A 115,343-nucleotide genomic window follows, 5' to 3' on the forward strand; every position below is an offset into this window, starting at 1 on the left:
ATGATGACGTCGGGTGCTCGCCCGATCCCAGGGACGGTCGCCTGCCGCCGGGACTGCCGGCTGTGATGGGCCGCAGTCCCGGCCGCCAGACTACCTGATCCTTCTCAAACAATCCTAGGGCGAAGCAAGGAGCGAAGCGACGCGGCGCAGACCCTAGGATGGCGAAGTGTGGGCTCTACTCAGCCGCTTCTTCGATCCGCTCCATATCATCGTCCGACAGGCCGAAATGGTGGCCGATCTCGTGGATCAGCACATGGGTGACGATGTCGCCGAGCGTCTCCTCGTTTTCGGCCCAGTAGTCGAGCATGGCGCGGCGGTAGAGCGTGACGCGGTTCGGGCCTTCGCCGGTCTGCGGGTTCCAGCGCTCGGCGATGCCGCGGCCCTCGAACAGGCCGAGCAGGTCGAACGGCGTTTCCAGCGACAGGTCGTCCATGATCTCGTCGGTCGGGAACTCGGCGATCTGGATGACGATCTCGCCCGTCAGCTTGCGAAAATCTTCCGGCAGATGGGCGTAGGCCTCCAGCGCCAGGAACTCTATCTCCTCCATCGAGGGGGCGAGTTCGCCATGCCAGGTGCGGGTCTTGTAGATGCGGGCCATGCTTTGTCCTTTGATCCGGCATATAGGCTTTCGCACCGGGCGAGGCAAATGAAGCGGCAATTCCTGCCGCGGCACCTTTGCCGATGCCGAGGAATCGCTTAGGGGTCGGTTCCGGCCATCTCCTGGGGAGTTCTCATGCCGGACCTTTCCACCATCGGACTTTTCGCCATTGCCTGCCTCGCTTTGACCGCGACGCCAGGGCCGGACATGCTGCTGATCGCCTCCCGCAGCGCCAGCCAGGGGCGCGCCTCGGGCCTGGCGACCTATGCCGGCATCGCCGCCGGCACCTATTGCCACGCGCTGGCCGCCGCCTTCGGCCTGTCGCAACTGTTCCTGGCAGCGCCCATCGCCTACGACATCGTGCGCTATGCCGGCGCGGCCTACCTTGCCTATCTCGCCTGGAAGGCGTTCCGTTCCGACGGAACGGCATTTGCCCCGGTCGCCGGCCTGCCGCGCTATTCGCGAAGCCGGATTTTCCGGCAAGGCCTGCTGACCAATTTGCTCAACCCGAAGATGGCGCTGTTCGTGCTGGCGCTGTTTCCGCAATTCGTGCGCCCCGAGACCGGTTCCGTCGCCGGCCAGATCCTGCTGCTGGCGACCGTGCTCAATCTGATCGGGCTGATGGTCAACGGCCTGGTCATCCTGACCGCCAGCCGGATCGGAGCCGCCTTATCAAAACGCACGCGGTTCCGGCGGGCGCCGCAGATCCTGCTGGGAACCGTATTCGCGGGCCTGGCCGCACGACTGGCTTTCGGCGGCCAGCGCTGAAGCGCGTTTGCAGGAATAAATTCCTTATGACTCTGCTTGACTCTTCCGTCACCCTCTGGAATCAATAGGAACATAACAGGAACAATTGTGAGTGGACACTGACCGTCATGGCGATATCAGCCGTGGCGCGGGAGACTGTTTTTGCCCTGCGCCGCCAGATCGCGAAGATCGAGGGAACGCTGCCCGAGCGCCTGCAGGCGCCGGCTGGCGCGCCGCTTGATGCCGACGCCAGCGCCGATCTCACGATCGTCCGGCGCGGTCTTGCCGCAGCCTTGCCGGATGCCTTCCTGCCGATCGGCGTCGACCCTCTCGATGCCGCCCTGAGCGGTGGGCTGCCGAAAGCGGCGCTCAGCGAAATCCATGGCCTGGAAACCCGCGATGCCGGAGCCGTCGCCGGCTTTGCCCTGTCGCTCGCCAGCCTGATCCTCAAGCAGGCGCAAGGGCTGCCGGTGTTGTGGATAGGCACCACGGAGATCTTCCGCGAGGCGGGCTTTCCCTATGCCAGGGGACTGCAGGCCTGCTTCGGCATCGGGCCTGAGCAATTGCTGTTTTCCGAGGCGCCGAAACTCGTCGATGCGCTGTGGGTCGCCGAGGAAGCAGCGCGGATGACGGCGCTCGCCGCCGTCATCCTCGAAATCCGCGGCAACCCGCTGCGGCTCGACCTGACCGCGACGCGCCGGCTGCATGCGAGGGCGCAAAGTGCCGGCCGCCCCGTATTCCTGCTGCGGCAGGCGGCCGAGCCGGAACCGACGGCGGCGCCCGTCCGCCTCATCGTCTCGCCGGCGCCGGCCGTGCCGCGCAAAACCGTCGCCGGGCCGCTCGCCGGATCGATCGGCCGCACGGCCTTCACCATCAGCATCGACAAGAGCCGCACGGCCTTGCCTGGACAATTCACACTGGAGTGGAACCCCGATGAACGCGTATTCGACGAAAGAAGGGGCGAGGAAGGACGGACAGGCCGGGCAAAGAATCCTGTCCCTGTGGTTTCCCTATCTGGCGGCCGAAAGGATCCTGCGGCAGCGCCTGGGGCGGTCCTGGCGTTCCCGGCCCCAAGATCACCCTACGCCATCTCATCCGCCACTGGTGATCAGCCACCGCCAGGGCAACGCGCAGCGCATCTCAGCCCTCGACGAGCGGGCTGAGGCGCTGCACCTGAAGCGCGACATGGGCATTGCCGACGCGCGTGCCATGCATCCGTCGATCGACATCGTCGAGGCCGATCCGGAGGCAGACCGGCGCCTGCTCGAAGGCCTTGCCGACTGGTGCGACCGCTACACCCCGCTGGTGGCGCTGGATGGGGCGGACGGACTGTTTCTCGACGTCACCGGCTGCACCCATCTGTTCGGCGGCGAACGCGCCATGCTGGACGACATCCTGTCGCGCTTCTTCCATCAGGGGTTCGATGTCCGCGCCGGCCTTGCCCCGACGCCGGGCGCGGCCTGGGCGGCGGCTCGCTTTTGCGGCGAACGCATCGTTGTTTCAGGCGAGGAGGAAGCGCTGCTGGCGCCTCTGCCGCTCGCCGCACTGCGCATAGCGCCGGAAACCCGCGCCAGCCTGGAAAGTGTCGGCCTGCGCACGGCGGGCGCCGTCATGGCAGCACCGCGCGCGCCGCTTGCCCGCCGCTTCGGAGCCACCTTGCTGCTGCGCCTCGACCAGGCGCTCGGCCGTCTCGACGAAGCGGTCTCGCCGCGCCTTCCCGTGGCGCCGCTTTCGGTCGAGCGGCATCTCGCCGAACCCGTCACCCTGACCGAGGACATCGAGCGGCTGGTCGGCCTGCTGGCGACAACCTTGAAGACCGATCTCGAACGCCGCGGCGAGGGCGCGCGGAGGCTGGCGCTGCTGCTCTTCCGCGTCGACGGCGCCGTCAGCCGCATCGCGCTCGGCACCTCGCGGCCGATGCGCGATCCCCGGCTGATCCAGAAACTGTTCCATGAAAGGCTGGCCGCCCTCGAGCAGGACATCGACGCCGGCTACGGCTTCGATCTGGTGCGGCTTTCGGTGCTGGCGGCCGCCGCCTTCGACATGGCGCAGGCCGATCTGACGGGCGAGGTGACCGATGACGGCGCCGACATCGCGCTGTTCGCCGACCGCATCCGCGCCCGGCTCGGCGAGGGCGCCGTGCTGCAGCCGGTCGCGGTTGAAAGCCATCTGCCGGAGCGCGCCGTCGCCATCGTCCCCTTCAGCGAAGCGCCGCGCCGGACCACGCCGCCGAAGAGACCGGACAGGGTGCGGGCGCCTACAACCATCTTTCCGCCGGAACGGCCGATCCGGCTGTTCCGCGCGCCCGAGCCCATCGAGGTGCCGGCCACCGAAATGCCGGAGGGTCCGCCGCTGCATTTCCGCTGGCGGCGCGCGCTCTACCGCGTCACCCGCGCCGAGGGTCCCGAACGCATCGCCGCCGAATGGTGGCGCCAGGCGCCAGGCGACGCCGCGGCATCGACACGCGACTATTTCCGCATCGAGGATGCCGACGGCCGCCGCTACTGGCTCTACCGGCAAGGGCTTTACGGCGGCTCGCAAGCCGCGCCGCGCTGGTTCATGCACGGGGTCTTCGCATGAACGCGCTGACCGTCATTCCCTATGCCGAGTTCGGCATCCAGTCGAACTTCTCCTTCCTGCGCGGCGCCTCCAAGCCGGAGGAGCTGGTGGTCGCGGCCAAGCTCATGGGTTTCTCGGCGATCGGCCTTGCCGACCGCAACACGGTGGCCGGCGTGGTGCGCGCCTGGCAGCAGGCCAAGGTCGAAAAGCTTGCCTATCACCCTGGCTGCCGGCTGGTTTTTGGCGACGGCACGCCGGACATTCTCGCCTATCCCAGGAACCGGGCAGGCTGGGGGCATCTGTGCCGCATGCTCACCCAGGCCAATCTGCGCGACGAGACCGAAAAGGGCGCCACCCTTCTCCAGCGCGGCGACCTGCTCGAATGGGGGGATCTGATGTCGCTGGCGGTCATGCCCGATCTGGCAGCGGGCGCGCAGGACTGTCTTGCCTTGCTTGGCCAGCTCAAGGACCGTTTCGGCAGGGCCCTGCGGCTTGGCGTCTCGCCCTGTTATGCGGGCAATGACCGTTTCCGGATCGAGCAGGCAGCGGCGCTTGCCCAGAGCACCGGCATCCCGCTGATGGCGACCAACGATGTCCTCTACCACACCGCCGAACGCCGCCCGCTGCAGGACGTGCTGACCGCGATCCGCCTCAACACGCCGGTCGCCGAGGTCGGGCTGGAACTCAGCGCCAATGCCGAACGCCATCTGAAGCCGCCGCTGGAAATGGCCCGCCTGTTCCGCAGGCATCCGCAGGCGCTGGCCGAGACGCTGCTGTTCGCGCAAGAGCTGGCCTTCTCGCTCAGCGACCTCCAGTACAATTACCCCGACGAGCCGACGGAATCCGGTCTCGGGCCGCAGGCAGAGCTGGAAAGACTGGCGCGGGAGGGGGCGGCCAGGCGCTATCCCTCAGGCGTGCCTCATTCGGTGATCAAGCGCATCGAGGAAGAGCTCGCCCTGATCGAGCGCCTCAACTACGCCCGCTACTTCTTGACGGTCTACGACATCGTCAAATACGCCCGCAGCCAGGACATTCTCTGCCAGGGGCGCGGTTCGGCCGCCAATTCGATCGTCTGCTTCTGCATCGGCATCACCGAAGTCGGGCCGGACCGGATCGACACGCTGTTCGAACGCTTCATTTCCGAGGAGAGGAACGAGCCGCCCGACATCGATGTCGACTTCGAGCATGAGAAGCGCGAGACCGTCATCCAGTACATCTACGAGAAATACAGCTCCAAGCGCACCGCGCTCGCCGCCGCCGTCATCAGCTATCGCGGCCGTTCGGCGCTGGGCGAAGTGTCGAAGGCGATGGGCCTGTCGGAGGATGTCCGGGCGTCCCTGTCCGGCTCGATCTGGGGCTGGTCTACCTCCGAAGTCGGCGAGAAGGAAGCCCGCGCCGGCGGCCTCGACCGGAGCGACCCCACATCGCGCCATGTGATGGAACGGGCCAATGAGATCATGGGCTTCCCCCGCCACCTCTCCCAGCATGTCGGCGGCTTCGTCATCACCAGGGACCGGCTCGACGAGATCGTCCCCATCGTCAAGACGGCGATGGACGAACGCAAGATGGTCGAATGGGACAAGGACGATCTCGACTCGGTGAAGATCCTTAAGGTGGACATTCTGGCGCTCGGCATGCTGACCTGCCTGCAGCGCGCCTTCACTCTGCTTACGGACCACTATCCAAAAGCCCGGGATCCCTATGGCCGACCCTATGTGCTCGCCACCTTGCCGCCGGAAGACAGGCGCGTCTACGACATGATCGGCCGCGCCGACACGCTTGGCGTCTTCCAGATCGAATCGCGCGCCCAGATGTCGATGCTGCCAAGGCTCAAGCCAAAGGATTTCTACGACCTCGTCATCGAGGTGGCGATCGTGCGGCCGGGCCCGATCCAGGGCGATATGGTGCACCCCTATCTGCGCCGCCGACAAGGCAAGGAAAAACCCGAATATCAGAAACCGGAGCTCAAGGCGATTCTCGGCAAGACGCTGGGCGTGCCGCTGTTCCAGGAACAGGCGATGAAGATCGCCATCGTCGCCGGCGGCTTCAGGCCGGGCGAGGCCGACGAACTGCGCCGCGCCATGGCCACCTTCAAGCGCACCGGCACCATCGGCAATTACCGCCAGCGCATGATCGACGGCATGGTCGGCAAGGGCTACACCAAGGACTTCGCCGAGCGCTGCTTCAAGCAGATCGAGGGTTTTGGCGAATATGGCTTTCCCGAAAGCCACGCCGCCTCCTTTGCCTTGCTCGTCTATGCCTCCTGCTGGTTCAAGACCTTCTATCCCGACGTGTTCTGCGCCGCGATCCTGAATTCGCAGCCGATGGGGTTTTACCAGCCGGCGCAGCTGGTGCGCGACGCGCGCGACCATGGCGTCGACATCCGCGAGGTCGACGTCAATTATTCCGTCTGGGACTGCACCCTGGAAAAAGCGCCGTTCGATCCGGCCCGCATCCTGCCGCGCCATGCCGATATGCGCGGGGTCATCGAGACGAACCATGCGGTGCGGCTCGGCTTCCGGCAGATCAAGGGCCTTTCCAAGGAACGCATGGAGGATTTCGTAAAGCGGCGGGGTTCAGGTTACGAAACCGTCCGTGACGTCTGGCTGCGCTCCGGCCTCGATGTCGACGAGATCGAGCGGCTGGCGCAGGCCGATGCCTTTCGTTCGGTCGGCCTCGACCGCCGTGCCGCGCTGTGGGAAGTGCGCGCGCTGGGCGCCAGGAGTGCGGCCGAAAAGCTGCCGCTGTTCGACCAGCCGGCGCTGCGCCTGCGCGAGCTGGAGCCGGAGACGAAGTTGCCGAAAATGCCGCTCGGCGAGCATGTCATCCACGACTACCGCTCGCTCGGCCTGTCGCTGAAGGCGCATCCGGTCGCCTTCCTGCGCGAGCGGCTCGACCGCGCCGGGGTCACGCCCAATGCCAACCTGCCTTCGGTACGCGACGGCAGGCGGGTTTCCGTCGCCGGCCTCGTCCTGGTGCGGCAGCGTCCCGGCAAGGGCAATGCGATCTTCCTGACGCTGGAGGACGACAAGGCGGTCGCCAACGTCATCTTCTGGGAGCGGACCTTTAACCGCTTCCGGCCGATCGTCATGGGCGCGCGCTTCGTCAAGGTCACCGGCAAATTGCAGTCGGAATCCGGTGTCATCCATATCGTCGCCGAAAAGATCGAGGATCTGACGCCCTGGCTGACCGTGCTTCTGGAGAAGGTCAGCGGGGCCGGAGCGCCGGGCGCTTCCCCTCCAGCAGCGAAAGCTGAGGCTCCGATTCGCGACAGCCGACCCGCGATACGCAACGCGCCGGTCGGGCAGGATATTGCGATGCTGTCGGAAGAGGCGGAAAGCGTCATGCCCAAGGGGCGCAATTTTCAGTAGACAGGGCCACACGCACCTTCGTCATCCACGGGCGGAGCAGGAGCGAAGCTCCGTCGCGCAGACCCCTGGAGCTGCTCCGCAGCTCAAGGGATCCATGCCGCGACATCAACCGAAGAGTGCCACGGTCCAGAATTGCGTCTCTACACCGTGGGAAGAAAGGCACCTGGTTCTGGCCCGCTTTCGCGCGTCGCATACGTCACGGCATGGATCCCAGGGTCTCCGCGACGCCGCTGCGCGGCTGCTCCGCCCTGGGATAACGACGCGATGAATGGTACCGCCCCTACACCGGCCCCGTGAGCACCGGCCTACGCCGGCCGTAGCCTTGACTGACAAGCTACTTATGAGTGCTTCGGCCGGCGAAGGCCGCAAGCCCAGCAACCCATTGTTTGCAGGCCGGCATAACCTGAATATCGATATACCCTAAGACGGCCCACTCAGCTTCGGCGGCGCCAGCACATCCTCCGCCGACAGCGTCCGCGCCTCGGAGGGCAGCATGATCGGGATGCCGTCGCGCACCGGATAGGCGAGCTTGGCGACCCGCGAGATCAGTTCGCCGCGCTCTGGATCCCAGGCCAGCGGCCCCTTGGTCAGCGGGCAGGCCAGGAGTTCCAGCAGCTTGGGATCAACATTGATCTTCTTTCCGTCACGCCCATCAGCCGCCACTCTATTGCCTCCTGACCGACTATCTGAAGATGTGTTGAGATTCAGGTCAGGCCGAGTCGAAAATGGTGGCTTCCGAGAACCGGAGCGGAGCGTACTTTCCGTACGTGAGCACCGGAAGCGCAGGAAGCCGCCATTTGCAGGCCGGCATCACCTGAATATCGGCACATCTTACTGTAGGCTCGAGCCAAAGTCCTCATTCTCGCGCGCCAGCGCCATTTCGGTGATGGCGATCAGCGTTTCGGCGCGCGTCTTCAGGTCGGCGGCTTCGAGCAGCGCCTGTTTCTCGGCCGGGCCGTAGGGCGCCATCATCGACAGCGCGTTGACCAGCATGGCATTTTCGGCGCGGCTGACGCTTTCCCAGTCGGCCTCGAGGTCATTGGCCTGCAGATAGGCGCGGAACGCCTTGAGCAGTGCCGGCCGGTCGATCTCGTTCGCCGCCGGATCGTCATCGAGATCGGCGAGGAAGGGCGCCGGCTTTGCCTGGCGAAACGGCGTCTTGACCGTCAGTTCATGAGCGATGCGGAAGCGGAAAACGCCTTGCAGAGAAATCAGGTAACGGCCGTCGCCGGTTTCGGAGAAGGCGATGATGCGGCCGGCGCAGCCGACATTGCACAGTTCCGGCTCGCCATCCTCGCGCAGCGCGCCGTCCAGACGGGGCTGGATGACGCCGATCAGCCGCGAGCCGGCGACCGCTTCGTCCACCATCTGCAGATAGCGCGGTTCGAAGATGTTGAGCGGCATGCGCCCGCCCGGCAGCAAAAGCGCGCCCTCGAGCGGAAAGATCGGGATCGTCGACGGCAGATCCTTGGCCAGCCGGTAATGCGCGTTTCCCGCTTGCACCACATTCCTCCGATCGACTTCATTCGCCGCCCGCCGCCGGGATCGTCGGCTTGGCCGAAGTCAGCTTCCTAATCTGGCGCAGCCGCCGCCGACCACAAGCCCGTGCGACGAAACAGCCGCCGGCTCAGGAAAACAGCAGCGCCGACAATTTGCGCCGCGCGGCCAGCGTCGCCTCGTCGGTCATGCCCCAGGCTTCGAAAAACTGCAGCAATTGCGTCCTGGCGCCATCCTCGTTCCAGCCGCGGTCGGCCTTGATGATGGCCAGCAGGTTGTCGGCTGCCGCCGTGCGTTCGCCCCTGGCATTCTGGATCATGGCCAGGTCGAAACGCGCCTGATGGTCCTTGGGGTTTTCGGCCAGGCGGCGCTCGAACTCGGCCGGATTGCCCAGTTCCGCCGCTTGCGCGGCCAGCGCCATCTTGGCGCGCAGCGCGGCGAGAACAGGCGCGTCCTTCTTGGCCTCGGGCGCCGTTGCCAGCAAAGCCTCGGCGCCTTGCGTGTCGCCGGCCTCGAACAGCAGCTCGCCCAGCCCGGCGATCGCCTCGATCGTCTCCGGCGCCTGCGCAAGGATGGCGTCGAAAATGTCGGCGGCCGTCTGCATGTCGCCGGCCTCGCGCGCTTCCGTCGCGGCCGCCAGCGCCTCGGCCACGGCCGGAGCTTCATTGCCCTTGCCGCCGACCTTGGTGATGAATTCGGCGATCTGGCTTTCGGGGATGGCGCCCATGAAGCCGTCGACCGGCTGGCCGTCCTTGAAGGCGATGACGGCCGGAATCGACTGGATGCCCAGCTGGCCGGCGATCGAGGGGTGATCGTCGATGTTCATCTTGACCAGCTTGACCTTGCCGCCGGCGGCCCGCACCGCCTTTTCCAGCTGCGGCGTCAACTGCTTGCAGGGGCCGCACCACGGCGCCCAGAAATCGACGAGCACCGGCTGGCGGCGCGATTCCTGGATGACGTCGGCGGCGAAGGCGGCCGTCGTGGTGTCCTTGATGACATCGCCGGTGGCGGCGGGAGGCGCGGCATCGCCAAGCGCGACCTTTGCCGGCGCGGCTCCCGTTCCGCCATACTGAACGGTGGGCGCATACTGGCCGCCACTGCTGCCGAATGACCCGCCAAACGGCTTGTTGTCGCTCATCTCGTCACCCTTTCGGTCGCGCCGCCGGCCCGCGGGTCGGCGCCATGTCATTGGAAGTCGGTTTCGCCATGCATGTGGCGATCATGCCGAGACTTTCAAGATAGCAGCATCGTGCCCGGTTGCCTCGACGAATCTGATGAGATCGGCCGACGCGATCGATGTCGTCGCCTCATTGGTCAGCGGATGGGCGTTGATGACGGCATGCGCCATCAAATCCTCGTCGAGCACCAGCTTGACCCGGTGCGCCGTGTCGTTGATGACGCCGAAGACGGTGACGGCGCCCGGCGAGACGCCCAAAAGCTCCATCAGCATCTCCGGCTTGCCGAAGGAAACACGGCTGGCGGCGCCGATCAGCTGGTGGATCTGCTTGAGATCGACGACCGCCTCCTCGCCGACGGTGACCAGGTAGAAATTGTCCTTCTTGTCCTTCAGGAACAGGTTTTTCGTGTGCCCGCCGGCGATTTCGCCGCGCAGCGCCTGCGAATCGGCGACCGTATAGAGCGGCGGATGGCGTTTCGTCGAAACGGCGATGCCGAGTTCGGCGAGAAAGGCAAAAAGTTCGGCTTCGGTCTTCGGCATCGATCGTCTTCTTCGTCGTTTTTCCGCCTTGCCGTTTACGGCCAATGCGGTGGCCGACACAAGGCCATCGCACGACAGGCCGATGAAATCCCCGCGTCGCGGGCGGTTTGCCGGCATCCTTTGGCATGTTGAAAAAAGCCTGCGATTTCCCTGTTGCAATCGCCGCGCTCTTCAGCCATATAGGCCCGGCTTGCGGCCAAGACGCCGTGTGAGCGGGTGTAGCTCAGGGGTAGAGCACAACCTTGCCAAGGTTGGGGTCGAGCGTTCGAATCGCTTCACCCGCTCCAATTTCCTCAAGGGGAATCAAGTGCTAAATCGGCCGCCTTCGGGCGGCCGTTTTGCTTTTCGGGGCTCGGATCGTTCGGGGAAGCAATGCGCTGGATTTCCGGTTCGGACGACCGAAAGCCTCTGCGATAGCCGCCGGGCGGCTGCCCGGTCAGCCGGGCAAAGGCCTGCGAGAACGATGGCGCCGATTCGTAGCCGACCGCATGAGCGATTTCGTCGATGGTTCGATTGCTGTCCCGCAAGGCTTTGGCAGCGAGGTTGACGCGCCAGCGCGTGACATAGGCCAGCGGCGGTTCGCCAACCAGCCGGGCGAACCGCCGCGCGAAGGTGGCGCGCGATTGCGATGCGGCTTGCGCCAGGGATGCAACGGTCCACGGGACTGCCGGCTGCTCGTGGATGAGACGCAGCGCTTGCGCCACGCCTTTGTCGCGCAAGGCGCCGAACCAGCCCGCCGTTCCGATCGGCTGGCTTTCGATCCAGGCCCGCAGCAGGAAGACCAACACGCTGTCGAGAAGACGCGGCGCTACGATGTCGTGGCCGGTCAAGCCGCCACTTGCCTCGACCCGCAGCAGATCGGTTGCCAGCCGAAGCGGTTCATTGGCGGCGATCTGTGCGCGCGTCAGATGGATCAATGGCGGCAGCAGCGACACCATCGGGTTCGGCCCCGCGCCGTCCAGCGCATATTTGGCGCACAGAAGCGTCGTCCCGTCGTCTACGCCTGGCCGATCATCGGGATCGAGCGTTGCCGAAAGCACGGCGCCTATTGGCGACACCTGCGCATTGGCCGGGTCGCTGAGCGTGTGACCAACACCGCTGCCGACGAGAATCACGTCGCCCTCGGCCACACGAACGGGTCCGTCATTGCCCGCAAGGCGCAGCCAGCATTCGCCACGCTGCACGAGATGAATGGCGGTATTGCGCATGGGATCGACCGAGATGCCCCACGGACGCCGCAGCCTGGCCTTGCCGATCACCGCACTTCCCAGCTGTATGGAAGCCAGGACATCCGACAAGACGTCCACGTCCGTATTCCTTTCGCGAAAACCAAACAGGGCGCAATTTGAGACGATTGGATAAGGATATGCAAGTTCAAGCCATCGATCATCGCATCTCGGTCGATGAAAGTGCGGGGCGCGGTGAACCGGACCGATTCAGCAACCGGCTTCAAGCCATCCCAAGACAGGACAGATATCCATGCGTGATCAGCAATTCATCCAGACGTCCACAGCGCTCCACGATGCGACGCTCGAAGCGAATAAGGCCGTCGTGCTCGACTTCATTGAAAAGTCGGTGAATGAGGGAGATTTGGACGCGGCCGCCGTTCATTTTGGCGAGAGCTACACCCAGCACAATCCGAACATCGCCGATGGCGTCCAGGGGTTCCGGGATTATCTGCAGCAGCTTCGGCAACGTTTTCCCTTGGTCCGGGGCGAGGTCAAACGGATCTTCGCCGAGGGCGATTTCGTCATCGTTCACATGCACGCCAAACGAGAGCCCGAGGAAACCGGCATCGCCATCGTCGATTTCTTCAGGCTGGCGAAGGGCAAGCTCGTCGAGCACTGGGAGGTCCGTCAGCCTGTCGCGCAGGGCACTCTGCACACCAATGCCATGATCTGACCACCGGCGAGAGCGGACAGCTCGCGCGGCGCAGCTATCCCTCCATGGAGCGAAAAGCCGCGGCGGACCGCGGCTCTTTCGCTTTTCAGGCGGCTGGCCTACCGCGCAGCGATGCCTGGTGCACCAGCGATGTCCAGCTGTTGGTCGAGGCGAGGTGGCAGTAGAGCAGACCGAGCGCGCCGGACTTTCTGAGGTCGAGGAAGGCCTCGTCGCTCAGTCTGTTGAAGGCCGGCTCGTCGATCACCTGGAAATCGGTGAGGTTGAGCACTTCGCCGCCGTCCAGCGTCACCTTGCTCTGGCGCGGCGCGAACAGGCCATGCGCGTCGATCCTGTCGATCATCTCGCGGGTGGCTCTGAAGTCGATCTGGAACTTGTCGCAGAAGGCGAGCGCCTGCCTGGTTGCTTCGGTCGGCTGGTTGCCGCTGAAGAACGGCGCGATCTTGTCATCGCGGAATGGCGCCATGAGCTGGTCGATGACCCGCTCGCTTGCCCTGTCCACGCACAGCGTCAGCCGGCCTGCCGTGGTCGGGTCCTCGGCAAGGATGAAGGGATAGCGGCGGACATAGGCGGGGACGTAATGCGGCGCGGTCCACCGGCCGTCGGCATCGACGAACAAGTTCTCGCCCTGGCGCACGCCGGTGATGATGACAGGGGATTTGGCCGGGCCGATGAAGACGATCGGGTAGGAGCGCATCGCCGCCGGCATTTCCGACGCCACCACCGGAATGGCATGCGCGGTGCGCGCGAAGGCAAAGTCGCCGCGCGCGGTCAGCCCCAGCGAGCCGTGCCGCGCTGGGTTGAGCGCTTCGGGCCTGGAATAGAACAGCGGCATGGCAGCATCCGCCGGCGCCGCTTGCGTCTTCGCCCCGATATCAGCCATGGTCCGTCCCTTTCTCCCGCCGGCCGATCAGGCCGGCTCCTCCACATCAGACCCCAGGACTGGCATCTGCTCTTGTTGCGCTGATCTTGGTTGGGCCAAGACTCCGGCGCAGGGACAAAGTACTACAGTGTCCGTGGCGCGCATAAAAGCACGGCCGCCGTGGTATTTTGCGATGAATTGTCTCGCCCGGGCCTCGGGGCTGCTGCCAGCCTATGGACAGCCTGCCGCGAAGCGGCGACATTGCGCCCGGCAACAAGCGGAGTGAGACAGACGGTATGGCGTCGGTATCGGATTTCAAGCAGGCGGTTGGGTCGGTTTTCACTGTTGCGATTGGCGGCAGGGCGGTTTGCCTCGAACTGACGGCCGTTCACCAGATCGCCTCCAGCCCACGCCCTGGCGGCGGCTTCACGCTTCTGTTCAAGGGGCCGCGCGATATAGGCCTGCCGCAGGCCATCTACCACCTCACCAGCGATGCGATCGCCGACGACATCTTCATCGTGCCGGTTTCAGCCGACGCGACCGGCTATCAGTACGAGGCTGTCTTCAACTGATTTTGATTTTCGACGGTCCGGTCGGTCAGGACGACGATCAGGGCACAGGGCGGTTCGGAGGGGCGGCTCGACATATGATCGACTATATCCAGATCGCCGGCGTCCTTGACGAAGCAGCATGCTGCGCGCTGTGCGCGGAAATTCGGGCTGCCTCGGGCCGTCCGGCCGGCCTGATGGGGCGTCCCGATCAAAAACCGGCATGGCCCGAAGTCCGCCGCACCAGGCGCGCCGAGGTCTCGGAAGCGACCGAAGGGCCGGTGAATGCCCTGTTGGCGCGGCAGAAGACGGCTCTGGAACGGCATTTCGGGCTCGCGCTCGGCACCTGCGAAAAGCCGCAGTTTCTTCACTACCGGGAAGGTGATTTCTTCGTGCCGCATCAGGATGGCAACACGCCGCTCATTCACGACGAGTCGCGGTTCAGAAAGATCTCGGCGGTGATTTTTCTCAACCGTCAGTCGGACGATCCTTCGCCCGAAGGCTATTCCGGCGGCTCGCTGGTCCTGCATGGGCCATACAGCGGTCCGAACCTGCGCGTCACCATGCCGGCGTTGCCGGGCTCGCTCGTTGCCTTCCGTTCGGAAACGACGCACGAAGTCACACCGGTCACGCGCAACGAACGTTTCACCATCGTGTCGTGGTATCGCGGCGCGTGAGAGCACCAGCGCTTGACCGGGGAGGACACACCATCAGGTCGTAAACGCCCTTGTCCTCGGCGACGGCGAAGCCGAGCCTGGCATAGAGCTGTCTGGCCGGATTGTTCTTCTCGACATGAATCGACGCTGATTTGCCGGCTAACCATGCCTCGTCGATAAGGTCGCCGAGCAGTGCCGCGCCGAGCCCTTTGCGCCGATGCGCCGGCAGAAGGGCGATATCGATGATGCGATGCTGGGTCGGCCAGCGCTCGATATAGAGGCGACCGATGTCGTCTCCGTCACGCATGATCACCAGCCAGTCGGCCGCGGGATAGTGTTTGATGTAGTGCGCGTGTTGCGCCCGGAACTGCATGTCGAGGAAGGCCGCCTTCTGCTCGTCGGTCCAGGACGTCACCGCGAGTTCCTCGGCGCGGGTCGACGCATAGAGCCGTGACAGGAACGGCAGATCGGCATCCGTAGCCGGGCGAAACGACAGCCCGGCGCCAACCGCCCGCATCCAGCCGATTGATGCCGCTTCAAACACCTGCAGACCGGTCATCGACAGATCAGGGGCGGGCCGGGAAAATGCCCTGCAAGGCGATGCAGAAGTTGAGAGTCAGGTACGGCATCATGTTGTTGTGCGGCAGGTCGCCGCCCGTTGGCTGCACCGCATTGCTGTTCAGCGGCGTCAAATTGGCGTTGCTGGTCTGGTAGACCGGTCCGCCCGCCGACCGCGCCAGTCCCGTGGAGGCCGACGGCGCGAACAGCAGCGCCGGAGGAATGGCGGCCATCAGCGAATGCACATGTTGCGGCATCTCGGTCTGTAGCAGCGCTACCGTCGTCGATCCCCCGGTTTCACCCAGGAAGTGATCCGATCCGCCAGCGGCCTGGCCGGGCTGCATCGGCGCATTGCCCTGCATGTCAGGCAAGGCAAAGTTCGATTTGCCATCGCCGCCATAGGTTGTGCCCAGCAGCGAGAACAAGGCGGTGTTTTGCGAGATCGGCATGAGCTGACCGTCGCAGGTCGCCCAGCCCGTGGGGGCGAAGTTGAACGGGAAAATTCGGATTTCCGCGACGAATTGGTCCGACATGGTCCTGTCCTATGTTTGGCTCGGGAAAACGCCGAACAGTGAAATGATGAAATTGATGCAAAGATAGGGCTGCAAATTGCTGTGCGGCTGGCTGCCGCCCGCTGGCGTCATCGACGACGGCCCCAGCGCCACGGTGGGAGCGATCGCGGAGTAGACTTTGATCGTGGACGACTGGGCAAGCACGTTGTTGCCCGGGGCGCTGGCGCCACCGATATTGGTTGTCGCCATGAACGGGTGCGAGTGCGAGGCGATCTGCTGCGTTGTAAGCGTAACCTCTTCTACACCCGCCATCTGCCCGATCACGTACCCGTTGCCTTGATGCAGCGGCAGCCGGCCCGACAGGTTCGGCAGATTGAACGTCTCTTCCCCGTCACCGCCATAGGTGGTGCCGATAAGTTGGAACAGCGTCTCATACTCCGAGATAGGCAATGTCTGGCCTTGGCAGAACATCCAGCCGTTCGGATTGAAATTGCCGGCGAACATGCGAATCTCGCCCACATAGGCTGCCATCGTTCGAACTCCTTCAATTTCGCGAGGGAAAGATGCCGACCAGGGCGATGCAGAAATTCAAGGTCAGGTATGGCTGCATGTTTTCGTGCGGCTGGCTGCCGCCGATACTGCTGACTTCGGTTGGGATCATGGTCGTCAGATTCGCCGGTGCGCCATAGAGCTGATTGGCCGGGCCCAGATAATTGTTGGTGGCAATCACCTGGTCACCATCCACCGTCGAGGCGCTGGCCCCATGCACATGGGACGGCAATTCCTGGACGGTAAGCGTATGCGACGGCTCGCCGCCCTGTTGACCAAGGAAAAATCCTTCGCCGCCCATATGCGTCGGCACCCGGCCCTGCAGATTTGGCAGCGCGAACGTGGTTTGCCCGTTGCCGCCATAGGTCGTGCCCAGAAGAGAAAACAACGCCTGGTTCTGGTTTATAGGCAGAAACTGCCCATTGCAAAACGCCCAACCCTTGGGGGGGAAGTTGAACGATACCAGTTTTATTTCCGATAGATATGGCTCTGCCATACGGGCCCCCTCCAGCTTCTATCCGATGCCGCTAATATGACAGATCAGATAGAAATGTCGACATGAATCTTGTGTATTCGCAACTGCTAAACTACCGCTAAACTTGATCAGGGCAGCGGTGGCACCGTATTGACGATGTTGATCGGTCCCGACGTCGCCACGGTTGTCGTGGCCGGATTCAGGTTGTTGTCCGTGACGACCTGCTCGGCCGTTGGAGCTGCGGAGACACCCCTCGACAGGTTGATCGTCGAGGTACTGGCTCCGCCGGATACCGCCAGGAAGACGTCACTGCCGTTCGCCGGATCGCCATTGGAGAAGTCATTGCGCTGAGTCCCGGAACCGCCGACCAAAAGGTTGATGACGCCATTGTCGCCGGCCAGGCCCGAGCCCGCGACGACGTAGAGGCCGGTGAAGGCATTGGAATCGCCATTGCTGGTCGTATTGCCCTGCACCGTGGCATTGATCGTGCTGCTGCCGGAAATTTGGGAGATCTGTATGCCGGCCGTGTCGTAGTGCGTGAGAATGTTGTTCAGGATCGCGACGGTGAAGGTACCGTTGTCCTGGCTGTTGATGTCGATATCGTTGGAGCCGATGCCGCTGCCCGAATGGGCTGTGCCGGCGACGCCGATCGTATTGCCCGAAATCGTGCCGTCGAATATCGAATTGCCGCTGCCGCTGCCCTTGTTCACTTCGATGACGTGCGACTTGATGCCGGTTCCACCATTGGCGGCATGCATGTCGAACGTGTTGTTGGCGATATTGAAGGTGACATTGCCAAGGCTGGCGATGTCGAAGGCGGTGCCGCCGCTCACGGTCACAGGGTGGTTGTTGGTTACCGTGTTGCCGACCAGCTGGACGTCCATGTTCGTCCCGACCCCGCCTGTCGCGGCAACGAGGTTGGCGCGGGCTGTCGTCAAAGCGCTGTTGGAGACGGTCAGGTTCATGGCGGTGCTGCCCGCGTCGGCCTGGAAGTTGATGCCGTCGTTCATCCCGGTACCGTTGTCGCTCCTGCCGCCGATGGTGGAGCTGTCGATCGTCAGCCGGTTCAGCGTGCCGGTGTTGTTCTCGACCATGATGGTGTTGGTATAGCCGCCGCTGATGTTCGAATTGGTGATCGAACCGGAGCCCAGCAGGTTGGTCAGCCGGATCGCATCCTCACCGACATTGGCGAAGGACGCCAGCCCGTCGGACAGGCTGTTGCTGGTGCCGCTGTCGCCGCTGATGACGCTGTGGTCCAGCGAGAAGCCGGTGACGTTGTTGCCGCGGATCGCGAAATTGCCGAAGTCGTTGAGCTGCATCCAGGCGAGCTGCACACTCTTCGTACCGTTGAGGAAGATGCCCGTGCCTTGCGTGGCGGAGCCGTCGGCGCCGCTCTTGTTGGCGATGGTGCCGCCCGTGCCGGCCGAGCCCGTTCCGGTCACATGCAGGCCGCCATTGCCGGCCGCCGTGCCGGTGTTGACCAGGATGATGCCGTCGGCGCTGCCGCCATTCGACGAGATGCTCTGGAAGACCAGGTTGCCCGAGCCGATATTTGTGTTCTCGACATCGAGTGCCGTGCCGGTCGTTGACGTGATCGTGTTGCCGCTGCCCTGCACCGTCACCGTGCCACCGCCTGTGGCGTTGAAGCCGGTGCCGCTGGTGGTGTTGATGACCAGGCCACCGCCGGTGAAGTTGATGGTCGCATTGGTATTGTTGGTCAGGTTGACGGCGGTGTTGGTGCCGGTCGTCAGCGATTTGCCGGCACCGGAGAAATTGATTGTGCCGCCGCTGTTGGCGTTGACGAGAATGCCGTTGGTGGTGGCGCCGGTGGCGGTAAGATTGCCGGACAGTGTCGTGGTACCACCGGTGCGGTTCTGGATGGCAACGATGTTGTTGGCGTTGTTTTTCGAAATGGTGCCGGCATAGGTGATGTTGCCGGCGCCGCCATCGACGTTGAAACCCACGCCTGTCGGGTTGGTGATCGAGGTGCCGGCGCCGAAGCTGAAGGCGCCGTCCGAGCTGGTAACGATGTCGATGCCGGCGTCGCCGCCGTTCAGCGTCGTCGTGCCATTGAAATTGTAGGTGCCGTCGGCATTGGAGAACTGCAGGCCGATGCCGTTGCTGGCCGACAGCGTGCCGGTCTGGAAGGTCAGCGTGCCGACGGAGTGGGTCGACACGTTGACCATGGCACCGCTGCCGCCCTGGGTGATGTTACCGCTGTAGGTGACGTTGGCCGTGCTGCCGGACACGTTCATCGCCGTCCCGGTCGTATTGGTGATCGAGGTGCCGGTGCCGAAGCTGAAGGTGCCGCCCGAACCGGTGAGGATGTTGATGTTGGCGGTGCCGCCGTTCAGCGTCGTCGTGCCGTTGAAATTATAGGTGCCGTCGGCGTTCGAGAATTGCAGGCCGGTGCCATTGGTGGCCGACAGCGTGCCCGTGTTGAAGGTCAGCGTGCCGGTATGGGCGCCGAGGACGTTGACCATGGCGGCGTTGTTGGCCTGGGTGATGTTGCCGGCATAGGTGGTGTTCACGCTGCCGCCGCTGACCAGGAACGCCGCGCCCGTCGCACCGCTCAAGCCACCGGAGCCGAGGCTGACCGTGCCGGTGACAGCGGTCAGGCTGACATTGTTGGTGCCGCCGGTCGACGTCGTCGAGGTGAAAGTGACGCCGGCGGCGATGCCATTGAGATTCACCGCCTGCGCGCCGGCGGAATTCACGGCGCCGGTCGTGACATTGACCGTGCCGCCATTGCTGGCGCTGAAGCCCGCCGTGCCGTTTGTCAGAATATTCAGATTGGCGAAGTTGACGGTCGAAGCCTTGCCGGCGTTGTCGATCGACACCGCGGTGCCTGTCATCGTCGTACTGGTACCGAGATTGACGGCCCCGTTGAAGCTGACCGTGTTCGCCGCGGTCGCGCCGGAAATGGCTATGCCGCTCGCCACGCCATTCGCCGAGACCGGCCCACCGAAGGTGACGCTGCCGCCGCCGCGGTTGGCGATGCTGACGGCGTTGCCGGCCGTCGCCTTGGTGACCGAGCCGCCATAGGTGATGACGGCATTACCGCCGGTCACGTTGAACGCTGTGCCCGTCGCACCGCTCAGCGCGCCGGAGCCGAGGTCGACCGTGCCGGTGACATTGGTCAGGCCGACATTGTTGGTGCCGCCGCCCGACGAGGTCGAATCGAGCGCGATGGTGGCGGCGACGCCGGAGAGGCTGACGGCCTGGCCGAGGGTCGAATTCACGGTCTCGGCGCCGCCGGTGGCGGTGATGCCCATCGTGCCGCCGGTGCTGGCGATGCCGGTGCCGGTCGTGGTGTCGACGGTCAGCCCGCCGGTGAAGCTGGTCGTGCCGCCGCCCTGCGAGAGACCGCTGCCGCTCGTCGTGTCGATGTTGGCGAGGCCGCTGACGTTGAGCGTGCCGCTGGCCCAGCCGATGCCGCCGCCGGTGGTGGCGGTGTTGTTTATCGCCACCGTGTTGAAGTTGAAGGTGCCGGTGTTGGCGTTGATGGCGCTGATGCCGGCGCCCGACGTGTTGGAAATGCTTGTCGCGCCGGTGACGGTGAAGGTGCCGGCAACGCCGTCGAAAATGATGCCGCTCGCGCCGCCGCTGGCCGTGACGCTGCCGACCGTCATGTTGACGGTCAATGGGTCGAGGTTGAACGCCGTGCCGTTGGTGGTGTCGACCGAGCCGCCGCTGCTGTTCAGGGTGAAATTGGTATTCGCGCCCTTCGTGTCGACCAGGAGACCGGTGCCGCCATTGCTGGCGACGGTGAAGGTGCCGAGGTCGAGCGTGCCGCTGGTGTTGGTGAAGGCCAGGCCGTTGCCTTGGACGCGTGCGCCCGTCGTGCCGACATCGAGCGTACCGACGCTGACCGTGCCGCCGGCTCCAGTGGAATCGAACGTAACGTTGTTGAAGGCAATGCCGCCTCCGGTGCCGCCGGTGACCGTATTGCCGGAGAAGGACCTGACGGCGATCGAGTTGCTTGTCGGGCCGATGTTCTGGCCGGCGAAGGACGCGGCCAGCGCGGCTCCGGTCGACTGCAGCGTGTTGCCATCGATCGAGAGCAGCAGCGTGTCGGCCGGCGCGCCGGTGGTGATGAAATCGAGCGCCCGGCCGCCGGCGGCGATGTCGTTGTCCCTGACGAAGAAACTGGAGGCGGCCGATGCGTTGCCGGAAATGCCGGCGCCGGTGCCGGTATTGCGGATGATGAGGTTCTGGATGCCGCCGGTGATCGTCCCGGCGCCCGATGTCGCCAGGTTGATGACCGAGGTGGCGTTGTTGGTCTGCAGGATGGGCCGCAGCGTATCGATGCCGCCCGGCGCCGCAACGATCGGTGAATTCTGCACCGTGGTGAAGTGGAACGCTGCCGACGCGCCACCGCTGGTGTCGACACCGAGCTGCGAGACATCGATGGCCGCGTCGCCGCTCTTGAAGGCGAGCAGCACCTGACCGTCATCGAGGTTGAACGCGGTGCCGCTGAGGTCGATGGTTTCTTGGGCACCGTTGACGTTCTGGTCGATCAGCACCACGACATTGGCGGTGGACGCCTGCGCTCCCAAATAGCTGCCCGGATTGGCGAGGCTGCCGTCGCCGGTGCCGCCGGATGTGACATAGTAGACGCGGACGGGCGAAAGGTTCGACGTGTCGCCGCTGAAATTGACGTCGTTGAAATTGTAGTCGCCGTTGGTCGGCAAACTATCGGTGGCGTGGATGACCTGGCCGCCCGTGGTCGCGATGGTCGATTCGGCCGGGCCCTGGCCGTCGCCGAACACCAGCTTGGCGTTGGTGGCGCTGGAGAACTGGACGCCATAGCCGACATTGCCGATGGTCGAGGTCTGGGCGCCGCCGGGATTGACCGTGTCGCCGAGCTGGATGATGCCTGTGCCGGTCGTGCCGGCCATGTCGATGCCGATCGTGCCGGCGAAGCTGCCGCCGTCGACGTCGAAATCGCCCGCCGTGATGTTGCTGGTGCCGAGCGATGCGCCGTTGAGGTCGAAGCCGATAGCGTTCGCGGCATTGAGCCCGACCGTCAGGCTGGTGAAGTCCAGTGCCGAGCCGAGCGCGCCGGAAATATCGACGCCGCGCGAGGTGATGCCTTGCAGGTTTACCGCGCCGAGATCGAGCGAGCCGCCGTTGACATCGTTGAGCGATATGCCGGTCGCAGCACCGTTGCTCGAAATCGTATCGAAATTGATGCCGGCCGCGGCGATGGTCACGCCGTCGAGGTCCAATGCGGTGCCCGTCCCGGTGGTGATGGTATTGCCGCTGCCGCTGACGCTGACCGTGCCGCCGCCGCTGGCGCTGAACGCCGTCGCGGCGTTCGTCGTGATGTCCAAACCCTCGAAAGTGATTATGGAACCGGCGTTGTTGGTGAGCGAGACACCATTGCCGCCGACCGTCACCTCGTCGGAGAACGTGATCAGGCCGCCGGTATGGTTTGCGATGCTGACGCCGCCGCCGGTCAGCGTGCCCGGTGTCGCGCTGTTGGGCAAAGTGCCGCGCGTCAGCGTGATGTTACCGGCGCCGCCATTGGCGTCGAGCAGCGTGCCGGCGACATTGATGTTGTTGTCGAGAATGGACAGGTTCGAGTCGAGGCTGGCGACCTTGAAGGCCGTGCTGCCGGTGGCGACATTGCTGACCGTCACGCCCTGGATGGTGATGCCGCCGGCATTGTTGAAGCCACCCGCGCTCTGGTCGATGGCAAAGACCGAGCCGCTGGCGCCATTGAAGTTGAAAGCGGTGTTGCTGACCTGGTTGCTGCCGAGCAGATGCAGGAAGTCGGCCGTGCCGGTGACCACGCCTTCATTGCCGGTGACGTTGCCGCCGGTGGCGCCGAGATTGCCCTGGACATTGACCGGCTGGAGCGTGCCGGAGACGGTGATGGCGGTGTTGTTGCCGAACCCGGTGATCGACTGGCCCGAATCGAGCGTGAACGGCGTGCCGCTGAGATCGACGGTGCCGACGAAGGCGAAGGTCTGCGTGCCGGCCAGGGCATCGGCGGCGGCGACCGAGATGGTCGTCACCGCGGCGCTGAGCCCGTAGGTGCCGGCGGCGATCACGCCACCGTTCTGCGAGACCATGATGGTCCCACCAACCGCGCTGGGCAGATTGGCGTTGCCGGTGAAGGCGACATCGTCGAAATCGTAATTGCCCAAGGCCGGATCGAGGCCGACCGTGTTGACGGTGAAGGCGCCAACGGCCGTGGCGCTGATCGATGACTGCAGCCCGTCGGCCGAAGTGCCGTCGCCGAAGGTGAAGTTGGCGTTGGCCGAGGTCGCCGTGGTGTGGTCGCGCGCCAGGTCGACGCCGATGCCGAGATTGGTGACGCTGGAGCCGCGCCGGAAGCTGATGGTCCTGTTGCCCGTCGTCGACGACAGGTCGATGCCGCGCGAGGTGAGGTCGCCGTTGCCGGTAATTGCCGTCACGCCGAAATCGGACGTGGTCGACGAACCGTTGAAGTCGATGCCGGTCTGGTTGGCACCGGCACCCATGGTCACGTTGGTTGTGCCGAAGGTCACGTTAGCATTGGTGCCGGAGAAATTGATGCCGGCCGCGTTGGCGGCCGAGCCTAGAGTCACGCTGGTCGTGCCGAAGGTCAACGAACTCGCAAAGGTACCGATGTCTATGCCATTGCCACCGGCACCCGACACCGTGACCGCGCCGAAGGTGGCACTGGAGCCGCCGGCGATGTTCGAAACCGACAGCCCGTTGCCTATCGCGTTGGTGATCGACAAAGGCGCGGTGGCGTTGAAAATAGCGCTTTCGCCGGGGGCGCCTAGGCGGGTGAGGACTACGCCGCCACCGCCAGTGGCCGTCATCGCCGAGCCACTGAAACTGATCGTACCGCCGGTCAGCGTTGACGATGTGCCTATAGCGAAGAGGTTACCGGTGCCCGTTGAGGTGATACTGCCGCTGAAGGCCACCGAGCCGCCGGTGATGCCGTCGACCTTGACCGCTGTTCCGGGCGCGGTCGCCGAACTGGAAATATTGGCCGAGACCGTGATCGCAGCGCTGCCGCCGGAGACGACGACGCCGTTGCCGGTACCGGAGTTGGTGATCGTGCCGCCGATGGCAATGGTGCCGGTGTTGTTGGCCAGGCTGACATCGGCGGCGTTAACACTTGTCGTAACCAAGTTGTTGACGCTGACGGTCGCCGCACTGTTCTGCACCACGAAGCCAGAAACGCCGAGGGCGGTGGTATCGATCTTCGTCGTGCCGTTGAAGCTGTACGTGCCGCCGGCGATGTTGGTGAGGCGGATGGCGTCGCCGCTGATACGGAACAGATCGACATTGCCGAAGGTGACGTTGCCGCTGCCGGCACTGATGTTCTCGATGACGATGCCAGTAGAAGCGCCGCCGCCCGAGCCATCCACGTTGACGCTGGCGAAATTCACGCCGGCGGCGCCGATGGTCATTCCGGTGCCGCCGATGAGAATTCCCTTCTCATCCGGCCCGAGGCCGGTTGCTACGGTGTTGGTCCCGGTCACCGTCAGCGTGCCGCCATTGACAGCGCTGAAGCCGTAGCCGCCATCCGTGGTCAGGTCGAGGCCGCCGGTGAAGTTGATCGTACCGCCGGTGTTGCCGGTCAGGTTGATCGCATTGGCCGCACCGGTGCTGGCGGTGATCTTGCCGCCGAAGGTGGCGGTGCCGCCGGTCATGTTGGAAATTCTCACCGCGCTTGCAGCGGCGGTCTGGCTGATGGTGCCGTTGTAGGTGACGTTGGGCGTGGAGTTGGTGATCGAGAAGGCGTTGCTGCTCGTACCGGCGATGGAGCTTCCGGCCCCGAAGGTCAGGGTTCCACTCGAGCCGGCAACGATACCGACGCCTATGCCGCCGCCGATAATATCGAGGTCGTCGAAAGTGGCGGTGCCGTCGAAATCGTTGGCGAACAGCCCGACATTGCCGGCATTGGCGATCGTCGTATTGCCGGTGAAATTGACGGTCGCGCTTGAATTAACCAGCGCGATGCCGGTCTGGCTCGCATTCTGGATGTGGAGACCGTCGACCGTCACCGTGCCGGTCACGCTGTCGAGGACGACGCCTGTCGCGGCGCTGCTGACCGTCACGCCGTTGATCGTTGCGCCGGCGATGCCCGTTCCATCGATTGCGGTGGCGGAACTGCTGGCGGTGAGGTTCGCGACGAGGTTGCCATTGGCCAGGTCGATGGTGTTGCCGGCCGAATTGTTGAGCGTCGCGCCGCCATTGCCGAAAGGATCGGCCTGGAATTGCGTGCCACTGATGACATGCGTGCCGGTGACATTGGCGGGCGGCGCGCCAAGGCTCACCGAAGCGCCATTGGCGAAGGAAACGATCGACTGGCCGTCGGCCAGCGTAAAGCCGTCGGCATCCGTATCGATGTTTCCGGCGCCGTTGTTGACCAGCACGAAGATCGTGTTGGCGGGAGCCGCCAGGGCGTCCGCCGCGGTGGCGTTGATCAGGTCGTTGACGCTGGAGCCGTCGCCAGCGCCGGTGCTGGCGGCGCCGACGAAGACGACATTGGCGATGTCGAACAGCTGCGGACCGTTCAGCACCGTGGTGTTGAAGGCATAGGTGCCGCTGCCTGGCAACAGGCCGCGCATGTCGAGCGACGCCGTCGTGCCGGTGATCGACGCGCCGCCGGCCGCGCCGAACGAGAACGCCGTGTTGGCGGTGGTGCCGGCCGCGCCATTGGTGCCCATCTGCACGCCGGTGTCGACACCGGCGATGATGCCGCCGCCGATCGTCACCGAGCCGCCATTGGTGCCCGACAGGTCGATGCCGATCGAGGTGCCGCCGGAACTGCCACTGACGTCGAGCGTAGCGGCGGTGAAGGTCGAGGTGCTGCCCGACAGGTCGAGGCCGGTGGAGCAGTTACACAGGCCAGTGATATCGATGTCGCCGAAGCTGATGATGCCGTTGCTGCCAACGACGTCGATGCCGCTTCCGAACGGCTGGTCGATGGTGACCGCGCCGCTGAACGAAACAGCGCCGGTGTTGTCTTCCAGCCAGATGCCGTCGCCGGGATCGGTTATGCTGACCGGTCCGCTGAAGGTGAGCGTGCCGGCATTGTCGGTGGCGAGGATGCCCTCGCTGTCGATATGAGTCAGGGTGACCGGCCCGCCGAACGTGACCGCGCCGCCGGAATTCTGGACGTCGATACCGACACCGCCCGGGGCGGTGATGTCCGAGATATCGACGGTTCCGAACGTGAAATCGCCGGTGCTGTCGAATATCCCGAGGCCGCCGAGCAAGGTGTTGCTGACCGTCGTTGCGCCGGAAACGGCGAAATTTCCCGACACGCCTGCAAACGACGCGCCGAAAAGGCCGCCGTCCTGCGTCAAGCTGGTCAGCGTCACGTCGAGATCGGCGCCGAATAGCGCGACGCCGCCGCCACCGTTCCCGGAGATCGTACCGCCGGTGGTAGTGAACGTGCCGGCGGTGGAGGAGACGTTGACGCCGAGGCTTAAATTGCCGGATGCGTTCAGGGTCTGGAACGCGTAATTTCCGTCGCCGTTGATGGCCAGGCCGGCGCCATTGCCCGAAAGCCCTGTCGCGCCGTTGAAGGCATAGGTCCCGTTGCCGTCGATGCGCAGGCCGGCGCCGCCATTGCCGGTCGCGGTCACGTTGTTGGCCGCGACATTGCTGGCACCTTCGAACAGCAGCCCGTCCAGGCCGGCTCCGCTGACATTGACGCCGCTTATCGTCACCCCGGTGACGTTGTTGCCATGGATGCCGGTGCCGCCGCCTGGATTGGCGTTCGAGACGTTGAAGTCGAGCAGCGAGGTGCCGCTGGCGAGCGTGACGGTGTCGGCGCCGGCCGAACTGGTCAGCGTCGCCGCGCCGCCGGCGTCCGAGATGGTGCCGGTATGCGAAATGTTATCGCCGGTCACATTGACCGGGATGCCGCCGAGCGAGAAGGTCCGCCCGTTGCCGAACGAGGCCAGCGTCTGCCCGGCGCTCAGCGAGAAACCGTCGGTGTCGTCGATGGCCGTGCCGCGATTGACCAGCACGAAGATCGCCGTGCCGTCGGTGTTGGCATCGGCTGTCGCGATCGAGGCGAGGTCCAGCAGGGAGGAGCCGGTGCCCGAGCCGGTCGCCGTGGCGCCGACGAAGATCACATTCTGCACGTCGAACAGCTGCGGACCGCTGAAGGTGGTCGAGCCGAACGCGTAGTGGCCGAGCGTCTGGTTCAGCCCGCGCGCGTCGAGCGACGCGGTGATGCCGGCAATGGAACCGCCGCCGAAGCTGAACTCGGCATTGGCCGACCCGGCCAGCGAGCCGGCTATGCCGAAGCGCACGCCGGTGTCGACCCCGGCGATGGCGCCGCCATCGGTGATGACGATCGTTGCCCCGCCCGAGGTCGGCGAGGAGAGATCGATACCGATCGAGCCGGCGGAGCCGGTGCCGGTGATGTTGAGCGACTGCGCGGTGAAGTTCGTGTGGCTGCCGGAGAAGTCGAGGCCGGTGCCGACGCCGAGGCCGGAGATGACGATGTTGCCGGCGACCACCGCCGCATTGACGCCGGCAAACGAAATGCCGTCGCCGCCGGGTGCCGAGATGGCGACATCGCCGAAGCGGATCGTTGCCGGCGAATCGGAAATGGCGATCGCCGGTCCCGTCGTGTTGGAAATCGTCGTCGAACCGTTGACGGTGAAGCTGCCCGAGACATGGTCGAGCACGACACCCGACGTGCCGCCGGTCTGGCTGATCGAATCCAGCACCACATGGGCGGTGATCGGGTCGATGAACACGGCCATGCCGCCATTGCCCGACACGGTGCCGCCGGTGGTGGTGAAGCTGCCGCCGCTCGACGTGCCCTGCACGGTTATGCCGCGATCGGTGTTATCAAGCGCATTGACGGTGGCGAAGGTGTAGGTGCCTTGGCCTGATATATCCAGACCGTCGTCGTGGTTGCCCTGCAGCAGCGTCGTGCCGGTGAAATTGTAAGTGCCGTTGTCTTCGATATGCAGGCCGTCGAGGCCGTTGCCGGTCGCGGTGAAACCGGACGCCTTGACGTTGGTCGAATTGCCGGTGAACGCGGCGCCGTTGCCGCCGGCACCCGTCACAGTCACGTTGGTCAGCGTCGTGCCGGTGGCGTTGTTGCCGAAGATGCCGTTGGCGCCGCCGGTGATGGTGATGCCGTTCAGCGTGTTGCCGGTGCCGAGCGTGATGACGTTGTTGGCGACATTGGTGCCCTGGATCGTGCCGTCGCTGCCGCCCAGATTGAAGGTGGCGGTGCCGCCGCCGGACAGTTTCGCGGTGACGCTTTCGCCGCCGCCGATCACGGTCTGGCCATTGGCAAGTGTCACGCCGGCTGTCGTCAGATTGCCATTGCCGCCCAGCGCAACCACAAAACCGCCGCTGCCGGCCTTGGTGACCGCGTCGTCCAGCGTCGTCGGGTCGGCCAGCGTGCCGGCGCCCGCCAGCCCGCCATCGGCGAAATAGAACTTGCCGAACGCCGCATTGGTCGCGGCGTTGATGGCGACGCGCGTCGTCGAGCCGCCGTTGATCTCCTGCGACTGGATCCTGACGCCGATATCCCCGCGCACGCGCTCGTTGACGCGCTTGCGCAGGCCTTCACTGACCGGATAGACCGGTTCGGCACTGATGGCCGCGGTCTTGTCCGAACCGTGGCCGGGGTTGAACGGGATGTTCAGCCGCACGCTGCCGGCGAACTGGGTGTCGTCGCGATTGTCGTTGCGGACCTCGCCGGCGAAGACCAGTTCGGTGCCGCTGCCGAAGACATCGCCGATCGTGTATTCGAACCCGGCCTTGGCGCCGGTGACGCTGCCGTCGTCGCCGTGCGGGTTCTCGAAATGGTAGCCGCCAATGTCGAGCCGCAGCGAGTGCTTGTCGGGCAGGTTGACCGGAACCTGGGCGCCGATCTCGCCTTCGATGCCCCAGGCCGCGTAATCACGGTGGTCGAGCACCGATATCCGTTCGATCAGCTGGTTCGAGACCATCGACAGGGTCGAGCTGGTCGAATGATCGGTCGAGTCGCCCTTGATCGGTACGAAGACGTTCACATGCGCGTCGAAGTTCGGCGTGATCGCCTCGACGCCCAGCGTGGCCGCGGTGAACTGCGTGCTGTCGTAGTTCTCGAGGTTTATATAGGCGTAGCCGCCGAGCATCAGGTCGGGATTGACGATGCGGCGAATGCCGAGGCCGATGTCCTGGCCGGAAGCATCCTTGAAATCGTGCTTGGCCCGGACATCGAGGAACAGCACCGACTCGGCCGTCTGCTTGATCGGAATGAAGCCTTCGAGCGCGGCGTTGCCGCCATTGTTGTCGGCACCGACGATGGCGCGGATCTGCGGCTGCCAGAGGCCGTCGGGGTCGGCATGGGCAATCACGCCCGAAAGGCCAAGCGCCAGCGTCGTCAGCGCCGTCGTCTTCCAAAGATGGCTTACAATGCGCGAACGGCGATAACCAGCGCGCACGCGGAAAGCCTCCCCATGCGCCACCATCCCACCAACCTGCCGAGACGTCTCGGTAGTTTCCATCCCTGGCGAGTCCCTTCAGGGACTGCACGTCCCGCGTGTTAATTCTTACGCGAATTCTATTGTATAGCGAGTCCGGAAGGTTGTGCGTGTTGTTGTCGGACCGCAAAGTTCTGTCCTGTGACCATATTGCCACAGTAGATTTGCCGGCTTGCTTGACTCGGGACTCGGCTTTCGGAGCTGTCGCCATTGTTGTATCAAGCCTTTTCCGAGAGAATACCTGCTGGGGCAAGGAAAATTGTGGGGCGTCAAGAACATGCCAAGTAATTTAGCTAGAGCTAATCTAGCGCGAATGATCGCGACATCGGCTGCCCTTTGGCTGCTGTCGACTTCTGTTGGCCCGGCGCTTGCCGAGGACGCGGCCAAAGGGTCCCAAGCCAAACAGTCTCAGCCCAAGGAGGCCGGACCCAAGCCGGCCGACGCCAATGCATGGGCGGTGAACTGCTCCAGCGGCTCGGCGACCAACGAGCTTCAGTGCCAGGTGTCGCAGACCCTCACCGAGGCCAAGACCGGGCAGCGCGTGCTGACCGTCACCGTGCGCCGCGACAACGCCAATGGCAGCTCCGCCATGCTGCTCGCTTTGCCGCACGGCCTGTTCCTGCCGTCCGGCGTCAGCTATCAGGTCGACCAGGGGCAAAAAATCGTCATCGCCATCCAGACCAGCGACCAGAACGGCGCCTATGCCGCCACGCCGCTGTCGCCGGAACTGCTCAAGACGATGAAGTCGGGAACCAATCTGAACATCTCCATGGAATCGGTCACCCGCAAGCCGGTCACCATCCCGGTCTCGCTCGCCGGCTTCACCACGGCCATCGCCAAGCTGGAATCGATCAAGTAGCGGGTTCGCCGGCAACCATTGCCCGACATCCCGCCCCTTCGTGGGCGTCTCCGCTCCGCGCTCAAGCGATGCAGCGCGTCAATACGAGCAACCGGCTTGATTGTCCGCACCCGCAATGCTCCGTTGTCGCTTCGGACATCCGGAGAAACCCATGACAGGCTTTGTCGACCGCCAGCGCGCCGCGCAGTTGATGGAAGGCGCCGGCATCGGGGCGCTGGTGCTCTGCGCGCCCGAGGCCTTCCACTATGCGACCGGTGCGTGGATCGGCCCGGCGGGACTGTTCCGCCGTGCCGGTGGCGGCTTCGTGATCATCCCGGCCGGACAAGACCTGCCGATCGGTGTTGTCGTCGCCGACTTCAACGCCGCGCAGCTGCGGCTCGCCGCGCCGGAAGCAATCGTGCGGTCGCACCCGATCTGGATCGAATCCGCGCCGGTCGAGATTGGAACGCACGGGCTCGCTTTGGCCGAACGCATCGAGGCCGGCCTTGCCTCGCTTGGCCGCGCCCCGGATTTCTCCCGCCCCGCCACTTTCGATCTCGCCGGCTCGGTGCGCCAGCTGCAGGCCTTGCTCAAGGAATTCGGACTGGAGCGCGCAACGCTCGGCATCGACCTTGACTTCGTCCCGGCCGCCGATTTCGCGGCCATCCAGGCGCTGTTGCCGCATTGCCCGATGGTCGATGGCTCGCCGGTCCTTGACAGGCTGCGGGCCGTCAAATCCCAGCGCGAGATCGATCTCCTTCAGCAAGGCATCTTTCTCTCGGAAGCCGGGCTGGAGCGCTTGCAGGTGGACGCGATGGCCGGCATGCGCCAGGCCGATCTCATCGCGCTCTACCGCAAGGGCGTCGCCGAAGCGGCAGCCGGGCTGTCGCATCCGGTCGTCACGGCGGAATATGTGACGCTGGGCGCCCGCGCCAAGGGCGCCGACGCCAGGGCCGTGGCCGGCGATCCCTTGAAATGCGACATGGTCTGCACGGTCGGCGGCTACGCTTCCGACATGTCGCGCAATTTCACCTTCGGGCCGCCTTCCGCCGACCAGGCCGAGCTGCATGCCATCGCCGAGCGCGCCTTCGAGGACGGGCTGGCGGCGCTGATCCCCGCAAACACGCTCGCTCATGTGCATCGCGTCACCACCGAGAGCCTGGCGCGGCAAGGCCTGCGCAGCTTCCGCCGCGGCCATTTCGGCCACAGCGTCGGCCAGTCGGTGTTTTCCGAGCAATGGCCGTTCATCGCGGCCGACAATGATGTCGTCATCGAGGCCGGCATGGTGCTGGCCTTCGAAATCCCGCTCTACATGGACGGCCTCGCCAGCTTCAATCTCGAGGACCAGTTCCTGATCACGGCAGATGGGCCGATGCCGATGAACCGGCTGCCGAGGCGGCTGGAGAGGCTTGGCTAGCGGGAGGCTTCACTCCGGAGATTGGCCGAGCCCCTCCACGTTTGTCATCCACGGACGGAGCAGTCGCGTGGCGGCGTCGCGGAGACCCGAGGATCCACATGCCGCGACCTTGATCGAATAGTGCAGCGCCGCTGCACAACCCTTGCCGGCTAACTAAGCGCTCACCTGCGGCCGCCGATCCCTCCACGGCATCTCCTGCTCCAGCTGCGCCGAAGCCGCCAGCACGGTCGCCTCGTCGCCATAGCGGCCGACCAGCTGCACGCCGATCGGCGCGCCGCCTTTCGACCAGCCCAGCGGCAGGGAGATCGCCGGCTGGCCTGAAATGTTGAAGGGGAAGGCAAACACCGCGTCCGTCCATTTGGCGTTGTAACGGTCGATGTCCGTCTCCGACATGTCGTAATAGCCGAAGGGACGCGGCAGCTGCGTCAGCGTCGGCGTGATGAAGAGGTCGTAGGCATCGCGATCGCCGACAATGTCGCGGCCGATCTGCCTCAGCTGCTCGACATCGGAGATGTGCCTGACACCGCTGGTGGCGCGGCCGCGCGCGATGATCGCCCAGGTCACGGCCTCGACGTCGTCAGGCGTCACCGGCCGGCCGATCACCGTTTCAAGATAGTCGAAGGTCGCCGCCGTCTGCACGCAGGTCATGTTGGTGTAGGTCGCCCAGACGCCGTTGGCATCGAGCGGCATGTCGTGCTCCTCGACATGGTGCCCCAGCCGTTCGAGCGTTATCACCGTCGCCAGCACCGCCGCCTTGACCTCCGGATCGATGGCTGTGCCGTTGGGCGGCGTGACGGTGAAGCCGATGCGCAGCGTCTTCGGCGCCTGCGCCGACAGGCTGAGCCACGAGGCATCGGGAACCGGCGGCGTATAGGGGTCGCCCGGCAGCGCGCCGGCGACGGCATCGAGATAGGCCGCGGTATCGCGCACCGAGCGCGAACAGCAGAGAAAATAGGCGCCGCCATACCAGTAGTCGCCGAACGGCGCGAGGCTGACGCGGCCGCGCGACGGTTTCAGGCCGACAATGCCGCAGCAAGAGGCTGGAATGCGGATCGAACCGGCGCCGTCGCTGGCTTCGGCGATCGGCACCATGCGCGAGGCGACGGCCGCGGCCGCGCCGCCGCTCGAGCCGCCGGGCGTGATGCCTTCCTTCCACGGATTCTTCGTCACGCCGTAGAGCTTCGGCTCGGTCGTGATCGACCAGCCGTTCTCCGGCGCGTTCGACTTGCCGACCAGCACCAGTCCCGCCGCCTTCATGCGGCGAACCACTTCGGTGTCGGAGTCGGCGACGACGTCCTTCAGATAGAAACAGGAATTGGTGTTCGGCGCGCCGGTCCAGGACGAGGCCAGCTCCTTGAGCAGGAACGGCACGCCGGCGAAGGGCGCGGACCTGTCGACCGTCTGCGCCTGCGTCCGCGCCATGTCGTAGAGGCGATGGACGACCGCGTTCAGCGCCGGATTGAGCCGCTCGACCAGCGTGATCGCCGCCTCGACCAGTTCGGCCGGCGAAACCTGGCCGCCGCGCACCAGCCCGGCCAGATCGAGCGCATCGGAGTCCGCGTAGGTTTTCAAAAGACTGTCGGTGACCATTTCTCTCTCCCAAATTTGCATGCCTCGGCACCTCGCTTAGGAATGCGCGAGCTGTCGTTACCGGCCAACTGCAAATGTAAGCTCCGCCCCGCCTGCCGGCGCCTTCTCCCCGTATAGTGACCGGGAGAAAGATGAAATTCCGCGCTGCCGGTGCCGCCTCCAGCGCCAGCAGCCGGATTGCGTCAGGCCAGCTCGACCGTCCGTCCCAACGCGATGCTCTGTTCGGCGGCGAGCACGATGCGCAGGCTGTTGACCGCCGCGTCCATCTGCTCGGTCAGATCGAGGTCCTCGCGGATGGCGCGCAGGAAGAAGGCCTGCTCGCGGTCGCACAGCTCCTGGTGGCCGGGCTCGTCCTCCATGCTGACGATCTCATCGCGCTTGGAAAAGTTCTTGTCGCCGTCGACTTGGGCGTAATGGATCTTCAGCGCATCGGTCTTGGTGTGGCGGTCGATGTCGGCCGAGTTCGACACTTCGGCGTCCGAGGCGGTGCCGGCAGCCTGGCCGGCGACGATCGACACAGCGCCCTTCGGGCCGACCACGTCCTTCACGAAATAGGCCGTCTCGCTCATCATCGGGCCCCAGCCGGCCTCGTACCAGCCGACCGAGCCGTCATCGAAGGTGACGTGCAGATGGCCGTAATTCTGCTTGTCGGCCTCCGCCCACAATTTGGCGCCGATGCCGTGCACGCGCACCGGCTTGGCGCCGGTCAGCTGGCACATGACGTCGACATAGTGCACGCCGCAATCGACGATCGGGATCAGCGAATCGATCAGGTTCTTGTGCCAGTGCCAGGCGCTGCCGCTGCTCTGCTGGTTGAGGTTGAGGCGCATCACCAGCGGCTTGCCCAGCGTCTTGCCGACCTCGATGAACTTGATCCAGGACGGGTGGACGCGCAGGATGTAGCCGAGCACCAGCTTGCGGTTCTTGGCGCGCGCCGCCGCCACGACCTTCTCGGCATCCTCGATGTTGGTGGCGAGCGGCTTTTCCATGAACACATGGCAATTGGCCGCGATCGCCTTCAGCGCATATTCGGCATGGGTGTTCGGCCAGCTGTTGATCGAGACGGCGTCCGGCTTCGTCTCCTTCAGCGCCTGGTCGAAATCCTCGTAGAGCGGATAGCCGGCTAATTCGGCCGGTATCTTGCTGTTGCTCTTGATCGAGCGGCTCATGATGCCGACGATCTGAAAACCCTCGGAGCGGTGATAGGCGCTGGCGTGCGACGCACCCATATTGCCGAGACCCACCACCAGCACTTTTACCTTGTCGGCCACCGCCACCTCCCACACTTTTCTTCAATGAATTGCGGGCGGCAACCCTGTCGCCGCCCGGTTCTGTCGCCGGCAGTCCCTACTTGACGGCCGAATCGAACAGATGCGCCTTGATCTTCTCGACATCGAGCGCGGCAAAGGCTTCCGACAATTTGACGCCGTCGGCATCGGCCTTGACCTTGGCCTTGTCGAAATCGTTGGCCGCCGGGATCAAGTCGTTGGTGCAGACATCCTCGGCCTTCACCGGATTGGTGATCTGGCCGATCTTGTGGATCTCGTCGAAGAAGCCCTGCCAGCTCGCCATGTCGTGCGAGCCCCAGCCGCCGCGCTTGTCCATGTCGCCGCGGAAGACGTTGATCTGCTGCAGGATCGAGGTGGTGCCGAGCTCCGGCCCGAGATTCTTGGCCAGCGTCGGGAACTGCTCGAACACCGCTTCGACCGCCGCGCGCGGATTCTGGTAGCCGAATTCGAGTCCCATCGCCCAGCCGCGCAGGTATTTTTCCAGGAAGGCCTTCTTGTCGGGGTCCTCGAGGTCGGCGCTGCGCACGACAAAAGTGTTGGCCGGCAGCTTGGAGTTTTTCACGCCGAGCCAGTATTCGAAGTCGAGGCCCTTGGCGATCCATTCGGCGCGCAGCCCCTCCCACGACAGGGCAGCATCTCCCTGGCCGCCGGCAAGCGCGGTGCCCCAGGTCGGCCAGCCGGCCTCGACATACTTTACTTTCTTGATGTCGACGCCTTGCGCGGCGAGCAGCGGATCGGTGATCGACTGCCAGGCGGCCGAGCCGAGCAGGATGGTCTTGCCTTCGAGCTTCTTCAGATCGTTCGATCCCTCGCCCTTGCGGAAGGCGATGCTGAACGTGTCGCGCGCGCCCATATGGAACACCGATTTCAGCTTCATGCCGTTCTGGATGGCGAAGGAGAACACGCCGGGGGAGGGGAAGCCCATATCGGCCTGGCCGACATCGACGAACTTGACCGTCGCCGTGCCGTCCGAGGGCCCCGGCTGCATGTCGGTGTCGAGCCCGTCGAAATAGCCGGCCTTCTTGGCTGCCCAATAGGGATAGTCGTCGAGCACTTCGAGCGTGCCGCGCGGCGAGATCCAGGTGAACTTGCCATAGGCCTCGGCCCTTGCCTCCAAGCCGGTGGCGCCGAGCGCGGTTGCCGTCACCAGGCCGGCGCCGGTGACCTGCAGGAAATAGCGGCGGCTGATGCCCGGGTGGTTCGTCGAATGGTCTTTGGTCATGGCATTCCCCTTTTTGTTTGACGTCGGTCTGCCGCCCGCCTCCCGGGCGTCTTGCTTCAAATCCTTGTCTTCAAGCCTCCCAGCTCGCCCATTTCTTACCGATGAGGAAGAACAGCACGTAGATCAGGATGCCGAGTGTCGACAGGATCAGCACCACGGCGAAGAATTGCGGCATCTGGATCATCGACGAATAGGTGGTCAGCCGGTTGCCGAGGCCGAAGCCGCCGCCGACCATCTCGGCGCCGACGGCGGTGAGCAGGCCGAAAATGGCGCCGATCATCAGCCCGACCAGGATCATCGGCAGCGCCATCGGCGCGCGGATCTTCCAGAAGATCTGCAAGGTGCTGGCGCCGTAGGAGCGGGCGAGCGCGATCTTGGCGCTGTCGACGCGGCGAAAGCCGGTGGCGGCATTGATCATCACCATCGGCCCGGCGGCCAGCGCCACCGCGATGATGCGCGGCGTGTAGCCGAAGCCGAAGCGCAGGATGAGCAGCGGCACCAGCGCCAGCATCGGCGTGGTGACCAGCAGCAATATGTAGGGCGCGACGATTTTTTCGGCGAAGGGGAACTGGGTGATGACGGCGGCCAGCACCAGCCCGACGACGGCGCCGATGGCAAAGCCGGAGACCAGCTCGACCAGCGTGTAGCCGAGATGCGGCGCGATCAGCGGGAACTCGTCGAACAGCGCATAGGCGATCGAGCTCGGCGGCGGCATGATGTAGAGCGGCACATGGAACAGCCGCAGCGCCAGTTCGATGCCGCCGATGATGAACACGGCGACGGCGATGATGGCCGCCACCTCCTTGCCCGACTTGACGCCGGGGCCGCTGGCGAACGCCGACAGATTGGTCAGGCTGACCTCCTGGCCATCGCCTGATTTGGATTTGGAGAATTCCGGGATGGCGTCGCTCACGGCCTGATCCTCACGATCTCGGCGCTGGCGCGCTCCTGTTCCGGCGCCTTCGGCCTGGCGCGCTCGCCGACAATGTCCATCTTGATCCGGTTGGTGAGATCGAAGACTTCCTTGGTCGCCATGATCTCCAGCGAGCGCGGCCGCGCGAACGGCACGCGATACTCCTTGGCGACCTTGCCCGGCCGGGCGCTCAGCACCACCACCCGATCCGAGAGAAAGATCGCTTCCTCGATGCTGTGGGTGATGAAGACGATGGTGGTCTTGGTGTCGAGCCAGATCTCCTCGACCAGCCGGTTCATCTCCTCGCGGGTGAAACTGTCGAGCGCGCCGAACGGCTCGTCCATCAACAGCACCGAGGGCTTCAGCGCCAGCGCCCGCACGATCGCCGCGCGTTGCTGCATGCCGCCCGAAAGCTCACGCGGGAACTTGCCGCCGAAGCCGTCGAGGCCGACGCGGTTCAGGAGATGCGCGATCCACGTCCGGTCCGGCTTCTCGCCCTTGATCTCGAAGGGAAAGCGGATGTTGGCGTCGAGATTGCGCCAGGGCAAAAGGTTGGCTTCCTGGAAGACGATGCCGATATCGGGATGCGGGCCGGTGATCTTTACGCCGTCGAGCCGGATCTCGCCGCTGGTCAGGCGGTGCAGGCCCGACATCGACCACAAGAGCGTGGTCTTGCCGCAGCCGGACGGGCCGACGATCGAGACGATTTCATTGGCTCTGACATCGAGGCTGCAGCGGTCCAGCGCCAAGAGGTCGCCTGACGCCGTGTGATAGATCTTGGTCGCTGCCTGCACGCCAAGCTTCGGCGTTGTTGTCTCGCCCGCGTTCATCCGCCCCTCGGAGATTGCGTGATGATCCAGTAGGTCATCTGCCAAAAATCAGTCTGTAACTATCCTACTTTGCTGTCAAGCGTTCGCGGTGGTAACCGTATCATGAAATTTCCGGTATTCGCCTAATATGTTGTTTTTGCCAAGTTTTCTCGGCCTTGAAATTCGTGTTGCTTTCCTACATACTCTGAAAAGGAAACGCGAGCTTATCGCCAGGCACGCAACGGTTGCAGCGCGGCCAGGCGCATGGAACGACGGCGTGCAAACATGGTAAGAGGTCAGGTCGAAACGCCAGGGAAGACCGACTTCATGACCGAAGCTGACAGCCAGCAAGAGCCTGTTGCAAGCCACGAGCCGGAGGGACGCGACATCAGGCGCATCCCCGACATCATCTCGCTGGTCAAGGATTCCTACGCGGAGTTGAGCCCGGCGGAGCGTCGCGTCGCCGATGTCGTGCTCGACGATGTCAAATACGCCGTCGACGCCTCCAATGCGGCGATTGCCGAACGCGCCGGCGTCAGCGAGCCGACGGTGACCCGCTTCTGCCGCGCCATCGGCTGCGAGGGTGTGCGCGATTTCAAGCTGAAGCTGGCGCAAAGCCTCGTCGTCGGCGCGCTCTATCTGGCCAAGCCGCCGGCCATCAGCAACGACAATGGCATGCCGTTCTGGAACGCCGTCTTCGGCGAGGCGCGCCGGGCGCTGCAGGAGGCTGAACGCCAGCTCGATCCGGGCGAGCTGCAGAAGGCGGCGGAACTCATCGCCAAGGCTCGCCAGGTCACCGTTTTCGGCCTCGGCGGCAGTTCCTCGGCGCTGGCGCAGGAGACGCAGTACCGGCTGTTTCGCTACGGCATCACCGTCAGCGCCCAGTGCGATCCCTATCTGATGCGCATGACCGCCTCGACGCTGAAGCCGGGCGACCTGGTGATCGCCATTTCGGCGACCGGGCGCACGCGCGAGGTGATCGAGGCCGTCGAACTCGCCAAGCACTACCGCGCCAACGCCATCGCCGTTACCGCGCCCGACACCGATCTCGCCCGCGCTTGCGATGTCCGGCTGACGGTGGCGGTGCCCGAATATCCCGACACGCTGAAGCCGACCGCTTCGCGCTTCGCCTTCCTGGCGGCGATCGACCTCTTGGCCGTGGCCTGCGCCTACAAGCTCGACGGCTCGGCGCGCGAGACGGTCCGCCGCATCAAATACAACGCCCAGATCCACCGCACCGGCAAGGAGATGGAGCCGCTCGGGGATTAGGGCATCTCTTTTCCTTCTCCCCTTGCGAGAGGAGGGAACAAGACGGCGCCAACGCAGGAAGAGGAACACATGCTGGAAATGGCACCGACGAAACAGGCAGCCGCATGGCTGGAATCCCTGGCGCAGGCGCTCGCAGCCGGCGATGCGACCGCGGCAAGCCATTTGTTCGTCGACGACTGCTACTGGCGCGATCTTCTGACCTTCACCTGGAACATCACGACCATGGAAGGCCGCGAGGCCATCACCGAGATGCTCGAGGCGACGCTGGCGACGACCAAGCCCACCGCATGGCAGCTCGCCGGCGAGGCGACCTCAGACGATGGCACGATCGAAGCCTGGTTCACCTTCGAGACCGCTGTGGCTTCCGGCCAAGGCATCATGCGCCTGCGCGACGGCCGCTGCCGCACCCTGTTCACGGCGATGACCGACCTCAAGGGGTTCGAGGAGCGCAAGGGCTTGGCGCGGCCGCTCGGCGTGCGCCACAAGGCCGACCCCGAACGCGAGACCTGGTCGGAGGCGCGGGCGCGCGAGACGCGCGAGCTCGGCGCCACCGAGCAGCCCTATTGCCTGGTCATCGGCGGCGGGCAGGGCGGCATCATGCTGGCCGCGCGGCTGCGGCAGCTCGGCGTGCCGACCATCGTCATCGAGAAGAACGCCCGGCCCGGCGATTCCTGGCGCAACCGCTACCGCACGCTCGTGCTGCACGATCCGGTCTGGTACGACCATCTGCCCTACATTCCGTTCCCGGAAAACTGGCCGGTCTTCACGCCCAAGGACAAGATGGGCGACTGGCTGGAAATGTACACGCGCGTCATGGAGCTCAACTACTGGGTCGCCACCAAATGCCTCAGCGCCTCCTATGACGAGGCACGGAAGGAGTGGACCGTGGTGGTCGACCGTGTCGGCCGGCAGATCACGCTGAAACCGAAGCATGTCGTCTTCGCCACGGGCGCCTACGGCCCGCCGCGAAAGATCGACCTGCCCGGCGCCGCGGCGTTCAAGGGCGAGCTGCTGCATTCCAGCCAGTATGCCAGCGGCGACAAATTCCGCGGCAAAAAGGTCGCCGTCATCGGCGCGGCCAGCTCAGGGCACGATGTCTGCGTCGATCTCTGGGAAAGCGGCGCCGACGTCACCATGATCCAGCGCTCGCCGACCACCGTGGTCAAGTCGGACACGCTGATGGAGGTCGGCTTCGAGATCTTCTCGGAGAGCGCGCTGGCGCGCGGCATCACCACCGAAAAGGCCGACATGATCGTCGCCTCGACGCCCTTCGCCCTTGTGCCCAAGGGCCAGTGCGCGCTCTACGAGGTGATCAAGGCGCGCGACGCCGCCTTTTATGACCGCTTGCGTGCCTCGGGCTTCGCCATCGATTTCGGCGACGACGAGACCGGCCTCCTGATGAAGGCCTACCGCACCGGCTCCGGCTACTACATCGATGTCGGCGCCTCCGACCTGATCATCGACGGCAAGATCGGCATCCGCAGCGGCGTCGCCATCAAGGCGCTGACGCCGACCGGCATCCTGTTCGAGGACGGCAGCGAGCTCGAGGCCGACGCCATCGTCGCCTGCACCGGCTACCAGTCGATGAACGAGAATGTCGCCGCGCTCGTCTCGCGCGAAGTCGCCGACAAGGTCGGGCCCTGCTGGGGCCTCGGTTCCGGCGTCAAGGGCGACCCTGGCCCCTGGCAAGGCGAATTGCGCAACATGTGGAAGCCGACGGCGCAGGAAGCGCTGTGGTTCCACGGCGGCAATCTGGCGCTGTCGCGTTTTTACTCGAAATACGTGGCGCTGCAGATCAAGGCGCGTATGGAAGGCATTGCGACGCCGGTTTACGGCAAGCCGAGCAACGCCGGACGGTGAGGCGAAAGCATGCTTCGGTGAGAGGTCGACCCCCACTCCGTCGAGCTTCGCTCGACACCTCTCCCCCGGTCGGCGGGGGAGAGGAAAGGCGCGAGCTTAACCGGGCTGGCCCCCTTCCTCTCCCTCCGGAGGGGGAGAGGTGGCGCTGCGAAGCAGCGACGGAGTGGGGGAAGCCATCGCCAACGCGCAGCCGCCACAGGGAAGGCACAACCCTACCGGCCATCCCACGACGGGAGATCGGCTAATCGTGCCGGTGCCCGAAATGCCGGGCGGCAACCTCGACATGCGTACGCGCGACATGCGCCTCGAAACGCTCGGTCTCGCTGACATCGTTCACCGCCTCGTTCGGCCACCAGGTGCCGCCGATGACGATGCCTTCCGACACCAGCCGCTGGTCGGTGACCAGCGAGGCGCCGACCGCGTCGACAAAGGTGAACCGGCCGGACAGCTGGCGAAGGATTGCGACATCGCCGACGGTGCCGACGGCCAGCGTGCCGAGGTCCGGCCTGGCGATCGCCCGCGCCGGCGCTTGCGTCGCGGCGCGCAGCACCTCGACCAGCGGCATGCCGAGCGCCATCAGCTTCGACATGCAGACCAGAATGTCGAAGGCCGGCCCGTCGACGCAGTAGAGATGCACGTCGCTCGAGATGACGTCCGGCGCCAGCCCCTCGGCCAGCATGGCGCGCGCCACTTCGAAATCGAACGAACCCATGCCATGGCCGATATCGAAGATGACGCCGCGCTCGCGCGCCAGCCGCATGTCGGGCCGCACCGCGCCGGACGCGAAGACCGGCGCGTTGGGGAACGGCCGGAAGCAATGGGTGAGGATATCGCCGCGGCGCAGGCGCGGCAGCACTTCCGAGCGGCCGGGCGGCGGCTCGTCAATATGCGCCATCAGCGGCAGTCCGGCCTTGTCGGCCGCCTCGAGCGCCAGATCGACCGGCGCGATGCCGCTGGTGCCGCCGGCATGCTTGCCGGAGCGGACTTTCACGCCGACGACGACATCGGCGTGCTCGCGGGCGGCCGCGACCACCTCGCGCGGTTCGCAGAGCCGCAGATCGCTGCACTCGCCGACCGACACCGACTGCGAGAAGCCGAAGATGCCGGCGAATGAAATGTTGACATAGGCCAGGATGCGCGCCCTGGACCGCTCCATGACATGGCGGCGGAAGCCGAGGAAGTTGCCGGCGCCCGCGCTGCCGGCATCGATGAAGGTGGTGGTGCCGCTTTTGGCGGCGAGCCGGTCGGCGTCGACGCCGAGCGAGGTGCCGCCCCAATAGACGTGGCTGTGCAGGTCGACCAGGCCGGGCGCGACGATGCAGCCGGCCGCGTCGATCACCTCATTGGCGCGATCCGCCGGGATATCGGCGTCGACCGCCGCGACCCGCCCATTGGCGATGGCGACATCGCGCGGCGCGTCGATGCCGGACGCCGGATCGATGAGCCGTCCGCCCTTCAGCAGGAGGTCGAATTGCATGAGGGGAACCTCCGGTTCGTTGCTTTGCCTTCTCAGAGACTGTTTCGAAATTCGCTCTGGCGAGTCATATGGTGGTGGTTTCGAGAACCGGAGCGGAGCGGACATTTGGGTCCGTAAGCTCCGTTCTACCGCACGCAGTAGAACGGGGAAGCGCGGAAAACGCCGCTGGATGTCCGCCGGAGCAGAATTCCAAACGGTCGCTCCTAGACGGGCCTGTAGGCAACCGCCTCGACCTCGATCTTGATGTCGATCATCAGCCGCGATTCGACCGTGCTGCGGGCCGGCGGATTCTTCGGGAAGTGCCTGGCGTAGACCGCGTTGAAGGCGCCGAAATCGCGCGCGTCTTCCAGCCAGACGGTGGTCTTCACCACGTCGTCCAGCGTGCAACCGGCCAGGGCCAGCGCCGCCTTCACATTGGCGAGCACCTGCTCGGTCTGTTCGGTGATGCCGCCTTTGACCACGATGCCGTCGCTGCCGACCGGAACCTGGCCCGAGACATAGACGAAGTCGCCGGCCCGCACGGCGGGCGACAGCGGCACATGGGATGTTCCAAAAGTCTGCTTGGGCAAGGGATCGCCTCCTCTGATGACGCGGCAGGGCACCAGGGTGGCGCCCACGTCCACGCAGATTTACCGCGATCGGGGCGGTCCCGATAGGGCCCTTGTTGGAAAGCAACATTCTTCGAAATCCGTGTTGCTTTATTACAGAAGCGCTTGCATCGTGCGCACCGGCCGGGCGGCCTGCGCGCCGCCACGAACACATGCCTGCGCCAGACCGGAGAAACCGAGAATGACCTTCGACAAGAACCCGTTTCCTTCAGGCGATGCCGACCGCCATGCGTTGTGGGAGATGCTGGTGCGGCGCGACATCGACGCCTTCATCGGCCAGGACTGGTCCATGGTCGAGCACGATTTCATCGCCGAAAGCTTCTTCGGCATGCATGCGCATTTCCTCGCCAATGCCGATGCCTGGCGGCTGCAGTTCCCGCGGCTGGAGATCTATCGCGACGAGTGGCTGCGCCAGGCCGGGGAGACGGCGGCGACCAAATTCGCCGAGCCGCTGCGCGAAGCGCTGTTTCGCGTCACCAATCTGCGCGACATCGACGTCGACGGCGACCGTGCCGTGCTGCACAAGAAGTTCGACGGCTCCGTCGCCAAGGCGGATGGCAGTGTCGACCGGCTGAAATGGCAGACGCTGTATTTCTGCCGCAAGGTCGAAGGCAGCTGGAAGATCGCCGGCTTCGTCGGCTACATGCCGTATCCGCTGGGGACCTAGCGCTTCCGGGTGGCTGGACCCGGCCCAACAAGAACGGCGGCGCGATAGGCCGGGTTGCCGTACCAGGCCATCCGGTCGAGCTCCGCCGCCCGAACCGGAAGGTCGACGACATCCATGTTCTGTTCGAGCCGGTCTGGCTCGATCCAGGGATCGTTGAGGAAATAGACGCCGTCGCCATGGCCATGGACGAGCACCCAATGCGGGCAGGTGTGGCCCATCATCGGCGCCTGATCGATCAGCACCAGCGCCGACAAGCCACGATCGAGCGCCTGGCCGATTTCTTCGAGGGCAAAGGCGCGCGTCTCGACCGGCAATGACGCGGCTTCGGCCTCGCGCTTGAAACCGGCCTGCACGAAGCGCATCAGCCCGCGCCTTTCCTCCGAGCTGGCCCGGTCGAGGAAGACCGGTTCGGCGCTGCTCATGAATATTTCGACCCGCAGGCCGCGCCGGCGCGCCGCCAGCGCCAAGCCGTAGGGGTCGCAGCCGCCCGGACCGCTCGGGCCGATGATGGTGGTGGCCTCGCGCCACAGTTCGACCTCCAGCGCCCGGTCCGGCAGCAAGGCCGGAGCGATCCCGGCCATCGCCATGGCCAGCGCCGACGGCCCGCACGTAAAACCCGCCGTCTGCGGCCAGGATGGCGGAACCTGCCCCTGCCGGCGGGTCGGTTCGTTGCCGATCCAGCGTTGCAGGAACCCGTCGCGGCGCTGCCACTGGCCGCTGATGCGCTGCACCATATCCTCGTCGGCACGCAGGCAGAGCACGTCTTGCGCGAGCGCCTCCTTCTCCAGCGCCTCCAGCAGGCGCGGGCCGTCACTCGCGATGAAGTTCGGAGCAGACCAGAACAGGGCGATGCGCATCATTGCTGCCGCCGGCCGGCGCTGGCCGACCACGATCGCCTCCGGGCGGCCCTCGCTGTAGTGCGCCACGCCGGTGACCCCGGCGATCTCCCGCAGCGCCGCCAGGCGATCGCCAGCCTCGGCCGGCACCGCCGCGATCAGGTCGGCCCAGACGGCCGCGTGTCCGGCCGTGAAGACCGTCATACTGGCCCCTTCGCCTTCAGCCGATACCACAGGCTCCTCGAAGTGCTGCATGACCCGTAAATTAGCCGGACAATGGCCGATCAGTACAGCGTGACGAAGGCCGGGAACAGCAGGCCCGTCTGCCGCAAATACTCGATCAGCTCGATGGCCGGGAAGATGGCGAGGAAATAGAGCCCGTCATGGAAGGTGCGCTTGAGTGCGCGCGTCGAGAACTGCAACTGGTCGTCGTCGCGGTAGAGCAGCGGGTTCGGCCAGAAGCGCGGCGTCGTCTTGATATAGGCGGCATAGGCCTGGCCGAACTTGCCCAGGAGATATTCGGCTTCCTTGCGCGCCGTGACGCGGAAAATGAGGAAGCTGGCCACGCCAAGCGCGGCTGCCGCCACCAGCGAACCGTAGGCCAGACCGATGCCGACCGCGCCCACCGTCGAAAAGAAATAGAGCGGGTTCTGGCTCATCGAGAACGGCCCCGTCGAAACCAGCTCCTCGTTCTTCTTGCCGCCGACATAGAGGATGCTCCACAGCCTGCCGGCAACGCAGGCGAGCACCAGGCAGAAGCCGAAGAATTCGAGCGTTTCGTGACCGTTCGAACCCTCGGCGAGCGCCGGCTTGGTGAGAAACAGCAGCAGCACCGCCAGCACCGCCGCCACGCGCACGAAGATCAGCCGCTTTCGCTGCACGAAGGCCTGTGAAACAGGCTTGAGGGACGCGTAGGTCATTCGTGTCTTCCTGGGCCACGGATTACGGGTTCAGCCACTGGGGCGCGCCATTGATGGCGGATACAAGGCCGCTGCTTCTATCAGCGCAGCACGCGGCGTTCGTAAAGGCCTTTTGCGCCAATCATGGCCATCCTTACGAATTTGTATGCCCCGGGACAGGCAGCAGTGAAATCGCTTGCCTAATGTCGGATGCCGGATCGCTTCCATCCGGTCGCAACCTCGGGACTTGGCCATGCTCTCTCCCAACAAAACCACCGGACCGAGCCGTAACAGGGTTCCGGAGGTCACGCTCGACTTCTGGCTGATCAAACTGATGGCGGTCACCATGGGCGAGACGGCCGCCGATTATCTCGCCGTCAATCTCGGGCTCGGGCTGGTCGTCACCTCGCTGATCATGACCGGCGTGCTGATCGTCGCCCTTGTCCTGCAGTTCGCGCAGAAGCGCTACATACCTTGGGCCTACTGGCTGGCGGTGGTGCTGATCAGCGTCGTCGGCACGCTGATCACGGACAACCTCGTCGACAGTTTCGGCGTGCGCCTGCAGACGACGACGATCGCCTTCTCGGTTGCGCTCGCGGCGACCTTCGCGGTCTGGTACGCAAGCGAGCGGACGCTGTCGATCCACACCATCTCCACCACGAGGCGCGAGATCTTCTACTGGCTGGCGATCCTGCTCACCTTCTCGCTCGGCACCGCCGCCGGCGATCTCGTCGCCGAGAGTTTCGACATGGGCTATCTCACGTCGGGCCTCGTGTTCGGCGGCCTCATCGCGCTGATCGCGCTTGCCTATTATCTCATCCACCTCGACGCCATCCTCGCCTTCTGGCTGGCCTATATACTGACGCGCCCGCTCGGCGCCTCCTTCGGCGATCTTCTGTCGCAGCCGGCCGAACAGGGCGGCCTCGGCTTCGGCACCACCTTCACCAGCCTGATCTTTCTGGGCTGCATCGCAGCACTGGTTCTGTGCATGACGCTGAAGAAAACCGCCGACGATGCCGACGAGATCCTGCTGGAACAGGATTAGGCTTCGGCGTTTGGCGGTCCGTGCCATCCTAGGAACGGGGCCATGCCGGTGATAGCCTGTGCCCGATATCGGCGATCAACCGGAACAGCGATGCGACTTCTTCTTGTCGAGGACGACCACAAGACGGCGGACTATATCGTCAGGGGACTGACCGAGGCCGGGCATGTCTGCGACCTCCTGCGCAACGGCCATGACGCGCTTTTCGCCGCCACCAGCGGCAACTATGACGTGATCGTCGCCGACCGCATGATCCCAGGCCTGGACGGCCTGTCGATGATCAAGGCGGTGCGTGCGGCCGGCGTGCGCACGCCGGCGATCTTCCTCACCTCCATCGGCGGCATCGACGACCGCGTCGAGGGCCTGGAGGCCGGCGGCGACGACTATCTGGTCAAGCCCTTCGCCTTTTCCGAGCTGCTTGCCCGCATCAATGCGCTCGGACGCCGGCCGGCGGCGCAGGAGCAGAAGACGACGCTGCGGGTCGGCGACCTCGAGATGGACCTCATCATGCGGCGTGTCACGCGCCAGGGCCAGCCGATCGACCTGCAGCCGCGCGAATTCAGCCTGCTGGAGGTGCTGATGCGCGGCGAGGGCCGCGTGATCACCCGCACCATGCTTCTGGAGCGCGTCTGGGACTTTCATTTCGATCCCAAGACCAGTGTTGTCGAGACCCATATCAGCCGGCTGCGGGCCAAGGTCGACAAGCCGTTCGAGGCCCAGCTCATCCACACCATCCGCAACACCGGCTACAGCCTGCACGCGCCGCTAGCGCCATGACCGGAAGCTGGTCTCGCCTGCTGCGCAGCACACCGTTCCGGCTCGCCCTCACTTTCGCCTTCCTGTTCATGCTGGCCTTCATCCTGTCGGGCGCCATCGTCTACCAGATGATGAGCGCCGATCTGGCCGAGCAACTCGACGACACCATCAAGGAAACCTACGCCGTCATCGCCGCGAGCCATGCCGACAATGATCCCAAGGAACTGGTCGAGACCGTCGAGAGCCACGCCACGCGCAGCCCGAAGAAGGAGCAGCTGTTTTCGCTGACCGACGCTGCCGGCAACCGGCTGGCCGGCAACTTCACCGCAGCGGGACTTCCCGACGGCTTTTCGATGTTCGGCGCCGAAATGCCCGGCCTGCCCCAGGGTGCTCAGTACCGCGCCTATTCGGGCGCGGTCGGCAACAACACCCTGACGGTCGCCATCAGCCTGTCCGAGACGGAGGAACTGGAGACGATCATGCTGATGAGCTTCGGCTGGGCGACCCTGATCGTCACCGGGCTGGCGGTCGCCGGCGGCGCCCTGCTTGCCTCGCGTGTCCAGCGCCGCCTCGACGGCATCGCCGCCACCATGGTCGATGTCTCGCATGGCCGGCTGGATACCCGCATTCCATTGACCGGCAACGGCGACGACATCGATGTCGTCTCCAGCCAGGTCAATGCGGCGCTCGACCGCCTGTCGGCGCTGGTCGAAGGCATGAGGCAGGTCAGCGCCAACATCGCGCACGACCTGAAGACGCCGCTCAACCGGCTGCAGATGATCCTCGACAGCGCGTCGGAAAAGCACCTGTCGGGGGAGAAAGTCGCCAGTGAACTGGCCGAGGCGCATGCCGAGAGCCTGCAGATCAACGAGACGTTCGACGCGCTGCTGCGCATTGCGCAGATCGAGGCCGGCGCGCGCAAGGCGCGGTTCACCGATGTTGGCCTCGGCGAGATCCTGCAAACCATCGCCGAGATCTACTCCGAGGTGGCCGAGGATGACGGCAAGTCGCTGTCGTCGGTCGAGCTGCATCGGGCCGCCGGCCGCATCCATGGCGATCCGGAACTGTTGACGCAGATGTTCGCCAATCTGGTCGAGAACGCGCTGCGCCATTGCCCGCCCGGCACGACGATCAAGCTGTCGGTGGCGCGCGACGGCGACCATGTCCTGGCCGCAGTCGCCGACAATGGACCCGGCATTCCCCCGGACGAACGCGAAAAGGTCTTCCAGCGGCTCTACCGGCTGGATCACAGCCGCTCGACGCCGGGCAGCGGCCTTGGGATGAGCCTCGTCAGGGCCATCGCCGATCTGCACGGCGCATCGATTGCGCTTGAGGATTGCGCGCCTGGCCTCAGCGTGGTGGTGAGCTTTCCGCTGGCGACGGATTAGCCGACAAATGACCGGTGCCGGCCAACACCAGCTCGGGTTCCTCGCCCTCGTAAAGGGGGGAGAGATGGCCTACGCCACGCACACATCTTCTGTGACTGGCATGACTGATCGGCCCGAGGCTTGATTGCCACGTGGTTCCCCCAATCCGTCGCTGCTTCGCAGCGCCACCTTTCCCCCCTCCGGAGGGAAAGGAAGGGAGCTTTGCTGGACGAGCGTTGACGGCAAAAAGCTTGGCGCCTTTCCTCTACCCCGTCGATCGGGGGGTCCGAAGGACGGGCGAGACCCGTGGCTCGCCCCGGCAGTGGCTCGGCGAAGCCGAGACGGAGTGGGGGTCGACCAGCGCCGCATAAGAGAACGCATGCGCCAAGCTGCCCTGCACGCTATCGCCAAAGACCAGCCGCTTGGAAATGTGTGCCGTAGCGCCTCTGGCGGGGGCGAGGAACCCAAGCCTTGAGAGGCCCACTCATCGGTCAATCCGTGTTGACAAAATAATCGATGACGAGGTCCGCTCGACACCGTCCATGGCGCCGATCTGGTCGAGCAGCGCGTCGAGGTCGCGGATCGACGGCGCGTCGACGATGACGATCATGTCGAAATTGCCGCTCACCGAATGCAGCGTCCTGACCGGCGGCAGCGCCTGCAGCGCGCGCACCACCTTGTCGGCGAGCTTGGGCGTCACGGTGAGCAGAACATGCGCCTTGACCAATCCCTGCTCATAATCCGGTGAAAGCTTGACGCCGTAGCCTGATATGATGCCGCGCTGTTCCAGCCGCTCGATCCGGCTCTGCACCGTGGTGCGCGACACGCCGAGCCGCCGCGCCAGTTCGGCGGTCGAGGCGCGGGCGTTGGAACGCAGCAGGGAAAGCAGCGCCTGTTCGGCTTCACTGAGCATTTCGACGATCTCCTTCGGCGGATCGACTAAAGATAGGGTACACTCTGCCAGATTTCACGCTTCCTTTCGACAGGCAAGCTGCGATGATTCACGCTAGGTAATCAAGACTGGCAGGGGTATTTGACCATGAACAACATCGTTATCGTCGGCGCCGGCAAGATCGGCTCGACCATCGCCGAAATGCTCGCCGCGACCGGCGACTACCACGTCACCCTCGTCGACCGCTCGGCGGCGCAGCTCGCCGCGGCCGAAGCCCCCGCCGGCGTCGAGACGCTCGAACTCGATATCGCCGCGGCCGGCGCCCTGGAAGCCGCACTCGCCGGCAAGTTCGCGGTGCTGAGCGCCGCCCCCTTCCATCTCACCACGCGCATCGCCGAGGCGGCGGCAAGTGCGGGCGTGCATTATCTTGACCTCACCGAGGATGTCGTCTCGACCCGCCGCGTCAAGGAACTGGCGCGTTCGGGCAAGAGCGCCTTCATCCCGCAATGCGGCCTGGCGCCGGGCTTCATCTCGATCGTCGCCAATGATCTGGCCAGCCGCTTCGACACGCTGGAAAGCGTGCGCATGCGCGTCGGCGCGCTGCCGCAATACCCGTCCAATGCGCTGAACTACAACCTGACCTGGAGCACCGACGGCGTCATCAACGAATATTGCGAGCCCTGCGAGGCGATCGTCGAGGGCGAGCTGATCGAAGTGCCGCCGCTCGAAGAGCGCGAGGAATTCTCGCTCGACGGCGTCACCTACGAGGCGTTCAACACGTCGGGCGGGCTCGGCACCTTGGCCGAGACGCTGAAGGGCAAGGTGCGCACGCTGAACTACCGCACCATCCGCTATCCCGGCCACGCCGCCATCATGAAGGCGCTGCTCAACGATCTCGGCCTGCGCCACCGCCGCGACGTGCTGAAGGACATTTTTGAAAGCGCGCTGCCGGCGACGCTGCAGGACGTCGTCATCGTCTTCGTCACCGTCTCCGGTCGCCGCAACGGCCGCCTGCTGCAGGAAACCTACGCCAACAAGATCTATTCGCAGCGCGTCGGCGACCAGCTGCGCAGCGCCATCCAGATCACCACCGCGTCCGGCATCTGCGCCGTGCTCGACATGCTGGCCGACGGCAGCCTGCCAGCGACCGGCTTCGTCAAGCAGGAAGACATCGCGCTCGATGCTTTTCTGGCCAACCGCTTCGGCCGCGCCTATGCCCAGCATGAGATGGTGAGCCGGCTGGCGGGGTGAGGAGCCTGGATAGGTTCGCGCCTTTCCTCTCCCCCGTCGATCGGGGGAGAGGTGTCGAGCGAAGCTCGACGGAGGGGGGGTCGACCCGGCTCGGTCGTTGTGATTTCAAGTCCGGCCGACGATTAGTTCTGACTGAAGCCGCGCGGTGACTTACCAGCGGCGGCGCGATTGACGAGCGGCTTCCCCCACTCCGTCGCTGCTTCGCAGCGCCACCTCTCCCCCCTCCGGAGGGAGAGGAACAAGGAAGAACCGCCCCTCAGATATGCAGCGCGTGCCCGAGCGCCTTGAGCGCCGCTTCCTGGAACCCCTCGCCTTGCGTCGGATGCGCATGGATGGTGCCGGCGATGTCCTCCAGCCGCGACCCCATCTCCAGCGCCAGGCCGAACGCCGCCGCCAGTTCCGACACGCCCTGCCCGGCCGCCTGGATGCCGAGCACCAGATGGTTGTCGGCGCGGGCTACGACGCGGACGAAACCATCCTCGCCGAGCTTCGTCATCGCCCGTCCGTTGGCGGCGAACGGGAACAGCCCGACCTTGATCTCGCCCTGGGCCTTGGCTTCCTCGGGCGACAGCCCGACAGTGACCAGCTCCGGATCGGTGAAGCACACCGCGGGGATCGCGCGCTTGTCCCAGCTGCGCTTGTGGCCGGCGACGATCTCGGCGACCATTTCGCCCTGCGCCATCGCCCGGTGCGCCAGCATCGGCTCGCCGGTGACGTCGCCGATGGCGAAGATGCCGCGCATCGAGGTGCGGCACTGATCGTCGATCCGGATGAATTTGCCTGACCTATCGAGGTCGATCTGGTCGAGGCCCCAGCCTTCGGTCACCGGCTTGCGGCCGACCGTCACCAGGATCTTGTCGGCGGAAACTTTTGCATTCTTGCCGTCCGCCGTCTCGACCAGCAGCGCGTCGCCCTTGCCCGCCTGTCCCTGGGTCGACAGCCCCTTGGCCTTGGCCCCGGCCATGACTTCGATGCCAAGCGCCGCGAGCCGCTTCACGACAGGCCGGGTCAGCTCGGCGTCATATTGCGCCAGCACGCGCGGCAAGGCCTCGACCACGGTCACGTCGGCACCCAGCTTTGCGAAGGCCATGCCAAGCTCCAGCCCGATATAGCCGCCGCCGACCACCGCAAGCTTCTTGGGCACCGCACTCAACGCCAGCGCGTCCGTCGACGATATCACAAGCCCGCCAAAGGGAAGGAACGGCAGCTCGACCGGCGCCGAGCCGGTGGCGATGACGATCGTCTCCGCCCGGATCACCTGGCTTCCCGTCTCGGTCTCGACCTCGACGGTCTTGCCGTCGCGGAACGTCGCCCAGCCATGCACGGTCTTCACCCCGGCCTTCTTCAGCAGGCCGGCGACGCCGCTGTTGAGCCGGCTGACGATGCCGTCCTTCCAGGCAACGGTTTTGCCAAGATCGAGCACGGGCGCCGATAGCGAAATGCCGAGCGGGCTCTTGCCGCCGGCCATGTGCGAGACCTTGTCGAACTCCTCCGCCGCATGGATCAGTGCCTTGGACGGAATGCAGCCGACATTGAGGCAGGTGCCGCCGGGCTTCGCAACCTCGACGATGACCGTATCGACGCCGAGCTGGCCGGCACGGATGGCGCAGACATAACCGCCCGGACCGGCGCCGATGACCAGCAGCTTGCAGGAGATTTCTTTCATCATCGCATCCTAACTGGTTGTCGCGCTGGATCGGAAATAACAGTCTGTCGAGATCCTTCGCGCCCCCCTCTGTCCTGCCGGACATCTCCCCCACGAGGGGGGAGATTGGCGCTGTCCCGCGGCATCTCAATTGTCCCGCCCCTCAATCCACAAAGATCAGGGCCGGCGTTTCCAGCAGCGCCTTGATGCGCTGCACGAACACCGCGGCATCCCAGCCGTCGATCACCCGGTGGTCGAAGCTGGACGACAGGTTCATCATCTTGCGCGGGATGAACTGCGTGCCGTCCCACATCGGCCGCACCATCATCTTGTTGACGCCGATGATGGCCACTTCCGGATGGTTGATGACCGGCGTCGTCGCGATGCCGCCCATGGCGCCGAGCGAAGTGATGGTGATGGTCGAGCCGGACAGCTCGTCGCGCGTCGCCGTGCCGGACTTGGCCGCCTCGGCCAGCCTGTTGACCTCGGCGCCGCAATCCCAGATGTCGCGCGCCTCGGCATGCTTGACGACAGGCACCACCAGCCCGGACGGCGTCTGTGCGGCGATGCCGATATGGACGCCGCCATGCTGGTGGATGATGCCGGCCTCGTCGTCGAACAGCGAATTCAGCTGGGGCTGGTCCGCGATCGCCTTGACCATCGCCCGCATCAGGAACGGCAGCAGCGTCAGCTTCGGCCTCTCTCCAGCACCCTTGGCCGCGCGCTTTTCCTTGTTGAGCGCGGCGCGCAAGTCCTCGAGCGCCGTGACGTCGATCTCCTCGACATAGGTGATGTGCGGGATGCGCGACTTGGACAGCGTCATCTTCTCGGCGATCTTGCGCCGCAAGCCCACCACCTTGATATCCTCGACCGAATCGTTGCGCGCCAGGCCCGATGCCTTGGCGACCTGCGGCCCGCGCGCCAGGAACGCCTCGATGTCGTCATGGCCGATGCGGCCGGCCGGGCCGCTTCCCGCGACCTGCCTCAGATCGATGCCCGCCTCCTTCGCGCGCAGCCGCACCGCCGGCGATGCCAAAGGCTTTTCACCCTCCGGGCGTGGCGCGCCGGAGACGGACCTCTGCCCGGTGTTTTTCGCAACGGCCGGAGCAGGTTTCGCCTCCGGGGCGTCGGCCTTTGGCGAGGCCTTCGCGATCGGCGCGGCGGTCTCCGGCTTCGGCGTTGGAAGCTTCGTCGGCGGCTCGGCGGCCACCGCCTCGGCCTTGGCATCGCCCTGCGGCTTTGCATTGCCCTCGCCCGCCACCTTCAGCCGCACAATAGGGGAGCCGATCGCCACGGTGTCGCCGATCTCGGCGCCCAGCCACAGGATCTCGCCATCGACGGGCGACGGGATCTCGACCGTCGCCTTGTCGGTCATGACGGCGGCCAGCACGGTGTCCTCGCGCACCATGTCGCCGACCTTGACGTGCCATTCGACGAGTTCGGCCTCGGCGACGCCTTCGCCGACATCGGGCAGCTTGATGATGTGCTCGCCCATGTCAGGCCTCCATGGTTTCGATGAGCGCGCGGCCGACCCTGGCGGGACCAGGGAAATAGTCCCATTCCTGCGCGTGCGGATAGGGCGTGTCCCAGCCGGCGACCCGCGCCACCGGCGCCTCCAGATGGTAGAAGCAGTTTTCCTGCACCAGCGCCGACAGCTCGGCGCCGAAGCCGGAGGTCAGCGTCGCCTCGTGCACGATGACGCAGCGCCCGGTCTTCTTCACCGAAGCGACGATGGCGTCGAGGTCGAGCGGCAAGAGCGTCCTCAGGTCGATGATCTCGGCATCGATGCCGGTCTCTTCGGCCGCGGCCTGGGCGACATAGACCATGGTGCCGTAGGTGAGCACGGTGACCGCCGAGCCGGCCCTGCGGATCGCCGCCTTGCCGAGCGGCACGGTGTAGTGCCCGTCGGCGACCTCGCCGAGCTCATGCTTCGACCAGGGCGTCACCGGGCGGTCGTGATGGCCGTCGAAGGGGCCGTTGTAGAGCCGCTTCGGCTCGAGGAAGATCACCGGATCGGGATCCTCGATCGCCGCGATCAGCAGCCCTTTGGCATCATGCGGATTGGACGGCACCACCGTCTTCAGCCCGGACACATGCGTGAACAAGGCTTCCGGGGACTGGCTGTGCGTCTGGCCGCCAAAAATGCCGCCGCCGGTCGGCATGCGGACCACGATCGGGCAGGTGAAATCGCCGTTCGAGCGGTAGCGCAGCCGTGCCGCTTCCTGGGTCAGCTGGTCGTAGGCCGGATACATGTAGTCGGCAAACTGAATTTCCACGCAGGGCTTCAGCCCGTAGGCGGCCATGCCGATGGCCGAGCCGACAATGCCGGATTCGTTGATCGGCGCGTCGAAGCAGCGGCTCTTGCCGTATTTGGCCTGCAGGCCTTGCGTGCAGCGGAAGACACCGCCGAAGAAGCCGACATCCTCGCCGTACACGACGACGCGTTCGTCGCGCTCCATCGACACGTCCATGGCGTCGCGAATGGCCTCGATCATGGTCCGTCTTGGCATGGCTCAGACTCCCGCCTGCTGGCGCTGGCGCCTGAGATGCGGCGGCATCTCGGCGTAGAGCCCCTCGAACATGTCGCGCGTCGACGGCTTGCCGCCGGCATGCAGCGTGCCGTGGCTTTCCGCCTCCTTCTGCGCCGCGATCACCGTGTCGAGGATTTCCGCCTCGGCCTGCGCGTGCCGCTCGTCCGACCAGACGCCGAGCCCGATCAGATGGTTCTTCAGCCGCACGATCGGATCGCCGAGCGGCCAGGCGTCGGATTCGGTCTTCGGCCGGTAGGCCGAGGGATCGTCCGAGCTCGAATGGGCGCCGGCGCGGTAGGTGACATATTCGACCAGCGTCGGTCCGAGGTTCTTGCGCGCGCGTTCGGCCGCCCATTTGGCCACCGCATGGACGGCGAGATAGTCGTTGCCGTCGACCCGAAGCGACGGGATGCCGAAGCCGAGACCGCGCGCCGCGAAGGTGCCGGAGCCGCCGCGCGCTATGCCTTGAAAGGTCGAGATCGCCCACTGGTTGTTGACGACATTGAGCACGACCGGCGCCTTGTAGGTGGAGGCGAACACCAGCGCCGAGTGGAAATCGGATTCCGCCGTCGAGCCGTCGCCGATCCAGCCCGCCGCGATCTTCGAATCGTTCGAAATCGCCGAGGCCATCGCCCAGCCGACCGCCTGGATATACTGCGTCGCCAGATTGCCGGAGATGGAGAAGAAGCCGTGCTCCTTCGACGAATACATGATCGGCAGCTGCCGGCCCTTCAGCGGGTCGGCCTCGTTGGAGTAGATCTGGTTCATCATCGTGACCATCGGATAGCCGTCGGCGATGAGCAGGCCGGCCTGCCGATAGGTCGGAAAATTCATGTCGCCCGGCGCGAGTGCCTTGCGGAAGGCGCAGCTCACCGCCTCCTCGCCCAGATGCTGCATGTAGAAGGAGGTCTTGCCCTGGCGCTGCGCCATCTGCATGCGCGCGTCGAAGGTCCTGAGCGTCATCATGTGGCGCAGGCCTTCCAGCAGCTCCTCGTTGGAGAGCAGCCCGGCCCACGGGCCGACGGCTTCGCCATCGCGGTTCAGCACGCGGATGATGGAGAAGGCCATGTCGCGGATGGTGCGCGGATCGACATCGATGTCGGGGCGCGGCACCGAGCCGGCGGCTGCGATGGTCACGTTGGAGAAATCAGGCGTGCCGCCCGGCCGCACTTCCGGCTCCGGAACGTGGAAACGCAACATCCCAGCATCGGCCATGACCTTCGTCCTCCAATGTTGCCTGGCGCCGATATTTGCACATCCGCGCGTCCAGTGCGAATTCGCCGAAGGTCGTCGGACCGGCCGCGCCGGCCGATCCAGCCTCCCTGCGCCAAGATGAAGATATGTCCGCGAAATTTCTTGTCGATGTTTCACGGCGGCGCGCAATTTGGCGCAAGCTTGGGCCGGGCTTGTCGTCAGATAAGGCGATTGGCGCCGCGCCTTTCCTCTCCCCCGTCGATCGGGGGAGAGGTGTCGAGCGAAGCTCGACGGAGTGGGGGTCGACCTGACTCGCCCGTCGTTACTTCAAGCCGGACAATGCCCTCCGCCCTTATCGAGGCCCTGTGATGAGTTGTCAGCGGCGGCGCATTTGAGGACCGCCTTCCCCCACTCCGTCGCTGCTTCGCAGCGCCACCTCTCCCCCCTCCGGAGGGAGAGGAAGCGCGTCGAGCTCGACGAAACCGCGCCTTGTCCTGTCGACAGGTGGGCAACAGTTTGAACCGGATACATGGGTAACAGTTCTCTCCCTACGTGTCCGCCGCCGCGCCAAGCGGTTTGGTGGGCGCCAAGCTTGCCGAACTCGCGCTTTTCCTCTCCCCCGTCGATCGGGGGAGAGGTGGTTCGGCGAAGCCGAGACGGAGTGGGGGTCGATCTTTGCTTCCAAATCCGCGTTTCTCCCCTCCCGTCTATCGAAGTCGTTCACCTCGCCCTCGTGCCATGCTAACCACCCCCCATGGCACAGAAGAAAGCTTTCGAGGTCGATTCCTGGCTCGCGCGGCCTGACGCGCGCATGTCCATCGTCCTGCTCTACGGCCCCGATCGCGGCCTCGTCTCCGAGCGTGCAAAGGCCTTTGCCGAAAAGACCGGCCTGCCGCTCGACGATCCCTTTTCCGTGGTCCGGCTCGAGGGTTCGGAGGTCGACCGCGACGAGGGCCGGCTGCTCGACGAGGCCCGCACCGTGCCGATGTTCTCCGACCGCCGGCTGCTTTGGGTGCGCAATGCCACCGGCCAGAAGGCGCTGGCCGAGGACGTCAAGGCGCTGACGGCGGAACCCGCGCGCGATGCCATCATCCTCATCGAGGCCGGCGATCTCAAAAAGGGCGTCGGCCTGCGGGCCGTGGTCGAAGCTGCGGACAACGCCATGGCGCTGCCTTGCTACGCCGATGAGGCGCGCGACATCGACACGGTCATCGACGATGAATTGCGCAAGGCCGGCATGTCGATGACGCTGGAGGCAAGACAGGCGCTGCGCCGCAATCTCGGCGGCGACAGGCTCGCTTCGCGCGGCGAGATCGAAAAGCTCATCCTCTACGCCCACGGCCAGAAGGAGATCGGCCTGGAGGATATCAGGGCGATGTCGGGCGACGTGTCAGGCGCCTCGTTCGACGACGCCGTCGACGCGCTGCTCGAAGGCAAGATCGGCGACTTCGACACCGCCTTCACCCGCCACTGCCAGTCGGGCGGCCCGCCCTTCCTGGTGCTGTCCTCGGCGATGCGCCAGTTCCACCAGATTCAAATCATGCGCGGGCAGATGGACTCTGGCGGACGCAATGCCGCGTCGGTCGTCGCCGGCGCGCGCCCGCCGGTTTTCTTTTCGCGGCGCAAGCTGGTGGAGAAGGCGCTGGAGCGCTGGAGCAGCGATGCGCTGAGCCGCGCACTGACCCGGTTGCAGACCGCGGTGCTGCAGACCCGCAAACGGCCCGATCTGTCCGAGGCACTGGCGCGCCAGGCGCTGCTCGGCATTGCGGTGGAAAGCGCCAGGCTGGGGCAGCGTTAGAGCAATTCCAGGAAGAGTGTGAGCGGTTTTCCCGGGGAAGCGCGTAGCACCTTCCCTTGGCAATTGCGCCAAAACAAAGAGTCGATCTTCGCCTTTTCGGCGCCGGGCGCTGCCTATAAGTCAATCCATTGTCATGGCGCCCAGCGGTTGGAAGGTCGGCGGCGCCAACGGCTACTGGCCGGACCAATTGATCGGGGCGTAATGTCCGTTTTGGCCGGAATTGTCCCAGCTCATGCCATGATCGCTGAACGTGCTGCCTTCCGCCCCCATCGCCATGCCGAGCCAGTCGGGATTGACGGGATGGCCGGTGGCCGCCCACATCTGCCCGTCCTCGCGCATCGTCGGCAGCGGTTCGACCGCCATCTGCATGACGCCGGCAATCGCCGCCGACCGCTTCTTGCCGTCTATCCGGTAGTCTATCGGCACCTTCTTGGCGCCGAGGTTCGTGCCGATCAAGGGTGCCAACACCGCCATCGGGCCACCCGCGGCGCCAGTGAAGATGGCCCCCAGCGCCTCTGTCTGCCCGTCATCGGCCCGTTCGTCGATATAGGCGGCGGCCGTCCAATTGCCGTCTGCCATCGGACCCGGCGTGTGAGCGACCAATGCGACACTGAGCCCGTCCAATCGAACGTCGCCGTAATTGCCCGTATCGATGTGAAAGACCAGGCCGACGTCGCAAACGCCTTTCGTCGGCCTCGATGTCAGCTGCGCCTTGGTGGACAGCAGGCAAGGACACACGACATCGCAGCTGCAATTTTCGAAGTAACTTCCGGACAATTGCCAACGGACTGCCACTTGCACCTCCCATGCGTCAGGCGCGTCGGCATATCATTCTGGCGAGGCGATGCCATTTCACGACTATTGCTGGAATGGCAAACAGCCCTCGCCGCAACCGGCACGCTAGGGCAATTAATTTAAGCCATATCTAATATTAATTACGCCGTTGCCTGGCACTGTCAAGCCGCGGGCACCAGGGCTGGCGATTGGCGAAATCGGCAACGCTGCAATCTCCCCCCTCGTGGGGGAGATGCCCGGTAGGGCAGAGGGGGGGCGCCGTAGAGCGCTGCCTCGGCCAGCTTCGACTGGCCGAGAGACTTACCTGAAGCTGCATCACTATCCATTGAGATGTCGGCGGGCCAGCGCCCCCCTTCTGGCTTGCCAGCCATCTCCCCCACAAGGGGGAGATCGGCCAATCGCCTACCGCCGCCGCCAGCATCGCCCCCATCAGCTCGTGTCGCCAGCCCTGGCAAAACGAAAGGGCTGACCCAACTGCCAGCCCCCTTTTTCTGCGTTAAATCAAGCTTCCGCTTGATGTCATTCGCCGGCTAACTACCGCTCCTGCTTCAATCTCCGGCACAGCTCGTCCAGTTGCTCCAGCGAGCGGTAGGACACCCGCAGCTCGCCGCCCTTGCCCTTGTGATCGATGGCCACGATCATGCCGAGCGTATCGGTCATCAGCTTTTCCAGGGCCAGCGTGTCGGTATCCTTTTCCGGCGCGGCTTGCGGCTGCTTCGGCTTGGCCGGCGTGGGGCCGGTCGGCATCTGCGCCAGCGCTTCGGCCTGGCGCACGGAAAGCCCTTCCTCGACGATGCGCTTGGCAAGGCCGGCCGGATCTTCCGCCGTCACCAGCGTGCGGGCATGGCCGGCCGACAGCGCGCCGTCGACCAGCATGTCGCGGATGACATCCGGCAGCTTCAGCAGCCGGAGCGTGTTGGCGACATGGCTGCGGCTCTTGCCGATGACATTGCCGAGATCGGCCTGGGTGTAGCCGTGCTCGTCGATCAGCTGCTGGTAGCCCAGCGCTTCCTCGACGGCGTTGAGGTCGGTGCGCTGGACGTTCTCGATGATCGCCAGCTCGAGCGCGGTGCGGTCGTTGACCTCGCGGATGATGACCGGGATCTCGGTCAGCCCGGCCCGCTGCGCCGCCCGCCAGCGCCGCTCGCCGGCGATGATCTCGTAGCGCCCCGCCTGCGTCGGCGACGGCCGCGCCACCACCGGCTGCACCACGCCATGTTCGCGGATCGACTGGGCAAGGTCGGTCAGTTCGGCGTCGCCAAAGTGCCGGCGCGGATTCTTCGGGTTGGGGCTGAGAAACTCGATCGGCACCTTGCCGTCGGCGCTCATCCCGGGCTTTTCCGGAGCCGCCGGGCGATCGATCTCGCCGATCAGTGCCGCCAGTCCCCGGCCCAGTCTTTTCCTCGAAAGGTCTTCGCTCATGTCTATTCCAGGTCTATTTGGGATAATCGTCTTGAGATCGTTTCGGTATCGAATCGGCCGTTAATTCTGCATCCGATCTAATCAAGCGGCGCGCAATTTGCGCTCGCGGCGGATCACTTCCGAGGCCAGCTGCAGATAGGCCTGGCTGCCCGAGCACTTCAAATCGTAAAGGATCGCCGGCTTGCCATAGGATGGCGCCTCCGACACCCGCACATTTCGGGGGATGATGGTTTCGTAGACCTTGTCGCCCATATGCTGGCGGACATCCTGCACCACCTGGTTGGCGAGATTGTTGCGGCCGTCATACATGGTCAGCACGATGCCCTGGATGGTGAGGTCCGGATTGATCGACCGGCGCACCTGCTCGACGGTTTCCAGCAATTGGCTCAAGCCTTCGAGCGCGAAGAACTCGCATTGCAGCGGCACCAGCACCGAATCAGCCGCCGCCATCGAATTGAGCGTGAGCAGATTGAGCGAAGGCGGGCAGTCGATCAGCACATAGCCGAAACCGGCCGACCGCGCCGAGGCCGCACGCAAGGCGTTGCGCAGCCGCAGCACCCGGTCGGGCGCCGAGGCGATCTCCATCTCGATGCCGAGCAGGTCGAGCGTCGACGGCACGATCGACAGGCCGGGCACGGCGGTCGGAATCGCCGCGGCTTCCAGCTCCAGCTCGCCGGTCAGCACGTCGTAGGACGAGACTGTGCGGTCCTTGCGGTCGATGCCGAGGCCGGTGCTGGCATTGCCTTGTGGGTCGAGGTCGACGATCAGCACCTTTTCGCCGATCGCGGCCAGAGCGGTGGCCAGATTGATGGCGGTGGTGGTCTTACCGACCCCGCCCTTCTGGTTGGCTACGGTGATGATTCGGGGGCCGTTCTTCATGGGTTTATGCCAGAAATTCATTTTTGGGTCGCCAAATAGCCCGACAAGTCGAAGATCAGACAGGTCGCAGGTTAGACAGTTCCAGGATGACGCCATGAGGGTCCGTCACACTGGCATGTTCTACCAGATCGAAGGCCCATCGGTTAACGCTTTCTTGCACTTCGGCGCGGTAATCCCGGCCTTTGTGGAACAGGCCGCGCGCGCCCGATGTCAGCCACGGCGCCGTCAGGTCGAGCAGGACCGAAAGCGAGGCCAGAGCCCGTGCCGTGACGATTTGCGGTTGCGAAACAAGCGCATGGCTGTCCTCGATCCGCCGCGCAACGACCCGCGCCGGCAGGTTGAACTGGCCGATGACGGTCTGCAGGAACGACGCCTTCTTGCGGTTGCTCTCCACCAGATCGATGCTGGCTCCGTCCCGCTCGGCGAGCAGGAAAGCCATGACCAGGCCGGGAAATCCGCCGCCCGAACCGATATCGACCCAATGCGTGGCATGGGGTTCTATGCGTGCCAGCTGCGCGCTGTCGAGGATGTGACGCTGCCAGACATCGCCCGCGGTCGACTGCGCGACCAGATTGATGCTGCGATTCCATTTCTGGAACATGGCTTCGAACGCCACAAGGCGATCGAATGTTTCACGTGAAACCGGGCCGGCCGCGTCCTGCAGGCTCTTCCAGGAGAAAGAGCTCACGCAACAACCCTTTGTTCGCTCTGGGGCCTTTGTTCGCTCTGGAGCCTCTGCACACTCTCATGGTGGCGGACATGGGCGACGATGATCGCCAGCGCCGCCGGCGTCATGCCCTCCATGCGCTGCGCGTCGGCGATGGACCGCGGCCGCCGCGCCTGCATCTTCTGCTTCAACTCATTGGACAGGCCCGGTACGCCGGTGAAATCGACCGTCTCCGGGATCAGCCGGTTCTCTTCGTGGCGGATCTGAGCGACATCACTCTTCTGCCGGTCGAGATAGACCGAATATTTCGCTTCCGTTTCGAGGCGCTCGGCGGTCCTGGCGTCGATCGCCGCGAACCGAGGCTCGATCCTGGCCAGCCAGGCGACATCGACGTCGGGATAGGCCAGCAGCTCATAACCGGACCGGCGCACCCCGTCCCGGTTGATCTCCAACCCATGCCGCGCCGCCTCGTTGGGGGTCATCGCCACCGATCTGGCCAGTTCGCGCGCCGCATCGAGCCGCTGCATGACATCGCCATAGCGCTGCATGCGATGCGCCGAGGCGATCCCCAGTCTCTCGGCGACAGGCGTCAGCCGTTCATCGGCATTGTCGGCGCGCAATGACAGCCGGAATTCTGCCCGCGAGGTGAACATGCGGTAGGGTTCGCTGATGCCGCGGCTGGTCAGATCGTCGACCATCACGCCGATATAGGCTTCGGTGCGGCTGAGCACGATCTGCTCGCCGCCGGACGCCCGCCGCGCAGCGTTGAGGCCAGCGAGCAGGCCCTGCCCGGCGGCCTCCTCATACCCGGTCGTGCCGTTGATCTGCCCGGCGAGAAAGAGGCCGGCGACACGTTTCGTCTCCAGCGTCTGATGCAGCTCGCGCGGATCGATGTGATCATACTCGATAGCATAGCCCGGCTGCAGCATGGTCGCATGCTCGAGCCCGGGAATTGTCTTCAGGATGTCGAGTTGCACATCCTGCGGCAGCGAGGTCGAGATCCCATTGGGATAGACGGTGTCGTCGTCGAGCCCTTCCGGCTCCAGAAAGATCTGGTGGCCGTCGCGGTCACCGAACTTGACGATCTTGTCCTCGATCGACGGGCAATAACGCGGCCCGACGCCTTCGATCGACCCGGAATACATGGCGGAGCGGCCGAGATTGGCGCGGATCAGCTCATGCGTGGCCGGCGTCGTGCGGGTGATGCCGCACTCGATCTGCGCTGTGGTGATACGGTCGGTCATCAGCGAGAACGGCACGGGATCCTCGTCCGCCGCCTGGCTTTCCAGAGACGCCCAGTCGATGGATTTTCCGTCCAGCCGCGGCGGCGTACCGGTCTTCAGCCGGCCGAGCTTGAAACCGGCACGGTCCATCGTCGCCGACAGACCAAGGCTCGCCTGCTCGTTCATGCGGCCGGCGACGATCTTCTTCTCGCCAATATGAATGAGGCCGCGCAGGAAGGTGCCCGTCGTCAGGACCACGGCGCCGCACGCAAGCCTGCGGCCGTCGGCCAGCAGGACAGCGGCGATCCGCCCTTCGTCGATTTCGAAATCCAGCACCTCGCCCTCGACCACGTCGAGATCGTTCTGCTGCCGAATCGCTTCCTGCATGGCAAGGCGATAGAGCTTCCTGTCGGCCTGCGTGCGCGGCCCGCGCACCGCCGGCCCCTTGCGGCGGTTGAGCAAACGGAACTGGATTCCGGCCGCATCCGCCACCCGGCCCATCAGCCCGTCCATGGCGTCGATTTCGCGGACCAGATGGCCTTTTCCGAGCCCGCCGATTGCGGGATTGCACGACATCACGCCGATCGTATCGAAGCGCAGCGTCACCAGCGCTGTCTTGGCGCCGGCGCGCGCGGCAGCGCTGGCCGCCTCGCACCCAGCATGGCCGCCGCCTACCACAACCACATCATAGTGATCGGTCATTTCAAATCCTGGACTCAAAAAGAGATTGAGGGACACATGTCCCCGCAGGACCAAGCTGTCAAGAAAACTTCGCGGCAAGTTTCACGTGAAACAGAGTGAACGGCACGTCCGGCGATGTTTCACGTGAGTCACGGCAAGGGATTGCCGAAGCGTCCCCAACTTCGTCATCCACGGGCGAAGCAGGAGCGAAGCTCCGTCGCGGACACCCGAGGATCCATTCCGTGACCGAGGTCGAAGGGTGCAGCGGCGCAGAATTCTGCGCCGTTGCGGCGCGTCAGAGTCCCGGCATGGATCCGTTGGGCTGCGGAGCAGCTCCAGGGGTCTGCGCCGCGTCGCTTCGCTCCTTGCTCCGCCATAGGATGACGAAGCGACAAGAGCTTCCGCAAACGCATCACCCACCGCAGAAAGTCCCGCGTGTTCAACCAGCAAATTGTTTCACGTGAGTCATGGTCGGGAGTGCGAAGCTCCCCCTTTCGTCATCCACGGGCGAAGCAGGAGCGAAGCTCCGTCGCGGAGACCCGAGGATCCATTCCGTGACCTTAGATGTAGGCTGCATCGGCGCAGAATTCTGCACCGTTAGTGACGCTTCGGAGTCCCGGCATGGATCCCTTGGGCTGCGGAGCAGCTCCAGGGGTCTGCGCCGCGTCGCTTCGCTCCTTGCTTCCGCCATAGGTGACGAAGCGGTTGATGTCTTCGCCAGTCGCACCAGTATCCGTAATCGCAGAGATCCAGCTCACATCAGCCCAAGCAATTGTTTCACGTGAGTCATTTCCCGATACAGAACTGCGAAAAGATCACGTCGAGCATATCCTCGACATTGATCGCGCCGACGATTCGGCCAAGGCTGTCCGCCGCCAGCCGCAGCTCTTCGGCGCGCAGTTCCTGGCCTGCGGCACCCTCGGCAGCAGCGCGAAGCAAATGCCGATTCGCTTCACCAAGCAGTTCGACGTGGCGCAGGCGCGACGGCAGAACATCGCCGACATCACCCGCCGCGACCGCCGCGCGACGGCCGATTTCGGCGAGCAGCGCCTCCACTCCAGTCCCATTCACGACCGAAATGACAAAGTCGTATCTGCCGGCCGCGTCCCCGGCCGCCTGTTCCTCCAACAGGTCGACCTTGGTGCCGACATGCAACAGAGGCGCCGTGGTCGGAACCTGGCCGACGACCTTGGGTGACAAGGCGTCCTCCAGCAGCAGCAAGAGATCGGCGCGGTCGGCCTTGGCCCGCGCCTTCTCGATGCCGATCGCCTCGACCTTGCCCGGCGCCTCGCGCAAGCCGGCCGTATCCGTCAGCCTGACGCGCAGGCCGCCGAGGTCCAGCGTCACCTCGAGCAGGTCGCGGGTCGTGCCGGGCTCATCCGTTACAATAGCTGCATCGCGCCGCGCCAAGGCGTTGAACAGACTCGACTTGCCGGCATTCGGCGCGCCGAGAATCACCACCTCGAAGCCGTCGCGGATGATTTCGGCCGCATGAAATCCGGCGATGTGGCGATCGATTTCGCCGATCATCGCCCGGACATCCGACCAAACCGTATCCGAAACGGATCCCGGCACGTCCTCCTCATCGGCAAAGTCGATCTCCGCCTCGATCATCGCGCGCGCGTGGATCAGCCGGCGCCGCCAACTCAGGTAGAGCTCACTCTGGACACCCTCGGCATTCTGGACCGCAAAGCGCCGCTGCGCCTCGGTTTCGGCATTGACCAGATCCGCCAGTGCTTCGGTTTCGACGAGGTCGACCTTGCCGTTGAGAAAGGCGCGACGGGTGAATTCTCCGGGCTCTGCGTGCCTGACGCCCTCAAAGCCGGCGATCGTCTCCAGCATCCTGGCCACCACGGCGCGTCCGCCATGGACCTGGAATTCGGCGACGTCCTCCCCGGTAAAGCTGGCCGGACCGGGAAAGAAGATGACCAACCCGCTGTCCAGTATGGTTCCATCGGGCGCCTTGAGCCTGCGCAGGAGCGCCGCCCGGTCCTTAACCATGCCACCGGCGATCGTTTCGACCACGAATCGAGTCCGTGGGCCGGAAATGCGCAGCACGGCGACGCCGGCCGGAAGCCGGCCGCTCGACAGCGCAACGATCGAATCGCCTGAAATCATTTGCCCGCTCTGTTGAACCGCCTTAGCCTCGCGCCTTCAAACAACCCGAGTTGCCCATCGTGACATTGCCCGCGCAAAACCTGCTTGCCGAAGAGGCCAGCCCCTATCTGCAGCAGCACAGCGGCAATCCCGTGCATTGGCGGGCCTGGTCGCCGGCATCGCTCGAAGAAGCAAGGACGCTCGATCGCCCGATCCTGCTCTCCGTCGGCTATGCCGCCTGCCACTGGTGCCATGTCATGGCGCATGAAAGCTTCGAGAATGACGGCGTCGCCGCCGTCATGAACCGTCTGTTCGTCAATATCAAGGTCGACCGCGAGGAGCGACCCGACATCGACCAGATCTACATGGCCGCGCTCTCCTCGATGGGCGAGCAAGGCGGCTGGCCGCTGACCATGTTCCTGACGCCGGACGGCAAGCCATTCTGGGGCGGCACCTATTTTCCGCGCGAGGCGCGCTATGGCCGCCCGGGCTTCATCCAGGTCATGGAAGCGGTCGACAAGGCCTGGCGCGAGAAACGCGACAGCCTGCACCAGAGCGCCGATGGGTTGACCTCCCATGTCGAGGCGCGGCTCTCCGGCATGCATGCCAGGCAGAGCCTCGACCGCGGCACGCTCGCCGACCTCGCCGGCCGCATCGACGGCATGATCGACCGCGACCTTGGCGGCCTGCGTGGCGCGCCGAAATTCCCCAACGCGCCATTCATGCTGACGCTGTGGCTGTCCTGGCTGCGCGATGGCAACGCCGCGCATCGTGACGACCTGCTGGTCAGCCTGGAACGGATGCTGGGCGGCGGCATTTACGATCATATTGGCGGTGGGCTCAGCCGCTACTCAACCGATGCGGAATGGCTGGTGCCGCATTTCGAGAAGATGCTCTACGACAATGCTGAGCTGATCCGCTTCTGCAACTGGGCCTTTTCGGCAAGCGGTAATCATTTGTTCCGGATACGAATCGAAGAGACGGTCGACTGGCTGCTGCGCGAAATGCGCGTCACCGGCGGCGCCTTCGCAGCCAGCCTCGACGCCGACAGCGAAGGCGAGGAAGGGCTGTTCTACACCTGGAACCGGCAAGAGATCGAAGCCGTCCTTGGTAGCGATTCAGCCTTGTTTTTCAAATACTTCACGCTATCTGCCCCGCATGGCTGGGAAGGCAAGCCGGTCGTCCATCAAACCCGTGGCCAGCAAGCCCAAAGCGTGGCCGACCGCGAAAAACTCATGCCGCTCAAAGCCAGGCTTCTCGCGGTGCGGGAGGAGCGCGTCAGGCCAGGCCTCGATGCCAAGACCCTCACCGACTGGAACGGCCTGATGATCGCGGCACTCGCCGAGGCCGGTCGCTCGCTGGGCCGGCCCGACTGCATCGAGGCAGCGGCCAAGGCGTTTGCCCACATCTCCGGCGCCAGCCGCGACGGCCGCTTGCCGCATTCCATGCTTGGTGCCAGAAAACTGTTTCCCGCTTTGTCGAGCGATTACGCCGCCATGGCCAATGCGGCGATCTCGCTGTTCGAGGCGTCCGGCGATTGGAGCTACATCGACCAGGCGAAGCAGTTCATCGAACAGCTCGACCATTGGCACACCGACGCCGCCGGCACAGGCTACTATCTGACCGCCTCGGACAGCACCGACGTGCCGATCCGTATCAGGGGCGATGTCGACGAGGCCATTTCCTCAGCCACCAGCCAGATCATCGCGGCACTCGTGCGGCTCGCCTCCGTTACCGGCGATCTCGATCTCGGCGAAAAAGCCTGGAAAATCGCCGAACATGCGGCCGGCCGCGCCGCGCACCAGGCCTATGGCCAGGCCGGCATCGTCAATGCCTGCGCGCTTGCCATCGAGCCTTTGAAACTGGTCATCGTCGACATTCTAGAGGATCCAAAGCTCGTTCCGGTTGCGAATCGGTGCCCCGACCCGCGCCGCGTCGACATCATTGCCGCGATTGGTTCGGAAACGAATCGACCCTTGCTGCCCGGCGGGATTCTGCCACCGACCGACAAAGCCGGTGCCTGGCTGTGTACCGGGCAGGTGTGTTTGCCGGTGGTGACGGATGCTGGAGAGCTGGAGCGGCTGTTGCGGCGATAGCTCCTCACCCTCCCCCCCTCGTGGGGAGGGTCGGCTCGCGATCGTGGCGAAGCGTAGATCGGGAGACGGGGGGTGAAACGCCAGCCTCAGTGCTGACCCCCGCTCCGCTGCGCGGATCGACCCTCCCCACAAGGGGGAGGGTAAGCCCTTACGTATTCATCGAATCGAAGAAATCGGCATTGGTCTTGGTCTGCTTCAGCTTGTCGATGAGGAACTCGATCGCATCGGTCGTTCCCATCGGCGCCAGGATGCGGCGCAGCACGAAGATCTTCTGCAAGTCCGCGCGCGGCACCAGCAGGTCTTCCTTGCGGGTACCGGACTTCAGTATGTCCATCGCCGGATAGATGCGCTTGTCGGCGACCTTGCGGTCGAGCTGGATTTCGCAGTTGCCGGTGCCCTTGAACTCCTCGAAGATGACTTCGTCCATGCGGCTGCCGGTGTCGATCAGCGCGGTCGCGATGATGGTCAGCGAGCCACCTTCCTCGATGTTGCGGGCGGCGCCGAAGAAGCGCTTCGGCCGCTGCAGCGCATTGGCGTCGACACCGCCGGTCAGCACCTTGCCGGATGACGGCACGACGGTGTTGTAGGCACGGCCGAGGCGGGTGATGGAATCGAGCAGGATGACGACGTCACGGCCATGCTCGACCAGCCGCTTGGCCTTCTCGATGACCATCTCGGCAACCTGGACGTGGCGCACCGCCGGTTCGTCGAAGGTCGAGGAGATCACCTCGCCCTTCACCGAGCGCTGCATGTCTGTCACTTCCTCCGGCCGCTCGTCGATCAAAAGCACGATCAGATAGCATTCCGGGTGGTTGGCGGTGATCGAGTGGGCAATGTTCTGCATGAGAACCGTCTTGCCGGTCCGCGGCTGCGCGTTGATCAACGCGCGCTGTCCCTTGCCGATCGGCGCGACCAGGTCGATCACGCGCGCCGAGATGTCCTTGCTGGTCGAATTGTCGATCTCCATCTTCAGCCGCTTGGTCGGATAGAGCGGCGTCAGATTGTCGAAATGGATCTTGTGACGGATCTTTTCGGGGTCGTCGAAATTGATGGTATTGACCTTGAGCAGCGCGAAATAGCGCTCGCCTTCCTTCGGGCTGCGGATCGGCCCTTCGACCGTATCGCCGGTCTTCAGCGAAAAGCGCCGGATCTGCGACGGCGAGATGTAGATGTCGTCGGGACCTGGCAGGTAGTTGGCATTGGCGGAGCGCAGGAAGCCGAAGCCATCCTGCAGGACTTCGACCACACCGTCGCCGATGATCTCGATATCCTGTGCGGCCAGCTTCTTCAGGATCGCGAACATCAGCTCCTGCTTGCGCATGACGCTGGCATTCTCGACCTCGAGCGATTCGGCATAAGCGATCAGCTCTGGCGGCTTCTTGTTCTTGAATTCGGTAAGTTTCATTTCTTGCATAGACGGACTCTGGGTGCGCTTTGGGAGAAAAATATCGGCGGGATGCGACAAATGCCGGGCGCGGCCGAAAATAATGAGGGGCGGCGCATGACGGGAAGGAAGACCCGTCTTTTATCGTCGGTCGGATCAAAGAGCAAGCAGCGTTTTAAGGGGCCCGATCGGCCTCAGAATGGCTTGACGACAACCAGGATCACGATGGCGATCATCAGCAATGTGGGGATCTCGTTGACGATCCGCCAGTGCCTCGCCGGTTTTTCGTTGCGATCTTCGGCGAATTTCCGCACCGCGCCGGCCAGATAGCCGTGAACGGCGGACAAAAGCAGCACCAGGCCGATCTTGGCGTGCAGCCAGCCGCCCTGGAAGCCGAAGATTTTCCAGGCGAGCCACAAGCCGAACACCCAGGTAACGATCATCGCCGGATTGATGATCCCGCGCAGCAGGCGCCGCTCCATCACCTTGAAGGTCTCCGACTGCACCGACCCTTTCTCGGCATCGACGTGATAGACGAACAGCCGCGGCAGATAGAGCATGCCGGCCATCCAGGAAATGACGGCAAGGATATGGATCGCCTTTGCCCAGGGATAGAAACTTTCGGGTGCGACGAAAAACAGAAGCGCCGTCAGCACGATCAGCACAACGATGCTGACGATCATGCGCATCATCGCCTGTCCGGTGCTGTTGGTGTTGTTTGTCTCATTCATCAGCGTGTCGCGCTCCTCACCTGCTTCACCATCGCCTCGACATGCGCGATCGGCGTCTCCGGCGTGATGCCGTGGCCGAGATTGAAGATCAGCGGCCCGTCTCCCAGCGCTTTCAGGATCGCCTCGACGCCGTCCGACAGCGCCTTGCCGCCGGCCACGAGGCGCAAGGGATCGAGATTGCCCTGGACCGCACCCGATCGCTGCAAATCCTTCGCCGCCGCCAGCGGCACCGTCCAGTCGATCCCCAGCCCCGTCACGCCGGTCTTCTGGCGATAGGTGCGGTAGCGGGCGCCGGCGCCCTTGGGGAAGCCGATGATCGGCACATCGGGATGGACGGCCCGTACCTGCCTGACGATCTCGGCCACCGGCCAAACGCAAAACTGGTCGAACGTCGCATCGTCGAGCACGCCGGACCAGGAATCGAAAATCTGCACCACATCCGCCCCGGCTTCGATCTGCCGGATCAGATAGGCCGCCGAATGGTCGGCAAGCACCTTCAGGAGATGTTGAAACGCAGCCGGCTCGCGATAGGCGAACAGCCGCGCCGGCGCCTGGTCTGGCGTGCCATGGCCGGCGATCATATAGGTCGCCACCGTCCACGGTGCGCCGCAGAAGCCGATCAGCGTGGTTTCATCAGGCAGTTTTGCCCGCAGCCGGCGAACCGTCTCGTAGACCGGTTCGAGATTCACGTGAAACACATCGCTTTCCAGAGCCATGATATCGGCCACCGAGATCGGCGTCAGCAGCGGTCCCCGCCCTTCCTCGAAGCGCACGTCGCGGCCGAGCGCATGCGGAACGACAAGGATGTCGGAGAACAGGATCGAGGCATCGAAGCCGAAGCGCTCGATCGGCTGCAAGGTCACTTCCACCGCAAGGTCGGGATCGTAGCACAGGTCGAGGAAGGAACCGGCACGCCTGCGCGTTTCGCGATACTCCGGCAGATAACGTCCGGCCTGACGCATCATCCAGAGCGGAGGCGGAAAGTGCGCCTCGCCCTTCAGGACGTCCAGCATGATCCGGCTTTTGGGCATTGAGCGCTCGCCTCTCCCGGCCTTCCTAAATCAAAGATTCTTATATCTAAGATTCTTCTGATTCTAAGAGTCTGTTGGTTGTGGTGGTTGTCACCTGTCCCGCTTCGTCAGCCAAAAAGCCAGCAAGCATATTGTCGCGCGCTCGCCTCTCCCAGCCTCGGGGTTCTGGGGATAGTCCGGAATCCGTCATCGGAGTCAAAGCGTTAGCAAGCCAAGGAAGAGCCCCGCCCTGTGGATGGCCGAAAGGCAAAAGGGACCGTCCCCAGATTTGTCCCCAGCCGGCCGGCGAAGCTGACAGAGCATCGAATTGTGGACAAACTGCCATCTGATACAGTCGCTCCCGACCGGCCGCTCTTTCTGTCCCGGCTTATCCACATCCGCCCACAGCCCCAGGTGATCCCCTGTGAACAAACCCCAGAGCTTCTTTCACCTGCACCTGATTTCCGACGCGACCGGCGAAACGCTGCTCGCCGCCGGGCGGGCGGCTTCGGCGCAATACAAGGACGCGCGGGCGATTGAACACATCTATCCCCTCATCCGCACCGAAAAGCAGGTGGCCAAGGTGTTCGAGGACATAGAGGAGGAGCCGGGCATCATTCTCTATACGGTCGTCGACCAGAAACTGGCGCGCGGCATCGACGAACGCTGCGCCACCATGGGCCTGCCCTGTGTGTCGGTGCTGGAGCCGGTGCTCACCGTCTTCCAGTCCTATCTCGGCACGCCGGCCGGCCGCCGCGTCGGCGCCCAGCACGTTCTCGACGCCGAATATTTCCGCCGCATCGATGCCCTCAACTTCACCATGGACCATGATGACGGCCAGCTGCCGGCCAATATGGACGATGCCGATGTCGTGCTGATCGGCATTTCGCGGACGTCGAAGACGCCGACCAGCATCTATCTCGCCAACCGCGGCATCAAGACCGCCAACATCCCGATCGTGCTCGGCGTGCCGGTGCCGGAAAGCCTGGTTGCCGCCAAGACGCCGCTGATCGTCGGGCTGATCGCCACCGCCGAGCGCATTTCGCATGTCCGCCAGAACCGCATCCTAGGCAACAGCAGCTCCTACGTGCCGACCGACTATGTCGACCGCGCCGCCATCAACGAGGAACTCGCCTACGCCCGCCAGATCTGCACGCGCCATGGCTGGCCGATGATCGACGTCAGCCGCCGCTCGATCGAGGAAACGGCCGCGGCGATCGTTGCCCTGCGGGGGAAGTCGCGCTAGGGCAGACAAGATACGTGCGTGACGGAACGCCGACCCTGGTGAACAACCATGACCGAAAAAATCATCCTCGCTTCCGGCAGTCCATTCCGCAAGGCGATGCTCATCCATGCTGGCCTCGACATCGAGGCGGTGCCGGCCGATGTCGACGAGCGCGCGCTCGAGGCGCCGTTGCAGGACAGCGGCGTTTCGCCGGAGGATGTTGCCCTGGTGCTGGCCGAGGCCAAGGCCATCGAGGTCAGCGAACGAAGGCCCGGCGCGCTGGTGCTCGGCTGCGACCAGACTTTGTCTTTGGGTGACGAAGTGTTCCACAAGCCGGCCGACATGGAAGGCGCGCGGCGCCATCTCCTGGCGCTGTCGGGCAGGACCCATCAGCTCAACAGCGCCGCCGTGCTGGTGCGTGACGGCAAGGTGCTGTGGCGCCATGTCGGCATCGCCGGCATGACCATGCGCAAGCTCGACCCAGGCTTCATCGGCCGCCATCTCGCCCGTGTCGGCGCCAAGGCGCTGGCCAGCGTCGGTGCCTACCAGATCGAAGGCGAAGGCATCCAGCTCTTCGAAAAGATCGAAGGCGATTATTTCACCATTGTCGGCCTGCCGCTTTTGCCGCTGCTGGCGGAATTGCGCACGCTCGGAGCCATCGATGGTTGAGGCAACGAAGAAGGCTTTTGTCACCGGCCACCCGATCAAGCATTCGCGGTCACCGAAGATCCACGGCCACTGGCTGGTCCAGCACGGCATCGACGGCAGCTACGAGGCGATCGACGTGGCGCCGCAGGATTTTGCCGAATTCATCGCGACATTGCAGGCAAACGGGTTTCGCGGCGGCAATGTCACCATTCCGCACAAGGAAGCCGCCTTCGCTCTCGTCCACCGCCGCGACCAGGCGGCCGAAGAAATCGGCGCCGTCAACACGCTGTGGTTCGAGGATGGTCTCCTTTGGGGCGGCAACACCGACGGTCACGGCTTTGCCGCCAACCTCGATGATTACGCGCCCGGCTGGGCGAATACGGGCCCCGCGGTCGTGCTCGGCGCCGGCGGCGCGTCGCGCGCCGTCATCCAGGCGCTGAAGCAACGCGGTTTTTCCGACATCCGCATCGTCAACCGCACGCTGGCACGGGCGCAGGAATTGCGCGACCGTTTCGGCGCCGGCGTTTCGGCGCATGGCACGGCGGCGACCAACGAATTGCTGGCCGACGCCGGCCTGCTGGTCAACACCACCGCGCTCGGCATGGTCGGCAATGAAGGTCTCGCCGCCGACCCGGCCCTGCTGCCGGCCCACGCCATCGTCACCGACCTCGTCTATGTGCCGCTGGAAACGCCTTTGCTCGCCGCCGCGCGCGCCAGGGGGCTGAAGACGGTCGACGGCCTCGGCATGCTGCTCAACCAGGCCGTGCCCGGCTTCGAACATTGGTTCGGCGTCAGGCCGCAGGTCACGGCTGAGCTGCGCGCGCTCATCGTTGCCGATCTGGTGCCGAAACCATGATCGTGCTCGGTCTCACCGGCTCGATCGGCATGGGCAAGTCGACCACGGCCAAAATGTTCGCCGAGGCGGGCGTGCCGGTCCATGATTCCGACGAGGCGGTGCATCGCCTCTATTCCGGCGCGGCGGCACCTCTGATCGAGGCCGCGTTTCCCGGAACGGCTGTCGATGGCGTGGTCGACCGCGTAAAACTTGGCGCGCGCGTGCTTGGCGATGCCGCCGCGCTGAAGCGGCTGGAAGCCATCATCCATCCGCTGGTGCGCGCCGACGCCGACGCCTTCCTGGCCAGGCATCGTAACGCGGGCGAATCGATCGCCGTGCTCGACATTCCGCTGCTCTTCGAAACCGGCGGCCGTGGCCGCGTCGACAAGGTCGTCGTCGTCACGGCGCCCGCCGAAGTCCAGCGCCAGCGCGTGCTGGCCCGGCCGGGCATGACGGAAGAAAAACTGGCGGCGATTCTGGCCAAGCAATTGCCGGATGAGGAGAAGCGCAGGCTGGCCGATTTCGTCATCGACACCGGCCAGGGGCTGGACGCCGCGCGTGCCGCCGTCGCCGGCATCATCGCCGAACTGATCGGGGGTCGCTGACGGCTTCCTTCCCTTCTCCCACAAGGGGAGAAGGCAAAACAGGCATTGCCATTTTGTTCCGGTCTCGTGATTCTGCCCCCAGGAGCAAACTGATTCGATGCGCGAGATCATCTTCGATACGGAAACCACCGGCCTTGATTCACGCGACGACCGCGTGATCGAGCTGGGCGGCGTCGAACTGGTCAACCGTTTCCCGACCGGCAGGACGTTCCACCACTATATCAACCCGCAAGGCCGGGCGATCCATGAGGAGGCGCAGGCGGTGCACGGCATCAGCGCGGCCGATCTCGCCGGCAAGCCGACCTTCGCCGAAATCGCCGAGGAATGGCTGACCTTCACCGACGGCGCCAGGCTGGTCGCCCACAACGCCACTTTCGACATCGGCTTCCTCAATGTCGAATTCGGCCGGCTCGGCCATCCCGTCGTCGATCCCGGCCGTGTCGTCGACACGCTGGCGCTGGCGCGCCGCAAGCACCCGATGGGCCCCAATTCGCTCGATGCGCTCTGCCGGCGCTACGGCATCGACAACACCAAGCGTACCAAGCACGGCGCGCTGCTCGATTCCGAATTGCTGGCCGAGGTCTATATCGAGCTGATCGGCGGCAAGCAGGCGGCGCTTATCCTCGACAGCGCCACCGCGCCGGCACAGGGCGAGAATGTCCGCCATATCGAGATCATCGTCGCCGAGCGCCCAAGGCCGCTGCTGCCGCGCCTGACCGAAGCGGAGCGTGCGGCGCATGCCGCCATGGTCGCCACGCTCGGCGAAAAGGCGCTCTGGCTGAAAGCCAATTCCTCCGAAAAGAGCGTCGCGGCGTCGTAGGACTCAATACGGCCACTCGCCCCGCCCCAGTGATGCAATCGCCGCGATGATGCGCGCAAACGCCTCCGCCGCGGCCGGCACCGTGGTGCGGGCGCGCAGGAAACTGTGAACCAGGCGCTTCTCTTCATGCCACCAGGCCTTGCCGCCGGCCGCAACGATGCGGTCGCGGTAGACCTCGCCGTCGGACGATAGCGGGTCGCACTCGGCCGTTGTGATCACCGTCGGCGGCAGGCCGGAAAGGTCGCGGCCGCGCAGCGGTGAAAAGGTCGGGTCGTCCGGCGATTGCCGCTTGCCTGAACGGACGTCGCGGTAGAAGGCGATGTCGCCGACGGACAGCAGCGGCGCCTCGGCATGTTCGACATAGGAGCCGGCGGCCTCGTCGCCGCCGAGGCCGGGATAGATCAGCACCTGGCCGATCGCGGCCCTGATATGCCGGCGCGTCGCCTGCGCCACGGCGGCTGCCAGATTGCCGCCGGCGCTCTCGCCGCACAGAACGACCGGCAGGCCTGACGTCTCCGCCGCCCATGCGAAGGCGGCCATCGCATCGTCGAAGGCGGCGGGATGGACATGCTCGGGTGCCAGCCGGTAGTCGACCGACACCACGTCGAAGCCGGTGCCGGCGCAGATCTCGGCGCAGATGTCGTCATGGCTGTCGAGGTTACCCAGGATGAAGCCGCCGCCATGGAAATAGAGCACCATGGCCCGCGCGGCCTTGCCGGCGAGCTGGTAGCGGCGGATCGGTATGCCGTGGCCCGGGGCGGCGACCAGGCTGTCGCTGGCCTTGACCCCGGCGGGCCGGCCCTGATGGAAAGCCCGGCACATCCTGTCATAGACCGCGCGCTGCCTGTCGATCGGCAGGCCGATCACCTCGGGCGGGTACCAGGCGTCGACACTGTCGATATAGGCCCACAATGCCGGGTCGAGCCGTGTTTCGTATTTGCCGCGGTGTCGGTCTGCCGTCATAGATCGGCGTAGAGCGCCGCTGCGTTGTCGAAGGTGAAGCGCAGCGGCACCGACCCCTCGACCTGCCAGGCGGTGACCGTCTCGCCGGCCAGCAGCCGGCAGGCGCCGTCGGTGTCGGTGACCGCCCCGCCATAGAGCCGGTTGGCGAGGTTGAGGATGCCGGTCTGGTGCATGGCCGCGCTGCCGCTGCCGCAGGCATCCTTGACCAGGAGCACGCGAAAACCTTTCGCCACGGCGTCCTTGACTGATGCATCGATGCAGGCCTCGGTCCAGACGCCGGCGATGACCAGCCATTCGATGCCTGACGCCTTGAGCAGATCCGCCGCCGGCCCGCTGCGGAAGGCGCTGGCCTCGGCCTTGATCAGCAGCGCTTCGTCCCTGGCCGGCGCCACTTCATGGCAGATCTCGGTCAGCGGATCGGACTTGTCGGAAAAGGCCGACTTGCCGTCGGCACCGAGCGGATGAAACGGCCGGTCCTGCTTGTCGAGATCGACGATATAGGCCCAATGCTGGAGCGGCGCGTGGTTGGCGCGCGCCGCTTCTTGCAGCCGCTGGACGTTGGCCAGGATGCCGGCGAAACCCTCGACGAGATAGCGCTTGTCCTGCCGGTGCTCTTCCTGCAGGTCGATGAAGATTGCGGCCACCGTGCCTCTGCTGATGGAGATGGGGCTTTTCATGCAAGTGGGCCCGCGTCGGCAGTCCGCGCCGTTCTGTTCAGCGAGCCGGCGCTAACGCTGGCGATTGGTCGCCGCTTCCCCACCTTCGTCATCCACGGGCGGAGCAGGAGCGAAGCTCCGTCGCGGAGACCCGAGGATCCATGCCGTGACCTCGGTCGAAGGATGCGACGGAGCAGAACCTGAACCGTAGCAACGCTTCGGAGTCCCGGCATGGATCCCTTGGGCTGCGGAGCAGCTCCAGGGGTCTGCGCCGCGTCGCTGCGCTCCTTGCTCCGCCCTAGGATGACGAAGCGATGGGAGGCTGCGCCAGCCGCGAAGGTCACATCACGGAGGCGGACAGTAGGCATCAAACCTGCTTCTCCAGAAACTCGTCCTCATAGGGAAAGCGCGACAGAAGCTCGGTGCCCGTCTCGGTGATCAGAATTTCGTCCTCCAGCTTGACGCCCTCGCGGCCGCCCTTCTCGCCGATATAGCTTTCCACGCTCACCACCATGCCTGGCACGATATGGCCGTCGCGGCCATAGGTCTCGTAATCCATGGCATGGGCGATGAACGGTGTCTCGCCATGCATGCCGACGCCGTGCATCACCGAGGTATAGCGCTGGTCGACGAAGCGGTCGGGGATCTTCCAGGCCTTTTCGGCGATTTCGCGAAACGCCATGCCGGGCTTGACGATCGAAATATTGTGCTGAACCTGGTCGTGCGCCATGCGGTAGAGCGATTTCTGATAAGGCGTCGGCTTGCCCGGCCCGCAGCGGAAGGTGCGGGAGAAATCGGAGTAATAGCCGTAGCAGCCGATCGTGTCGGTATCGAGCGCGAGCAGCTCGCCCGGCCGGATCTTGCGGCCGCTGGCCTCGTTGAACCACGGATTGGTGCGCTGGCCCGATGTGAGCAGCCGCGTCTCGATGAACTCGCCGCCCTGGCGGATGACCTCGCCATACATGATGGCGAACAGCTCGTTTTCGGAGACGCCGGGCTTGATCGCCTCGCGCACCGCATAGACCGCGGCCTCCGCGCCGGCCATCGACACCTGCAGGCATTTCACCTCCTCAGGCGTCTTCACCGCGCGCACCGCCAGGATTTCGCCCTGGCAATCCCTGACCTCGCAGCCGCGCTTTTCCAGCGCCAGCGCCTGCAGATGGCTGCAGCGGTCGAGGCCGAGCTTCATCGAGCCGCCGCCATGCTTCTTCAGGAGCTCGGCGATCTCGTCGGCGAAGGGCCCGGCGGTTTCGTCGTCACGGCCGGAGACCGACGACCAAACGAGCTTGGACGGCCGCGCCTCGTCGATCGTGTCGAGCACCATCGAGACATGGTAGCTCTGCGGATATTCGAACAGCACGATCGGCCCTTCGGTGGGAATAAAGAAATAACGGGTCGAGTTGCGCAGGAAGTAGCCGAACATGTTGCGCGAGCCGGTGGCGTAGCGCTGGTTGTACGGGTCGAACAGCACCACCCCGCCATAGCCGGCGTCGCGCATCCAGCCGCGCAGTTTCGCCAGCCGGCCTTTGCGCAAGGCATCGGCATCGATGAAGGACGGCTCGGTGTCCGACAGCCACATGCCTCCCGCCGGATCAGCCGCCGCCGGGTGGCGCATGCGGTCCTTGAAGTCGACGTCCTCGGTGCTGTCGGGGTCGAATACGACGATGCTCATGGGGGTTCGGCCTTGGATCGGTTGCAAGACGTGACCATGGCGCAGCAGCGGCGGAGGCATTGTGCGGAAAACCGCGCTTGTTGTGCGGAATGCCGCCGTACTCAACTGATCGTGGAAAATCGATCCCCGCAGGAGTGACATTGGCCTTTGGGTCTTCAGTAACTTTCCGGATGTAGAAGAAACGACCAGTACCTAGAAACGGTAGGGGACGAATGGATTGGTCGGGCAGCTGGAATTTACTTTTCTGCCGTGGCGCGCATTGGTAGGCAAGCTGATCGTCTGGTCGTTTGTTTTCTGTGTGTTTTTCGGCATATTTACTGTTGTTATTTACAGGTACGCTGAGATAGTACCAATCTGCGACGTTGTTTTTCCGAAATTTTCGAACTTAATCGAACGCGGCTCAAATGAATTTTGCCTAGCGAATAATGTTATGTGGGTTAACATCGCCGTATTCTGCGCTTGCTATGGAGTAACGTATTGTATCTCAATACCAATTTGGGTTATTTTTTCATATTTGCGTAGGGGTTGGAGTGATTGGCGATTAAATATTATGAGTATTATATTTGTGGTGGCAGTCTTACTGTGTAGCTATTTGGAAGTATACAGCTACCTTTTTGGTAGTCCTGGCTATTTCGGCATGTATCCGAAACTAAGCGATCAGACAAATTTGTACAGCTACGTAAGTTTCCAAGTTTCGGCACTTATGGGCATTGCGAACTTCCTGCTCTTTGGAGGTACGTTAATGTTGTCTGGTAAAATCTTTGGGCGAGGACCGGGTTGGTCGGGATCGTCGCCGTAACGGCATGAGCGCCTATTCGCTACAGCATCTCAGCCTTGGTTTGCGAACGCAAATTGAGTTCCGTCTCTAATGCCTCCTCGCCAGCTTCGGCGGATGCCCATGCTCTTCCCGAAAAGCCCGGGCAAAGCTCGACATCGAGGCAAAGCCGCAGGCCAGCGCCACGTCGCGCACGGCGAGCGTCGAATGCGCCAAAAGGTCGGCGGCGCGCTTCAGCCTGAGCCGCCGGTAGTAGCCATTGGGCGAGATGGCGAGCTCGGAGCGAAAGGAGCGCTCGAGCTTGTCGGAGGAGACGCCGAGCCGCGCCGTCAGCTCGGCCATGCCGAGCCGCTCCTCGACCGCGTCCTCCATGATGGCGATGGCCGACAGCACCAGCTCGTTCTGCACGCCGGTGCGCAGCCTGAGCGGCATCAGCTTGCGGTCGACGCTGGAACGCAGCTGGCTGTGCACGAACCATTCGGCGACGCCGGCGGCAAGCTCGGCGCCATAGTCGCGGGTGATGATCTCCAGCATCATGTCGAGGCTGCCGACGCCGCCGGCCGAGGTGAAGCGCTTGCGGTCGATGACATAGAGGTCGCGCCGCAGCTCGATTGCAGGAAACGCCTCGGTGAAGGCGGCCTGGCTGGTCCAGTGCAAGGTGCAGGCATGGCCGTCGAGCAGGCCGGCGCGCGCCAGGAAGAAGGCGGCATCCGCCACCGCCCCGATATGGGCGCCACCCCGCAGGCTGCGGCGGATCCAGCTCGCCGCGTCCTCGGCGACGAGATGGTCGGCATCGCCGCCCGAGCAGACGACGATGCGGTCGACCTTCGGCGCATCCTCGGCATAGAAGCCCGGCTGGATGACCACCCCATTCGACGCCTCGACCGCGCCTTTCGTGCCGCCGACGATGATCCAGCGATAGCATTGCCGCTTCGCCAGAATGTTGGCGGCACGCAGCGGCTCGATGACGGAGCTGAACGCCATCATCGGAAAGCCGGGGAACACCAGCACCGCGAAGGTCAGGGGTTCGGTGGGTTTTTCGGGTTCGCGCGGGTTGTTCATGGCGTCGTTTGCCTCCGGCTGAGCCAACCTACCAATAGTACCTGCTGGAGCCGCACAAGTGCACTCAGCTATCTGGCGGCCGACGTAGGACGAGGATAGCGTCGGCGTTCGTTGAAGTACGACTCGTAAAAGAGAGGGACGATCGGCACCTGTCCTGCGAGAGCCATTTGTTGCATAACACGGCAATTTAGCCGCTACGACTACGAGGGAGACGACATAGTGGGTTCAATAGGCAGCAAAGATGAAGATGACGATCCGCTATTCGAGGAATTGGATGACGCAGAAGCTGATGCTGATTTCAATGTGATTTCATTTAAGACAGTGGATGAGATCGAGAAATCAATCGTCGACTCGCCGTTTAGAGCCATATATCAAACAAATAACTTTCTATTGCCACAGATAAAAGACGTCGTCGATGAATCGAAAACCGTAAATTTGAGGCCAGAATACCAGAGGCGATCAAGATGGACGAATAAACAGAAGTCATTGCTGATTGAATCGTTTTTGTTAAACATACCTGTTCCCCCAATCTTTCTATTTGAAGGTGATTTTGCACGGTATGAGGTAATGGATGGCCAGCAAAGGCTTCTCGCGATTCGCGAGTTCTTTGCCAATCAGTTCAAATTGTCGTCGTTAGGCGTTCTGGCGCCATTAGTGGGCCGCACCTATGCGACTCTCCCACCTCGCACGAAACGTACACTCGAGAGGGCCTCGCTATCCGCCATTGTGCTTTTAAAAGAATCTCGCGCCTCATTGAGGGACGCCAACACAAATCGTGTGCTCGAATTAAAGAAATTTGTTTTCGAGCGACTTAATACAGGCGGAAAAAAGCTTAACGCCCAAGAGATTCGCAATGCGGTCTATTCTGGTGTATTCAATGATACCATCATCAGTTTGACAAGAACTCCGGCCTTTACTAACATTTGGGGAATCCCCCCTTACAGCGCGGAATACACCGAGGCAGACTATGAGAGTCCTGAGAGAAAGAAAAATGCTCTCTACCAGACCATGGGCGATTGCCAGATTGTTCTTAGATACTTTGCTCTTCAGAATGACAAGGGCATCAAGGGATCAATGCGTTCTATCCTCGATAAATGCATGGAGGCCAACCTAGACATGACTTCCGCGCAAGGGAGCATCATTTCTAAGCAATTTTCCGAAAGACTGATCTTCGCTGACGCACTTTTCGATGGAGCGCCTTTCCGCCTATCGCCGGGCGACACGGAACGACGATCTGAGAGTATGTACGATGCGGTAATGATCGCTATTGACCGACTCTGGGCAAAGCGAAATGACCTTGCCGCTGCAAAACAAGCGATTCAATCTGCGTATTGGGCTGCATTGGATAGCCCGGAGAAGATTGAGCAGTTTACAGGACGCGCCAACACGGCAGCCGACATCCGAGCGAGAATATCTGCCATGGAGCAGCTTTTTACGGCTTGCATCCAAAATGCCTGATTTCAAAGTTGCCGACTCCGAATTCGACAGGCAGGCGTCTATCCTCGAGATTTTAGTCAAGACGATCGACGTGTCGTCGCTCCAGGACGCCCTTGCTCCGACTCTTGTGGCTGGTGCCGCTTTACCTCTCGTTCCAGCGGGCGGGAAAAATACTATGGCCGCCGCAGCTATTGTATTATTGGCGGCACATTTTGAAGAGTATGTCCGGCAACAGGTGGAGGAGTATGCCAAGAGTGTGATCGTCGAATATGCGTTTCTGAAGAGTGAATTCAAGGATAAGTTAATAGATACCTACTGGAGATCCGGCTCGGGAAAATTGTCGCGAATCAAACCAAAAGGTTTTCCCGGATGGGCCGGTTTGGCAGAGCCCGTTCTACACGCGTTAATCGATTACCCGATCGGCACCAACATGCTGTCGTTCCAAGCAAAACTGGTGTCTGAGCACGAAAACAATATGAGATTCGATACTATGGCAGAGCTTTGCGGCAGAGTGGGTATAACAAAGCTCGGAGAACTGATGCATAAGTCCAAACCGCTCAGAGATGCTCTGAATACTCCATCGAAGGACCAGTTCAATATAACCCTTCAGCGGCGCGTATCCGAGTTTTACGAACTCCGGAACGGAATCGTTCATTCGATCTCTCAGAATGCTGGTGTAGGCTCAACAGTTTTCAATCAGTGGGCGGTCTTCTTTCGGCACCTTACAACTGCTTTTTCCGGCGCGTTGGATGATGCATTTCAGAAGTTTAACAAGGAAATCGAGAAGGCGAAGCACGACGCGGCAGCGTCCGCGGGGGCAGGTTAGACGCTTGCCGCTGCAAGCTGATAGTCCCCACTAGCGACGGGTTGGGCAACGGTCGGATGCGCAGCGAGACTGTGTCCCACCCTCCTCAACCCCCCAGCGCCTGCTCCAGATCGGCAATCAGATCGTCGCCATCCTCGATCCCCGCCGACAGCCGCACCAGCGAATCCGAGATGCCGATCTCCGATCGCTTCTCGGCGGGGATCGACCCATGCGTCATCAGCGCCGGATGCTCGATCAGGCTCTCCACCCCACCGAGGCTTTCGGCGAGCGTGAACAATTGCGTGCGTTCGAGGAAGCGTTTTGTCCCGGCGAGATCGCGGTCGAGCACGGCTGATATCATGCCGCCGAAGGCGTGCATCTGCTGGACGGCGATGGAATGCTGCGGATGGCTGGCGAGGCCGGGATAGATCACGCGGCGCACATCCTTTCGCGCTTCCAGCCACTGCGCGATCTTCAGCCCGTTGTCGGAATGCCGCTCCATCCTCAGGGCCAGCGTCTTCAGGCCGCGCAGCGCCAGGAAACTGTCGAACGGGCCCGATATGGCGCCGATGGCGTTCTGCAGGAATTTCAGCTGGGTCGCCAATTCCTTGTTGTCGCCGACGACGGCCACCCCGCCGACCATGTCGGAATGGCCGTTGAGATACTTTGTCGTCGAGTGCACGACGATGTCGATGCCGAGTTCCAGCGGCCGCTGGATATAGGGGCTGCAGAACGTGTTGTCGGCGACGGTGAGGATCCCCTTGCGCTTGGCCAGCGCTGCGACGCCTTCGAGGTCGACGATGCGCAGCAGCGGGTTGGTCGGCGTCTCGACCCACAGCAGCTTCGTCTCCGGCCGGATCGCGGCTTCCACCGCGGCAAGGTCTGTGAAGTCGACGAACGAGACCTGCAGGCCCGCCGAGCGCTTGCGCACCCGCTCCATCAGCCGGAACGACCCGCCATAGATGTCGTCGGTGGCGACGATATGGGCGCCGGCATCGAGCAGCTCCAGCACCGTCGAGATCGCCGCCAGGCCGGAGGCGAAGGCAAACGCGGCCGTTCCGCTTTCGAGGTCGGCCACCGCGCGCTCGAAGGCAAAGCGCGTCGGGTTCTGGCTGCGGGCGTACTCGAACCCCTTGTGCACGCCCGGCGACTGCTGGCCGTAGGTCGATGTGGCATAGATCGGCACCATCACCGCGCCGGTCAGCGGGTCGTGGCTCTGGCCGCCATGGATGGTGCGCGTCGAGAAGGCCAGGCGATTCTTGCCCGATGGTGGTGGTGTGTGGCTGGTCATCGTGCGCGCCTCAAATGGTTGATTAGGTCGATGCGGGTGATCAGGCCGACGAACTCGTCGCCGTCGAAGATGATGGCGACCTCGTTGCGGTCGAACACCGGCAGCAGCGCATCCAGCGTCTGGCTGGCCTGCAGCGTGTGCAGATTGGAGGTCATCGCCGTGCGCACCGGACCGTTGAAGCGCTCCCAGCGCCCGTCATAGGGACCGTCGACCTTGGCCAGGATATCGCTTTCGTCGACGATGCCGATCAGCTTGCCGTCTTCCAGCACCGGCAGCTGCGAGACATCGGAGCGGCGCATGCGGCCATAGGCGTTGAGCAGGCTTTCGTCCGGGCCGACATAGACCGTGTCGCCGGTGCGGTGGGTGCGCATGACCAGGTCGCGCAAATCGCCATGCTGCTCGTGCTCGGCCAGACCCTGTTCGGCCAGCCAGAAATCGTCGAACACCTTCGACAGATACTTGTTGCCGCTGTCGCAGACGAAGGTGACGACGCGTTTCGCTGTCGTCTGCTCGCGGCAATAGCGCAAGGCGGCCGATAAAAGCGTGCCCGACGACGAACCAGCCAGAATGCCTTCGCGCGACAGGAGATCGCGCACCGCCAGCATGCTTTGCTTGTCCGTGATCGAATAGGCCTTCTTGACCAGCGACAGATCGGCATTGGGCGGCACGAAATCCTCGCCTATGCCTTCCACCGTCCAGCTGCCGGCCTCTTCCATCTTGCCGGTCTTGATCAAGGGCGCCAGCACCGAGCCGACTGGATCGGCCAGCACCATTTCGGTCTTCGGCGACACCTTGGCGAAGTAGCGGCCAAGCCCGGTCAGCGTACCGCCCGAGCCGACGCCGACCACCACCGCGTCGACATTGCCGTCGAGCTGCGAAAAGATCTCCGGGCCGGTGGTCGTCTCATGCGCCAGCGGGTTGGCCGGATTGGCGAACTGGTTGGCATAGAAGGCGCCGGGCACTTCCGCCGCGATCTTCTCGGCCATGTCCTGGTAATATTCCGGGTGGCCCTTGCCGACGTCGGAGCGCGTCATGCGCACCTCGGCGCCAAGAGCGCGCAGATGCTGGATCTTCTCGCGCGACATCTTGTCCGGCACGACCAGCACGATGCGGTAGCCCTTGGGGATGCCGACCTGGGCAAGGCCAAGGCCGGTATTGCCGGCGGTCGCCTCGACGATGGTGCCGCCCCGCTTGAGCTTGCCCTCTTTCTCCGCCGCCGCGATCATCGACAGCGCGATGCGGTCCTTGATCGAGCCGCCGGGGTTCTGGCTTTCGAGCTTGATGAACAGCCGGCATTTGCCGGTGTCGAACTTGGTCAGCTCGACCACCGGCGTCTGGCCGATCAGGTCGAGTACCGATTTATAAGGTGGCCGCAGGCGCGAGGATTGGCCATCCGGGGGGGCGCTGCCTGGCGCGGTTTTTCCGTGCTCGCTCATATCGAAGCTCCCTGATCAAGCGACCGCCTAGAGCATGATGCCGAAAAGTGTGAAGCGGTTTTCGGACGACATCATGCTCTGCTTATTTGATTGAGCCGGCAGAGCGGCAGCGTAGCCTCTTTTCCAGCCGTTTGTCGCGGGAAAGAAGATAGAACGTGCCAATCAGCCGGCCAGACGAGGAATGAAATTCCAGGCGGCGCTTAATGTCCCCCTCAAGGGGCTACGGGATGCACACATTTCCAAGCAGCTGGTCTTTGGCGATAGCGTGCATGGCAGCTTGGCGCATGCATTGTCTTATGCTGCGCTGGTCGACCCCCACTCCGTCTCGGCTTCGCCGAGCCACTGCCGGGGCGAGCCACGGGTCTCGCCCGTCCTTCGGACCCCCCGATCGACCGGGTAGAGGAAAGGCGCCAAGCTTTTTGTCGTCAACGCTCGTCCGGCAAAGCTCCCTTCCTTTCCCTCCGGAGGGGGAAAGGTGGCGCTGCGAAGCAGCGACGGATTGGGGGAACCACGTGGCAATCAAGCCTCGGGCCGATCCGTCATGCCAATCACAGAAAATGTGTGCATGGCGTAGCCTCAAGGGGGAGATTACGCTTCAACCGCCGCCTGGCCCTCGATCTCGATCAGGAAATCCGGATTGGCGAGGCCGAGGACGCGTATGCCCGTCACCACCGGCGGCGGCCCGCGATCGCCCCAGAATGCCATCCAGGCGCCGAAGGCCGGCCCGATATCGGCGTCGCCGACAATGTAGATCGACAGGCGGACGAGATTCTCCGGCCTGGCGCCGCCGGCTTCGAGCACCATCGCCAGATTGGCGAGCGCCTGCGCGGTCTGCGCCGCGATGTCGCCCTTGCCGACGATCCGGCCATCGGCGTCGATGCCGTTCTGGCCGCCGATCAGCACGATGCGCGCCGAGGCCGGCAGCGCCACGCCTTGCGAATAGGCCGGGTTGCCGTGCATGCCCTTCGGGTTCAGCCGCTCGATGCCCATTCTCGTCCCCTCTCCGCTGGATGCCGCGCGCCACGAAAGGCCAACCGGCAGTTCGTTTCAACGAACCATCTCGTTCGTTGAAGCCGCCATTTTCGACATGCTAGCCGAACGCGACGCCTGCCCCGAATAGCAAGCGGGCCGCGCGATGCTGACAGGCGAAGAGGAGACAGCCGATGAAGATCATTGCCTATGACAACTTCAAGCCCGGCGTCACCCTCGACGATTTGAAACCCTATCTGCGCGACGAGGTGTCGAATGTCTGGCGGCTGTGGAAGGCAGGCATCGTGCGCGAAAACCATGCCCGCGCCGATGTCGGCGGCGTCATCATCGTCTTCGAACTCGACAGCGTCGAGGAAGCCAGGCGCTACACCGACGACTTCCCGCTGTCGAAGGCTGGGCTGCTCGAATGGCACTTCCTGGCTTTCGATCCGGCACCGCTGCCGCTCGAATATCTGTTCGACCCCAGCGTCGACATCGCCCAACCCTGGGACCGGACCGCGGCATGATCCGGTCCAGCGAAGGCATCGAGATTCCGGCCAGGCTGGTCGAATGGTGCGATCCGCGCCGCATGGCGCTGGTGGTCTACGACATGCAGGTCGGCATCTGCCGCCAGGTCGCCGGCGCGGCCGATATCGTCGAGCGCACCGGCATCGTGCTCGAAGCCGCCCGCTCGGCCGGCATGCGGGTGGCGTTCACGCGCCATCTCTCTCTGCCACGCAAATGGATGGGCGCCACCCAACTGCGCACCGCCATGGCCTGGCAGCGGCGCGACAACCCCGACGCGGTCGAGCCGTGGTTTTTGCGCGACGCCCAAGCGACCGGGATCGTCCCCGAACTGGCGCCCCGCGCCGACGAAGCCGTGTTCGACAAGCTGACCATGTCGGCCTTCGATTCCACGGCGCTTGGCTTTGCGCTCGGCGATTGCGGCGTGCGCGCCGTCGCCCTTGCCGGCATCGCCACGGAGATCGGCATCGAGCCGACCGTCCGCCAGGCGACCGACAATGGCGTTACGGCCGTTGTGATCGAGGACGCCTGCGGCTTCGGCAACCGCGAAGCGCGCGACCGCTCGATGGCGACGCTGCGTTTCCTCGGCGAGGCCGTCATCACCGATGTCGCCGGCTTCTGCGGCGCGCTGGCCGCTGCGCACTGAGGGACAAAAGTTGCTAGGCCGCCGCCTCGATATCAGTGCGGAAGCGCACGCCCTCGGCGCGGCCATGCACGCTGCCCCAGTCGTAGAGCGCCTGGAGTGCTGCGGCGAGATCGTGGCCGCGCTCGGTCAAGGCGTAGCGCCCCTTGCCGTCGGGCGACGTCTCGAGCACGACGAAGCCGATCTCGACGAGATCGGCCAGGCGCTGCGTCAGCATCTTGTCGGAGAGCGAGGGGATCAGCCGGCGCAGCTCGGAATAGCGCAGCGGCCCTTGCTTGATGCGTGCGATGATCACCGTTTTCCACTTGCCGCCGAGCGCGTCGAGCGCGAACTCGACCGGGCAGCCATAGAGTCTACCGCGTTGTGCCATGCCGTCATCGTAGGCAAGGCCCTGCGGCGACGGAAGCGGAATTTGCCCCGCCATATGGCCAGATTGCCGGGCCCGGCTTTGTCGGCGACAGTTTCATAAGGGAGAGCCAAGATGAGCGTCAGGGATGCCAATCCGGTCAATGCACGCAAGCCAAAGCGTGCCGCCATCGTCATCGCCAATCCGGCCGTATCGACCACGACAGGATGGCCGGTCGGCTTCTGGTGGAGCGAGCTGACGCATCCGTGGTTTGCCTTCACCGAGCGCGGCTATGCGGTGGAAATCTTTTCGCCCGAGGGCGGCAGATGCGAGGCCGACGCGCTGAGCGACCCGCGTGACCCATCGGGCTATTCGGAGACCGACCTCATCTCGCTCGGCTTCCTGTCAAGTCCGAAACTGGCGGCCCTGGTCGAGACCACGCGGCCGGCAGCTGAGATCGATGTCGACAGCTTTGACGCGATTGTGGTCGCCGGCGGCCAGGCGCCGATGTTCAGCTACGAGAGCGCGACCGACCTGCAGCGAACCTTCGTCGCCTTCCATGAGGCCGGCAAGGTGGCCGCCGCGCTCTGCCACGGCACCGCGCTGCTGCGCTACGCCAGGCGTGCCGACGGCTCGCTGCTCGCCGCCGGCAAGACGGTGACCGGTTTCGCCAATGCCGAGGAGGATTTCGCCGACAAGGCGACGTGGGAGATGGGCGCGCTCGAGCGCGGCAAGCATCTGATGCCCTGGCGCATCGAGGACGAGTTGAAGGCCATCGGTGCCAATTATGTCCAAGCCGGGCTGTGGCGCGGCTTTGCCGTGCGCGACGGCAATCTGATCACCGGCCAGCAGAATTTTTCCGGCGCCGAGACCGCGCGCCTGGTCTGCGAGGCGCTAGGCGGCTGAGCACCAGCCGGCATTTACCCCAGCAACTGCTTGCTCAGCCGCGCGCACTGGATGCGGATGTCGGGAATGGCATCGATCTCGAAGAAGGTGCCGCGCGTCAGCGGCCCGACGGCGAGGATCTTGCGCGAGACCGTGCCGTCGCCGGCGATGATCTCGCAATTGGCCGACACGTCGAGGCCGATGCGCATGGGATCCGGCCGCGCGAGCCCGCGGTCGACCAGCGAGCGCACCACGCTGTTCGACGAGGTCGAAATGTCCCGCACGATCCCCGAGCAATCATAGATACGGGCGACGTCGAACGTCTCGACAAGCTGGCTGTGGCGCGACTGGACGTCGACGCTGAAGGCCTCGCCTGGCGTGATGCCGACGACGCGCCCGGCGACAAGCCGGATGCGTCCCGATTGCACGGCCTGCGTCACCTTGGCGTAGACCTCCGGCGCCATGCGATGGCGGTGGATGTCCCACCAGGCCTTGGTGTGCTCGACGAAGCGGCGCTTGGCGGAAGCCGGCCAGTTCTGCCAGATCTTCTGGTTGAAGGGGCGCAGGCCGTCGACCACGTCGCGCCAGTCGATGCCGGCCTTCTGGTTCTCGCGGATCAGGTCGCGGAACCAGCCGACGAAATAGGAAAGCTGGGTGCCGAGCGGGATGTCGGCGACGTCGAGCTTGATCGGATTGCCCTTGCGGTGCGGCGACGGCAGCAGGCCGCGCCGCGACACGGCGACGATCTCGCCCCTGTGGCCGCGCTGTTCCAGCGCCAGGAACGCGTCGACCATGCTGAGGCCGGTGCCCAGCACCATGACGCGGCTTTCCGGGTCGAGCGCGGTGTCGGCCTCCGAGCCCATGCGGATCGCATGGCCTTGCGCCGGCTGTTCGTCATGGCCGGTGGCGAGTATGGCCATGTGGGCGACGACGCTGGTGCCGTTGGCGAGCGCCACCTCGACGCCGGACGCGGTCGGCGTGATCGACAGGCTCTCTTCGTGGATCAGGCGCAGCCGCCCGGTCGGCTGCTCGCGCGCTTCGAGCTCGTCGAGCAGCTCGCCGAGATAGCGGGCGTAGATGCTGCGCGGCGCGTAGAAGGGTGTCTGCGGCGTCTGCTCCTGGTCGACCAGGCCACGCCCCTGCAGCCAGCGCCAGAAATTGCCGGGATCGTCGGCATAGGCGCTCATGCCGGCGGCGCTGACATTCAAGACATGCGCCGACAGCAGCGTCGAATAGGCGATGCCCTGGCCGAAATGCGGGCGCTTTTCGATCAGCGTGACGCGCAGATCCGGATTGGTCGATTTCAGGAGATGCGCGGCCATCACGACGCCTGAGGCGCCGCCGCCGACGATGATGATCGAATTGGGGATGATCGAACTGGCGCGCCCGCTCATGCCCGCACCTGCGCAATGCGAGGCGTCAGGCCTGGACCTTCACGGTGACGGGCAGCTCGTCGATCTCCCTCGCGACCGTAAGGTCGTCGAGGCCGATGTCGCGCATTTCCGCGAGGCTGCGCTGGTCGAGCACCTCGGCGATCGCCTGCCGGACCTCGAGCATCAGATGTCGGACTTGGCATGTCGCCTCGTTGCAGTCTTCACAGCGCTGATATTGTGTGCGGCTGGCGCAGGGAATTGGCGCCAGCGGCCCGTCGAGGACGCGCACGACATGGCCGACCTTGATCTCGTCGGCCGGCCGCGCCAGGCGGTAGCCACCATCCTTGCCCTTGCGGCTCTGGACGAAACCGGCATTGCGCAACTCGCCCAGTATGGCATCGAGAAATTTCTTCGGGATGTTGTTGCCGGTCGCGATGTCGTTGACGAAAGCCAGCTGTCCGGCCGGCAGGTGCGCCAGGTGGACCAGCGCCTTGAGGCCGTACTTGCCTTTTTTGGTGAGCATTGACCGAACGTTTCTCTGTCATGCGATGGCACGAGGCCATCCGTTGCGAAACGCCTGGCGAGCCTCCCCGCCGCGCCCAAGCATCCATGACACATAAATTCTAGTGACATGATATACAAGCCGAGAAACGTTGATTTTGCTTCGTTTTCAAGCCGCTGGAGCCATTTTGTCAGGCTTTTGTGCCATTAAGAGCACAGAAATGCATCTCGACGGCGACAAGGCGACAAATGGTTCCGCGCGGGACAGCCGTGCCGCGCGCTGACTCGTGCGGCGCCAGGAGCCGGTGCATGCCGTGAGCGATCATGGTGCAGGGGTGCCCGCTCATCGTTCGCCTCCAATCCCTCATTTCGATAAGGATACTATACTTACCCTCGAACACGCGAAACGGCTTGTCAATTCCTTGGCGATTCGAGGCATAGATTTGTGTGGCAATCGCAAAAGCGAAATTGTCGTTTCGTAGGTGAGGGCGTCGACGGTTGGCCGAGCCTTCCCGACTTCGTCATCCACGGGCGGAGCAGGAGCGAAGCTCCGTCGCGGAGACCCGAGGATCCATGCCGTGACCTCGATCGAAGGATGCGACGGAGCAGAACTATGCACCGCAGCAACGCTTCGGAGTCACGGAATGGATCCCTTGGGCTGCGGAGCAACTCCAGGGGTCTGCGCGCGTCGCTGCGCTCCTTGCTTCGCCCTAGGACGACGAAGTCTGGCGTTCGCGGGGCACCTTTCCCGTTCATATGGAGGGGCGATGACGGCAATTGCAGCCGCCCTTTCCGCATCGACACAGCGCCCCCGACAGATTTTTTCCAACAAACCCGCCTTCGTTGGAAGGATTTAACTCTACAAGAACGATAGAATTAGCGGACTATCATGCGGCAATCCGGTTTTCTCTGTTTTCATGGAGCCCTTTGATGTCCACCATTTCGCGACGCATTCTCCTTCTGTCGTCCGCCGCGCTTGCCGGCGCCGCCTTTCTCAGCCCGGCCCTGGCCGAGGATCTGAAGATCACCATCGGCTACCAGACGGTGGTCGAGCCTTCCAAAGTGCCGCAAGCCGATGGCGCCTATGAAAAAGCCACCAAGGCCACGATCGACTGGCGTAAATTCGATTCCGGCGCCGATGTCATCGCCGCGGTCGCTTCCGGCTCGGTCGACATCGGTTATGTCGGTTCGAGCCCGCTGGCGGCGGCGGCAAGCCGTGAATTGCCGATCCAGACCATCTTCGTCGTAGGCCTGATCGGACCGTCCGAGGCGCTGGTCGCCCACAACGGCGCCGGCATCGAGAAGGTCGCCGACCTCGCCGGCAAGAAGGTCGCCGTGCCCTTCGTCTCGACCACGCATTACAGCCTGCTTGCCGCGCTCAAGCACGAGAATGTCGATCCGAAGTCGGTCCAGATCCTCAATCTGCGACCGCCCGAAATCGCCGCCGCCTTCGCGCGCGGCGACATCGACGCGGCCTATGTCTGGGATCCGGCCCTCGGCCAGATCAAGACGACGGGCAAGGTGGTGCTGGATTCCTCGCAGGTCGCCGCCTGGGGCGCGCCGACCTTCGACGCCTGGATCGTGCGCACCGATTTTGCGCAGAAGAACCCGGAAGCGGTGCGCGATTTCGTCAAGGTCACGGGCGCGGCCTATGCCGAGTACCTCGCCAAGCCCGACGCCTGGTCGGTTTCCTCGCCGCAGGCCGGCAAGATCGCCAAGCTCACCGGCGCCAAGCTGGAAGAGGTGCCGGAGCTGTTGAAGGGCTATGTCTTCCCGACCTTGGAAGAGCAGGCCTCCGACAAATTCCTCGGCGGCGGCACGGTAAAGGCGGTCGCGGCCGCCTCAGCCTTCCTCAAGGAGCAGGGCAAGGTCGATGCCGTGCTGCCGGACTATTCGAAATATGTGACGTCGAAATACGTCACCGAGGCGCTGGCCTCGAACTGAGCGCCCGGCGCCAGCTGAACGCGCGCGGATCTCCTTCCCTGACGCCGCGCGTGCCTGCCCCGGAACCGCTGACGAGGCGCGGTTTCGGGGCGGGCGAGCTTCAATGAAACTTCCCGGGAGGCCCCATGCCGCATCTCGTGCTCGACAGGATCTCGATCCACTATGACGGCCACCCCGCCGTGGAGCGTGCGTCGATCGACGTCGCCGGGGATGATTTCGTCGTCCTTGTCGGCCGTTCCGGCTGCGGCAAGACCTCGCTGCTCAATGTCGCCGCTGGCCTCGTCGCGCCGGCACGCGGCCGCGCCACGATCAACGGCCGCCCGATCTCGGCACCTGGTTCGGATCGCGCCGTGGTGTTCCAGAACGATGCCTTGTTTCCCTGGCTGACCGCGCGCGAAAACGTCGCCTTCGCGCTGCGCCTGCGCGGTGTCAGGCCGGCCGAGCGGGCGCGACGCGCCGACGAGCTTCTGGCGCTGGTCAAGCTGGCCGATGCCGGCGACAAGCACATCTGGGAGCTTTCCGGCGGCATGCGCCAGCGCGTCGGCCTTGCCCGCGCGCTCGCCGCCGAACCGCAATTCCTGCTGCTCGACGAGCCGCTCGGCGCGCTCGACGCGCTGACGCGCGAGCGCATGCAGACGACGCTGCTCGATCTCTGGACGGCAAGCCATGCCGGCGTGCTGATGGTGACGCACGGCATAGAGGAGGCGCTGGTGCTCGCCACCCGCATCGTCGTGCTGGCGCCGGGCCCCGGCCGTGTGGTGCGCACCTTCGAGCCAGACTTTTCCAGGCGCTACGCCGCGGGCGAGGCCATCCGCGCGATCAAGGCCGACCCGGCCTTCGCCACGGCGCGCGGCGAACTGACCGATGCCATCTTCGAGGGAGAAGCGGCATGACCATCTTCTCTTACACCGAGCGCGCCGGCCCCAGGACTGAAGAGGCCGACGGCCTGTCGGTGCCGTGGTCGCGGCCGAGCCCGAAACGCAAGGGCGTTTCGGCCCGCATGATCAGCGCGGTCACCATCCTGGTGGTGCTGGCGGCATGGGCGCTGTCGGCCCGCCTGCAACTGGTGTCGCCGGTGTTCCTGCCCTCGCCCGTCGCGGTGTGGAACAAATTCATCGTCGTGATCGGCGACGGCTTCGTCGACGCGACGCTGCTGCAGCACACTGTCGCCAGCCTGGGCCGGGTGTTCGCCGCATTGGTCGCCGCCATCCTGGTCGGCGTGCCCGTTGGTCTTGCCATCGGCACCAGCACGGTCGGTCGCGGCATTTTCGATCCGCTGCTGGAATTCCTGCGGCCGATCCCGCCGCTGGCCTATCTGCCGCTGGTGATCATCTGGTTCGGCATTGGCGAGCCGTCGAAAATCCTGGTGATCGCCATCGCCATGCTGGCGCCGGTGGCGCTGTCGACCGCTTCGGGCGTCCGCAGCGTCTCGCAGGAACGCATCAACGCGGCGCGATCGCTTGGCGCGACGCGCGCGCAAGTGGTCCGCCACGTCATCCTGCCCAGCGCGCTGCCGTCGATCCTGACCGGGCTGCGCATCGCGCTCGGCGCCGGCTGGTCGACGCTGGTCGCGGCCGAACTGGTGGCGGCGACGCGCGGGCTTGGCTTCATGATCCAGTCGGCGGCGCAGTTTCTGGTCACCGACGTGGTGATCATGGGCATTCTGGTGATCGCGGCCATCGCCTTCGTGCTCGAATTCACCATCCGCAGGATCGAGCGCGCGCTCGTCCCGTGGGCGGGACGGGAATGATCAACCGCAAGCGCAGGAGAGTGACGATGACCCATTCCACCGCCGTGCTGTTCGCCCATTTCCGCGCCTGGCTGCTCGGCCTTGCCTCCGACGACAAGACGGCGAGGCAGGAGCGCTCGCCGGCGCCGGTCCAATTCCAGGCCGGCCGCGACCGCCTGCCGCCGCGCGACGAAAGCTTTTACTGGGCCTGGCAGTATTGGTCGCAGTGAGGGGCGGTCAGTTCCGCAGCCGGTAGCCGGTCTTGAAGATCCAGGCGACAATGGCGATGCAGACGGCCAGGAAGACCAGCGTCATGCCGAGGCTGACGCCGACCGAGACGTCGGCCTTGCCGTAAAAACTCCAGCGGAAGCCGCTGATCAGATACACGACCGGATTGAACAGCGTGATCGTCTTCCAGATGCCGGGCAGCATGTGGATCGAATAGAAGCTGCCGCCGAGGAAGGTGAGCGGCGTGACGATCAAGAGCGGCACAAGCTGCAGCTGCTCGAAGCTTTTCGCCCAGATGCCGATGATGAAGCCGAACAGGCTGAAGGTCACCGCCGTCAGCACCAGGAAGGCGATCATCCAGAACGGATGTTCGATGTGGAGCGGCACGAACAAAGAGGCGGTGGCCAGGATGATCAGGCCGAGGATGATCGACTTGGTCGCCGCGCCGCCGACATAGGCGATGACGATCTCCAGATAGGAGACCGGCGCCGACAGAAGCTCGTAGATCGAGCCGACGAATTTCGGGAAATAGATGGCGAAGGAGGCGTTGGAGATTGACTGCGTCAACAGCGACAGCATGATCAGCCCGGGTACGATGAAGGCGCCGTAGCTGATGCCGTCGATCTCGGTGATGCGCGAGCCGATGGCCGAGCCGAAGACGACGAAGTAGAGCGATGTTGAGATGACCGGCGAGATGATGCTCTGCAGCACGGTGCGGAAGGCACGCGCCATCTCGACCCGGTAGATCGCCCAGACTGCACGGAAATTCATGGCTGCGCCCAGGGTCATGGCTCTCTCCTCACCAGATTGACGAAGATCTCCTCGAGCGAGCTGTTTTGCGTGTCGATGTCGCGGAACTGGATGCCGCCGGCCTCGAGATCGCGGATCAGCGAGGCGACGCCCGGCCGCTCGGCCTGGTTGTCATAGGTGTAGGTCAACTGCCCGCCATCCGGCGACAGCTCCAGCGCATAGCCCGAGAAGGTTTCGGGAATGGCGGTCAGCGGATTGCGCAGCTCCATCACCAGCCGCTTGCGGCCGAGCTTGCGCATCAGCTCGGCCTTGTTCTCGACCAGGATGATTTCGCCGCGGTTGATGACCCCGACGCGGTCGGCCATCGCCTCGGCTTCCTCGATATAGTGGGTGGTGAGGATGATGGTGACGCCATCCTCGCGCAGCCGGCGCACCATCTCCCACATGTCCTGGCGCAGCTCGACATCGACGCCGGCGGTCGGCTCGTCGAGGAACAGGATGCGCGGCTCATGCGACAGCGCCTTGGCGATCATCAGCCTGCGCTTCATGCCGCCCGACAGCGTGATCGCCTTGGCGTCCTTCTTGTCCCACAGCGACAGATCGCGCAGCACCTTCTCGACGAAGCCGTGGTTAACCGGCTTGCCGAACAGGCCGCGGCTGTAGTTGACCGTCGCCCAGACGCTCTCGAAAGCGTCGATGGTCAGTTCCTGCGGCACCAGGCCGATCAGGCTGCGCGCGGCGCGGTAATCCTTGCTGATGTCGTGACCGTCGACCGTGACGGTGCCGGTCGAGCGGTTGACGATGCCGCAGACGATCGAGATCAGGGTCGTCTTGCCGGCACCGTTCGGCCCGAGCAAAGCGAAGATCTCGCCGCGCTGGATGTCGAGAGTGACTTCCTTGAGCGCGGTGAAACCGGTGGCGTAGGTCTTGGAGACCCCGGAAATGGACAGAATGGAGGGCATGGGCTGAAAAACGGCTGCCTGAAAGAGGTCCCCTGATATAGGCCGAATGTCATCGCGTGCAACCCGCAAGTCAGTGGCGCTGCTGACAGTTCTGGACAGCCCGTGCCGGCAGCGGCTGGAGATGTACCCGCATGAACCGGTAAAATTGTCCTGTGGCGTTCAGCCTCGCGGCAGGACGCCGCTTTGACCAACTCGCGTTACGGGCATACGCTGCCGCCAGCAAATAGCAGCCGGAGCCCGCCATGGACCCGCTCATACTGTCGCGCATCCAGTTCGGCGCGAATATTTCGTTCCATATTCTGTTTCCGACGATCACCATTGCACTTGGCTGGGTGCTGCTGTTCTTCAAGCTGCGCTACAACGCGACCAACGATTCCGCCTGGATGCGCGCCTATTTCACCTGGGTGAAGGTGTTCGCGCTGTCCTTCGCCATGGGCGTGGTGTCCGGTGTCACCATGAGCTTCCAGTTCGGCACCAACTGGCCGGGCTATATGGAGCATGTCGGCAACATCGCCGGGCCGCTGCTGGCCTACGAGATCCTCACCGCCTTCTTCCTCGAGGCGGCCTTCCTCGGCATCATGCTGTTCGGCTTCCGCCGCGTCTCCAACCGCGTCCACACGCTGGCGACGGTGCTGGTCGCCGGCGGCACCACCCTGTCGGCCTTCTGGATCATAGCGCTGAATTCCTGGATGCAGACGCCGGCCGGCTTCGAGATGATTGACGGCAAGGCGCATGCGGTCGACTGGTGGGCCATCGTCTTCAACCCGTCGATGCCCTATCGGCTGGTCCATATGCTCCTGGCCTCGGGGCTGACGGTCTCGTTCCTGATATCGGGCCTGTCGGCGCTGCGTTATCTCAACGGCGACCGCTCGGAATCGATGTGGAAGGCGTTGCGCACCGGTGTCTTCACCGCCGCGATCCTGATCCCCATCCAGATCCTTGCCGGCGACCAGCATGGGCTGAACACGCTGGAGCACCAGCCGCAGAAGATCGCCGCCATGGAGGCCAACTGGAACACCGGCCCCAACGTGCCGCTGGTGCTGTTCGCGCTGCCCGACGAGGCGGCCAAGGAAAACAAATTCGAGGTCGCCATCCCCGACGGCGCAAGCCTGGTGCTGCGGCACTCGACCGACGGCGTGGTGCCGGGGCTGAACGATTTTCCCGGCAACCATCCGCCGGTCTTCCCAATCTTCTGGAGCTTCCGCATCATGGTCGGCACCGGCCTTCTGATGCTCGCCGTCTCTTGGTCGGCCGCCTTCTTCCTCAAGCGCCGGCACAGCCTGCCCAAGCCGCTCGCCATGCTGATGGTGCCGATGGCACTGTCGGGCTGGCTGGCGACGCTGGCCGGCTGGTACACGACCGAGATCGGCCGCCAGCCCTGGCTGGTCACCGGCGTGCTCAAGACCGCCGATGCCGTCGGCCCGGTGGCGGGCAGCCATGTCGCGCTGACGCTCGCCGTCTATCTGATCCTCTACGTGCTGTTGCTGATCGCCTATCTCGGCGTGCTGGTGCATCTGGCGCTGAAAGCGGCGAAGGATGGTGATTCATCACCGCTGCCGGGCGTCATGAAAGCAGCCATGTCACAGCCGGCGGCTGGGGAGTAGGAAAAATGACCTTCGACTGGCCTACCGCTCTCCCGCTGATCTTCGCCGGACTGATGGGCCTCGCCATCCTGATCTATGTCATTCTCGACGGTTTCGACCTCGGCATCGGCATCCTGTTCGCCATGGCCGAGGACGCGGAGCAGGACACGATGATCGCGGCGATCGGCCCGTTCTGGGACGCCAACGAGACCTGGCTGGTTCTGGCCGTCGGCCTGCTGCTGGTCGCCTTCCCGATGGCGCATGGCGTCATCCTCACCGCGCTCTACATTCCCGTCTTCGTGCTCTTGGTCGGGCTGATCCTGCGCGGCGTCGCCTTCGATTTTCGCGCCAAGGTGCCGAGCGGCAAGAAGCATCGCTGGAACCGCATCTTTTTCCTCGGCTCCGTCATCGCCTCGCTGGCGCAGGGCTATATGCTGGGCGTCTATGTGCTCGGCCTTGATGTCGGCCTGGGCGGTACGGCGTTCGGCGTGCTGGTGGCGTTGTGCCTGGCCGCCGCCTATGCGGCGATGGGTGCCGCCTGGGTGATCTACAAGACCGAAGGCGAGCTGCAGAGGAAAGCGGTGCGCTGGCTGCGCACCGCGCTGGTGCTGACGGCGCTGGGCATGGCGGCGGTGTCGCTGGCCACGCCTTTCGCCAGCCCGCGCATCTTCGACAAATGGTTCGTCTGGCCGCAGATGCTCTATCTCTCGCCGCTGCCGATCCTGTCGGCGCTGTTGTTCCTGTGGCTGTGGCGGCAGACCTTCCATCTGCCGAAGCCCGACGACCGCCATGCGCTGACGCCGTTCCTGACGCTGGCCGCCATCTTCGTGCTCGGCTTTGCCGGCCTCGCCTGGTCGTTCTACCCGTTCGTCGTGCCCGACAAATTGACGATATGGCAGGCGGCGTCGGCGACCGAAAGCCTGGCCATCATCCTTGTCGGCACGGTGGTGGTGCTGCCGATCATCATTTTCTATTCCTTCTATGCCTACCGCGTGTTCGGCGGTAAGGCGACGGATCTGACCTACGATTGAGGGGCCGGCCGTTCCGTCTTCAGATCAGCCCGCTGGCGCGCGCGGCAGCGGAGGCCTCGCCGCGCGAGACGGCATCCAGCTTGCCCAGCACCGCCGAGACGTGGTGATCGACCGTCTTGGGCGAAATGGCGAGATGCTCGGCTATGCGTTTGTTGGAGAGACCCCGCTCGATCAGCTGCAGCACTTCCATCTGGCGCTGGGTCAGGCCGGCGCTGTTGGCGCGCGTGGTGCGGCGCGGTCCACGCGCGATGCCGATGACGCCGTTTCGCCGCATGATGTCGCGCACATGGCTCGCGACGGGCCGGGCGCCGAGCGCCTCGAGGATCTCCAGCGCCGCCCGCTGTGCCGCCTCATCGCCCTGCGCCAGCGCCAGGGCGCGTTCGTAAGGCGCGTCGAGTTCGGCCCACGCCGCGGCTGCTCCCCGCCAGTCGCCGGCCAGCAGCATCCGGTAGGGCGCGGCCATGCCAGATGTGTCGCCCGGATCTGCATCGGGTGCCAGCATCTGCCGCCAGGCGGCCAGTTCGGCGAAGACCGCCCGGGTCGGCGACATGCTCTCGGCAAGGCCGATCAGCCGCAGCGCCTCATCCTTTTCCGCCTCCCCCAGCCAGGCCCGTTCGGCCATCACAGCCGCGTAGGGTAACAGCCGCTGCAGTTCGGCGCCCTTCTCCAGAAACCGCTTCATCTCCGCCAGGAGCGGCTCTGCCGAGGGGTCGCCGCGGCGGACCCTCAGCCGCGACAGCGCCACGAGGGCGGGATAGCGCACCAGCGCCGTCGCCCGGTCGTTGGCAACCACATCCAGCGCCTCGGCAGCCGCGTCATCCCAGCGTCCGTTGCGCACCAACAACTGGGCCCGCACGCCACGCATGTAATCGCGCCAGGTCGCCAGATCGTTCTCGACGCAGTAGTCGATGCCGCGATCAAGGAAGGATTGGACCTGGCTGTAGCCCAACTGGTTCATCTCGCCACACGCGCAGTTGGTGAAGGCGCGCGCGGCATGTTCCTGAAAATTCTGCTCCAGCGCGATCTCGAGGCTGCGGGCAAGATGCAGCCTGCTGCTGCTCAGGTCCAGCCACTGCTCGGCGGCGCCGACATTGTTGAGAGCATGGCAAACGACTTCCGGCCTGTTCAACCGTTCGGCGAGTTCGATCGCCCTGGCGCCGAGCGACAAGGTCTCGTCCAGCCTTTCGGCCAGCATCGCAAGCTGCGAAAGGTTCGAATAGGCCATGGCGAGTTCGGCGCTGTCCGGGACGGTTTCCAGCAATGCGACCGCCTGGGCGCCGAACATGTCGGCCGCCTGTCGGTCCCCCAGAAGATAGGCGAAGCGCGACAGCCATCTCAGGCTGTCGCCTTCCTTCAGCCTGTTGCCCAGCGCCTGTTGCAACACACGTGCCTGTTCCTGCGCCTTGATGGCTTCGTCTATGCGCGCGATCAAATGGCACTCGAACGCATATTGCTCGTAAAGCCCGGCGCGCTCATCTTGAGGCAAGGTGTCGGCCTGCCGCAGGGCAACCTCGTAGTAGCCGGCGGCGTCGCGATGGGCGCCGACACGCGAGGCCTCCCGCGCCGCGACCGGTGCGAACTCACGCACCGCCTGCAGATTGTGCGCCTCGACCGCATGGTGGACGAGGCGCGCGGTAGCGACACCACCATTCTCGAGCAGCGCCGACAGCGCACGCTGATTGAACAGTCTCCTGGAACTCGTCGTCAGCATCATCTCGATGGCGCGGCGCGCGATCTCGTGTCGGAAGGCGTAGCCGTCGCCGAGATCGTCGAGCAGGCCGTTCGACACACATTCCGCGAGCTGGCCGGCAGCGGCGACGCCGCACAGGCCCTGCAGTGCCCACGCGTCGGCGCGTCTGGGAAAGACCGAAACCGCATCGAGCATCGAGCGGGCGCCGGCCGACAGCCGGCCGGCCCGTGCGACGACGGCGTCGCGCACGCTGGCAGGCGGCGTCATCTCATTGTCCGCGCACAAAAGCTCGGTAACGAAGAAGGCATTGCCCGCCGTCGCGCGGTAGATGGCATCGCCATCACGGCCGGCGGCATTGGCAAGCAACAGCACCGCCGTCTCGCTCAACAGGGGCACATCGATGCGCACGACGTTGCCGGCGGGAATTTCGCCGAGCACGCGGCGCACGCGCATCTGCCCTTCACTGCGGTCGGTGCGCGCCGTCAGGGCGAGCAGGATGTGGGTGTTGGCGATGCGGCGCCCCAGGAAGCGAACGAAATCCAGTGTCGCGTCGTCGGCCCAGTGCAGATCCTCGATGATCAGGAGCGTCGGCTGCGTCCTTGCCTCGAAGACTTCCAGCGCGTCGGAAAACAGGGGCAACCTCTGCCCCTGCCGGGCGTCGATCGCCCGCGGCATCGCCCATTGCGCCTCGCGGGCAAGATCGTAGAGCGGGCCGAGCGGATCCGGGATCGACAAATCCTCGCAGGCGCTGCGGAAGATGCGCGTGCCATCGGCAACCTTGCCGACGAAAGCCTCGACAAGCGCCGACTTGCCGGCGCCTGCCTCGCCCGACAGCGCCACCACGCGGCCGCGTCCATTCGCGGCCTCCGCGAGAAGTTCATCCAGCTGCGCCAGCTGTGTCTGCCGTTCCAGAAGCATCATCATTCGCCCAGAAAGGATTATGTTTCGGCGGTTCCCCGACGTCCGCCAGAAGCGTCCGGGACCATGACCGACAATGTGACCCTCCACACATTTCGGTGCAACCTCACACATAACGTCGCCACTATGGGGAATCTTCCCACAAAACATAGGGAAAGGCTCCGATGCGCGGCCATGGCGAGCGTGGTCAATGTCCAGGCGCGCTCAAATCGAGCGTGAAACCATGGAAAAGGAAAACCAATATGCCTCGCTATGTGGTTCAACGCACATTTCCCGATGGCCTCAGCGTGCCGATGAACGATGCCGGCGCCGACGCGCTTGGCGGCGTCATCATGCGCAACGCCGAGAAGGGCGTGACCTGGGTGCAGTCCTTCGTCTCGCCGGACAAGAAGCAGAGCTTCTGCATTTACGATGCGCCCTCGCCGGAAGCGATCCGCAGCACCGCGCAGAAAAACGCGCTCCCGGTCGACAAGATCACGGAGGTGCGGGTTCTTGACCCTTACTTTTACCGTTGATCGCGGCAATGCGCATGCAACTGGCCTTCGCGGCGATGGCGGCTTGCCTGACAACGCGTCCAGCGAGGTGTCGGCGGCTTCGAGACCAGTCGCACGAGGCCCGTTACCGGGTCGGCTTTTGCGCGGGCTTGCCGCCTTGCTGTTCGCACCATTGCGCTCGAGGCGGCGCCGGTTGCCACCGCAGGACGACTATCTGAGACGCGACATCGGCTTGCCGGAGCTCGTGGAGCTGCCGCAATACTGGGACTTCACCCGGTCGGACAGATGATGCGCCCAGCCTAGCCCAGACTTCGCGGCGGGGGCGGCCGCTCCCGCTTGCAATCAACAAACCAGGAGAGAAAATGAACATTCATGTGTGGACCAGGCACCTCATCAACCTGTCGATCCTGTCGATCGCGGCAACGGCGGCGAATGCCGATGGCACCGGCACGCTGGAGGAGAAGGTGCGGGCAGCCGACAGCCGCTTCGAGAATGTGGCGATGGCCACCGCGGAAGGCTATGCACCCATCCCTTGCGCCAGTGGAATAACCGGCGGCGCCATGGGCATTCACTATGTCAACGCTGCCTATCTCAAGGACGATGCGGTCGATCTAACGAAGCCGGAAGCCGTCATGTACGAGCCGATGGCGGACGGCACGCAAAAGCTGGTGGCGGTCGAGTACATCACCTCGAAAGGGCCGGCTTCGCTGGAGGGACAGCTGTTCAACTTCAACAGCGCGCCCAACCGCTATGGCCTGGGCCCCTTCTATGAGCTGCATGTCTGGGCCTGGAAGAAGAACCCGACAGGCACCTTCGCCGACATGAACCCTGACGTTTCGTGCGATGCGATGAAGCCCATGTAACCAGGACGCGAATCTCCCCCTTCGTGGGGGAGATTCGCCGTGTGTGGAGCGCTGACCTTCTGTCGCAGGAGGTTGGGCCTGGTAGGACCGACTCCCTCTGGCCTGCCGGCCATCTCCCCCTCGAGGGGGAGATAAGCAAGCCTCAATTGCTCGCCGACAGCACCAGCACCGGCTTGTCGCTGTACAGCGCCGGGAACAGCTGCTTCAGGTTCGCCACCTTGGGCAGGTCGTTGTAGACGATGTAGGGATAGGTCGGGTTCAGCGTCAGAAAATCCTGGTGGTAGTTCTCGGCCGGGTAGAAGGTCTTGCCGGTCTCGATCGTGGTGACGATTGGTGCCGGATAGAGCTTGGCCTTGTCGAGCTGCTCGATATAGCTCTGCGCGATCTTCTTTTGCGTGTCGTTCTCGGCGAAGATCGTCGAGCGGTACTGGGTGCCGGAATCCGGTCCCTGGAAGTTCAGCTGCGTCGGATTGTGGGCGACCGAGAAATAGACCTGCAGCAGCTGGCCATAGGTCACCTTCGACGGGTCGTAGGTGATCTCGACGGATTCGGCATGGCCGGTGCGGCCGGTGCCGACGGTCTCGTAGACCGCGTCATCCTTGGCGCCGCCGGTATAGCCGGAGACCGCCTTGCTGACGCCCTTGACGTGCTGGAACACGCCCTGCACGCCCCAGAAGCAGCCGCCGGCGAAGATCGCCGTCTCGCTGCCCGGGGCGGCCTTTTCGTCCATTGCCGGCGGCGGGATCACCACCGCGTCCTCGGCCGAGCGCGCCGGCGTCTGCCACAAGGCCGCCGCCGCCACCGCCGCGAAACCGAGCACGGCCAACGCGCCGCGGGTAAAGAACGGCCGTGTCTTTTCGATACCGGTCATGTTCTGATCTCCTGTTGTTGTTCCAATATATACGACGCAAGCCGCCAGTAGGTCTCAATTTGCCGTGCGGCGGCTCCTGTCGTCGGCCTCATCCGGCCCTCCGGGCCACCTTCTCCCCGAGGGGGAGAAGGTGCCGCTCGCCCCGGAACGGTCAGGCGAGCGAAGCGGTGAGGGGCAGCCGACCTGCTTACTGCGCTGGCTTCATCGCGTCGGTGGCCGGCTTCATCGCATCCGCCGCCGGTTTCATGGCGTCGGCGGCAGGCTTCATGGCGTCCGCTGCGGGCTTCATCGCATTGGTGGCCATCGGGTCGGCGGGCTTCATGGCGTCGGTCGCGGGCTTCATGGCATCCGCCGGCTTCATGGCATCCGCCGGCTTCATGGCGTCGGTGGCCATCGCATTGGCCGGCTTCATGGCGTTGGTCGCGTCGTCGGCACGGGCGCCGGCGACGAAGACGGCGGCCGAGAGCGCGAAGGCGAGCGCCGGCAGGGTCAGGTACTTGGTCATGGAAGTCTCCTTGGGTTTTGGCGCGCAAGCGGGCCGGGTGATGCGTTGCCGCGGCATGCGGCCCCGCGCGAAGAGAAAGAAAATCAGTTGGTGGCGGCGGCCAGGATCGGCCCGCCGCCCGGCGATTGCACCAGCACGGCGGTGCTCAGGCCGCCCGAGGCGGCGGGCAGCGCATAGGAAGTGGCGTTACCGCTCCAGCTGCCGAGTTTTTCCAGCGCGTGCACGACATTGGCATGCGGCAGCGTGCGGCCGGTGTTTTCGCCGCGCGCCACCGGCACCTGCACGACGCCCTTGGCATAGCGCACCAGCCAGACATCGGCCTTGCCGCCCGGTGCGGCGCCTGCGCCGATCGCCACCTTGCCGGCCTCGAGCGACAGCGAGGGGCCGCCGGTCTTGCCGGTCGCGGAAATCAGATGCTCGATCTCGCCCGGTGCGGCGCCGACCACATCGGCGTGGCCGTTGACCACCACCTGCGGCGTGAACGGCCCGTCATGGCCGAGCGGCGGCTCGTAGGAGACCTGGCGCTGGGTGAATTCCTGCTTTCCAAAAGTGTCCTTCCAGCCGAGATAATCCCAGTAGGTGACGTTGAACGACAGCGCCAGCACGCCGGGCTGGTCCTTCACCTTGATCAGATTGGCATTGGCCGGCGGGCAGGACGAGCAGCCCTGGCTGGTGAACAGTTCGACCACGCTGAGCGGCTGCGCGGCGGCGGCACCGAGCGACGCGGCGAGCGCCAGTGCGCCCAGGCTGGACAGGGCAATGAACTTTGAGGCTCTCGGCATGGGACGGCTCCGTGGGGGCGGCGCTGGGATGCGCCGGTCATTCCCCCACTTCGCCGCCATCCGCCCCTTCGTTACAGCGCTCACCGGTTTGTGATGAAGGCACCTCTACGCCAGTGGCCCGAAACGCCACAGCGAGGTGTAGTGCATGATCGGCCGCTCGAGCCTTGCGCCCGCGGCGACAAATCGCTTTCCCGCATCCAGCATGGGCTGGAAGGTATCGAGTTGCCTGGCGTGCTCCAGCGTGTCCCACACACTGGTGTTGATCAGCGACGATGTAGCCTCGTCGGCGCCGGCGTAGAAGACGAGCAGCCCCGGCAGTGCCTCGATGCCGGGCCGAAGCTCTGCCTCGTCGTCCACCATCATCTCTCGAAACGACGCGAACTTCGCTGCATCGCAGCGCAGGATGGAAACGCGCAGCACGGAATCAGGCATCGGCTTCTTCTCCAGGAGTTGACGCGCTCCAGGCTAGGCCACGCCGACCCGGGCCGCCAATACCGTGCCCAATCAAGATTGAGTGCGCATGGGGCGCGCCCTTCCCTTCTCCCCTTGCGGGAGAAGGTGGCCTCGCGAAGCGAGGTCGGATGAGGGGTGCTCCAGCGGAGTGAGGCGTTGGCGTTCCCTGGAACACCCCTCATCCGTCTCGCCGCTACGCGGCGATCCACCTTCTCCCGCAAGGGGAGAAGGAAGACGCGCGCCATCACCGCCAGGGCTGCAGACTGGTATCTCTTACATAGGCGATGATCGTGTCGCAGACGGCGTTGAGGTCTTTCAGGACATCGTCATTCCAGAAACGCAGAACCCGAAAGCCCTTGGCCTCGAGCTCGGTCTTGCGGATCTGGTCCGTATCCGGACCCGCATGCTGGCTGCCATCGATCTCGATGATCAGCCGAGCTTCAGGGCAAACGAAATCGGCGACGTATTTTCCGATAGGCGCCTGGCGCCGGAATTTTATCCGGTCGAGTCTGCGATCGCGCAGCTCCTGCCAGAGCCTGCCTTCCGCTTCCGTCATCTCGCGCCGGAGCGAGCGGGCAAATTTACGCTTGGCTTGGGTGACGGGTTGATGCGGCATGGCGCCAGATTAGCCAGACCCGGCGTTCCGTCCAACCATCCGTCTCGCCGCTACGCGGCGATCCACCTTCTCCCGCAAGGGGAGAAGGTGAGCAGCGTCTGTCCCTACTGCGTCAGCGCTGTGTCCGAGGGCCGCTTGTTGAAGTCGCACTTGCCGGAGATGTTGTAGACGAAGTCGGCATTCGTATAATCCGCGGGAAGGGTTGTACCGCCGTCTTCCCAGGCCTGGTAGCTGGTCTGCGAGCAAGGCACGACGCTGAAGATGTCAACCAGCTTGCCCGCGTCAACCTCGGTCAAAGGCGTGGGTGTGGTGCCCAGATAGAGGTGGTCGGAGGTGGTGGCGTCGTTCGATTTGAACGTCGCCTTGTTGCCGGTCGTAACATCCATCTGCAGGAAAAGCTGGCCCATCTGGCTGACGTCGACGTTGGCGCCGGCACCGGTGGCTGGCACGTTGGTGGTGGCGCAAATGGTCTGGTAATAGATCGTCTTGCCGCTGTTGCTGTCATACTGCCCGGGGCTCAGGATCGCGCCCGCCGGCGGGCTGGTGAAAGCGGCCGTCGAGCCGATGGTGGTACACGTCTGCGTCTGGACCACCGTCGACGTCGAACCATTGACAAGCGATATCGTCGTCGTGCCGTAACCCTTCGGTTCCGTTATGGAATAGGACCTGCCGCCCACCTTGTATGAATAGATGTAGGGCGCGTAGACATAGCTGGCCGTCATCAGTTTTTGCGGAGTCGTCGCACTGAAGTTCGTGCCGTAAAGCGTCATCGTCTTGTTCCAGTAACCCGACACCTTGTCGATCTTGAAGCTCGCATTGACGAGCGCCGGCGGCTTGCTGACCGCCGACGCGACGGCGATCGGCACGGTGTTGATCCTGGCGATCTGCATGAATGTGGTCGGCATGGAGAAACTTGCCGAGGCCTGGCCGGTGGCGGCGGTGGTGGTGGTACCAGCCACAAAACTGTTCAGCGTCGCAGTGCCCTGGCCACCGTTGGCGGCGAAGGAATCCTGCAGCGCCGTCTGGCGCTGCGCCAGCGTCGAGGTGGTGTCCATGGTGGTGATCGACAGGAGCGCGGCATCCAGGGCCTGCTGCTGGTTGGACCGGACCTGGATCGCGCTGGTATAGTCGATCGAGAAGCCGACGGCGCTTATGACAGGCACCAGCGTGAGAAAGAACAGCGGCATCATCGAGCCGCTGCGCGAACGGGCAAACCCGCCTGCAACTTTCAGCATTTTTTTACCCCGCGGATATTAGTGATGGGGCATATAGCACGCGGCGGCAAACCAAGGTCTAACGCGATCGATCAAAGTTTAAGCATCCACGGCCGCCGGGGCCGGCATTTGGCGCGGCTCGCCGCTTTGTGATCGAAGGCGCCGCCCTTGCGCCGCAAGCCTTGCCGCCGCAAGCCACCCCTGCTAAAGCGCGCGACATGAGCACGCCCCTCGACCACATCAGAAATTTCTCCATCGTCGCCCATATCGACCATGGCAAATCCACGCTCGCCGACCGCCTGATCCAGTCCACCGGCGGGCTGGAGCTGCGCGACATGAAGGAGCAGGTGCTGGACTCGATGGACATCGAGCGCGAGCGCGGCATCACCATCAAGGCGCAGACGGTGCGGCTGAAATACCGCGCCAACAATGGCGAGGATTATATCCTCAACCTCATCGACACGCCCGGACATGTCGACTTCGCCTATGAAGTGTCGCGCTCGCTCGCCGCCTGCGAGGGCTCGCTGCTCGTGGTCGACGCCTCGCAGGGCGTCGAGGCGCAGACGCTCGCCAATGTCTACCAGGCGATCGACAACAACCACGAGATCGTCGTGGTGCTGAACAAGGTCGACCTGCCGGCCGCCGAGCCCGAGCGCATCCGCGAGCAGGTCGAGGAGGTGATCGGCATCGACGCTTCCGGCGCCGTGCTGATCTCGGCCAAGACCGGCCTTGGCATTCCCGACGTGCTGGAAGCCATCGTCCACCAATTGCCGCCGCCGCGCGAGGGCGATGCGACAGCACCCTTGAAGGCCATGCTGGTCGACAGCTGGTACGACGCCTATCTCGGCGTCATCGTGCTGGTGCGCATCATCGACGGCGTGCTGAAGAAGGGCCAGACCATCCGCATGATGGGCACCGGCGCCAAATATCTGGTCGAGCGCACCGGCGTGTTCACGCCCGCCCGCATCAATGTCGACGAACTCGGCCCCGGCGAGTTCGGCTTCTTCACCGGCTCGATCAAGGAAGTGGCCGACACCCGCGTCGGCGACACCATCACCGAGGACAGGCGCCAGACCGCGCATGCGCTGCCCGGCTTCAAGCCGGCGCAGCCTGTGGTGTTCTGCGGGCTGTTCCCGGTCGATGCCGCCGATTTCGAGGATCTGCGCGCCGCCGTCGGCAAGCTGCGCCTCAACGACGCGTCCTTCTCCTATGAAATGGAAACCAGCGCCGCGCTCGGCTTCGGCTATCGCTGCGGCTTCCTTGGCCTGCTGCATCTGGAAATCATCCAGGAGCGGCTGGAGCGCGAGTTCAACCTCGACCTGATCGCCACCGCGCCCTCCGTCGTCTACCGGCTGCTGCTCAATGACGGCTCGGTGAAGGAACTGCACAACCCGGCCGACATGCCCGACGTGGTGAAGATCTCGGCCATCGAGGAGCCGTGGATCCGCGCCACCATCCTCACCCCCGACGACTATCTCGGCGGCATATTGAAGCTCTGCCAGGACCGGCGCGGCATCCAGGCCGACCTGTCCTATGTCGGCAAACGCGCCATGCTGACCTACGATCTGCCGCTCAACGAAGTCGTCTTCGACTTCTATGACCGGCTGAAGTCGATCTCCAAGGGCTACGCCTCGTTCGACTATCACCTGACCGACTACCGCGAGGGCGATCTGGTGAAGATGTCGATCCTGGTCAATGAGGAGCCGGTCGACGCGCTCTCCATGCTGGTGCACCGCACGGCGGCGGAAAAGCGCGGCCGGCAGATGTGCGAGAAGCTGAAGGAGCTGATCCCGCACCACCTCTTCAAGATCCCGATCCAGGCCGCGATCGGCGGCAAGGTGATTGCGCGAGAAACCATCTCCGCCCTGCGCAAGGACGTCACCGCCAAGTGCTACGGCGGCGACGTGAGCCGCAAGCGCAAGCTCTTGGACAAGCAGAAAGAAGGCAAGAAGCGGATGCGGCAGTTTGGGAAGGTCGATATCCCGCAGGAGGCGTTTATCCAGGCTTTGAAGATGGGCGATTGAGAAGCCGGTTGGCGCGCGGAGCGCGCCAAGTCATCGATCCGGTGGATCGATTGAAGGGGCAGACGACTGGAACCATACCGGGGCAGGACGTCATTCTGCCCGTCAGCTAGTTGGGAGCGGTAGTGCGAATATATCGGTTGACCTCGGATGGCCGGCAATGGCCGCCTGCCCAAAAAGATGGCCTGTTTGTTCTTGGTGACCCAGGAGCCCAGAACATCAAACACCACAAAAAGAATGAGGTTCTTGTTCGAAGCGAAGAAGAGGCAATACGCCTGATTCTGAAAGGCTTCTCAATTCGTATTGAAACGAAAACGCGGCCGTCACTCGTTCGACGCAACATCTTTGTCGATGGAAAGCGCGTGAGCTGAGAGCGAGGAATCCCTCTATTTTGGCACCAGACCGACTGAAGTATTGATATTTATCGTAGGTTCCCTAACATAGACCCGGGATTTGGGGAGGGGCTTACATGGAACTAAAAATAGGCAAAATTACGCTTCCCGGACCAGTTTTAATTCCCTCCATTTCGATTTTTGAGACGCAGGGAAAGTTGACAGATGCGTTGCCTCTACAGGACGCACTAAGTGAGCCGATTACCCTTCTCTCGGCTCACGATATTGAAAAACAGCCTGAACTCAAAAACCAGATATCTCATTTTAGGGATCGAGGTGGCGTAGTCTTCATTGACAGTGGTGGCTACGAGGCATCGCGAATAGGACGATACGTCAAGGGTTACAGAGAAAGCTGGACAATAGAAAATTACAAGTCGGTAATTGACGCTTGCGAGCATGATCTCGCAGCTAGCTTTGACCTGTTTATGACCGAGGGTGAGGCCGCACAGGATTTTCAGCTAAGACTCTACGATTTTCTTGCGCACGAACACGACTTCATCGAAAAGAGTAAAATCGTACCAGTAGTTCATCTCCACAATTTCTCGGGCGCTCCGTCTTTAAATCACGAAGAAGCCGTTGATCTGGTGGATCGTATTGCAGCCGAAATTGATCCCAGCTTTATTGCTATTCCCGAGCGAGAGCTTGGGGACGGCCTCGCCGCGAAGCGCGAGCTAACGAAGAAAATCACTTCCAAGCTTGCCGAAAAGGAGCGCAGGACTGGACTGCATATTTTGGGATGCGGGAACCCTCTATCATTCGCAATTTTGGCTGAGGCGGGGATCGCAATGGCCGATGGTCTTGAGTGGTGCCGCACCCTCGTTGGGCCAAATTTTCATTTGCACCACTTTCAGCATGGGACCCTGTTTCCAGAGCCCGACTTCGATGTGTATAACCCAACGGCGGACGTGATTCGCGAAAAGAGTCAACACTACCTCACGTTGACCCTGGCAAGAAATTTGCACGCTCTGCAAGGCTTTGTGAGGCAGGTCATCGATGCGATAGAGGGCGGCGAACTCGCTGGTTTCCTTGAGCGGAATTTTGGCAAGCAGGCCGCACAGCTCATAAGATAAGATCAGGATTCGGTGGTTACTTTTGTCCATATATTCGACAACTTGATTGACGAATATAAAGCGGGGCAATTTGGAACAATTGATGAACATCAACAACAATACTTCGACCAAAGATCAATTGAGCGGACTCTGATTACTTGCATACTTTCCAGCACATGGACTTATGAGAAGGCTACCAACGCCGCCGACGTTTTCCTGAGGGAATTCCGAGGGAATGGCATTGGTCTTAATGAAGATGCGATAGAATTGCTGTTACGCAGCAACCGGGTCCGACACCGGTTCCCAAAGTCCAAAGCTAGGCAGTTAAAGGCGTCTCTTTCTGCCATCGACAAAATCCAGGAATCGCCCGTCGATTTTTTCACCGGTTTTGACTCAGAGCGATTGGCTCGGGACTTCGTTTCGACTAATTTCCCCGGGCTTGGCTACAAGCAGTCGAGTATGTTTCTTCGTGACATCGGGGTAGCGCGTGAGCTCGCCGTGATCGATATTCACATAGTGTGGTTCCTCGAGAACGTTGAAAGCTTGAAAGTGCCTAATCTAAGTAAGAGAAACTATCTCCTTCTTGAGGACTACCTAAAGGCGTTTAGTGATAAAGTCGGAATTGGCATGAACGCCCTCGACCGGCTGATTTGGGCGAGCGTTCGCGAGTTTCGAAAGATGAAAAGGGCTAAAGGTTGCGGGATGCAGTATGTCTTGCCTCTGGCGGGCTAGATTCAAATACGTGCCTCTACCTGTTGAAGCAGAATGGCCTTGAGCCGTTGCCGCTGTTTATCGACTATGGTCAGATAAACGCGGAAAGGGAATTTCAGTCACTCAACAAAGCATGCCGCGACCTCCACTTGGGATTGCCGGTGAGATTGGATTTTTCAAGTTTTGGTCGCCACGTCAAATCAGGACTGACGGACCGGTCACTGCATATATCTAGGGATGCTTTCACCCCTTGTCGCAATCTCTTTTTCATTGTTTCTGCGGCGGCGATAGCAAGCTCGAGAGGCATAAATAAGATTGTACTTGGACTGCTAAGCGAAGAGACAATGATCTTTCCAGACCAGAGTGATAGGTTTCTCAACGCGGCAAGCGCGGCGATCGAGGGGGCCTTGGGTGTGAGGATGGAGATTCTCACTCCATTGCGCGACTACAGAAAGAGCGATGTTCTGCGGTTAGCGTCTCAGCTGGGAGTAAAGTCATATTATTCCTGCCACGCGGGAACTGTCCCGCCGTGCGGTGAATGCATAGCGTGCAAAGAATACGAGGAGGTTTGATATGGGCGGTGGCTCCGGTGGCTCTTATACGCCAATTAATATCGACGCGATCACTGCAGCTGCCAATGAACGAATTCAGAATGCGTTCAAGGAAGAGCGCTCCATCCTGTTTGTCTGCAATTCAGACGACCGGGACGAGTTGCTGGGCCGCATTCAGAAGTCGGATGCTTTGAAGAAGCGACCCTTCGACATTTCGACGGAAGGAGACGCTGAGTTGGAGAAGAAAGTTGGGGGATCGTCCTTGGTGATCCTCTTCTCTAACAAGAGCGATGAACATTCGCATGTCAACAAAGCGATCGTTGCGGCAGCCGCGCAAAAGAAACAATCAATATACGTGAAAGGTGATTCGGTCGAAACCATACCGCAGTACGTGGCGCAATTTCGTGTTCGGACAGTGAGTTGGAGCGCATTGCTTGAAATATTAGCGTGAAACGACACCGCTGGTGCTAATATGTTGATCTAGCTAAGCGACTGTGGCTGCGGGAAGCCTTTCTGACGCGTAAGCCCACCCTTTGAGAACGCCCGGCCGTGGCGTATCCTCGCCCGGCTCGGGGATACACCACATGCGCACCAACACTCCAGACACCATCGCCTGTCTCGGCCTCGCCATCGGCGGCATCTTCGGCCTTGCCGGCACCTTTGTCGCCAGCGCTCCGCTCCGCGAATCCTTCTGGGCGATCGACGGCGTGGGACTCGTCGTCGCGACGGCCCTGCTCACCATGAAATACCAGCGTCTCGGCAATGATTGCGTCGCGGCGGGCTTCCTGACCTTCCTCGCCGGCGAAAGCTTGCTTTTATCAGGCAACGCGGCGGGGCTGGAGGCCAGCGTGCCTTCCTATGTCGGCGGCATTTCGCTCTGGGCGGCGGCCCTCATCATGGTCAGCGTGCCCTCGACCTTCGCGCTGTGGATGCGGTTCACCGCATTCGTCGCCGCCGCGCTGTTCTTCGCCTCTGTGGGCATGGTGCTGTGGGGCACGCCCTTGCTGCCGACCTCCTCGCCGCTGCCCGCCGCCGGCTATCCCTTCCTGGTGCTGACTTTTGTTGGGTGGATCTGGACGCTGCTGAGGGAGGGGCGGTAGCGCTGTCCGCCCGCCGTCAAAATCCGCGACAGGAAGGCGAGCGTCGGCGCTGCCCCTCATCTGGCTGCCGCCATCTTCTCCCCGTATAGGGACGGGGGGAAGGACGCTGTTGTCGCCGCTTTCGCCAATCGCAGACGTTGCAGGAAGGGCGCCGGCGTTGCGGCAGCCTCTCTCGCCCCGTTTACGGGGAGCCGGCAGGACAGTGAGGGGCGGCTCCGGCCTGCGATAGGTACGCGCTAGCCGGGCCTCTATCCTCAATCCTGACACGGTTTTGACTTCGTAGAGGGCGTCCCCCGCTCCGTCCCGGCTTCGCCGGGCCACCTTGCCGGGGCGAGCCACGGGTCTCGCCCGTCCTTCGGACCCCCCACTCCGTGGGGGCGAGGAACCCGGGAATGGCGAAGTCTCACCCCTCCAACCAAACCTTCTCAAAATGCTGCTCCAGCGCCTGGTGCTGCTCGCAGCCCTCCACGCCCTTGCGGTAGGTCCGGTAGACCGAGCGCCAGTAGGGCTGGATGATGATGCCGTTGTCGCGCAAATTCTTCTCGATGCCGGCCATGATCTCCTTGCGGGCCTTGGCGTCGGGGGTGGCGAGCGCCTTGTCCAGCAGCTCGTCGAATTCCTTGCTGGCATAGGCGCTTTCGTTCCAGGCGGCGCCGGATTTGTAGGCCAGCGCCAGCACCTGGACGCCGAGCGGGCGTCCCAGCCATTCGGTGCAGGAGAAGGGATATTTGCTCCAGTCGTTCCAGAAGGTCGCGGCGGGCAGCACGGTGCGCTTGATCTTGAGGCCGGCCTCGCGCATCTGCGCTGCGATCGCGTCGCCGGTGGTCTTCTGCCATTCGATGTCGACCGAGATGAGCTCGTATTCGTGGTCCGGCTTGCCGGACGCGGCGAGCAGCTTCTTGGCCTCCTCCACATCGCGCTTGGCCGGGCCGATATCGGCATATTCGGGGTGCATGGGGCCGACATGGTGGTTGTCGGCGGGCTTGCCGCGGCCGCCGAGGCCGAGCGCCAGCACGGCCGCATTGTCGACGGCGAGCTGGGCGGCGCGGCGCACCTTGATGTCGTCATAGGGCGCATTGCCGATGTTGAAGCGGGCGACGATGGTCGAGCCGGTGGCGATCTCGGAATTCTTCAGCCCCATCTTGTCGGTCTGCGAGACGGCGTCGGAGGCGGTTTCGTGGTCGGTGTCGATCTCGCCGGATTCGAAGGCCGACAGCATGGCGTTGGGGTCGGAGCCATAGTCGATCCACTGGATGCCATCGAGGTGGAATTCGCCCTTCCACCAGGGCTTGTCCTTGCGCTTCACCTCGGCACCGGTCTCGGCGTCCCATTTCACCAGCTCGCAGGGGCCTGTGGTGATGGCCAGCGCCTTCAGGGGATCGCCGTCGCCTTCATAGGAGCGGTGCATGATCAGCGCGGGATAGTCGGCCATGCCGGCGATCAGCGAAATGTCGGGCTTGGGCAGGTTCAGCTTGATCGTGTAGTCGTCGACCTTCTCGATGCCGCCATCGACCGCCTTCTTGGTGTCGGCATTGACCAGCGCGCCCATGCGCGCGGCGACCGAATTGCCGGCCACGCCCGCCTCGCACCAGCGGGTGAGGTTGTGGACGACATCGTCGGCGTTGAAAGCGTCGCCGTTCGACCAAGAAATGCCATTGCGCACATGCAGCGTCAGCGTCTTGGCGTCGTCGCTTATCTCCCATTTTTCCAACAGCCAGGGCTCGAAGGAAAAATCGGTGTTCCAGCGCACCAGATATTCGTTGCAGTGGCGGGCGACGTTGGACATTTCGACGCCGTCGAAGGTGCGCGGGTCCTTGAACCCCTTGACGTTCATGGCGACGCGCAGCGTGCCGCCCTTCTTCGGCTCGGCCGCGCGGGCAGGCGTCGGCGCGAGGCCGCCCAGGGCAAACGCGCCGGCGGCGCTGACGCCGAGACCGGCCATCAGCGCCAGATATTCGCGGCGGCTGATGCCGCCGGTCTTGAAATCCTCGGCGACGGGCTTGGCCTGCGGGTGCAGTTTGCGGTCGGTCAGCATGAATTTCATCGTCGTTCCCTTTGTCGTTGGTGCATGCCGCCCAAAAGTGCGGGGTTTTGGGACATGCACGGAAGCAGGCTCGTCCCGACGGAGCGCCGACGCGGGGGCGGCTGCACCCGCCGGGTTTGCCTGAGGCGGCGATGATAGGGCGGGGTGACGTTGCGGAGTGTTCTGGAATCCGCAGGAGTTGTGCGCTGCTCCGCAGCGAGGCCGTGGCCTGTGCGGCGATCCTGCCTTGGTGGCCGCTGAGTTCCGCTCCCTGGCCCGCGGTTTCGCGTTTCACCAGCGGCTTCCCCCACTCCGTCTCGGCTTTGCCGAGCCACCTCTCCCCCCTCCGGAGGGAGAGGAAGGGAACGCGCTTGGCGAGGTCGCGCCTTTCCTCTCCCCGTCGATCGGGGGAGAGGTGTCGAGCGAAGCTCGACGGAGTGGGGGTCGACCCATGGCTCGATCGTTGTATTTCAATCGACCAGCACCGTTAAGGTGACGCCTATGGGTGCTGTCCCACCAGCGTTGCCAAGGGTCACCAAGGCAACAAAAAACCCGGCTCAAGGCCGGGTTTTTCGGGGCATTCTGTAGATAAACCTCAGCTCACCTGAACCTTCGACGCGGCCTGGTCCTCGGCGATCTTCTGCTGGAACATCTGCGCGAAGTCGATCGGGTCGAGCATCAGCGGCGGGAAGCCGCCATTGCGGGTCGCCTCGGCGATGATCTGGCGGGCGAAGGGGAACAAGAGCCGCGGGCATTCGATGAACAGGATCGGCAGCATGTGCTCCTGCGGGAAGCCCGAAATGGCGAAGACGCCGCCATAGACCAGTTCGACGTTGAACAGCACTTCCTGGTCGAAGGAGGCCTTGGCGTTCAGCGTCAGGTTGACGTCGAACTGCTTGTCGGAAAGTGGGTTGGCGTTGACATTGACGTTGATGGCGATGCCGGGGGCCTTGTCGCGGCCGCGCAGCGAGTTCGGCGCGCCGGGGCTTTCGAAGGACAGGTCCTTCACATACTGGGCGAGCACGTTGAGCGACGGCTGCGTCGCGTTGCCGTTGCCGTTGGCTGCGCCGGTCGGCGCGTCATCATTGCTGGCCATGAGCCTTATATCCTTTTCCCCTGGGCAGCCGTGCTGACCGAATTGAAATCGGGCGTTCGCTACCATGGTCGGCATGACAAGACAAGGTTTGCCGCCTTCGGGCTCGTCTCGGCCGCGGTTGGGTGTGGAGAGAT

Annotated in this window: 98 protein-coding genes and 1 tRNA gene; 43 read left to right on the top strand and 56 right to left on the bottom strand. The window is 64.0% G+C overall.

Going from position 1 to position 115,343, the window contains the following annotated elements:
• Positions 1–175: 175 nt before the first annotated feature.
• Positions 176–598 (bottom strand): metallopeptidase family protein, encoded by a 423-nt coding sequence (locus tag CK227_RS30280; protein WP_095775561.1) that lies wholly within the window; start codon positions 596–598, stop codon positions 176–178.
• 135 nt (positions 599–733) lie between these two features.
• On the opposite strand from CK227_RS30280, the gene CK227_RS30285 reads away from it, so the two are divergent.
• The 4 genes from CK227_RS30285 to CK227_RS30300 all read left to right on the top strand — a co-directional run bounded on the left by CK227_RS30285 (position 734) and on the right by CK227_RS30300 (position 7,275).
• A complete protein-coding gene (locus tag CK227_RS30285; RefSeq protein ID WP_095775562.1) occupies positions 734–1,366 on the top strand; it encodes a LysE family translocator in 633 nt (210 codons plus the stop codon).
• Between the two features lie 107 nt (positions 1,367–1,473).
• A complete protein-coding gene (locus CK227_RS37560; protein ID WP_095775563.1) occupies positions 1,474–2,508 on the top strand; it encodes a hypothetical protein in 1,035 nt (344 codons plus the stop codon).
• Positions 2,450–3,925, top strand: a complete 1,476-nt coding sequence (locus CK227_RS30295) for a DUF6504 family protein (protein ID WP_095775564.1) — start codon at positions 2,450–2,452, stop codon at positions 3,923–3,925. The genes CK227_RS37560 and CK227_RS30295 overlap by 59 nt, the downstream gene beginning before the upstream one ends.
• Entirely contained in the window at positions 3,922–7,275 is a 3,354-nt protein-coding gene (locus CK227_RS30300; protein WP_095775565.1) for an error-prone DNA polymerase, read from the top strand. Before CK227_RS30295 ends, CK227_RS30300 begins: the two co-directional genes overlap by 4 nt.
• A 420-nt stretch (positions 7,276–7,695) precedes the next feature.
• Here the strand turns inward: CK227_RS30300 and CK227_RS30305 are convergent, their stop codons facing one another.
• The 4 genes from CK227_RS30305 to CK227_RS30320 form a co-directional block, all read right to left on the bottom strand.
• The gene (locus tag CK227_RS30305) at positions 7,696–7,938 is read right to left on the bottom strand and encodes a Trm112 family protein (protein ID WP_095775566.1); all 243 of its coding nucleotides are present in this window, start codon (positions 7,936–7,938) and stop codon (positions 7,696–7,698) included.
• Between the two features lie 168 nt (positions 7,939–8,106).
• Positions 8,107–8,778, bottom strand: a complete 672-nt coding sequence (locus tag CK227_RS30310; protein WP_027047556.1) for an LON peptidase substrate-binding domain-containing protein — start codon at positions 8,776–8,778, stop codon at positions 8,107–8,109.
• A gap of 124 nt (positions 8,779–8,902) precedes the next feature.
• Positions 8,903–9,910, bottom strand: a complete 1,008-nt coding sequence (gene trxA, locus CK227_RS30315) for a thioredoxin (RefSeq protein ID WP_095775659.1) — start codon at positions 9,908–9,910, stop codon at positions 8,903–8,905.
• Positions 9,911–9,991: 81 nt separating this feature from the next.
• Positions 9,992–10,489, bottom strand: coding sequence for a prolyl-tRNA synthetase associated domain-containing protein (locus tag CK227_RS30320; RefSeq protein ID WP_095775660.1), 498 nt, complete (start codon positions 10,487–10,489; stop codon positions 9,992–9,994).
• Positions 10,490–10,701: 212 nt separating this feature from the next.
• Here CK227_RS30320 and CK227_RS30325 point away from each other — a divergent pair.
• Positions 10,702–10,776, top strand: a tRNA-Gly gene (locus CK227_RS30325).
• 6 nt (positions 10,777–10,782) lie between these two features.
• On the opposite strand, the gene CK227_RS30330 is transcribed toward CK227_RS30325, so the two are convergent.
• A complete protein-coding gene (locus CK227_RS30330) occupies positions 10,783–11,796 on the bottom strand; it encodes an AraC family transcriptional regulator (protein ID WP_095775567.1) in 1,014 nt (337 codons plus the stop codon).
• A 172-nt stretch (positions 11,797–11,968) separates the two neighbouring features.
• Between CK227_RS30330 and CK227_RS30335 the strand changes: the two genes are divergently transcribed.
• On the top strand, positions 11,969–12,391 hold the full coding sequence (locus tag CK227_RS30335) for a nuclear transport factor 2 family protein (protein WP_095775568.1): 423 nt from the start codon (positions 11,969–11,971) through the stop codon (positions 12,389–12,391).
• An 85-nt stretch (positions 12,392–12,476) separates the two neighbouring features.
• Here CK227_RS30335 and CK227_RS30340 read toward each other — a convergent pair whose 3' ends face one another.
• Entirely contained in the window at positions 12,477–13,271 is a 795-nt protein-coding gene (locus CK227_RS30340) for a SapC family protein (RefSeq protein WP_095775569.1), read from the bottom strand.
• Positions 13,272–13,546: 275 nt separating this feature from the next.
• Between CK227_RS30340 and CK227_RS30345 the strand changes: the two genes are divergently transcribed.
• Complete coding sequence (locus tag CK227_RS30345) at positions 13,547–13,822, top strand: hypothetical protein (protein ID WP_095775661.1); 276 nt, start codon at positions 13,547–13,549, stop codon at positions 13,820–13,822.
• Between the two features lie 74 nt (positions 13,823–13,896).
• Positions 13,897–14,475, top strand: a complete 579-nt coding sequence (locus CK227_RS30350) for a 2OG-Fe(II) oxygenase (RefSeq protein WP_095775570.1) — start codon at positions 13,897–13,899, stop codon at positions 14,473–14,475.
• Here the strand turns inward: CK227_RS30350 and CK227_RS30355 are convergent.
• From CK227_RS30355 to CK227_RS30375, 5 genes are all read right to left on the bottom strand, one after another.
• Entirely contained in the window at positions 14,444–15,013 is a 570-nt protein-coding gene (locus CK227_RS30355; protein ID WP_095775571.1) for a GNAT family N-acetyltransferase, read from the bottom strand. The genes CK227_RS30350 and CK227_RS30355 overlap by 32 nt on opposite strands.
• A gap of 7 nt (positions 15,014–15,020) precedes the next feature.
• Entirely contained in the window at positions 15,021–15,545 is a 525-nt protein-coding gene (locus CK227_RS30360) for a tail fiber protein (RefSeq protein ID WP_095775572.1), read from the bottom strand.
• 9 nt (positions 15,546–15,554) lie between these two features.
• Entirely contained in the window at positions 15,555–16,055 is a 501-nt protein-coding gene (locus tag CK227_RS30365; RefSeq protein ID WP_095775573.1) for a tail fiber protein, read from the bottom strand.
• A 13-nt stretch (positions 16,056–16,068) separates the two neighbouring features.
• Positions 16,069–16,569 carry a tail fiber protein gene (locus CK227_RS30370; RefSeq protein WP_095775574.1) on the bottom strand — a complete coding sequence of 167 codons (501 nt, stop codon included), beginning with the start codon at positions 16,567–16,569 and terminating at the stop codon, positions 16,069–16,071.
• 107 nt (positions 16,570–16,676) lie between these two features.
• On the bottom strand, positions 16,677–28,967 hold the full coding sequence (locus CK227_RS30375) for an S-layer family protein (RefSeq protein WP_179296557.1): 12,291 nt from the start codon (positions 28,965–28,967) through the stop codon (positions 16,677–16,679).
• Positions 28,968–29,319: 352 nt separating this feature from the next.
• On the opposite strand from CK227_RS30375, the gene CK227_RS30380 reads away from it, so the two are divergent.
• Both CK227_RS30380 and CK227_RS30385 read left to right on the top strand, forming a co-directional pair.
• Positions 29,320–29,865 (top strand): invasion associated locus B family protein, encoded by a 546-nt coding sequence (locus tag CK227_RS30380; protein WP_245318348.1) that lies wholly within the window; start codon positions 29,320–29,322, stop codon positions 29,863–29,865.
• A gap of 151 nt (positions 29,866–30,016) precedes the next feature.
• Positions 30,017–31,261 (top strand): Xaa-Pro peptidase family protein, encoded by a 1,245-nt coding sequence (locus CK227_RS30385; protein WP_095775576.1) that lies wholly within the window; start codon positions 30,017–30,019, stop codon positions 31,259–31,261.
• 153 nt (positions 31,262–31,414) lie between these two features.
• Here the strand turns inward: CK227_RS30385 and CK227_RS30390 are convergent, their stop codons facing one another.
• The 5 genes from CK227_RS30390 to CK227_RS30410 form a co-directional block, all read right to left on the bottom strand.
• Positions 31,415–32,851 carry an amidase gene (locus CK227_RS30390; RefSeq protein ID WP_095775577.1) on the bottom strand — a complete coding sequence of 479 codons (1,437 nt, stop codon included), beginning with the start codon at positions 32,849–32,851 and terminating at the stop codon, positions 31,415–31,417.
• Between the two features lie 182 nt (positions 32,852–33,033).
• Positions 33,034–34,122, bottom strand: a complete 1,089-nt coding sequence (locus CK227_RS30395) for a Gfo/Idh/MocA family oxidoreductase (protein ID WP_095775662.1) — start codon at positions 34,120–34,122, stop codon at positions 33,034–33,036.
• Positions 34,123–34,198: 76 nt separating this feature from the next.
• Positions 34,199–35,362 (bottom strand): ABC transporter substrate-binding protein, encoded by a 1,164-nt coding sequence (locus CK227_RS30400; RefSeq protein ID WP_095775578.1) that lies wholly within the window; start codon positions 35,360–35,362, stop codon positions 34,199–34,201.
• 70 nt (positions 35,363–35,432) lie between these two features.
• Positions 35,433–36,275, bottom strand: a complete 843-nt coding sequence (locus tag CK227_RS30405) for an ABC transporter permease (RefSeq protein ID WP_095775579.1) — start codon at positions 36,273–36,275, stop codon at positions 35,433–35,435.
• Positions 36,272–37,105 carry an ABC transporter ATP-binding protein gene (locus tag CK227_RS30410; protein ID WP_095775580.1) on the bottom strand — a complete coding sequence of 278 codons (834 nt, stop codon included), beginning with the start codon at positions 37,103–37,105 and terminating at the stop codon, positions 36,272–36,274. Before CK227_RS30410 ends, CK227_RS30405 begins: the two co-directional genes overlap by 4 nt.
• Positions 37,106–37,411: 306 nt before the next feature.
• Here CK227_RS30410 and CK227_RS30415 point away from each other — a divergent pair, with 306 nt between their 5' ends.
• Positions 37,412–38,353, top strand: a complete 942-nt coding sequence (locus CK227_RS30415; protein WP_095775663.1) for a MurR/RpiR family transcriptional regulator — start codon at positions 37,412–37,414, stop codon at positions 38,351–38,353.
• Between the two features lie 69 nt (positions 38,354–38,422).
• Positions 38,423–40,213, top strand: coding sequence for an NAD(P)/FAD-dependent oxidoreductase (locus tag CK227_RS30420; protein WP_095775581.1), 1,791 nt, complete (start codon positions 38,423–38,425; stop codon positions 40,211–40,213).
• Positions 40,214–40,454: 241 nt separating this feature from the next.
• Here CK227_RS30420 and CK227_RS30425 read toward each other — a convergent pair whose 3' ends face one another.
• Both CK227_RS30425 and CK227_RS30430 read right to left on the bottom strand, forming a co-directional pair.
• Entirely contained in the window at positions 40,455–41,690 is a 1,236-nt protein-coding gene (locus tag CK227_RS30425; protein WP_095775582.1) for an amidohydrolase/deacetylase family metallohydrolase, read from the bottom strand.
• Positions 41,691–41,893: 203 nt separating this feature from the next.
• Positions 41,894–42,259: a RidA family protein gene (locus CK227_RS30430; RefSeq protein ID WP_095775664.1), complete on the bottom strand. Its 366-nt coding sequence runs from the start codon at positions 42,257–42,259 to the stop codon at positions 41,894–41,896.
• Positions 42,260–42,479: 220 nt separating this feature from the next.
• Between CK227_RS30430 and CK227_RS30435 the strand changes: the two genes are divergently transcribed.
• A complete protein-coding gene (locus CK227_RS30435) occupies positions 42,480–42,965 on the top strand; it encodes a hypothetical protein (RefSeq protein WP_095775583.1) in 486 nt (161 codons plus the stop codon).
• Here the strand turns inward: CK227_RS30435 and CK227_RS30440 are convergent.
• Together CK227_RS30440 and CK227_RS30445 are read right to left on the bottom strand one after the other, a co-directional pair.
• Positions 42,962–44,005 carry a peptidase C39 family protein gene (locus CK227_RS30440; protein WP_245318349.1) on the bottom strand — a complete coding sequence of 348 codons (1,044 nt, stop codon included), beginning with the start codon at positions 44,003–44,005 and terminating at the stop codon, positions 42,962–42,964. The genes CK227_RS30435 and CK227_RS30440 overlap by 4 nt on opposite strands.
• A gap of 80 nt (positions 44,006–44,085) precedes the next feature.
• Positions 44,086–44,721 (bottom strand): isoprenylcysteine carboxylmethyltransferase family protein, encoded by a 636-nt coding sequence (locus CK227_RS30445; protein WP_095775585.1) that lies wholly within the window; start codon positions 44,719–44,721, stop codon positions 44,086–44,088.
• Positions 44,722–44,953: 232 nt separating this feature from the next.
• Here CK227_RS30445 and CK227_RS30450 point away from each other — a divergent pair, with 232 nt between their 5' ends.
• The 3 genes from CK227_RS30450 to CK227_RS30460 all read left to right on the top strand — a co-directional run bounded on the left by CK227_RS30450 (position 44,954) and on the right by CK227_RS30460 (position 47,886).
• Positions 44,954–45,745, top strand: a complete 792-nt coding sequence (locus tag CK227_RS30450) for a hypothetical protein (RefSeq protein WP_095775586.1) — start codon at positions 44,954–44,956, stop codon at positions 45,743–45,745.
• Positions 45,746–45,835: 90 nt separating this feature from the next.
• Positions 45,836–46,519 (top strand): winged helix-turn-helix domain-containing protein, encoded by a 684-nt coding sequence (locus tag CK227_RS30455; protein ID WP_095775587.1) that lies wholly within the window; start codon positions 45,836–45,838, stop codon positions 46,517–46,519.
• Positions 46,516–47,886, top strand: a complete 1,371-nt coding sequence (locus CK227_RS30460; RefSeq protein WP_095775588.1) for an ATP-binding protein — start codon at positions 46,516–46,518, stop codon at positions 47,884–47,886. The genes CK227_RS30455 and CK227_RS30460 overlap by 4 nt, the downstream gene beginning before the upstream one ends.
• A 463-nt stretch (positions 47,887–48,349) precedes the next feature.
• Here the strand turns inward: CK227_RS30460 and CK227_RS30465 are convergent, their stop codons facing one another.
• A complete protein-coding gene (locus CK227_RS30465; protein ID WP_038650757.1) occupies positions 48,350–48,778 on the bottom strand; it encodes an Lrp/AsnC family transcriptional regulator in 429 nt (142 codons plus the stop codon).
• Between the two features lie 126 nt (positions 48,779–48,904).
• Between CK227_RS30465 and CK227_RS30470 the strand changes: the two genes are divergently transcribed.
• Positions 48,905–50,008: a saccharopine dehydrogenase family protein gene (locus CK227_RS30470; RefSeq protein WP_095775589.1), complete on the top strand. Its 1,104-nt coding sequence runs from the start codon at positions 48,905–48,907 to the stop codon at positions 50,006–50,008.
• A 256-nt stretch (positions 50,009–50,264) separates the two neighbouring features.
• On the opposite strand, the gene lpdA is transcribed toward CK227_RS30470, so the two are convergent.
• The 4 genes from lpdA to CK227_RS30490 all read right to left on the bottom strand — a co-directional run bounded on the left by lpdA (position 50,265) and on the right by CK227_RS30490 (position 55,399).
• Complete coding sequence (lpdA, locus tag CK227_RS30475; RefSeq protein ID WP_095775665.1) at positions 50,265–51,674, bottom strand: dihydrolipoyl dehydrogenase; 1,410 nt, start codon at positions 51,672–51,674, stop codon at positions 50,265–50,267.
• A gap of 142 nt (positions 51,675–51,816) precedes the next feature.
• Positions 51,817–53,148 (bottom strand): dihydrolipoamide acetyltransferase family protein, encoded by a 1,332-nt coding sequence (locus CK227_RS30480; RefSeq protein WP_095775590.1) that lies wholly within the window; start codon positions 53,146–53,148, stop codon positions 51,817–51,819.
• A gap of 1 nt (position 53,149) precedes the next feature.
• Positions 53,150–54,163, bottom strand: coding sequence for an alpha-ketoacid dehydrogenase subunit beta (locus CK227_RS30485; protein ID WP_095775591.1), 1,014 nt, complete (start codon positions 54,161–54,163; stop codon positions 53,150–53,152).
• A gap of 3 nt (positions 54,164–54,166) precedes the next feature.
• Positions 54,167–55,399 carry a 3-methyl-2-oxobutanoate dehydrogenase (2-methylpropanoyl-transferring) subunit alpha gene (locus CK227_RS30490; protein ID WP_095775592.1) on the bottom strand — a complete coding sequence of 411 codons (1,233 nt, stop codon included), beginning with the start codon at positions 55,397–55,399 and terminating at the stop codon, positions 54,167–54,169.
• A 733-nt stretch (positions 55,400–56,132) separates the two neighbouring features.
• Here CK227_RS30490 and holA point away from each other — a divergent pair.
• Positions 56,133–57,176, top strand: a complete 1,044-nt coding sequence (gene holA, locus CK227_RS30495; RefSeq protein ID WP_095775593.1) for a DNA polymerase III subunit delta — start codon at positions 56,133–56,135, stop codon at positions 57,174–57,176.
• Positions 57,177–57,347: 171 nt separating this feature from the next.
• On the opposite strand, the gene CK227_RS30500 is transcribed toward holA, so the two are convergent.
• The 6 genes from CK227_RS30500 to mnmE all read right to left on the bottom strand — a co-directional run bounded on the left by CK227_RS30500 (position 57,348) and on the right by mnmE (position 64,961).
• Positions 57,348–57,977, bottom strand: a complete 630-nt coding sequence (locus CK227_RS30500; protein WP_179296558.1) for a DUF1326 domain-containing protein — start codon at positions 57,975–57,977, stop codon at positions 57,348–57,350.
• A gap of 528 nt (positions 57,978–58,505) precedes the next feature.
• The gene (locus CK227_RS30505; protein WP_095775595.1) at positions 58,506–59,393 is read right to left on the bottom strand and encodes a ParB/RepB/Spo0J family partition protein; all 888 of its coding nucleotides are present in this window, start codon (positions 59,391–59,393) and stop codon (positions 58,506–58,508) included.
• Between the two features lie 81 nt (positions 59,394–59,474).
• Entirely contained in the window at positions 59,475–60,272 is a 798-nt protein-coding gene (locus CK227_RS30510; protein WP_019862172.1) for a ParA family protein, read from the bottom strand.
• Positions 60,273–60,327: 55 nt separating this feature from the next.
• Complete coding sequence (rsmG, locus tag CK227_RS30515; RefSeq protein WP_095775596.1) at positions 60,328–60,960, bottom strand: 16S rRNA (guanine(527)-N(7))-methyltransferase RsmG; 633 nt, start codon at positions 60,958–60,960, stop codon at positions 60,328–60,330.
• Positions 60,957–62,864, bottom strand: coding sequence for a tRNA uridine-5-carboxymethylaminomethyl(34) synthesis enzyme MnmG (gene mnmG / locus CK227_RS30520; protein ID WP_095775597.1), 1,908 nt, complete (start codon positions 62,862–62,864; stop codon positions 60,957–60,959). The genes rsmG and mnmG overlap by 4 nt, the downstream gene beginning before the upstream one ends.
• A 765-nt stretch (positions 62,865–63,629) precedes the next feature.
• Complete coding sequence (gene mnmE / locus CK227_RS30525; RefSeq protein ID WP_095775598.1) at positions 63,630–64,961, bottom strand: tRNA uridine-5-carboxymethylaminomethyl(34) synthesis GTPase MnmE; 1,332 nt, start codon at positions 64,959–64,961, stop codon at positions 63,630–63,632.
• Between the two features lie 59 nt (positions 64,962–65,020).
• Here mnmE and CK227_RS30530 point away from each other — a divergent pair, with 59 nt between their 5' ends.
• Entirely contained in the window at positions 65,021–67,036 is a 2,016-nt protein-coding gene (locus CK227_RS30530) for a thioredoxin domain-containing protein (RefSeq protein ID WP_095775666.1), read from the top strand.
• A 148-nt stretch (positions 67,037–67,184) separates the two neighbouring features.
• Here the strand turns inward: CK227_RS30530 and rho are convergent, their stop codons facing one another.
• The 3 genes from rho to hemE all read right to left on the bottom strand — a co-directional run bounded on the left by rho (position 67,185) and on the right by hemE (position 70,182).
• Positions 67,185–68,450, bottom strand: coding sequence for a transcription termination factor Rho (gene rho / locus CK227_RS30535; protein ID WP_095775599.1), 1,266 nt, complete (start codon positions 68,448–68,450; stop codon positions 67,185–67,187).
• 164 nt (positions 68,451–68,614) lie between these two features.
• Positions 68,615–69,151 (bottom strand): protoporphyrinogen oxidase HemJ, encoded by a 537-nt coding sequence (gene hemJ, locus CK227_RS30540; protein WP_095775600.1) that lies wholly within the window; start codon positions 69,149–69,151, stop codon positions 68,615–68,617.
• Entirely contained in the window at positions 69,151–70,182 is a 1,032-nt protein-coding gene (hemE, locus tag CK227_RS30545) for a uroporphyrinogen decarboxylase (protein WP_095775601.1), read from the bottom strand. Before hemE ends, hemJ begins: the two co-directional genes overlap by 1 nt.
• A gap of 403 nt (positions 70,183–70,585) precedes the next feature.
• Here hemE and CK227_RS30550 point away from each other — a divergent pair, with 403 nt between their 5' ends.
• From CK227_RS30550 to dnaQ, 5 genes are all read left to right on the top strand, one after another.
• A complete protein-coding gene (locus CK227_RS30550; RefSeq protein WP_095775602.1) occupies positions 70,586–71,407 on the top strand; it encodes a pyruvate, water dikinase regulatory protein in 822 nt (273 codons plus the stop codon).
• Between the two features lie 48 nt (positions 71,408–71,455).
• Positions 71,456–72,055, top strand: coding sequence for a Maf-like protein (locus CK227_RS30555; protein ID WP_095775603.1), 600 nt, complete (start codon positions 71,456–71,458; stop codon positions 72,053–72,055).
• Entirely contained in the window at positions 72,048–72,890 is an 843-nt protein-coding gene (locus tag CK227_RS30560) for a shikimate dehydrogenase (RefSeq protein ID WP_095775604.1), read from the top strand. The genes CK227_RS30555 and CK227_RS30560 overlap by 8 nt, the downstream gene beginning before the upstream one ends.
• Positions 72,887–73,474, top strand: a complete 588-nt coding sequence (gene coaE / locus CK227_RS30565; protein ID WP_095775605.1) for a dephospho-CoA kinase — start codon at positions 72,887–72,889, stop codon at positions 73,472–73,474. The genes CK227_RS30560 and coaE overlap by 4 nt, the downstream gene beginning before the upstream one ends.
• A gap of 97 nt (positions 73,475–73,571) precedes the next feature.
• On the top strand, positions 73,572–74,294 hold the full coding sequence (gene dnaQ, locus CK227_RS30570; RefSeq protein ID WP_095775606.1) for a DNA polymerase III subunit epsilon: 723 nt from the start codon (positions 73,572–73,574) through the stop codon (positions 74,292–74,294).
• Between the two features lie 3 nt (positions 74,295–74,297).
• On the opposite strand, the gene CK227_RS30575 is transcribed toward dnaQ, so the two are convergent.
• The 4 genes from CK227_RS30575 to CK227_RS30595 form a co-directional block, all read right to left on the bottom strand.
• Positions 74,298–75,257: an alpha/beta hydrolase gene (locus CK227_RS30575; protein ID WP_095775607.1), complete on the bottom strand. Its 960-nt coding sequence runs from the start codon at positions 75,255–75,257 to the stop codon at positions 74,298–74,300.
• Entirely contained in the window at positions 75,254–75,934 is a 681-nt protein-coding gene (locus CK227_RS30580; protein WP_095775608.1) for an isochorismatase family protein, read from the bottom strand. Before CK227_RS30580 ends, CK227_RS30575 begins: the two co-directional genes overlap by 4 nt.
• A 346-nt stretch (positions 75,935–76,280) precedes the next feature.
• On the bottom strand, positions 76,281–77,585 hold the full coding sequence (locus tag CK227_RS30590) for a Xaa-Pro peptidase family protein (protein WP_095775610.1): 1,305 nt from the start codon (positions 77,583–77,585) through the stop codon (positions 76,281–76,283).
• Positions 77,586–78,450: 865 nt separating this feature from the next.
• Entirely contained in the window at positions 78,451–79,422 is a 972-nt protein-coding gene (locus CK227_RS30595) for a GlxA family transcriptional regulator (RefSeq protein ID WP_095775611.1), read from the bottom strand.
• A gap of 219 nt (positions 79,423–79,641) precedes the next feature.
• Here CK227_RS30595 and CK227_RS30600 point away from each other — a divergent pair, with 219 nt between their 5' ends.
• Complete coding sequence (locus CK227_RS30600) at positions 79,642–80,880, top strand: DUF262 domain-containing protein (protein WP_179296559.1); 1,239 nt, start codon at positions 79,642–79,644, stop codon at positions 80,878–80,880.
• Positions 80,873–81,685 (top strand): HEPN domain-containing protein, encoded by an 813-nt coding sequence (locus CK227_RS30605; protein WP_095775613.1) that lies wholly within the window; start codon positions 80,873–80,875, stop codon positions 81,683–81,685. Before CK227_RS30600 ends, CK227_RS30605 begins: the two co-directional genes overlap by 8 nt.
• Before the next feature lie 85 nt (positions 81,686–81,770).
• Here CK227_RS30605 and CK227_RS30610 read toward each other — a convergent pair whose 3' ends face one another.
• The 3 genes from CK227_RS30610 to CK227_RS30620 all read right to left on the bottom strand — a co-directional run bounded on the left by CK227_RS30610 (position 81,771) and on the right by CK227_RS30620 (position 85,381).
• Positions 81,771–82,955, bottom strand: coding sequence for a PLP-dependent aspartate aminotransferase family protein (locus CK227_RS30610; RefSeq protein ID WP_095775614.1), 1,185 nt, complete (start codon positions 82,953–82,955; stop codon positions 81,771–81,773).
• A complete protein-coding gene (locus tag CK227_RS30615; protein WP_095775615.1) occupies positions 82,952–84,391 on the bottom strand; it encodes a pyridoxal-phosphate dependent enzyme in 1,440 nt (479 codons plus the stop codon). The genes CK227_RS30610 and CK227_RS30615 overlap by 4 nt, the downstream gene beginning before the upstream one ends.
• A 588-nt stretch (positions 84,392–84,979) precedes the next feature.
• On the bottom strand, positions 84,980–85,381 hold the full coding sequence (locus CK227_RS30620; protein WP_095775616.1) for a RidA family protein: 402 nt from the start codon (positions 85,379–85,381) through the stop codon (positions 84,980–84,982).
• A 173-nt stretch (positions 85,382–85,554) separates the two neighbouring features.
• On the opposite strand from CK227_RS30620, the gene CK227_RS30625 reads away from it, so the two are divergent.
• On the top strand, positions 85,555–85,887 hold the full coding sequence (locus CK227_RS30625; protein WP_095775617.1) for a hypothetical protein: 333 nt from the start codon (positions 85,555–85,557) through the stop codon (positions 85,885–85,887).
• Positions 85,884–86,531 carry a cysteine hydrolase gene (locus CK227_RS30630; protein ID WP_095775618.1) on the top strand — a complete coding sequence of 216 codons (648 nt, stop codon included), beginning with the start codon at positions 85,884–85,886 and terminating at the stop codon, positions 86,529–86,531. Before CK227_RS30625 ends, CK227_RS30630 begins: the two co-directional genes overlap by 4 nt.
• 13 nt (positions 86,532–86,544) lie before the next feature.
• Here the strand turns inward: CK227_RS30630 and CK227_RS30635 are convergent, their stop codons facing one another.
• Positions 86,545–86,898 (bottom strand): helix-turn-helix domain-containing protein, encoded by a 354-nt coding sequence (locus tag CK227_RS30635; protein ID WP_095775667.1) that lies wholly within the window; start codon positions 86,896–86,898, stop codon positions 86,545–86,547.
• Positions 86,899–87,009: 111 nt separating this feature from the next.
• Between CK227_RS30635 and CK227_RS30640 the strand changes: the two genes are divergently transcribed.
• Entirely contained in the window at positions 87,010–87,780 is a 771-nt protein-coding gene (locus tag CK227_RS30640; RefSeq protein ID WP_095775619.1) for a type 1 glutamine amidotransferase domain-containing protein, read from the top strand.
• A gap of 14 nt (positions 87,781–87,794) precedes the next feature.
• Here the strand turns inward: CK227_RS30640 and CK227_RS30645 are convergent, their stop codons facing one another.
• Both CK227_RS30645 and CK227_RS30650 read right to left on the bottom strand, forming a co-directional pair.
• On the bottom strand, positions 87,795–89,153 hold the full coding sequence (locus CK227_RS30645; protein WP_095775620.1) for an FAD/NAD(P)-binding protein: 1,359 nt from the start codon (positions 89,151–89,153) through the stop codon (positions 87,795–87,797).
• Between the two features lie 25 nt (positions 89,154–89,178).
• On the bottom strand, positions 89,179–89,655 hold the full coding sequence (locus tag CK227_RS30650) for an Rrf2 family transcriptional regulator (protein WP_095775621.1): 477 nt from the start codon (positions 89,653–89,655) through the stop codon (positions 89,179–89,181).
• Between the two features lie 908 nt (positions 89,656–90,563).
• Here CK227_RS30650 and tauA point away from each other — a divergent pair.
• The 4 genes from tauA (at position 90,564) to CK227_RS30670 (ending at position 93,536) form a co-directional block, all read left to right on the top strand.
• Complete coding sequence (gene tauA, locus CK227_RS30655) at positions 90,564–91,577, top strand: taurine ABC transporter substrate-binding protein (protein WP_095775622.1); 1,014 nt, start codon at positions 90,564–90,566, stop codon at positions 91,575–91,577.
• 125 nt (positions 91,578–91,702) lie between these two features.
• The gene (locus CK227_RS30660; protein WP_095775623.1) at positions 91,703–92,470 is read left to right on the top strand and encodes a taurine ABC transporter ATP-binding protein; all 768 of its coding nucleotides are present in this window, start codon (positions 91,703–91,705) and stop codon (positions 92,468–92,470) included.
• A complete protein-coding gene (locus tag CK227_RS30665; RefSeq protein ID WP_095775624.1) occupies positions 92,467–93,327 on the top strand; it encodes an ABC transporter permease subunit in 861 nt (286 codons plus the stop codon). The genes CK227_RS30660 and CK227_RS30665 overlap by 4 nt, the downstream gene beginning before the upstream one ends.
• A gap of 26 nt (positions 93,328–93,353) precedes the next feature.
• Positions 93,354–93,536 (top strand): hypothetical protein, encoded by a 183-nt coding sequence (locus CK227_RS30670; protein ID WP_095775668.1) that lies wholly within the window; start codon positions 93,354–93,356, stop codon positions 93,534–93,536.
• A gap of 7 nt (positions 93,537–93,543) precedes the next feature.
• Here the strand turns inward: CK227_RS30670 and CK227_RS30675 are convergent, their stop codons facing one another.
• Positions 93,544–94,305, bottom strand: a complete 762-nt coding sequence (locus CK227_RS30675; RefSeq protein WP_095775669.1) for an ABC transporter permease — start codon at positions 94,303–94,305, stop codon at positions 93,544–93,546.
• Between the two features lie 14 nt (positions 94,306–94,319).
• Entirely contained in the window at positions 94,320–95,246 is a 927-nt protein-coding gene (locus CK227_RS30680; protein WP_095775625.1) for an ABC transporter ATP-binding protein, read from the bottom strand.
• 242 nt (positions 95,247–95,488) lie between these two features.
• Here CK227_RS30680 and CK227_RS30685 point away from each other — a divergent pair, with 242 nt between their 5' ends.
• The gene (locus CK227_RS30685; RefSeq protein ID WP_095775626.1) at positions 95,489–96,850 is read left to right on the top strand and encodes a cytochrome ubiquinol oxidase subunit I; all 1,362 of its coding nucleotides are present in this window, start codon (positions 95,489–95,491) and stop codon (positions 96,848–96,850) included.
• 5 nt (positions 96,851–96,855) lie between these two features.
• Complete coding sequence (locus CK227_RS30690; RefSeq protein ID WP_095775627.1) at positions 96,856–97,860, top strand: cytochrome d ubiquinol oxidase subunit II; 1,005 nt, start codon at positions 96,856–96,858, stop codon at positions 97,858–97,860.
• 19 nt (positions 97,861–97,879) lie between these two features.
• On the opposite strand, the gene CK227_RS30695 is transcribed toward CK227_RS30690, so the two are convergent.
• On the bottom strand, positions 97,880–100,468 hold the full coding sequence (locus CK227_RS30695) for an AAA family ATPase (RefSeq protein WP_095775670.1): 2,589 nt from the start codon (positions 100,466–100,468) through the stop codon (positions 97,880–97,882).
• 242 nt (positions 100,469–100,710) lie between these two features.
• Here CK227_RS30695 and CK227_RS30700 point away from each other — a divergent pair, with 242 nt between their 5' ends.
• A complete protein-coding gene (locus CK227_RS30700; RefSeq protein WP_095775628.1) occupies positions 100,711–100,983 on the top strand; it encodes a DUF4242 domain-containing protein in 273 nt (90 codons plus the stop codon).
• A 341-nt stretch (positions 100,984–101,324) separates the two neighbouring features.
• Entirely contained in the window at positions 101,325–101,825 is a 501-nt protein-coding gene (locus CK227_RS30710) for a hypothetical protein (protein WP_095775630.1), read from the top strand.
• 142 nt (positions 101,826–101,967) lie between these two features.
• Here the strand turns inward: CK227_RS30710 and msrA are convergent, their stop codons facing one another.
• The 6 genes from msrA to CK227_RS30740 form a co-directional block, all read right to left on the bottom strand.
• Positions 101,968–102,696 (bottom strand): peptide-methionine (S)-S-oxide reductase MsrA, encoded by a 729-nt coding sequence (gene msrA, locus CK227_RS30715; protein ID WP_095775631.1) that lies wholly within the window; start codon positions 102,694–102,696, stop codon positions 101,968–101,970.
• A 187-nt stretch (positions 102,697–102,883) separates the two neighbouring features.
• Positions 102,884–103,201 carry a hypothetical protein gene (locus CK227_RS30720; RefSeq protein WP_095775632.1) on the bottom strand — a complete coding sequence of 106 codons (318 nt, stop codon included), beginning with the start codon at positions 103,199–103,201 and terminating at the stop codon, positions 102,884–102,886.
• Positions 103,202–103,284: 83 nt separating this feature from the next.
• On the bottom strand, positions 103,285–103,983 hold the full coding sequence (locus tag CK227_RS30725; protein ID WP_095775633.1) for a DUF1223 domain-containing protein: 699 nt from the start codon (positions 103,981–103,983) through the stop codon (positions 103,285–103,287).
• A 105-nt stretch (positions 103,984–104,088) separates the two neighbouring features.
• Positions 104,089–104,415 (bottom strand): hypothetical protein, encoded by a 327-nt coding sequence (locus CK227_RS30730; RefSeq protein WP_095775634.1) that lies wholly within the window; start codon positions 104,413–104,415, stop codon positions 104,089–104,091.
• Between the two features lie 265 nt (positions 104,416–104,680).
• Positions 104,681–105,052, bottom strand: coding sequence for an endonuclease domain-containing protein (locus CK227_RS30735; protein ID WP_095775635.1), 372 nt, complete (start codon positions 105,050–105,052; stop codon positions 104,681–104,683).
• 104 nt (positions 105,053–105,156) lie between these two features.
• Positions 105,157–106,287, bottom strand: coding sequence for a pilus assembly protein TadG-related protein (locus CK227_RS30740; RefSeq protein ID WP_095775636.1), 1,131 nt, complete (start codon positions 106,285–106,287; stop codon positions 105,157–105,159).
• 197 nt (positions 106,288–106,484) lie between these two features.
• Here CK227_RS30740 and lepA point away from each other — a divergent pair, with 197 nt between their 5' ends.
• The 6 genes from lepA (at position 106,485) to CK227_RS36945 (ending at position 112,090) form a co-directional block, all read left to right on the top strand.
• The gene (gene lepA / locus CK227_RS30745; protein ID WP_095775671.1) at positions 106,485–108,290 is read left to right on the top strand and encodes a translation elongation factor 4; all 1,806 of its coding nucleotides are present in this window, start codon (positions 106,485–106,487) and stop codon (positions 108,288–108,290) included.
• 137 nt (positions 108,291–108,427) lie between these two features.
• Entirely contained in the window at positions 108,428–108,658 is a 231-nt protein-coding gene (locus CK227_RS36450; protein ID WP_143750551.1) for a hypothetical protein, read from the top strand.
• A gap of 98 nt (positions 108,659–108,756) precedes the next feature.
• Complete coding sequence (locus tag CK227_RS30750) at positions 108,757–109,749, top strand: hypothetical protein (RefSeq protein WP_095775637.1); 993 nt, start codon at positions 108,757–108,759, stop codon at positions 109,747–109,749.
• A 12-nt stretch (positions 109,750–109,761) separates the two neighbouring features.
• Positions 109,762–110,460, top strand: coding sequence for a hypothetical protein (locus CK227_RS30755; RefSeq protein WP_095775638.1), 699 nt, complete (start codon positions 109,762–109,764; stop codon positions 110,458–110,460).
• Between the two features lie 552 nt (positions 110,461–111,012).
• Positions 111,013–111,441, top strand: coding sequence for a hypothetical protein (locus CK227_RS30765; RefSeq protein WP_095775640.1), 429 nt, complete (start codon positions 111,013–111,015; stop codon positions 111,439–111,441).
• Positions 111,442–111,574: 133 nt separating this feature from the next.
• A complete protein-coding gene (locus CK227_RS36945; RefSeq protein WP_179296560.1) occupies positions 111,575–112,090 on the top strand; it encodes a hypothetical protein in 516 nt (171 codons plus the stop codon).
• Between the two features lie 403 nt (positions 112,091–112,493).
• On the opposite strand, the gene CK227_RS30780 is transcribed toward CK227_RS36945, so the two are convergent.
• Together CK227_RS30780 and secB are read right to left on the bottom strand one after the other, a co-directional pair.
• Positions 112,494–114,134: an ABC transporter substrate-binding protein gene (locus CK227_RS30780; protein WP_095775641.1), complete on the bottom strand. Its 1,641-nt coding sequence runs from the start codon at positions 114,132–114,134 to the stop codon at positions 112,494–112,496.
• Between the two features lie 574 nt (positions 114,135–114,708).
• Complete coding sequence (secB, locus tag CK227_RS30785; RefSeq protein ID WP_095775642.1) at positions 114,709–115,209, bottom strand: protein-export chaperone SecB; 501 nt, start codon at positions 115,207–115,209, stop codon at positions 114,709–114,711.
• Positions 115,210–115,343: the final 134 nt, after the last annotated feature.

This window comes from Mesorhizobium sp. WSM4308 (genome assembly GCF_002294905.1).
Classification (GTDB): domain Bacteria; phylum Pseudomonadota; class Alphaproteobacteria; order Rhizobiales; family Rhizobiaceae; genus Mesorhizobium.

Bases quoted from the DNA above. Each gene is read 5' to 3' on its own strand.
- CK227_RS30280 (WP_095775561.1), bottom strand. From the start codon at position 598: ATGGCCCGCATCTACAAGACCCGCACCTGGCATGGCGAACTCGCCCCC.
- CK227_RS30285 (WP_095775562.1), top strand. From the start codon at position 734: ATGCCGGACCTTTCCACCATCGGACTTTTCGCCATTGCCTGCCTCGCT.
- CK227_RS37560 (WP_095775563.1), top strand. From the start codon at position 1,474: ATGGCGATATCAGCCGTGGCGCGGGAGACTGTTTTTGCCCTGCGCCGC.
- CK227_RS30300 (WP_095775565.1), top strand. From the start codon at position 3,922: ATGAACGCGCTGACCGTCATTCCCTATGCCGAGTTCGGCATCCAGTCG.
- trxA (WP_095775659.1), bottom strand. From the start codon at position 9,910: ATGAGCGACAACAAGCCGTTTGGCGGGTCATTCGGCAGCAGTGGCGGC.
- CK227_RS30320 (WP_095775660.1), bottom strand. From the start codon at position 10,489: ATGCCGAAGACCGAAGCCGAACTTTTTGCCTTTCTCGCCGAACTCGGC.
- CK227_RS30335 (WP_095775568.1), top strand. From the start codon at position 11,969: ATGCGTGATCAGCAATTCATCCAGACGTCCACAGCGCTCCACGATGCG.
- CK227_RS30340 (WP_095775569.1), bottom strand. From the start codon at position 13,271: ATGGCTGATATCGGGGCGAAGACGCAAGCGGCGCCGGCGGATGCTGCC.
- CK227_RS30345 (WP_095775661.1), top strand. From the start codon at position 13,547: ATGGCGTCGGTATCGGATTTCAAGCAGGCGGTTGGGTCGGTTTTCACT.
- CK227_RS30350 (WP_095775570.1), top strand. From the start codon at position 13,897: ATGATCGACTATATCCAGATCGCCGGCGTCCTTGACGAAGCAGCATGC.
- CK227_RS30355 (WP_095775571.1), bottom strand. From the start codon at position 15,013: ATGACCGGTCTGCAGGTGTTTGAAGCGGCATCAATCGGCTGGATGCGG.
- CK227_RS30360 (WP_095775572.1), bottom strand. From the start codon at position 15,545: ATGTCGGACCAATTCGTCGCGGAAATCCGAATTTTCCCGTTCAACTTC.
- CK227_RS30365 (WP_095775573.1), bottom strand. From the start codon at position 16,055: ATGGCAGCCTATGTGGGCGAGATTCGCATGTTCGCCGGCAATTTCAAT.
- CK227_RS30370 (WP_095775574.1), bottom strand. From the start codon at position 16,569: ATGGCAGAGCCATATCTATCGGAAATAAAACTGGTATCGTTCAACTTC.
- CK227_RS30380 (WP_245318348.1), top strand. From the start codon at position 29,320: ATGATCGCGACATCGGCTGCCCTTTGGCTGCTGTCGACTTCTGTTGGC.
- CK227_RS30385 (WP_095775576.1), top strand. From the start codon at position 30,017: ATGACAGGCTTTGTCGACCGCCAGCGCGCCGCGCAGTTGATGGAAGGC.
- CK227_RS30390 (WP_095775577.1), bottom strand. From the start codon at position 32,851: ATGGTCACCGACAGTCTTTTGAAAACCTACGCGGACTCCGATGCGCTC.
- CK227_RS30400 (WP_095775578.1), bottom strand. From the start codon at position 35,362: ATGACCAAAGACCATTCGACGAACCACCCGGGCATCAGCCGCCGCTAT.
- CK227_RS30410 (WP_095775580.1), bottom strand. From the start codon at position 37,105: ATGAACGCGGGCGAGACAACAACGCCGAAGCTTGGCGTGCAGGCAGCG.
- CK227_RS30415 (WP_095775663.1), top strand. From the start codon at position 37,412: ATGACCGAAGCTGACAGCCAGCAAGAGCCTGTTGCAAGCCACGAGCCG.
- CK227_RS30420 (WP_095775581.1), top strand. From the start codon at position 38,423: ATGCTGGAAATGGCACCGACGAAACAGGCAGCCGCATGGCTGGAATCC.
- CK227_RS30425 (WP_095775582.1), bottom strand. From the start codon at position 41,690: ATGCAATTCGACCTCCTGCTGAAGGGCGGACGGCTCATCGATCCGGCG.
- CK227_RS30435 (WP_095775583.1), top strand. From the start codon at position 42,480: ATGACCTTCGACAAGAACCCGTTTCCTTCAGGCGATGCCGACCGCCAT.
- CK227_RS30440 (WP_245318349.1), bottom strand. From the start codon at position 44,005: ATGACGGTCTTCACGGCCGGACACGCGGCCGTCTGGGCCGACCTGATC.
- CK227_RS30445 (WP_095775585.1), bottom strand. From the start codon at position 44,721: ATGACCTACGCGTCCCTCAAGCCTGTTTCACAGGCCTTCGTGCAGCGA.
- CK227_RS30450 (WP_095775586.1), top strand. From the start codon at position 44,954: ATGCTCTCTCCCAACAAAACCACCGGACCGAGCCGTAACAGGGTTCCG.
- CK227_RS30455 (WP_095775587.1), top strand. From the start codon at position 45,836: ATGCGACTTCTTCTTGTCGAGGACGACCACAAGACGGCGGACTATATC.
- CK227_RS30460 (WP_095775588.1), top strand. From the start codon at position 46,516: ATGACCGGAAGCTGGTCTCGCCTGCTGCGCAGCACACCGTTCCGGCTC.
- CK227_RS30465 (WP_038650757.1), bottom strand. From the start codon at position 48,778: ATGCTCAGTGAAGCCGAACAGGCGCTGCTTTCCCTGCTGCGTTCCAAC.
- CK227_RS30470 (WP_095775589.1), top strand. From the start codon at position 48,905: ATGAACAACATCGTTATCGTCGGCGCCGGCAAGATCGGCTCGACCATC.
- lpdA (WP_095775665.1), bottom strand. From the start codon at position 51,674: ATGAAAGAAATCTCCTGCAAGCTGCTGGTCATCGGCGCCGGTCCGGGC.
- CK227_RS30480 (WP_095775590.1), bottom strand. From the start codon at position 53,148: ATGGGCGAGCACATCATCAAGCTGCCCGATGTCGGCGAAGGCGTCGCC.
- CK227_RS30485 (WP_095775591.1), bottom strand. From the start codon at position 54,163: ATGCCAAGACGGACCATGATCGAGGCCATTCGCGACGCCATGGACGTG.
- CK227_RS30490 (WP_095775592.1), bottom strand. From the start codon at position 55,399: ATGGCCGATGCTGGGATGTTGCGTTTCCACGTTCCGGAGCCGGAAGTG.
- holA (WP_095775593.1), top strand. From the start codon at position 56,133: ATGGCACAGAAGAAAGCTTTCGAGGTCGATTCCTGGCTCGCGCGGCCT.
- CK227_RS30505 (WP_095775595.1), bottom strand. From the start codon at position 59,393: ATGAGCGAAGACCTTTCGAGGAAAAGACTGGGCCGGGGACTGGCGGCA.
- CK227_RS30510 (WP_019862172.1), bottom strand. From the start codon at position 60,272: ATGAAGAACGGCCCCCGAATCATCACCGTAGCCAACCAGAAGGGCGGG.
- mnmG (WP_095775597.1), bottom strand. From the start codon at position 62,864: ATGACCGATCACTATGATGTGGTTGTGGTAGGCGGCGGCCATGCTGGG.
- mnmE (WP_095775598.1), bottom strand. From the start codon at position 64,961: ATGATTTCAGGCGATTCGATCGTTGCGCTGTCGAGCGGCCGGCTTCCG.
- rho (WP_095775599.1), bottom strand. From the start codon at position 68,450: ATGCAAGAAATGAAACTTACCGAATTCAAGAACAAGAAGCCGCCAGAG.
- hemJ (WP_095775600.1), bottom strand. From the start codon at position 69,151: ATGAATGAGACAAACAACACCAACAGCACCGGACAGGCGATGATGCGC.
- hemE (WP_095775601.1), bottom strand. From the start codon at position 70,182: ATGCCCAAAAGCCGGATCATGCTGGACGTCCTGAAGGGCGAGGCGCAC.
- CK227_RS30555 (WP_095775603.1), top strand. From the start codon at position 71,456: ATGACCGAAAAAATCATCCTCGCTTCCGGCAGTCCATTCCGCAAGGCG.
- CK227_RS30560 (WP_095775604.1), top strand. From the start codon at position 72,048: ATGGTTGAGGCAACGAAGAAGGCTTTTGTCACCGGCCACCCGATCAAG.
- coaE (WP_095775605.1), top strand. From the start codon at position 72,887: ATGATCGTGCTCGGTCTCACCGGCTCGATCGGCATGGGCAAGTCGACC.
- dnaQ (WP_095775606.1), top strand. From the start codon at position 73,572: ATGCGCGAGATCATCTTCGATACGGAAACCACCGGCCTTGATTCACGC.
- CK227_RS30575 (WP_095775607.1), bottom strand. From the start codon at position 75,257: ATGACGGCAGACCGACACCGCGGCAAATACGAAACACGGCTCGACCCG.
- CK227_RS30580 (WP_095775608.1), bottom strand. From the start codon at position 75,934: ATGAAAAGCCCCATCTCCATCAGCAGAGGCACGGTGGCCGCAATCTTC.
- CK227_RS30590 (WP_095775610.1), bottom strand. From the start codon at position 77,585: ATGAGCATCGTCGTATTCGACCCCGACAGCACCGAGGACGTCGACTTC.
- CK227_RS30595 (WP_095775611.1), bottom strand. From the start codon at position 79,422: ATGAACAACCCGCGCGAACCCGAAAAACCCACCGAACCCCTGACCTTC.
- CK227_RS30605 (WP_095775613.1), top strand. From the start codon at position 80,873: ATGCCTGATTTCAAAGTTGCCGACTCCGAATTCGACAGGCAGGCGTCT.
- CK227_RS30610 (WP_095775614.1), bottom strand. From the start codon at position 82,955: ATGACCAGCCACACACCACCACCATCGGGCAAGAATCGCCTGGCCTTC.
- CK227_RS30615 (WP_095775615.1), bottom strand. From the start codon at position 84,391: ATGAGCGAGCACGGAAAAACCGCGCCAGGCAGCGCCCCCCCGGATGGC.
- CK227_RS30620 (WP_095775616.1), bottom strand. From the start codon at position 85,381: ATGGGCATCGAGCGGCTGAACCCGAAGGGCATGCACGGCAACCCGGCC.
- CK227_RS30625 (WP_095775617.1), top strand. From the start codon at position 85,555: ATGAAGATCATTGCCTATGACAACTTCAAGCCCGGCGTCACCCTCGAC.
- CK227_RS30630 (WP_095775618.1), top strand. From the start codon at position 85,884: ATGATCCGGTCCAGCGAAGGCATCGAGATTCCGGCCAGGCTGGTCGAA.
- CK227_RS30635 (WP_095775667.1), bottom strand. From the start codon at position 86,898: ATGGCACAACGCGGTAGACTCTATGGCTGCCCGGTCGAGTTCGCGCTC.
- CK227_RS30640 (WP_095775619.1), top strand. From the start codon at position 87,010: ATGAGCGTCAGGGATGCCAATCCGGTCAATGCACGCAAGCCAAAGCGT.
- CK227_RS30645 (WP_095775620.1), bottom strand. From the start codon at position 89,153: ATGAGCGGGCGCGCCAGTTCGATCATCCCCAATTCGATCATCATCGTC.
- CK227_RS30650 (WP_095775621.1), bottom strand. From the start codon at position 89,655: ATGCTCACCAAAAAAGGCAAGTACGGCCTCAAGGCGCTGGTCCACCTG.
- tauA (WP_095775622.1), top strand. From the start codon at position 90,564: ATGTCCACCATTTCGCGACGCATTCTCCTTCTGTCGTCCGCCGCGCTT.
- CK227_RS30660 (WP_095775623.1), top strand. From the start codon at position 91,703: ATGCCGCATCTCGTGCTCGACAGGATCTCGATCCACTATGACGGCCAC.
- CK227_RS30665 (WP_095775624.1), top strand. From the start codon at position 92,467: ATGACCATCTTCTCTTACACCGAGCGCGCCGGCCCCAGGACTGAAGAG.
- CK227_RS30670 (WP_095775668.1), top strand. From the start codon at position 93,354: ATGACCCATTCCACCGCCGTGCTGTTCGCCCATTTCCGCGCCTGGCTG.
- CK227_RS30675 (WP_095775669.1), bottom strand. From the start codon at position 94,305: ATGAATTTCCGTGCAGTCTGGGCGATCTACCGGGTCGAGATGGCGCGT.
- CK227_RS30680 (WP_095775625.1), bottom strand. From the start codon at position 95,246: ATGCCCTCCATTCTGTCCATTTCCGGGGTCTCCAAGACCTACGCCACC.
- CK227_RS30685 (WP_095775626.1), top strand. From the start codon at position 95,489: ATGGACCCGCTCATACTGTCGCGCATCCAGTTCGGCGCGAATATTTCG.
- CK227_RS30690 (WP_095775627.1), top strand. From the start codon at position 96,856: ATGACCTTCGACTGGCCTACCGCTCTCCCGCTGATCTTCGCCGGACTG.
- CK227_RS30695 (WP_095775670.1), bottom strand. From the start codon at position 100,468: ATGCTTCTGGAACGGCAGACACAGCTGGCGCAGCTGGATGAACTTCTC.
- CK227_RS30700 (WP_095775628.1), top strand. From the start codon at position 100,711: ATGCCTCGCTATGTGGTTCAACGCACATTTCCCGATGGCCTCAGCGTG.
- CK227_RS30710 (WP_095775630.1), top strand. From the start codon at position 101,325: ATGAACATTCATGTGTGGACCAGGCACCTCATCAACCTGTCGATCCTG.
- msrA (WP_095775631.1), bottom strand. From the start codon at position 102,696: ATGACCGGTATCGAAAAGACACGGCCGTTCTTTACCCGCGGCGCGTTG.
- CK227_RS30720 (WP_095775632.1), bottom strand. From the start codon at position 103,201: ATGACCAAGTACCTGACCCTGCCGGCGCTCGCCTTCGCGCTCTCGGCC.
- CK227_RS30725 (WP_095775633.1), bottom strand. From the start codon at position 103,983: ATGCCGAGAGCCTCAAAGTTCATTGCCCTGTCCAGCCTGGGCGCACTG.
- CK227_RS30730 (WP_095775634.1), bottom strand. From the start codon at position 104,415: ATGCCTGATTCCGTGCTGCGCGTTTCCATCCTGCGCTGCGATGCAGCG.
- CK227_RS30735 (WP_095775635.1), bottom strand. From the start codon at position 105,052: ATGCCGCATCAACCCGTCACCCAAGCCAAGCGTAAATTTGCCCGCTCG.
- CK227_RS30740 (WP_095775636.1), bottom strand. From the start codon at position 106,287: ATGCTGAAAGTTGCAGGCGGGTTTGCCCGTTCGCGCAGCGGCTCGATG.
- lepA (WP_095775671.1), top strand. From the start codon at position 106,485: ATGAGCACGCCCCTCGACCACATCAGAAATTTCTCCATCGTCGCCCAT.
- CK227_RS30750 (WP_095775637.1), top strand. From the start codon at position 108,757: ATGGAACTAAAAATAGGCAAAATTACGCTTCCCGGACCAGTTTTAATT.
- CK227_RS30765 (WP_095775640.1), top strand. From the start codon at position 111,013: ATGGGCGGTGGCTCCGGTGGCTCTTATACGCCAATTAATATCGACGCG.
- CK227_RS36945 (WP_179296560.1), top strand. From the start codon at position 111,575: ATGCGCACCAACACTCCAGACACCATCGCCTGTCTCGGCCTCGCCATC.
- CK227_RS30780 (WP_095775641.1), bottom strand. From the start codon at position 114,134: ATGAAATTCATGCTGACCGACCGCAAACTGCACCCGCAGGCCAAGCCC.
- secB (WP_095775642.1), bottom strand. From the start codon at position 115,209: ATGGCCAGCAATGATGACGCGCCGACCGGCGCAGCCAACGGCAACGGC.